This window comes from Streptomyces sp. SID13031 (assembly GCF_010548305.1).
Classification (GTDB): domain Bacteria; phylum Actinomycetota; class Actinomycetes; order Propionibacteriales; family Kribbellaceae; genus Kribbella.
In genome coordinates, this window is sequence record NZ_JAAGLV010000010.1 from 224,871 (window position 1) to 328,523 (window position 103,653).

Annotated in this window: 100 protein-coding genes (1 of these 100 cut by a window edge); 41 read left to right on the plus strand and 59 right to left on the minus strand. The window is 68.2% G+C overall.

The genetic code is table 11. The annotated features are described in order from the left end of the window. The 4 genes from G3I17_RS21340 to G3I17_RS21355 form a co-directional block, all read right to left on the minus strand. Nucleotides 1–190, minus strand: partial view of a hypothetical protein gene (locus tag G3I17_RS21340; protein ID WP_164598984.1) — the start only. Its footprint begins 1,139 nt before the window's first position; 190 of the gene's 1,329 nt are visible here — the first part of the coding sequence; it begins with the start codon at nucleotides 188–190; the stop codon falls past the left edge of the window. Continuing rightward, on the minus strand, nucleotides 187–1,680 hold the full coding sequence (locus G3I17_RS21345; RefSeq protein WP_203590546.1) for an AAA family ATPase: 1,494 nt from the start codon (nucleotides 1,678–1,680) through the stop codon (nucleotides 187–189). The genes G3I17_RS21340 and G3I17_RS21345 overlap by 4 nt, the downstream gene beginning before the upstream one ends. After that, on the minus strand, nucleotides 1,677–2,258 hold the full coding sequence (locus tag G3I17_RS21350) for a hypothetical protein (protein ID WP_164598986.1): 582 nt from the start codon (nucleotides 2,256–2,258) through the stop codon (nucleotides 1,677–1,679). Before G3I17_RS21350 ends, G3I17_RS21345 begins: the two co-directional genes overlap by 4 nt. Nucleotides 2,259–2,341: 83 nt before the next feature. Further along, nucleotides 2,342–3,607 (minus strand): toxic anion resistance protein, encoded by a 1,266-nt coding sequence (locus G3I17_RS21355; protein WP_164598988.1) that lies wholly within the window; start codon nucleotides 3,605–3,607, stop codon nucleotides 2,342–2,344. 263 nt (nucleotides 3,608–3,870) lie between these two features. Between G3I17_RS21355 and G3I17_RS21360 the strand changes: the two genes are divergently transcribed. After that, nucleotides 3,871–5,727, plus strand: a complete 1,857-nt coding sequence (locus tag G3I17_RS21360; RefSeq protein ID WP_164598990.1) for a hypothetical protein — start codon at nucleotides 3,871–3,873, stop codon at nucleotides 5,725–5,727. Here G3I17_RS21360 and G3I17_RS21365 read toward each other — a convergent pair. Both G3I17_RS21365 and G3I17_RS21370 read right to left on the minus strand, forming a co-directional pair. Then, a complete protein-coding gene (locus G3I17_RS21365; RefSeq protein ID WP_164598992.1) occupies nucleotides 5,724–6,182 on the minus strand; it encodes a dihydrofolate reductase in 459 nt (152 codons plus the stop codon). The two genes, G3I17_RS21360 and G3I17_RS21365, sit on opposite strands and share 4 nt — an antisense overlap. Further along, nucleotides 6,179–6,970, minus strand: coding sequence for a thymidylate synthase (locus G3I17_RS21370; protein WP_164598994.1), 792 nt, complete (start codon nucleotides 6,968–6,970; stop codon nucleotides 6,179–6,181). Before G3I17_RS21370 ends, G3I17_RS21365 begins: the two co-directional genes overlap by 4 nt. A gap of 49 nt (nucleotides 6,971–7,019) precedes the next feature. On the opposite strand from G3I17_RS21370, the gene G3I17_RS21375 reads away from it, so the two are divergent. After that, the gene (locus G3I17_RS21375) at nucleotides 7,020–7,676 is read left to right on the plus strand and encodes a peptidyl-tRNA hydrolase (RefSeq protein WP_164598996.1); all 657 of its coding nucleotides are present in this window, start codon (nucleotides 7,020–7,022) and stop codon (nucleotides 7,674–7,676) included. An 83-nt stretch (nucleotides 7,677–7,759) separates the two neighbouring features. Then, nucleotides 7,760–8,098: a hypothetical protein gene (locus G3I17_RS21380; protein WP_164598998.1), complete on the plus strand. Its 339-nt coding sequence runs from the start codon at nucleotides 7,760–7,762 to the stop codon at nucleotides 8,096–8,098. A 148-nt stretch (nucleotides 8,099–8,246) separates the two neighbouring features. Here the strand turns inward: G3I17_RS21380 and G3I17_RS40925 are convergent, their stop codons facing one another. The 3 genes from G3I17_RS40925 to G3I17_RS21395 all read right to left on the minus strand — a co-directional run bounded on the left by G3I17_RS40925 (nucleotide 8,247) and on the right by G3I17_RS21395 (nucleotide 9,481). Beyond that, on the minus strand, nucleotides 8,247–8,543 hold the full coding sequence (locus G3I17_RS40925) for a dihydrofolate reductase family protein (protein ID WP_343238369.1): 297 nt from the start codon (nucleotides 8,541–8,543) through the stop codon (nucleotides 8,247–8,249). 117 nt (nucleotides 8,544–8,660) lie between these two features. Further along, nucleotides 8,661–9,146, minus strand: a complete 486-nt coding sequence (locus G3I17_RS21390; RefSeq protein ID WP_164599000.1) for an SRPBCC family protein — start codon at nucleotides 9,144–9,146, stop codon at nucleotides 8,661–8,663. Further along, on the minus strand, nucleotides 9,143–9,481 hold the full coding sequence (locus G3I17_RS21395; RefSeq protein WP_239062741.1) for a metalloregulator ArsR/SmtB family transcription factor: 339 nt from the start codon (nucleotides 9,479–9,481) through the stop codon (nucleotides 9,143–9,145). The genes G3I17_RS21390 and G3I17_RS21395 overlap by 4 nt, the downstream gene beginning before the upstream one ends. Before the next feature lie 125 nt (nucleotides 9,482–9,606). Here G3I17_RS21395 and G3I17_RS21400 point away from each other — a divergent pair, with 125 nt between their 5' ends. Beyond that, on the plus strand, nucleotides 9,607–9,831 hold the full coding sequence (locus G3I17_RS21400; protein ID WP_164599002.1) for a hypothetical protein: 225 nt from the start codon (nucleotides 9,607–9,609) through the stop codon (nucleotides 9,829–9,831). Then, nucleotides 9,831–10,322 (plus strand): Clp protease N-terminal domain-containing protein, encoded by a 492-nt coding sequence (locus G3I17_RS21405; RefSeq protein ID WP_164599004.1) that lies wholly within the window; start codon nucleotides 9,831–9,833, stop codon nucleotides 10,320–10,322. Before G3I17_RS21400 ends, G3I17_RS21405 begins: the two co-directional genes overlap by 1 nt. Here the strand turns inward: G3I17_RS21405 and G3I17_RS21410 are convergent. The 6 genes from G3I17_RS21410 to G3I17_RS21435 form a co-directional block, all read right to left on the minus strand. After that, nucleotides 10,319–11,836 (minus strand): multicopper oxidase domain-containing protein, encoded by a 1,518-nt coding sequence (locus G3I17_RS21410; RefSeq protein ID WP_164599006.1) that lies wholly within the window; start codon nucleotides 11,834–11,836, stop codon nucleotides 10,319–10,321. The two genes, G3I17_RS21405 and G3I17_RS21410, sit on opposite strands and share 4 nt — an antisense overlap. After that, nucleotides 11,833–12,255: a hypothetical protein gene (locus G3I17_RS21415; protein ID WP_164599008.1), complete on the minus strand. Its 423-nt coding sequence runs from the start codon at nucleotides 12,253–12,255 to the stop codon at nucleotides 11,833–11,835. The genes G3I17_RS21410 and G3I17_RS21415 overlap by 4 nt, the downstream gene beginning before the upstream one ends. Beyond that, nucleotides 12,252–12,650, minus strand: coding sequence for a hypothetical protein (locus tag G3I17_RS21420; protein ID WP_164599010.1), 399 nt, complete (start codon nucleotides 12,648–12,650; stop codon nucleotides 12,252–12,254). Before G3I17_RS21420 ends, G3I17_RS21415 begins: the two co-directional genes overlap by 4 nt. 138 nt (nucleotides 12,651–12,788) lie before the next feature. Further along, a complete protein-coding gene (locus tag G3I17_RS21425) occupies nucleotides 12,789–13,133 on the minus strand; it encodes a hypothetical protein (RefSeq protein WP_164599012.1) in 345 nt (114 codons plus the stop codon). An 85-nt stretch (nucleotides 13,134–13,218) separates the two neighbouring features. After that, the gene (locus tag G3I17_RS21430; protein ID WP_164599014.1) at nucleotides 13,219–13,443 is read right to left on the minus strand and encodes a hypothetical protein; all 225 of its coding nucleotides are present in this window, start codon (nucleotides 13,441–13,443) and stop codon (nucleotides 13,219–13,221) included. Between the two features lie 76 nt (nucleotides 13,444–13,519). Continuing rightward, nucleotides 13,520–14,560: a LacI family DNA-binding transcriptional regulator gene (locus G3I17_RS21435; RefSeq protein ID WP_164599016.1), complete on the minus strand. Its 1,041-nt coding sequence runs from the start codon at nucleotides 14,558–14,560 to the stop codon at nucleotides 13,520–13,522. Nucleotides 14,561–14,705: 145 nt separating this feature from the next. Between G3I17_RS21435 and G3I17_RS21440 the strand changes: the two genes are divergently transcribed. Genes G3I17_RS21440 through G3I17_RS21450 form a run of 3 tightly spaced genes read left to right on the plus strand, consistent with a single transcriptional unit; the run spans nucleotide 14,706 to nucleotide 16,534 of the window. After that, complete coding sequence (locus G3I17_RS21440) at nucleotides 14,706–15,410, plus strand: copper homeostasis protein CutC (protein WP_164599018.1); 705 nt, start codon at nucleotides 14,706–14,708, stop codon at nucleotides 15,408–15,410. After that, a complete protein-coding gene (locus G3I17_RS21445) occupies nucleotides 15,407–15,664 on the plus strand; it encodes a DUF4031 domain-containing protein (RefSeq protein ID WP_164599020.1) in 258 nt (85 codons plus the stop codon). The genes G3I17_RS21440 and G3I17_RS21445 overlap by 4 nt, the downstream gene beginning before the upstream one ends. Continuing rightward, nucleotides 15,665–16,534, plus strand: a complete 870-nt coding sequence (locus G3I17_RS21450; RefSeq protein ID WP_164599022.1) for a serine hydrolase domain-containing protein — start codon at nucleotides 15,665–15,667, stop codon at nucleotides 16,532–16,534. It abuts the gene before it with no gap. A 39-nt stretch (nucleotides 16,535–16,573) separates the two neighbouring features. Here G3I17_RS21450 and tuf read toward each other — a convergent pair whose 3' ends face one another. The 4 genes from tuf to G3I17_RS21470 all read right to left on the minus strand — a co-directional run bounded on the left by tuf (nucleotide 16,574) and on the right by G3I17_RS21470 (nucleotide 22,120). Further along, nucleotides 16,574–17,761 carry an elongation factor Tu gene (gene tuf / locus G3I17_RS21455; RefSeq protein ID WP_164599024.1) on the minus strand — a complete coding sequence of 396 codons (1,188 nt, stop codon included), beginning with the start codon at nucleotides 17,759–17,761 and terminating at the stop codon, nucleotides 16,574–16,576. Nucleotides 17,762–18,075: 314 nt separating this feature from the next. Then, nucleotides 18,076–18,738: a DNA alkylation repair protein gene (locus G3I17_RS21460; RefSeq protein WP_164599026.1), complete on the minus strand. Its 663-nt coding sequence runs from the start codon at nucleotides 18,736–18,738 to the stop codon at nucleotides 18,076–18,078. A gap of 62 nt (nucleotides 18,739–18,800) precedes the next feature. Next, a complete protein-coding gene (bla, locus tag G3I17_RS21465) occupies nucleotides 18,801–19,688 on the minus strand; it encodes a class A beta-lactamase (protein WP_164599028.1) in 888 nt (295 codons plus the stop codon). 50 nt (nucleotides 19,689–19,738) lie between these two features. Beyond that, complete coding sequence (locus tag G3I17_RS21470) at nucleotides 19,739–22,120, minus strand: PQQ-binding-like beta-propeller repeat protein (RefSeq protein WP_164599030.1); 2,382 nt, start codon at nucleotides 22,118–22,120, stop codon at nucleotides 19,739–19,741. A 102-nt stretch (nucleotides 22,121–22,222) separates the two neighbouring features. On the opposite strand from G3I17_RS21470, the gene G3I17_RS21475 reads away from it, so the two are divergent. Continuing rightward, nucleotides 22,223–23,104, plus strand: a complete 882-nt coding sequence (locus G3I17_RS21475) for a Gfo/Idh/MocA family oxidoreductase (RefSeq protein WP_164599032.1) — start codon at nucleotides 22,223–22,225, stop codon at nucleotides 23,102–23,104. 16 nt (nucleotides 23,105–23,120) lie between these two features. Here G3I17_RS21475 and G3I17_RS21480 read toward each other — a convergent pair whose 3' ends face one another. Both G3I17_RS21480 and G3I17_RS21485 read right to left on the minus strand, forming a co-directional pair. After that, a complete protein-coding gene (locus G3I17_RS21480) occupies nucleotides 23,121–25,382 on the minus strand; it encodes a PQQ-binding-like beta-propeller repeat protein (protein WP_203590547.1) in 2,262 nt (753 codons plus the stop codon). Between the two features lie 99 nt (nucleotides 25,383–25,481). Continuing rightward, nucleotides 25,482–25,796, minus strand: coding sequence for a helix-turn-helix domain-containing protein (locus G3I17_RS21485; protein WP_164599036.1), 315 nt, complete (start codon nucleotides 25,794–25,796; stop codon nucleotides 25,482–25,484). A gap of 90 nt (nucleotides 25,797–25,886) precedes the next feature. Here G3I17_RS21485 and G3I17_RS21490 point away from each other — a divergent pair, with 90 nt between their 5' ends. Then, a complete protein-coding gene (locus tag G3I17_RS21490) occupies nucleotides 25,887–27,077 on the plus strand; it encodes an MFS transporter (protein WP_164599038.1) in 1,191 nt (396 codons plus the stop codon). 1 nt (nucleotide 27,078) lies between these two features. Here G3I17_RS21490 and G3I17_RS21495 read toward each other — a convergent pair whose 3' ends face one another. Genes G3I17_RS21495 through G3I17_RS21505 form a run of 3 tightly spaced genes read right to left on the minus strand, consistent with a single transcriptional unit; the run spans nucleotide 27,079 to nucleotide 30,840 of the window. Further along, nucleotides 27,079–27,954, minus strand: coding sequence for an RNA polymerase sigma-70 factor (locus G3I17_RS21495; protein WP_164599040.1), 876 nt, complete (start codon nucleotides 27,952–27,954; stop codon nucleotides 27,079–27,081). A 16-nt stretch (nucleotides 27,955–27,970) separates the two neighbouring features. Continuing rightward, nucleotides 27,971–29,980, minus strand: a complete 2,010-nt coding sequence (locus G3I17_RS21500; RefSeq protein ID WP_164599042.1) for an AAA family ATPase — start codon at nucleotides 29,978–29,980, stop codon at nucleotides 27,971–27,973. Between the two features lie 47 nt (nucleotides 29,981–30,027). Next, a complete protein-coding gene (locus G3I17_RS21505; protein WP_164599045.1) occupies nucleotides 30,028–30,840 on the minus strand; it encodes a phosphatase PAP2 family protein in 813 nt (270 codons plus the stop codon). A gap of 258 nt (nucleotides 30,841–31,098) precedes the next feature. Between G3I17_RS21505 and G3I17_RS21510 the strand changes: the two genes are divergently transcribed. Continuing rightward, the gene (locus G3I17_RS21510) at nucleotides 31,099–31,392 is read left to right on the plus strand and encodes a hypothetical protein (RefSeq protein WP_164599046.1); all 294 of its coding nucleotides are present in this window, start codon (nucleotides 31,099–31,101) and stop codon (nucleotides 31,390–31,392) included. A gap of 173 nt (nucleotides 31,393–31,565) precedes the next feature. Here G3I17_RS21510 and G3I17_RS21515 read toward each other — a convergent pair whose 3' ends face one another. Further along, the gene (locus tag G3I17_RS21515; RefSeq protein ID WP_164599048.1) at nucleotides 31,566–33,206 is read right to left on the minus strand and encodes a DNA repair helicase XPB; all 1,641 of its coding nucleotides are present in this window, start codon (nucleotides 33,204–33,206) and stop codon (nucleotides 31,566–31,568) included. A 114-nt stretch (nucleotides 33,207–33,320) separates the two neighbouring features. Then, nucleotides 33,321–34,082: a carbonic anhydrase family protein gene (locus tag G3I17_RS21520; protein ID WP_164599050.1), complete on the minus strand. Its 762-nt coding sequence runs from the start codon at nucleotides 34,080–34,082 to the stop codon at nucleotides 33,321–33,323. Nucleotides 34,083–34,219: 137 nt separating this feature from the next. Between G3I17_RS21520 and pepN the strand changes: the two genes are divergently transcribed. Then, a complete protein-coding gene (gene pepN / locus G3I17_RS21525; RefSeq protein ID WP_164599052.1) occupies nucleotides 34,220–36,688 on the plus strand; it encodes an aminopeptidase N in 2,469 nt (822 codons plus the stop codon). A gap of 15 nt (nucleotides 36,689–36,703) precedes the next feature. On the opposite strand, the gene G3I17_RS21530 is transcribed toward pepN, so the two are convergent. From G3I17_RS21530 to G3I17_RS21560, 7 genes are all read right to left on the minus strand, one after another. Continuing rightward, nucleotides 36,704–38,992 carry a helicase C-terminal domain-containing protein gene (locus G3I17_RS21530; protein ID WP_164599054.1) on the minus strand — a complete coding sequence of 763 codons (2,289 nt, stop codon included), beginning with the start codon at nucleotides 38,990–38,992 and terminating at the stop codon, nucleotides 36,704–36,706. A 58-nt stretch (nucleotides 38,993–39,050) separates the two neighbouring features. Beyond that, nucleotides 39,051–39,848: a GNAT family N-acetyltransferase gene (locus G3I17_RS21535; RefSeq protein WP_164599056.1), complete on the minus strand. Its 798-nt coding sequence runs from the start codon at nucleotides 39,846–39,848 to the stop codon at nucleotides 39,051–39,053. A 45-nt stretch (nucleotides 39,849–39,893) separates the two neighbouring features. After that, nucleotides 39,894–40,274, minus strand: coding sequence for a DUF427 domain-containing protein (locus G3I17_RS21540; protein ID WP_164599058.1), 381 nt, complete (start codon nucleotides 40,272–40,274; stop codon nucleotides 39,894–39,896). A 68-nt stretch (nucleotides 40,275–40,342) separates the two neighbouring features. Beyond that, a complete protein-coding gene (locus tag G3I17_RS21545) occupies nucleotides 40,343–41,134 on the minus strand; it encodes a metallophosphoesterase (protein WP_164599060.1) in 792 nt (263 codons plus the stop codon). Between the two features lie 7 nt (nucleotides 41,135–41,141). After that, nucleotides 41,142–42,377 (minus strand): Nramp family divalent metal transporter, encoded by a 1,236-nt coding sequence (locus G3I17_RS21550; RefSeq protein WP_164599062.1) that lies wholly within the window; start codon nucleotides 42,375–42,377, stop codon nucleotides 41,142–41,144. 78 nt (nucleotides 42,378–42,455) lie between these two features. Continuing rightward, nucleotides 42,456–43,229: a hypothetical protein gene (locus G3I17_RS21555; protein WP_164599064.1), complete on the minus strand. Its 774-nt coding sequence runs from the start codon at nucleotides 43,227–43,229 to the stop codon at nucleotides 42,456–42,458. Between the two features lie 58 nt (nucleotides 43,230–43,287). Continuing rightward, nucleotides 43,288–43,908, minus strand: a complete 621-nt coding sequence (locus G3I17_RS21560) for an SIMPL domain-containing protein (protein WP_164599066.1) — start codon at nucleotides 43,906–43,908, stop codon at nucleotides 43,288–43,290. 27 nt (nucleotides 43,909–43,935) lie between these two features. On the opposite strand from G3I17_RS21560, the gene G3I17_RS21565 reads away from it, so the two are divergent. Beyond that, nucleotides 43,936–44,877, plus strand: coding sequence for a DUF6454 family protein (locus G3I17_RS21565; RefSeq protein WP_164599068.1), 942 nt, complete (start codon nucleotides 43,936–43,938; stop codon nucleotides 44,875–44,877). A gap of 5 nt (nucleotides 44,878–44,882) precedes the next feature. Here G3I17_RS21565 and G3I17_RS21570 read toward each other — a convergent pair whose 3' ends face one another. From G3I17_RS21570 to G3I17_RS21580, 3 genes are all read right to left on the minus strand, one after another. Then, nucleotides 44,883–46,355: a restriction endonuclease gene (locus tag G3I17_RS21570; protein WP_164599070.1), complete on the minus strand. Its 1,473-nt coding sequence runs from the start codon at nucleotides 46,353–46,355 to the stop codon at nucleotides 44,883–44,885. 365 nt (nucleotides 46,356–46,720) lie between these two features. Further along, nucleotides 46,721–47,065 (minus strand): DNA-binding protein, encoded by a 345-nt coding sequence (locus tag G3I17_RS21575; protein WP_164599072.1) that lies wholly within the window; start codon nucleotides 47,063–47,065, stop codon nucleotides 46,721–46,723. Then, a complete protein-coding gene (locus G3I17_RS21580; protein WP_164599074.1) occupies nucleotides 47,065–47,694 on the minus strand; it encodes a nucleotidyltransferase domain-containing protein in 630 nt (209 codons plus the stop codon). Before G3I17_RS21580 ends, G3I17_RS21575 begins: the two co-directional genes overlap by 1 nt. 126 nt (nucleotides 47,695–47,820) lie before the next feature. Here G3I17_RS21580 and G3I17_RS21585 point away from each other — a divergent pair, with 126 nt between their 5' ends. Then, on the plus strand, nucleotides 47,821–49,443 hold the full coding sequence (locus G3I17_RS21585) for an AMP-binding protein (RefSeq protein ID WP_164599076.1): 1,623 nt from the start codon (nucleotides 47,821–47,823) through the stop codon (nucleotides 49,441–49,443). On the opposite strand, the gene G3I17_RS21590 is transcribed toward G3I17_RS21585, so the two are convergent. Continuing rightward, nucleotides 49,379–50,548 (minus strand): MFS transporter, encoded by a 1,170-nt coding sequence (locus G3I17_RS21590; RefSeq protein WP_203590548.1) that lies wholly within the window; start codon nucleotides 50,546–50,548, stop codon nucleotides 49,379–49,381. The genes G3I17_RS21585 and G3I17_RS21590 overlap by 65 nt on opposite strands. Nucleotides 50,549–50,586: 38 nt before the next feature. Here G3I17_RS21590 and G3I17_RS21595 point away from each other — a divergent pair, with 38 nt between their 5' ends. The 9 genes from G3I17_RS21595 (at nucleotide 50,587) to G3I17_RS21635 (ending at nucleotide 59,104) form a co-directional block, all read left to right on the plus strand. Further along, nucleotides 50,587–51,024: a helix-turn-helix domain-containing protein gene (locus G3I17_RS21595; RefSeq protein WP_164599078.1), complete on the plus strand. Its 438-nt coding sequence runs from the start codon at nucleotides 50,587–50,589 to the stop codon at nucleotides 51,022–51,024. A gap of 144 nt (nucleotides 51,025–51,168) precedes the next feature. Continuing rightward, nucleotides 51,169–52,479 (plus strand): MSMEG_0569 family flavin-dependent oxidoreductase, encoded by a 1,311-nt coding sequence (locus G3I17_RS21600; protein ID WP_164599080.1) that lies wholly within the window; start codon nucleotides 51,169–51,171, stop codon nucleotides 52,477–52,479. Between the two features lie 10 nt (nucleotides 52,480–52,489). Continuing rightward, nucleotides 52,490–53,308: an amidohydrolase family protein gene (locus G3I17_RS21605; protein WP_164599082.1), complete on the plus strand. Its 819-nt coding sequence runs from the start codon at nucleotides 52,490–52,492 to the stop codon at nucleotides 53,306–53,308. Nucleotides 53,309–53,348: 40 nt separating this feature from the next. After that, nucleotides 53,349–53,870: an MSMEG_0572/Sll0783 family nitrogen starvation response protein gene (locus G3I17_RS21610; protein ID WP_164599084.1), complete on the plus strand. Its 522-nt coding sequence runs from the start codon at nucleotides 53,349–53,351 to the stop codon at nucleotides 53,868–53,870. 10 nt (nucleotides 53,871–53,880) lie between these two features. Then, nucleotides 53,881–54,951: an MSMEG_0568 family radical SAM protein gene (locus G3I17_RS21615; protein WP_164599085.1), complete on the plus strand. Its 1,071-nt coding sequence runs from the start codon at nucleotides 53,881–53,883 to the stop codon at nucleotides 54,949–54,951. Beyond that, nucleotides 54,948–56,363 carry an MSMEG_0567/sll0787 family protein gene (locus G3I17_RS21620; protein WP_164599088.1) on the plus strand — a complete coding sequence of 472 codons (1,416 nt, stop codon included), beginning with the start codon at nucleotides 54,948–54,950 and terminating at the stop codon, nucleotides 56,361–56,363. The genes G3I17_RS21615 and G3I17_RS21620 overlap by 4 nt, the downstream gene beginning before the upstream one ends. Continuing rightward, a complete protein-coding gene (locus tag G3I17_RS21625) occupies nucleotides 56,360–57,199 on the plus strand; it encodes a carbon-nitrogen hydrolase family protein (RefSeq protein ID WP_164599090.1) in 840 nt (279 codons plus the stop codon). Before G3I17_RS21620 ends, G3I17_RS21625 begins: the two co-directional genes overlap by 4 nt. 1 nt (nucleotide 57,200) lies before the next feature. Further along, entirely contained in the window at nucleotides 57,201–58,016 is an 816-nt protein-coding gene (locus G3I17_RS21630) for a carbon-nitrogen hydrolase family protein (protein WP_343238370.1), read from the plus strand. Next, nucleotides 58,016–59,104: an MSMEG_0565 family glycosyltransferase gene (locus G3I17_RS21635; protein WP_239062743.1), complete on the plus strand. Its 1,089-nt coding sequence runs from the start codon at nucleotides 58,016–58,018 to the stop codon at nucleotides 59,102–59,104. The genes G3I17_RS21630 and G3I17_RS21635 overlap by 1 nt, the downstream gene beginning before the upstream one ends. Here the strand turns inward: G3I17_RS21635 and G3I17_RS21640 are convergent. The 4 genes from G3I17_RS21640 to G3I17_RS21655 all read right to left on the minus strand — a co-directional run bounded on the left by G3I17_RS21640 (nucleotide 59,101) and on the right by G3I17_RS21655 (nucleotide 62,129). Continuing rightward, a complete protein-coding gene (locus G3I17_RS21640) occupies nucleotides 59,101–59,574 on the minus strand; it encodes a GtrA family protein (RefSeq protein ID WP_164599092.1) in 474 nt (157 codons plus the stop codon). The two genes, G3I17_RS21635 and G3I17_RS21640, sit on opposite strands and share 4 nt — an antisense overlap. Nucleotides 59,575–59,608: 34 nt before the next feature. Next, entirely contained in the window at nucleotides 59,609–60,562 is a 954-nt protein-coding gene (locus G3I17_RS21645; RefSeq protein WP_164599094.1) for a R2-like ligand-binding oxidase, read from the minus strand. Beyond that, a complete protein-coding gene (locus tag G3I17_RS21650) occupies nucleotides 60,562–61,146 on the minus strand; it encodes a TetR family transcriptional regulator (protein ID WP_164599096.1) in 585 nt (194 codons plus the stop codon). Before G3I17_RS21650 ends, G3I17_RS21645 begins: the two co-directional genes overlap by 1 nt. A gap of 62 nt (nucleotides 61,147–61,208) precedes the next feature. Beyond that, nucleotides 61,209–62,129 carry a TauD/TfdA family dioxygenase gene (locus G3I17_RS21655; protein ID WP_164599098.1) on the minus strand — a complete coding sequence of 307 codons (921 nt, stop codon included), beginning with the start codon at nucleotides 62,127–62,129 and terminating at the stop codon, nucleotides 61,209–61,211. A 90-nt stretch (nucleotides 62,130–62,219) separates the two neighbouring features. Between G3I17_RS21655 and larE the strand changes: the two genes are divergently transcribed. Both larE and G3I17_RS21665 read left to right on the plus strand, forming a co-directional pair. Then, on the plus strand, nucleotides 62,220–63,689 hold the full coding sequence (gene larE, locus G3I17_RS42170; protein WP_164599100.1) for an ATP-dependent sacrificial sulfur transferase LarE: 1,470 nt from the start codon (nucleotides 62,220–62,222) through the stop codon (nucleotides 63,687–63,689). A gap of 181 nt (nucleotides 63,690–63,870) precedes the next feature. Beyond that, on the plus strand, nucleotides 63,871–64,254 hold the full coding sequence (locus G3I17_RS21665) for a cold-shock protein (protein WP_164599102.1): 384 nt from the start codon (nucleotides 63,871–63,873) through the stop codon (nucleotides 64,252–64,254). Here the strand turns inward: G3I17_RS21665 and G3I17_RS21670 are convergent. Next, nucleotides 64,243–64,719, minus strand: a complete 477-nt coding sequence (locus G3I17_RS21670; RefSeq protein ID WP_164599104.1) for a TetR/AcrR family transcriptional regulator C-terminal domain-containing protein — start codon at nucleotides 64,717–64,719, stop codon at nucleotides 64,243–64,245. The two genes, G3I17_RS21665 and G3I17_RS21670, sit on opposite strands and share 12 nt — an antisense overlap. A gap of 181 nt (nucleotides 64,720–64,900) precedes the next feature. After that, on the minus strand, nucleotides 64,901–67,003 hold the full coding sequence (locus G3I17_RS21675; RefSeq protein WP_203590549.1) for an MFS transporter: 2,103 nt from the start codon (nucleotides 67,001–67,003) through the stop codon (nucleotides 64,901–64,903). An 85-nt stretch (nucleotides 67,004–67,088) separates the two neighbouring features. Between G3I17_RS21675 and G3I17_RS21680 the strand changes: the two genes are divergently transcribed. Further along, entirely contained in the window at nucleotides 67,089–68,096 is a 1,008-nt protein-coding gene (locus G3I17_RS21680) for a DUF3027 domain-containing protein (RefSeq protein WP_164599106.1), read from the plus strand. An 8-nt stretch (nucleotides 68,097–68,104) separates the two neighbouring features. On the opposite strand, the gene G3I17_RS40940 is transcribed toward G3I17_RS21680, so the two are convergent. Further along, nucleotides 68,105–68,422 carry a DUF2530 domain-containing protein gene (locus G3I17_RS40940; RefSeq protein ID WP_164599109.1) on the minus strand — a complete coding sequence of 106 codons (318 nt, stop codon included), beginning with the start codon at nucleotides 68,420–68,422 and terminating at the stop codon, nucleotides 68,105–68,107. A gap of 144 nt (nucleotides 68,423–68,566) precedes the next feature. On the opposite strand from G3I17_RS40940, the gene G3I17_RS21690 reads away from it, so the two are divergent. After that, the gene (locus tag G3I17_RS21690; RefSeq protein WP_164599112.1) at nucleotides 68,567–70,039 is read left to right on the plus strand and encodes an NCS2 family permease; all 1,473 of its coding nucleotides are present in this window, start codon (nucleotides 68,567–68,569) and stop codon (nucleotides 70,037–70,039) included. Nucleotides 70,040–70,287: 248 nt separating this feature from the next. Next, nucleotides 70,288–72,753, plus strand: coding sequence for a LuxR family transcriptional regulator (locus G3I17_RS21695; RefSeq protein ID WP_164599114.1), 2,466 nt, complete (start codon nucleotides 70,288–70,290; stop codon nucleotides 72,751–72,753). A 178-nt stretch (nucleotides 72,754–72,931) separates the two neighbouring features. Here G3I17_RS21695 and G3I17_RS21700 read toward each other — a convergent pair whose 3' ends face one another. Together G3I17_RS21700 and G3I17_RS21705 are read right to left on the minus strand one after the other, a co-directional pair. Further along, nucleotides 72,932–74,296, minus strand: coding sequence for an FAD-binding oxidoreductase (locus tag G3I17_RS21700; RefSeq protein WP_164599116.1), 1,365 nt, complete (start codon nucleotides 74,294–74,296; stop codon nucleotides 72,932–72,934). A gap of 108 nt (nucleotides 74,297–74,404) precedes the next feature. Further along, on the minus strand, nucleotides 74,405–75,484 hold the full coding sequence (locus G3I17_RS21705) for a hypothetical protein (RefSeq protein ID WP_164599119.1): 1,080 nt from the start codon (nucleotides 75,482–75,484) through the stop codon (nucleotides 74,405–74,407). A 70-nt stretch (nucleotides 75,485–75,554) separates the two neighbouring features. On the opposite strand from G3I17_RS21705, the gene G3I17_RS21710 reads away from it, so the two are divergent. The 3 genes from G3I17_RS21710 to G3I17_RS21720 all read left to right on the plus strand — a co-directional run bounded on the left by G3I17_RS21710 (nucleotide 75,555) and on the right by G3I17_RS21720 (nucleotide 79,160). Beyond that, nucleotides 75,555–76,004 carry a MarR family transcriptional regulator gene (locus G3I17_RS21710; RefSeq protein WP_164599121.1) on the plus strand — a complete coding sequence of 150 codons (450 nt, stop codon included), beginning with the start codon at nucleotides 75,555–75,557 and terminating at the stop codon, nucleotides 76,002–76,004. Next, nucleotides 76,001–77,341, plus strand: coding sequence for an MFS transporter (locus G3I17_RS21715; RefSeq protein WP_164599123.1), 1,341 nt, complete (start codon nucleotides 76,001–76,003; stop codon nucleotides 77,339–77,341). Before G3I17_RS21710 ends, G3I17_RS21715 begins: the two co-directional genes overlap by 4 nt. A gap of 418 nt (nucleotides 77,342–77,759) precedes the next feature. After that, nucleotides 77,760–79,160, plus strand: a complete 1,401-nt coding sequence (locus G3I17_RS21720; protein WP_164599125.1) for a mycothione reductase — start codon at nucleotides 77,760–77,762, stop codon at nucleotides 79,158–79,160. Here the strand turns inward: G3I17_RS21720 and G3I17_RS21725 are convergent, their stop codons facing one another. The 5 genes from G3I17_RS21725 to G3I17_RS21745 form a co-directional block, all read right to left on the minus strand. Continuing rightward, a complete protein-coding gene (locus tag G3I17_RS21725) occupies nucleotides 79,161–80,603 on the minus strand; it encodes an LLM class flavin-dependent oxidoreductase (protein WP_164599127.1) in 1,443 nt (480 codons plus the stop codon). 100 nt (nucleotides 80,604–80,703) lie between these two features. Further along, on the minus strand, nucleotides 80,704–81,045 hold the full coding sequence (locus G3I17_RS21730; RefSeq protein ID WP_203590550.1) for a hypothetical protein: 342 nt from the start codon (nucleotides 81,043–81,045) through the stop codon (nucleotides 80,704–80,706). Nucleotides 81,046–81,257: 212 nt separating this feature from the next. After that, on the minus strand, nucleotides 81,258–82,061 hold the full coding sequence (locus G3I17_RS21735; protein ID WP_164599129.1) for a helix-turn-helix transcriptional regulator: 804 nt from the start codon (nucleotides 82,059–82,061) through the stop codon (nucleotides 81,258–81,260). Beyond that, the gene (locus G3I17_RS21740; protein WP_164599131.1) at nucleotides 82,058–82,213 is read right to left on the minus strand and encodes a hypothetical protein; all 156 of its coding nucleotides are present in this window, start codon (nucleotides 82,211–82,213) and stop codon (nucleotides 82,058–82,060) included. The genes G3I17_RS21735 and G3I17_RS21740 overlap by 4 nt, the downstream gene beginning before the upstream one ends. Before the next feature lie 274 nt (nucleotides 82,214–82,487). Then, on the minus strand, nucleotides 82,488–83,789 hold the full coding sequence (locus G3I17_RS21745) for an alpha/beta fold hydrolase (RefSeq protein ID WP_164599133.1): 1,302 nt from the start codon (nucleotides 83,787–83,789) through the stop codon (nucleotides 82,488–82,490). 387 nt (nucleotides 83,790–84,176) lie between these two features. Between G3I17_RS21745 and G3I17_RS21750 the strand changes: the two genes are divergently transcribed. From G3I17_RS21750 to efeB, 5 genes are read left to right on the plus strand one after another with little or no spacing between them, the layout of a single operon-like run. Further along, nucleotides 84,177–84,971, plus strand: a complete 795-nt coding sequence (locus G3I17_RS21750) for a polysaccharide deacetylase family protein (RefSeq protein WP_164599135.1) — start codon at nucleotides 84,177–84,179, stop codon at nucleotides 84,969–84,971. Nucleotides 84,972–85,021: 50 nt separating this feature from the next. Beyond that, the gene (gene thpR / locus G3I17_RS21755) at nucleotides 85,022–85,585 is read left to right on the plus strand and encodes an RNA 2',3'-cyclic phosphodiesterase (RefSeq protein WP_164599137.1); all 564 of its coding nucleotides are present in this window, start codon (nucleotides 85,022–85,024) and stop codon (nucleotides 85,583–85,585) included. A 42-nt stretch (nucleotides 85,586–85,627) separates the two neighbouring features. Then, nucleotides 85,628–86,506, plus strand: coding sequence for an iron uptake transporter permease EfeU (gene efeU / locus G3I17_RS21760; RefSeq protein ID WP_164599139.1), 879 nt, complete (start codon nucleotides 85,628–85,630; stop codon nucleotides 86,504–86,506). Further along, nucleotides 86,503–87,636 carry an iron uptake system protein EfeO gene (gene efeO / locus G3I17_RS21765; RefSeq protein ID WP_164599141.1) on the plus strand — a complete coding sequence of 378 codons (1,134 nt, stop codon included), beginning with the start codon at nucleotides 86,503–86,505 and terminating at the stop codon, nucleotides 87,634–87,636. Before efeU ends, efeO begins: the two co-directional genes overlap by 4 nt. Continuing rightward, nucleotides 87,633–88,907 (plus strand): iron uptake transporter deferrochelatase/peroxidase subunit, encoded by a 1,275-nt coding sequence (gene efeB, locus G3I17_RS21770; protein WP_164599143.1) that lies wholly within the window; start codon nucleotides 87,633–87,635, stop codon nucleotides 88,905–88,907. The genes efeO and efeB overlap by 4 nt, the downstream gene beginning before the upstream one ends. Before the next feature lie 41 nt (nucleotides 88,908–88,948). Here the strand turns inward: efeB and G3I17_RS21775 are convergent, their stop codons facing one another. From G3I17_RS21775 to G3I17_RS42180, 6 genes are all read right to left on the minus strand, one after another. Continuing rightward, complete coding sequence (locus G3I17_RS21775; RefSeq protein WP_164599145.1) at nucleotides 88,949–89,788, minus strand: carbohydrate ABC transporter permease; 840 nt, start codon at nucleotides 89,786–89,788, stop codon at nucleotides 88,949–88,951. After that, complete coding sequence (locus G3I17_RS21780) at nucleotides 89,781–90,755, minus strand: sugar ABC transporter permease (RefSeq protein ID WP_164599147.1); 975 nt, start codon at nucleotides 90,753–90,755, stop codon at nucleotides 89,781–89,783. Before G3I17_RS21780 ends, G3I17_RS21775 begins: the two co-directional genes overlap by 8 nt. Then, nucleotides 90,755–92,068, minus strand: coding sequence for a sugar ABC transporter substrate-binding protein (locus tag G3I17_RS21785; RefSeq protein ID WP_203590586.1), 1,314 nt, complete (start codon nucleotides 92,066–92,068; stop codon nucleotides 90,755–90,757). The genes G3I17_RS21780 and G3I17_RS21785 overlap by 1 nt, the downstream gene beginning before the upstream one ends. Nucleotides 92,069–92,304: 236 nt before the next feature. Beyond that, nucleotides 92,305–93,378 (minus strand): LacI family DNA-binding transcriptional regulator, encoded by a 1,074-nt coding sequence (locus tag G3I17_RS21790; RefSeq protein WP_164599151.1) that lies wholly within the window; start codon nucleotides 93,376–93,378, stop codon nucleotides 92,305–92,307. 51 nt (nucleotides 93,379–93,429) lie between these two features. Further along, nucleotides 93,430–94,536 carry a helix-turn-helix transcriptional regulator gene (locus tag G3I17_RS42175; RefSeq protein ID WP_164599152.1) on the minus strand — a complete coding sequence of 369 codons (1,107 nt, stop codon included), beginning with the start codon at nucleotides 94,534–94,536 and terminating at the stop codon, nucleotides 93,430–93,432. Nucleotides 94,537–94,675: 139 nt separating this feature from the next. Further along, entirely contained in the window at nucleotides 94,676–95,782 is a 1,107-nt protein-coding gene (locus G3I17_RS42180; protein ID WP_164599154.1) for a helix-turn-helix transcriptional regulator, read from the minus strand. A gap of 87 nt (nucleotides 95,783–95,869) precedes the next feature. Between G3I17_RS42180 and G3I17_RS21805 the strand changes: the two genes are divergently transcribed. Both G3I17_RS21805 and G3I17_RS21810 read left to right on the plus strand, forming a co-directional pair. Beyond that, nucleotides 95,870–97,207, plus strand: coding sequence for an FAD-binding oxidoreductase (locus G3I17_RS21805; RefSeq protein ID WP_164599156.1), 1,338 nt, complete (start codon nucleotides 95,870–95,872; stop codon nucleotides 97,205–97,207). Between the two features lie 116 nt (nucleotides 97,208–97,323). Continuing rightward, nucleotides 97,324–98,442: a hypothetical protein gene (locus G3I17_RS21810; protein WP_203590551.1), complete on the plus strand. Its 1,119-nt coding sequence runs from the start codon at nucleotides 97,324–97,326 to the stop codon at nucleotides 98,440–98,442. Here G3I17_RS21810 and G3I17_RS21815 read toward each other — a convergent pair. Beyond that, complete coding sequence (locus G3I17_RS21815; RefSeq protein WP_164599158.1) at nucleotides 98,363–99,766, minus strand: MFS transporter; 1,404 nt, start codon at nucleotides 99,764–99,766, stop codon at nucleotides 98,363–98,365. The genes G3I17_RS21810 and G3I17_RS21815 overlap by 80 nt on opposite strands. Continuing rightward, complete coding sequence (locus G3I17_RS21820; RefSeq protein ID WP_164599160.1) at nucleotides 99,763–100,371, minus strand: helix-turn-helix domain-containing protein; 609 nt, start codon at nucleotides 100,369–100,371, stop codon at nucleotides 99,763–99,765. Before G3I17_RS21820 ends, G3I17_RS21815 begins: the two co-directional genes overlap by 4 nt. A gap of 196 nt (nucleotides 100,372–100,567) precedes the next feature. On the opposite strand from G3I17_RS21820, the gene G3I17_RS21825 reads away from it, so the two are divergent. From G3I17_RS21825 to G3I17_RS21835, 3 genes are all read left to right on the plus strand, one after another. Beyond that, nucleotides 100,568–100,933, plus strand: coding sequence for a hypothetical protein (locus G3I17_RS21825; RefSeq protein WP_164599162.1), 366 nt, complete (start codon nucleotides 100,568–100,570; stop codon nucleotides 100,931–100,933). 154 nt (nucleotides 100,934–101,087) lie between these two features. Next, a complete protein-coding gene (locus G3I17_RS21830; RefSeq protein WP_164599163.1) occupies nucleotides 101,088–102,335 on the plus strand; it encodes an SAM-dependent methyltransferase in 1,248 nt (415 codons plus the stop codon). 5 nt (nucleotides 102,336–102,340) lie between these two features. Continuing rightward, nucleotides 102,341–103,474, plus strand: coding sequence for an esterase-like activity of phytase family protein (locus G3I17_RS21835; RefSeq protein WP_164599165.1), 1,134 nt, complete (start codon nucleotides 102,341–102,343; stop codon nucleotides 103,472–103,474). The last annotated feature ends 179 nt before the right edge of the window (nucleotides 103,475–103,653 follow it).

The following is a 103,653-nucleotide window of genomic DNA, read 5'->3' on the forward strand; positions in this document are numbered from 1 at the left end:
TCCCGAACAGCACGCTGAACACGGCGGCGAGGATGAGCAGCGTGCGCATCCGGCCGGGCGTGCCCTCGAGCAGGGTGGCGACCCGGCCCTTGGGTTGCGGCTGGACGGCCGGCGTCGGCAGGCCCGGCGCCGCGGCCTGCGGCACCACCGGCGACCTGGTCGCGGGGGGCGCACTGGCTGTCTGTGTCACGCCGTCTCTCCTTGCTCGTGCTCAGGCTCTTCCGGTACTACGGCCTCAGGCTGCTCGGGTACTGCGGGATCGGGCTGTACTGCGGGGTCGGGTTGCTCGGGGAGCGGGGCTGTCAGCTCTTCGTCGGTCAGGTCCTCGGCGAGGATCTGACGCAGCTGCTCGGTCGTCGGTGCCGTCACATCGCGCAGCCGCCAGGCGTGCCGGCCGATCGCGGCCTCCAGCATGTTGCGCGCGAACCGCCCGTTGCCGAACGACCGGTCCCGCCGGGTCGACGCGAGGATCACCTTGAACTCGTCCAGCGCGTTCGGCGTCAGCTCGTAGTCGGCGCCCTCGGTCAGCCCGGAGAGGATGTCGGTCAGCTCGTCGTCGGTGTAGTCCTCGAAGGCGATCGTGGTCCGGAACCGGCTGGCCAGCCCGGGGTTCGCGGCGATGAAGTCCTCCATCGGCTCCGGATAGCCGGCCACGATGACGACCAGGTCGTCGCGCCGGTCCTCCATCTCCTTGACCAGCGTGTCAACAGCTTCCCGCCCGTACTGATCGGCGCCCAGCTCACCCGCCGTCAGGCTGTACGCCTCGTCGATGAACAACACCCCACCGACCGCGGAAGCGACCACCTCGGCCGTCTTCGTCGCCGTCTGGCCGAGATACCCGGCAACCAGCTCGGAACGGTCCACCTCGATCAACTGCCCCTTGGACAGCAGCCCCAACGCCTTGTAAATCCCACTGACCAACCGAGCGACGGTCGTCTTGCCGGTCCCCGGGTTGCCGGTGAACACCAGATGCCGAGTGATCGTAGGACTCTTCAGCCCCGCCTCGACCCGCAACTTCTCCACCCGCAACACGGCAACCTGCCGATGTACTTCCCGCTTGACCTTCGCCAACCCAGTCAGCTCATCCAACTCAGCCAGCAACTCTTCAACAGTCCGCTCGGGCTCAGCAGGCTCCGCCTCCGCTGCGCTGGCCACAGCGGCTGCGCCGCCCCCTACGCCTGCGGCGCCAATGCTTGTCCCTGCGCCCGCCGAACTTCCGGCTGCGCCGGTGGAGCCTGCGCTGAGCAGGCCCAGTGCCCCGCTCGCCTCCAGGCGCCTTGCGCCTGCTGCTTGCAGCTGCGCAGCAGCTGCGACGGAGGCGTTGCCGATGACACGCATGGTCGGCTCACCGAGTGAGCAGGCTGCTGAGGCGACCTCGGCCAGCGCTTCGGCGTACGGGACCTTCTCAGGGGAGCCTTGGGCGACCAGGTCGGTCAGTACGGCGGTCGGCGCGCCTCGCCATCTCCTGCCGCGTACTGCGGCGTCGAAGAAGTCCTGTGTTCCAGCGCCCGGTGTGACAGCCGCCCAGTCCGCAGGAGCGCCTGGTGCTGACTCAGCGAGGGCGGCGGCCAGTGAGAGTGCCTCTGCGCGGGCAACATCCTCCGCGACACCCGCACGTGCGGCGACGGTCAGCAGGGTCGTCAGTGCGCCCTGTAGCGAAGTACCCCCCACGCCGCTCATGACCCTCCTCGTCCTGGTGGTGGTTGTAGTGGGCCGGCGCCGGTGTCGGGTGGTGGTGTCGACTCGGTTGGGCCGAGGGCGAGACTGCCACCGGTCGAGCCGGTACCGAACTTCTCCTGCAGGAACCGGCCATGGGCGATCAGCGCCGCGGCGTCGGCGCGGTTCACCGCGTCGAACACCTTGTCCATCGTGGAGCCCAAGAGGTCCAACTGGTCGATCAGGATCATCAGCGAGGTCTTGCCGCGATCCACCGGCCGGCTGTCGGCCCACTGCCGGGGCAGCCGCAGGTAGCCGCCGATCGCCTCCGGCAGGTAGTCCGTCGCGGTCGCCATCACCGAGTACGCCTGGATGCTGCCGCCGAGGTTGCCCAGCCGCGGGATGGTCTCCCGCACGATCCGGACCACCCGGTTGACCCGCGACGCCACCACGGCCGGTACGGCGCCGTCCGCGACCAGCTGCTCGACCCGGACGAGCGCCTGCAACAGGTCGTCGGTGCTGGGCGCGCGGGGGATCGGGGCAGGCTCAGGCTCCGCCTTGCTACGACCCGTGAGCCGCGCTAAGAAGTCACCCAATGCCATGCAGTCGTTCTCCCGCTTCCGATTCCCCAGCGCCGAAGCGTTCGTACTCCGGCCGGATGTCCTTGCCCAGACCCAGGAACAGCTCAGCGGCCGAGGTCCAGCGTTCCCGAGACCACGCGCTGGTCCTGCTTGGCGACCCGGTCCAGGTAGCTGCGGGACTTGGTCACCTCGCCCTCCAGCGTGCCGATGGTGGCGGCCATGTTGTCCAGCGCCTCCGTCTTGAAGGTGTCGATCGCGTCCATCGTGGCGTAGATGTTCGCGAACGCGGCCTGCAGCTGCGGCAGCCCGATGGTCGCCGACGCGGCCTGCTGCTGGATCGCGACCGAGTTGTCCCGCAGCATCTGCGAGGTGCGCTCGATCATCCCGCTGGTGGTCGTGTTCAGCGCGGTGATCTGGTCGAGCACGAGCTTCTGGTTGCCGAGCGCCTGCGCGACGATGACGGCGGTCCGGAGCGCGGAGACCGTCGTGGTGGAGGCGCGGTCGACCCCCTTGATCAGCTCGATGTTGTTCTTGATCACGATGTCGATGGCCAGGTAGTTCTGGATCGACACGGCCAGCTGGACGAGCAGGTCCTGGTGCTTCTGCCGGACGTAGAACAAGACGTCCTCGCGCAGCGCGCGGGCCTTGTCCGGGTCGGTCGCGTCCAGCTCGCTGATCGTCGCCGACAGCCGCGCGTCGAGCCGCTCGGCGACGTACACGTACTGGTTCAGCCGGCCCATCGCGTCCCAGAGCTGCTGCTTCTCCAGGTTCAGCGCGGCGTTGTCCTTGCCGAGCTCGTCCTGGCCGTTGCGCAGCGAGTGCAGGATGCCTTCGAGGTGGCTCTGCGCGCTCTGGTACTTGCGGAAGTAGTCCTCGATCTTGTCCCCGAACGGGATCATCCCGAGCAGCTTCTTCGGCCCGGTGGCTTCCTTCGGGTCCAGGTTCTCGACCGTACGCCGAAGCTCGAGCAGCGTCTTGCCGACCGTCGACCCCTCGGCCAGGCCGCCGCTGGTCAGCGCCTTGACCGGCGACTGCAGCAGCCGGTTGGAGCTCTCGGCGGCGTGCCGGATGTCGACGTCACCCATGCTGCGGACGTCGCCGGCCTTCTGGGCGAACTCCGGCGACCGCGGCGCGGCCGTCATCAGCGAGGTCAGGAACGAGTCGACCTTGGAGTCCAGCGCGGGCAGCGCCGCCGGGTCGACGGCCGGGGCCATGCTCGGTGCGGCCGTCGCGGCCACGGGCTGGGTCGGCGCCGGGGCGGTCAAGATCAACCCGGGCGCGGTGGCGGTCGGCGGCTGCAGCGGCGACGGCGCAGCCTGGGCTGCCCCTGGTGCTGGCGCGGCGCCCTGTGTGTTGTCAGCTTCGGTCATCGTCGTTCCCCTCCGGTGGCCTACCGCGAGCATCCGCGCCCGCGTCCCCTGTCACACACTCCGTGACGCGCACACAATCTAACCGGTTCCCAGTGCAATCGGGTGACCTGTTGCCCACTCGTTGCGGGGGCCCCTTTGAGGCTCCCTGTGAGGCTCCCTGCCGGGCACTGGCTGCCAGGCGGCGGATACGATCCGTGGTCACCAGCCATTGCCAGGCCCGCCCCCCGGCACCCAGAATCGATGACTGACCGAGGGGGGCCTCGATGCAACGGTTTCAGCGTGGAGTGAGCGGCCGACGTCTGCTCGCACTCGTAGTGGTGGGGATAGCGCTCGCGGTGACGGTGACCGCGACCGGGGAGAGAGCGGTGCAGGCCACCGCTGACCCCGGATACGACTGGGAGGGCGGGAGCCTCCAGGGCTGGAGCACCGACTGGGGAGACGGGGCTCCGATGAGCTCCACTTCGCAGGTACACAGTGGAGACCGATCGCTCGCGCTGCCGGTAGAGGGAAAGCAGTACCCCGGCTTCAGATCACCTGCGAAGCCGACCGGGCTCGGCGTGGGGTCCGTGGTGACCTTTCACGTCTATGCGCCCAGGAACGCCTGGCTGCTGCAGGTGCAGCCGTATGTCACCGACGACGTGTTCGTCGAGCGCTTCGGGGCGAAGACCTACCTCAGGCCGGGGGAGTGGAACACGGTCATCTGGACCGTCCCGTCCGCGCCGGACCTGCACCACCTCGGCCTGGAGGTCATCAGCCAAGGCTGGGACGGCCGGGTCTACCTGGACGACGTGAGCTGGACCGCGGCCACCCAATTGCCGCCGGTGGCGACGACAGGGCCGGCGCGCGAAGTACGCAGTACGACGGTTGTCGCCACTGGCACCGTGGATCCGCGAGGGCTGGCGACCACCTGCCACTTCGACTACGGCCTGACCAAGCGGTACTCCGCTGTTACGCCCGACGTCGCGGCCACGGCTGAGGTGTCGGCCCCGCTGACCGGGCTCAAGGCGGGTACGGCGTATCACTACCGGCTCAGCTGCCAGAACTCCGGTGGCCGCGTGACCGGCAACGATGTCACCTTCACCACCGCAGCTCAGGCGACTGACCCGCGCGGTCCGCTCTTCGCGGCGCAGAACCTGGTCTACGGCTCGCACATCGGCGCCTGGGAGCTGGACGGCGGCGCTGCGATCAGCAACCCGGTCGCCGCTGCCAACGTGACCGCAGCCAAGATCCGGGTGATCAAATGGCAGATGTGGAAGCCGCCGTGCGAGCTGCGGCCGACCGACTGCCAGACCGAGGCGCAGTTCAACGCCGCCATCGACGGGATCCGCAGCCTCGGCGCCGAGCCGCTCGTCGGTCTGCCACCGATCTGGGACCAGCAGTGCACGGGGGCGCCCGACGCCTGGTCGCGAGCGTGGCAGGACTGGATCATCCGGACGGCCGGCAACCGGGTGCGGCTCTACGAGCTGGGCAACGAGCCCGACCACTACTGCGGGATGACCGGCCAGCGGTACTACGACGAGCTCTGGGTGCACGCGCCCACGCTGAAGGCCTACGCCCGCACACTGGGCCATGAGATCTTCATCGGCGGACCGGGCTGGTCCAGCAGCGAGGCGAGCAGCCTGGCCGAGCTGAAGGTCTGGCTGGGCCTGGCGAAGGCCGGCTACCTGGCCCACGCCCAGAACCGCGACTGGCTGCCCGACTTCATCTCCACGCACACCTACCTGATCACGCCGACGGAGAACGACACCCAGGCCCACGCCCAGGCGCGAATCGATGCCTGGGGCACCTTCTACGCCGACCTCCAGGCCTATGTGGACGCCACGTTCGCCGGCCTGACCGACCAGGGCTACCCGATCGCCGACCAGCTGAAGCTGGCCGACTCCGAGTGGAACGACACGATCGAACTCAGCTGGCCCGGCAACGAGAACCAGGCCTGGACCGACTTCTACGTGCCGGCCATGTTCACCATGCTGCGCGGCCACGACATCTGGCTCGCCAACCAGTCCACCATCGCCTCCCATACCGGCCAGGCGCTGGACCTGCTGAAAATCGACGGCACCCCGAAGCCGCTCTACAACTCCTACCGGGCAGTCAGTACAACGGACCCTCGCAACAACTAACGGACGTAGGTGACGAAGGCGAAACCGTCGTGCTGGGTGCGGGCGGTTTCGCTCCACTCGGCGCGGTCGAAGGCCGGGAAGGTGACGTCGCCGTCGGGGGACTGGTCGACCTCGGTGAGTTCGAGGCGGTCGGCGTGGGGGAGGGCCTGGCGGTAGATCTCGCCGCCGCCGGCCACGTACAGGTCGTTGCCTTCAGCAAGTTTTAGGGCGGTGTCGAGGTCGTGGGTCACCTCGACGCCGTCGGCCGACCAGTCGAGCTGCCGGGTGACGACGACCGTACGCCGCCCTGGCAACGGGCGGCCGATGGAGTCGTAGGTCTTGCGGCCCATCACCAGCGTGTGGCCGAGGGTGAGCGCCTTGAAGTGCTGCAGATCCTCGCGGATCCGCCAGGGCAGGTCGTTGTCCCGCCCGATCACCCCGTTGGCACCGACAGCGGCGATCAGGATGACGGTCATACCGCGATCGGCGCCTTGATCCCCGGGTGCGGGTCGTAGCCGTCCAGTACTACGTCCGCGATCTCGTAGGAGTCGATCGAGTCGCGCTTGGCCAGCTGCAGGGTCGGCAGCGGTCGCGGCTCGCGGGTGAGCTGGAGCTTGGCCTGGTCGAGGTGGTTCAGGTAGAGGTGGGCGTCGCCGAGCGTGTGCACGAAGTCGCCGACCTCGAGGCCGGTCTGCTGCGCGACCATGTGAGTCAGCAGCGCATAGGAGGCGATGTTGAACGGCACGCCCAGGAAGATGTCGGCCGAGCGCTGGTACAGCTGGCAGGACAGTTTTCCGTCGGCGACGTAGAACTGGAACATCGTGTGGCAAGGCGGTAGCGCCATCCCGTCGACGTCGGCGACGTTCCAGGCGTTGACGATGTGCCGGCGGGAGTTCGGGTTGGTCTTGATCGACTCGATCACGGCGGCGATCTGGTCGATCTGCCGGCCGTCCGGGGTCGGCCAGGAGCGCCACTGGTAGCCGTAGACCGGGCCGAGCTCACCGTTGGCGTCGGCCCACTCGTCCCAGATCTTGATGTTGTTCTCGTGCAGCCACTTCACGTTGGTCGAGCCGCTCAGGAACCAGATCAGCTCGCCGACGACGGAGCGCAGGTGCAGCTTCTTCGTCGTGACGGCGGGGAAACCGGCGGTCAGGTCATAGCGGGACTGGTGGCCGAAAACGCTCAGAGTCCCGGTGCCGGTCCGGTCCCCCTTCTCGACGCCGTGGGTGAGTACGTGGTCGAGAAGATCCAAATACTGCCGCATACGGCCAAACTAACAGGCCGGATTCCGGGCGGGCTGGCAGACTCGGCGGGTGAGTTCTGACGAGTATGTGCTGACCCTGGTGCTGCGGGTGGAGAAGGCGGAGCGGCCGGGGCAGACCGATGCGCTGGAGACCGGGGCGCGGGCGGTGCTGGCGATCCTGGCCGATGAGCGGTCGGCCGGTGAGGGGGAGTGGGCCGCGGCGATGCGCGGGTGGCAGGACGCGCGGATCCGGAAGGTGGTTCGCCGGGCGCGTGGTGCCGAGTGGCGACGGGCTGAGGCGCTGCCGGGGATCACCGTGACCGGGTCGGCTGCGGTGGTACGGGTGTTTCCGCCGGTGCTGCTGGACGAGGTGCCCAAGGACCTGGCGAAGCTGCAGGTGACCGGGACCGATCTGGAGGATCCGGAGGAGTTGCCGGCGCTCGAGGCCGGGGTGCCGGTGCTGTGGGTGAATCCGGGGCTGACGATGTCGACCGGCAAGACGATGGCGCAGGTCGGGCACGGGGTACACCTGGCGTGGTTCGAGTTGTCGGAGGCCGATCGGAAGGCGTGGCGAGCCGACGACTTCCGGCTCGCTGTTCGCACGGCCACGCCGGCCCGGTGGAAGGAGCTGATGGCGAGCGGGCTGCCCGTAGTACAGGACGCTGGTTTCACCGAGATCGACCCTGGCAGCTACACCGTGATCGCCGATCATCCGGCGCTGCGGTAGCACGACTCTGGGTTCACGGGCGGTCACTCAGAGCCTCGTCTAACTGTTCGTGCGGGCCTGCCCGGGTGACTAGCTTTTCCGGTATGAGCAAACGAATCAGCGGGATCGCAGGAGCCATGGCAGCCTCAGCACTGCTGCTGACCGGTTTGTCCACCCAGGCAGCCTCTGCCAGCCCGGCCACCGTCCAGGCGTGCGCCCCGGGTCGTGTCTGCGGCTACAACCAGGGCAACCTCGTCTACGACCGCTTGCCGGTGAACTCCGGCCAGTGCGAACGCACGAACAGTTCCGTCGACTATGTGGACAACGAGTCGCACCTGGACCAGCGAATCTGGTCCGGCACCAACTGCACCGGCCGCAACACAGTGATCCGCTCCGGCGGCCAGGGCGGCGTCAACCTCTTCTGGAGCGTCGGCGGCCTCTGACAGCTCTGCAGGGCGCCGGTACCTGCGCTACCGGATGCGGTAGTGCAGGTGGGTGACCCGGTCGCCTTCGACCACGCGAGGGTTCTCGAAGAGTTGCTGTCGGCGATGAAGCCATCCAGCGAGACAACTGCCGAAGCGATGACTCTGCTCATTTCACGACCCGGTAGGTGAGGTGCTGGGCCGCCGGCGTGTTGACCGCTTCGGTCAGTTGGAGGTCGATCCGAGGTGAGGCGCCGGCCGGGAACAACCTGGTACCAGAGCCCAGTACTACGGGCGCCACGTGCAACCGGATGACATCGGCCAGCCCCGTCGTCAGGAACTCCTGGCAGGTCTCGCCGCCACCCATCACCACGACGTCCTTGCCGTTAGCAACTTCTTGGGCCTGTCGTACTGCGCTCGCCGGCCCGTCGGTGACGAAGCGGAAGCGGTCGCCGAGCCGTGTCACCCTCGATCGTCCAGCTGTGCAGCACTTCGCCGCCCACACCGAGGCCGTGCTCCAGGTCGACGTCGGGCCCGGTCACGTAGCCGTCCAGCGACATCGAGATGTCCACGACGACGGCGCTCATGACTCTTCTTCTTTCGCGAGTAGTTCGGCGAGGCGGTCCATCGACTCGTTGATGCCGTACTCCATCCCGCTCTCGACCGCGGCGTCGCGCGACTCGACGGACGGGAAGACGGAGTGGGTGTGCAGGCGGACGCCGGTGTCGGTCTTCTCGTAGCTCGCCCGCTCGAGGCAGACCTCGCCGGGCGCACCCTCGAACTCGAAGGTCTGGATCACCAGGGTGTCGGTGTCGACGGTGTGGAAGACGCCGCGGAAGACGTACTCCTCGCCGTCGGCGCTCTTGTGGGTGTAGCGGTAGCTGCCACCCGGGCGGACGTCGTACTCGTGGATCGTCATCGTCAGGTCGCGCGGGCCGAGCCACTGGGGGACGAACTCGGGGTCGGTCTGGACCCGGAACAACTGTGCCGGGGTGGCGTCGAACTCGCGGGTCACCGAGATGTACGGCGTACCGGCGGGGGCGCTGATGGTGGTGGGGTTGGTGTTCATCGGTCTTGCTCCTTCACGGTTTCGAGGACGGAGTCGATCCGGCGGAACCTGGCCTCGGCGGCCAGTCGGTAGCCGTCGATCCAGCTGGTCAGGCTCTCCAGGGCGGACGGGTCGAGATGGCACGGCCGGCGCTGGCCGTCGCGGCTGCGGGTGATCAGGCCGGCGGCCTCGAGCACCTGGATGTGTCGCGAGATCGCCTGCTTGGTGATGCCGAACGGCTCGGCGAGCTCGTTGACCGTCGCCTCACCCCGCGACAACCGCGCGATCAGCGCCCGGCGGACCGGATCCCCGAGTGCGGCGAACGCCCGGTCCAGCGCCTCATCGTCCATCGCCATCTTTATCAACCATTCCGTTGATCAACTGATGTGTTGACTATAAACAGAGTCTCGGCGACAGGTCAAGAGCTAAGGTTTAGCAACCTAGGTTGACATCGACTGATTGTCAACCTAAGTTGCTAAGCATGGAGAAGCTGGTGGAGATGGACGATCCCGGTGCCGGGCTGGCGTCGGTCGTCGCGTTGCGGCGGCTGGCGGACCGGATCGAGGACAGCCAGGTGGAGCAGGCGATGCGGGCGGGCTGGAGCTGGTCCGACGTCGCCGAGGTGCTGGGGATCACCCGGCAGGCCGTGCACAAGAAACACGCCAAGCGGCTGATCGCCGCGGGCGTCGCCCTGAGGAGGCGTTGATGACGACGAAGGTGAACGATGTCCGGGACGTACTGATCCGCGGCGCCCGCGCCGAGGCCGTCGAGGACGGCTCGGCCACGATCGAGGCCGAGCACGTACTGCTCGCCCTGACCGAACTATCCGGTACGACGACCGCCCGCCTGCTCGCCGAGGCCGGCCTGACCCACGAGACGACCCGGGCCGCCCTCGACCGCGAATGGGAGCAAAGCCTCTCGGTGGCCGGCGTCGCCGTAGCGATCGCCGAGTTGCCCAAGGCAACACCCGACCGCAGCAGAAGCCCCCAGATCGGCGAGGCCACGAAGCTCCTGCTCAAACGCGCTATGGCCACCGCCAGCGCGACGGGAGGCGGCCGAATCGGCGCCGCCCACCTACTGGTCGGCGCCCTCGACACGAACCTGGGCCGCATACCCCGAGCTCTGGACCTGGCCGGCATCGACCGCAAAGCCCTCCGCACCCAGGCTTATGAGGCAGCCACCCGCCGAGACCACTAGACGGTTTCGAAGGCGGCCATCATGGCCATGTCCTCGTGTTCGAGGTTGTGGCAGTGGATCAGGTATTTGCCCTTGTGGGTGGTGAATTTAACCAGGACGTCGACGACCTCGGCGGGACGGATATCGACGGTGTCCTTCCAACCCGCGTCGTAGGGGCCTGGCTCGGCTCCGCCTCTTCGCAGTACCTGGAAGGGGGCGAGGTGGACGTGCACGGGGTGGTGGACGTCGGTGACGAAGGACCAGATCTCGTACTGGCCGAGCTTGACCGACGCTTGCATGTGCTCGGGATCGAAGGGTCTGCCGTTGATCGTCCAGCCCTGGTGGCCGTTCGCGGTGCCTCGGCGGAAGCGCCACTGGCGGTGCGTCAGGCCGGACGGTTCCGGGACGGCGGCGTACGACGAAAGCTTGGCGGGCACAAAGCTGTCGTCACTGGCTTTGCGGGCGACCTTGAATCGCATCACCTGCCCGGCTCGCCCGCTGTCGAGCTTGTTGAGCAAAGTGACCTCAGCACCAGGCTGGTACTGCGAGAAGTCCACCACCACGTCGAATCGCTCAGCCGGAGCGACAACCAGCGTCTGGTGCTCCACGGGTGCGCCCAGTAGCCCACCATCGCTACCGATCTGGATGAACTTCGCCGGACCGGGATCCAGGGCCAACTCGAAGCGGCGCGCATTCGAAGCGTTGAGAATGCGAAACCGGTAGCGCGCGGCATCCACCTCGAGGACCGGCCAAGGAACCCCATTGACGAGAACGACGTCGCCGATCACCCCTTCCATGTACTTCGTCTCGACGCCTGGCCCGTCCTTCGCCGCCGGGTAGAGAAAGGACCCATCGGCCGCGAACGCGCGATCCGCCAGCACCAACGGGATCTCCCGATCGCCACCAGGTAAGGGAAGCGCGTCCTCCTCGGCATCGCGGATCACGTGCAGACCGAACAGCCCGCGATAGACCTGCGGAGCCGTGTAGTCCATCCGATGGTCGTGGTACCAGAGCGTGGCGGCCCGCTGGGTGTTCGGATAGCTGTACGTCCGGCTGCCCGTCTTCACGTCGCCACCGGCCATCCCGCTGTGCCCGGTATGGCCGTGGTGCTCGCCATTGGGCATCAGCAGGTCAAGCGGCCAGCCGTCGCTCGTGGCCGGCGTGTGCCCACCGTGGAGATGCACGACCGTCGGTACGTCGAGCTGGTTGACCTGCTCGATCACGGTCGTCCGGCCGCTCCGTACATCGAATGTCGGGCCAGGTAGCAGCCCGTCGTACCCGAGCACTTCAGTCTTCAAGCCGGGCAGGATCTCCAGCGAAGCCTTCTGCTGTACGACGCGGTAGTAGTCGACCCCTGCTTGCGTGCGAAGTGGCTTCTTCACTGGCGGGATCGGCAGCGGGACCCGGAAGGCTTCGGGGAGCGGCGCCTTGCTGGTCAACAGTTCGGCGGTTTGACCGGGGGAGGCGTCGAGACCGCAGCCGGTCAGGGTGAGGGCGCCGGCGGCACCCAGGAATCCACGGCGGGACAGCTTCATTTCTTGGCCTCCTGGCGAGCGCTGGAGCGGAACGACCAGACCGTCATCCAGAGCACGGTGATCACGATGGCGGTGCCGAGCGGTACGTGGACGGCGAAGTTCTGGGCGTAGCCGAAGACGACCTGGGTGAGCTCGGCGACGATCAGCCCGACCGTGGCGAGGGCGGGCCACAGTCGCCCGCCGCCCGGCCAGCGGTACAGCACGGCCGCGACGAGTTGGAGCATCGCGATCAGGAACAACGACGACCCGATCGGTCCATGCCACGCCATCGCGTCGACCTCACCGGACAGGAAGTAGCCGGCCAGGATCGGCTGCGCCACGACGAGGGCGGTATGGAGCAGGAGCAGGATGCGAAGCAGCGCCAAGGTCGCCCGTGGCCGCCGATGGGTGCGCCGCTCAGGCTTGAGCTGAAGTGTCATGCGAGCACCTCGGCAGCGCGCTTCCTCGTACGGCGAACGCGCGCGGCCGGGCGGAACGTCCAGACGGCGAGGGCGCAGGCGATCGCCACGATCGTGATCCCGAGCGGGATGTGTAGGGCGAGTTGGCGGTTGTAGCCCATCGCGATCTGGAAACTCTCGGCGGCGAGCAGCAACAGCGCCACCAGGACGGCCCGAGCGCGACCGCCGGCACGCCAGTAGATCGTCGCCACCAGTACGAGGCCGAGACAGACGAAGGCGAGGCCGAGCCCGAGCGGCTCGTGCAGCCGCATCGCGCTGCCCGACCCGTTCAGGTAGACACCCGCGAGCACGGGTTGCAGGCAGACCGCGACGGCGTGCAGCACCGCGACCAGGCGAAGGCTCACCAAGGACTTCATGGCGACCAGATTAGTAGGGTGTCTACATGTAGCGCGACCAGTTAAAACCCTGAATCGCCCCGGGGAGCCATTCAGGGTGGTGTGAGGCGCAATGGCCCGCCTGCGGTGGAGCGAGCGCGGTGGATCAGGTGAGGTGGATCAGGTGAGGTGGCCGAGCGGTGAGACGGAGATGCCGGCTCGCTCGCAGACCCACTGAGGGTCGGGGCCGAGCTCGGGCTCGATTCGGAGCTCGTGGTCGTGGAGGTCGTCGCAGGCTGTGCAGCGCGGCCAGCGGACGCCGGAGTCGGACAGCCGGTCCTGGACGTCCTGGGCGACCAGGCCGGCGATGTGTTCGGCGCCGTCCGGCCATTGGTCCAGCCACCACTGCCGGCCGGCGACGGCGTCCTCCAGTAGGGACACCATCACGGCGTCGTCGAATCCCCGCACGGCCAGGTCGTGGAGCACCTGTGCACGGGCCGTCAGCAACACGCCTGGTTCGTTCATCGCCCTTCAGAGTGCCAGACAGAACCGACAAAACCCCAAGCCGATCGACTTGGGGTCTTGCCGCCTTGGGAGAGGCGTGTGCGGATCAACCCGCCAACGGCTCGCAGCGCGGGGCTGGGTCGAGGCGATCGGCGAGCTTGAGCTCGCGCTCGGCGGTGGTCCGCAGTACGGCGGAGAGCCTGGCGCGGACCGCGAAACTGCGCCGCGGTGCCGGCTCGTAGTACTCCTCCTGAGGAGCGTTGGGAAGTGCGGACTGGGCGAGGGACCTCGCGTTCTCCACTGCGGTGTTGCCGGCGATGAAGTAAGTCATGGTCGTGCTCCCTTCCGAAGGGCGTGGTGATCAGAACCCATGGCCGGGGTGGCCATCGGCAGCTGGGGTGGGTGATTCAGTTGCGGGGTGCCGGACCGCTGCTGGCGCGGACGACCAGCTCGGTCGGCATCGTGAGTTGCCGCTGGGTCTGACTCGGGTCGAGCAGCAGTCGCCCGACCGCGCGACCCTTGTCCTTGATGGGCTGCCGGACCGTGGTCAGCCCGGCCGTCCCGGCGGCGGGGATGTCGTCGAACCCGGTCACGGCCAGGTCCCGGCCGGGGACCAGCCCGCGGATCCTCATCGCCTCCATCGCGCCGAGCGCCTGGACATCGCTCAGCCCGACGATCGCTGTCGGCCGGTCCTGCGAGTCGAGCACCCAGCCGGCCGCGGCCAGCCCGGAGTCGAAGGCGTTGTGGCCGCCCGAGACGATCCTGATCCGGGCATCGGGCATCGCCTTGCGCAGGCCCTGGATCCGCAGCTCGCAGTCGGCGTACCCGACCTCGTCGAGCAGCAGCTCGACCGGCCGGCTGCCGGCCGCCTCGGTGTTGTCGACCAGTACTACGAGGTCGCGGTGCCCGAGCCGGGCCAGGTGCTCGCCCAGTGCCGCGCCGCTGGCCGACTCGTCGATCGCGACCCACGAGTCGGTCGGGTGGTCGCCCATGTCGGTGGACACCACCGGGATGCCCCGGTTCTTCAGCACGTCCAAGGCCGGGTGGCCGGGGGCGACGCAGAAGATCGCGGCCGCATCCATCGACGCCTGCTGGACCGCGTTCGTACCGCCCTGGATGTCGGTCGAGCTGAGCGGCACCAGCAGCAGGCTGGTGGCGAACTCCTCGGCGACCTCGGCCAGCCCGGCCAGGAAGCCGACGGCGTACGGGTCGGAGAAGGCGTAGGCGAGCTTGTCGGTGAACAGCACGCCGACCGCGCCGGCCTTGCCGCTGCGCAGGGCGCGGGCGGAGGCGTCGGGGCCGGAGTAGCCGAGCTCTTGGGCCTTGGCCAGGATCCGCTCGCGGACGGCGGCGGAGAGCTGGTCGGGCTTGTTGTAGGCGTTGGAGACGGTCGACGGCGAGACCCCGGCGGCCTGCGCGATGGTCTTGATGGTGACCCTCGGTGTCATCGTCCTGCCTCCTTGTCCGACCTTGTCCAACGGCTTCTGCATCGTTCTACTAAATCGTTCTAGAAAAACGATACAGAAGACTTCCGGCGAGCGCAACTGTCATTTCTGGAGCGGTGCCGGCGGGTGATGCAGGATGATGGCGGGCATGGGTTCGTTGCTGGAGATCATCGCTTTGCATCCGGCCGATGCCGAGGCGGCTCAGGAGGGCGGCGCGGACCGGCTGGAGCTGTGCGCCTCGATGGAGGCCGACGGGTTGTGCCCGTCGGTGTCGACCGTTAGCGCCATCCGCCGGGTCACCGACCTGCCGTTACGGGTGATGCTGCGGCTGACGAACTCGTTCGGCACCGACGGCGCCGAGCTGAACCGGCTGACCGCGATGGCGCAGGCCTACCTGTCGGCCGGCGCGGACGGGTTCGTGTTCGGCTTCCTGAACTCCGACAACGAGGTGGACGTCGCCTCGGCCGCCGCACTCGCCAGCACCTTCGCCGGTACGCCGTGGACGTTCCACCGCGCCGTCGATGCTGTGCTCGAGCAGGAGCGGGCGTGGCGTGCGCTGCGGAGCCTGCCCGGCCTCGACTGCGTGCTGACCGCGGGCTCGTCGCTCGGCGTCGGGCACGGGCTGGACGACCTGCTCAAGCTGGCGTCTGCCGACAAGCAGGTGGCGAAGGTGATGATGGCCGGTGGCTCGCTCAAACCGGAGCACGTCCCGTGGCTGTACGGCGCCGGCGTCCGTCGCTTCCACGTCGGGTCGTCGGTGCGGCAGGACGGCTCGTGGACCAAGGCATACGTGAACTCACGCTTCGTCCGCGCCTGGCGGAACCTGCTCGACGCGCAGGACGAGAAGGCATGATCTACATCGACCCGCCGGCCTGGTCAGCTCACAATCGCTTGTGGTCTCACCTGGTCAGCGACGAGTCGTACGACGAACTGCACGAGTTCGCCCGCCAGGCAGGCATTCCAGCGCGAGGCTTCGACCGCGACCACTACGACGTACCGTCCGACCGGTACGACGCGCTGGTGGCAGCCGGCGCCGTACCGGTGTCGAGCCGGGTGATCGTGCAACGCCTGCTGGCGTCGGGCCTGCGGCATCGCAAGGGGACTTGAGTGGAGCTGGACCTGTCGGCATTCGCCGGTCGGGGTGCGGTGGCCGGGGTGTCGAGTCGCGGTGAGCGCGAGCTGGCGGCGACCGGAGCGACTGTGGAGACGCCGTTCCGGATCGCGTCGCTGACCAAGACGTTCACCGCGGCTGCGGTCGTGAGAGCCCTTTGGGACAAGGGGTTTGAGCTGAGTGTATCGGTGGCCGAGATCCTGCCGGAGCTGGCGACGGCACTGACCGTCGAGCAGGTACTGGCCCAGTCCTCCGGTCTCAGGCAGACGGTCGAGGCTGCGGAAGTTGCCGCGCTGGGCGACGGCGACGAAGTCTTCCTGGAGGCCGCGAAGTTGGTGGTCGCCGGTGGGCAGGAGTATCCGCCGGGGGAGCGGTGGGCCTACTACAACGGCAACTACTTCCTCGCCGGAGCACTGCTGGCGAGACTGACCGGTGGCAGCTTCGAAGATGGTCTTCAGGAGTTGCTCTCGGCGGCAGAGCTGTCCTCGACAGCCTTCACCGCTGACTATCCGCGGGCTCGCCGGCCGAGTGGCGGGCTTTGGTCGACCGTCCCCGAGCTGCTGAGCTTCTGCGAGTTTCTCTTGCAGGACAAGGGGTTGCTGGCCGCGATCTCCACGCCTCGAGTATCGACTCCGCTCAGCTATGGCTTGGGCTGGGCGGTAGGTCCCGCCGGAATGCTCTACCTCAACGGCAGGCTTGACGGGTATCGGGCGGCGATGCTGTTGTCACCGGAGCGCGAGTGGGCGGCCGCGATGCTCGTCAGCGACACCGATGCGTTGCCCGCGATCGCGCAGTACCTGGATGACCTGCAGCGGCCGCTCACCGGCGTACCGATGGCTGGTCTGATCGACGACTTCGCGGCATAAGAAAGGCGCCCCGGGCAACTAGCCCGGGGCGCCCTCTCTTCAATCGACGAGTTCGGTGACTGTGCCGGCGGCGACGGTGTGGCCGCCTTCGCGGACGGCGAAACCGAGGCCGACCGTCATCGCGACGGCCTTCTCCAGCTCCACGCCCAGCTCGATCGTGTCGCCCGGCATCACCAGGGTGATCTCACCCAGGTCGATGCCACCCGACACGTCCGTGGTCCGGAAGTGGAACTGCGGCCGGTAGTCCGCGGCGAACGGCGTGTGCCGGCCACCCTCGGCGGTCGACAGCGCGTGCAGTTGCGCCCGGAACTTCCGGTGCGGCCGCACACTTCCCGGCAGTACCAGTACCTGACCACGACGGACCTCGTCGCGCTTGACGCCACGCAGCAGTACGGCCGCGTTGTCACCCGCCTCGGCGGTCGCCAGCGACTTGCCGAACGTCTCCAGCCCGATCGCCGTACTGGTGACCGTCGGGCCGAGACCCACGACCTCCACCGCGTCGCCGAGCTTGAGCGAACCCTGCTCGACCGCGCCGGTGACGACGGTGCCGCGGCCGCTGATGGTGAGAACGTTCTCGATCGGCATCAAGAACGGCTCGCCCAGCTCACGGTCGGGCACCGGCACATAGTCGTCGACGGCATCGAGCAGCGCACCGATCGCAGGTGTCCACTCGGGGTCGCCCTCGAGTGCACGCAGACCGGAGACGCGCACGACCGGCACCTCGTCGCCCGGGAAGCCGTACTCCGACAGGAGTTCGCGGACCTCCAGCTCGACCAGGTCGAGCAGCTCGGGGTCGTCGACGGCGTCGGCCTTGTTCAGCGCGACGACCAGGTACGGCACGCCGACGCGTTGCGCGAGCAGTACGTGCTCACGGGTCTGCGGCATGGCGCCGTCCTGCGCCGACACGACCAGGATCGCGGCGTCCACCTGGGCGGCGCCGGTGATCATGTTCTTCACGTAGTCGGCGTGCCCAGGCATGTCGACGTGCGCGTAGTGCCGGTTGGCGGTCTCGTACTCGACGTGCGAGATGTTGATCGTGATCCCGCGCTGGACCTCCTCGGGCGCCCGGTCGATCCCGTCGAACGCGACGAACGAGTTGAGGTCCGGGTAGCGCTCGGCGAGCACCTTGGTGATCGCGGCGGTCAGCGTGGTCTTGCCATGGTCGACGTGCCCCATGGTGCCGATGTTGAGGTGCGGCTTGGTCCGCACGAACTGGCTCTTGGCCATGATGTGTCTTTTCCCTTGCTGGTCAGAGGATTCACTGAGCCAGGACCCAGGGCCCGCGCCGTACCAGCTGGTTTCTCAGCGGTCGGAGGGGGCCGGTTCTCGAGCCACCCTCCTCCGCGGGTCCTGCGTCAGCAGGAGGAGGGTCGCCTTCGCGCGCCGGTGAAACTGTGCGCGCCGGTCAGCAGAGCTGAATCGTCTGACGCCCACGCAGCGGCGCCTGACAGGCCCAGGCCTGACAGGTACGCAACAGAATCCGCGCGGAACATGGTCATCACGGTATTGGTCAACGCTGCCCACGGCAACGGATATTCCCGCTAGGTCAGCTTCTCCCTGGCATACCGCAAGGTGGGCTTCTGCATGACTTTCTCATGCTTCGCGAGGAAGCTCCGGAGCGCGGGTTCGTCCAGTACCCCGGCGTACTTGAGTGCGATCCCCACCGGCTTCGACACCACCGGATCCTTGTCTGACAGGAGCAACTCGGCGATCGCGAAGAGGTCGGTCAGGTCGGCGGGTGTGCCGAAGCGAGCGAAGTACAAGGGCGCGGTGATCGCCGTACGCCGACGCAAGGGGTCGGCTGAGCGGGCGAGCGCGAAGAGCGGATCCCGCTTGCGGTGCAGGAGTTGGCGCCCGATTACATGCGGCGCCGCCCGATCGACCATGTCCCAACTGTCGATAGCGTCGTGCCGCCGCAGATACAGCTCGTACGCCGCCTGCCGCTCGTCATCCGTCGTCCTCTTGCCGCGCGCCTTGAAGTCCAGCACGCAGAACCCGGCCAGCCGACCCTCGTACGACGCTTCGTCCAGCAGCCGCTCGACCTCCGCGAACGACATCGCGGTGAACGCCTTGGCGGTGTCGAAGGTGGATCGCATCGGCACGCCCAGAACCTCACCGGCGCCGGGGTAGTGCTTGTGGGTCACCTCGCCGGGCTTGGCGTACTCCCGCAGTGCCGCGACCAAGGCGGCAGCAGTGAGCTCCATCGAGGGAGCGTAACTCGCACGGCTCCGCCGCGACGACGGCAGCCCGCTCCCCCCCGCCTTCCTTACCCGAGCGCGTTGATCGCGGCTGCGGCGGCGGCTGCGATCAGCGCGTCGTTGGGGACTGCGTCCTTCGCGCCTTTGGTGGACAGGATGGCGAGCATGATCGGCGCACGGTTCGGGGGCCAGAGGATGGCTACGTCGTTGCGGCCGCCGTAGGCAGCGGTGCCGGTCTTGTCGCCGACTGTCCAGTCCTTCGGGACGCCGGCCCGGATCGTCGTGCCGCCCGTGGTGTTGGCCTTGAGCCAGCCGACCAGTACTGCGCGCTTGGCCGGCGGCAGCGCGTGGCCAAGGGTCAGCTTCTGCAGGCTGGTGGCGAGGGCTCGCGGGGTGGTGGTGTCGCGGGTATCGCCAGGAGTGGCTTCGTTGAGGGTCGGCTCGGTGCGGCTCGTGTTGGTGACCACGTCGCCCAGCCTGCGCAGTGCGCGCTGCAGGCCGGACGGTCCGCCGATCTCGGCCAGGATCAGGTTGGCCGCGGCGTTGTCGCTGTAGCGGATCGCGGCGTCGCAGAGCTCCCGCAGCGTCATGCCGGTGGCGACGTGCTTCTCGGTGATCGGCGAGTTGGGGAGCAGGATGGACTCGTCGTACCGGATCAGCTTGTCGAGGTTCTTCGTCTCGATCAGCAGGACGCCGCACGCGAGTGCCTTGAAGGTGGAGGCGTGGGGGAAGCGTTCGCCGGCGCGGTAGCTGACGGTTCGATGGGTCCCCGTGTCGTAGGCGAAGACCCCCAACCGCGCGGAGTACTGCTTCTCGAGCTTGCTGAACGGCTCGGTGACCTGGGCGGGAGTAGAGGCGAGCACGGGGGCTGGAGCTGCCGTGGCTTCAGGCTCTGAGGAGCAGGCTGCGCTGATCAGTAGTACGGCGGACAGGGCGGCAAGAAGGGCTCGTCGCATGTCAACGACTCTAATAAACGCTTAGTTCAAGAGCTGGAAGTGGGGCGGGCTCAGTTCAGGGCGAAGAGGCGGGTGCCGTCGCTGAAGATGGGGCGGGCGGTGGCGACCGTGACGGCCGGCTTGTTGCAGGTCACCTTCTTGGTGTCGGCCATCGAGGCTGCTGTCGGGCCGGGGACCAGTGGCCGCGGTTGGACGCCGGTGGTGCCGATCATGACGGGGGAGCAGCTGCCGCCGGGCTGGGGCATCAAGGTGACCACCCGGCCGTCGGGGAGCAGGCCGAAGCCGTCCCGGGGGAACTCGGGCTGCTGGAGCTGCGGGGGGACCGACAGCAGGTGGTGCCACTGCGGGGTGCCGTCCGACGGGCTCAGTGCGGAGATGTCGTACGTCTGGTCCTCGCCGACCTCGTTGCTCGTCCTGCAGGTCACCAGCACGATTGAGGAGTGCGTCGCGGCGAGCTGTGCGTCGCAGGACGACCGCCCGAGCCGCGGCCTCGGCGTACCGGGCAGTGCGTTGACCCATTGGATGCTGCCATCGTTGACGTCCACTGACCACTGGTGCAGAGTCCCACCGGCCGCGCCGGTCCAGACGAGCCCGGAGACCTCACGGGTGTCCGGTACTGCGACCAGCTCGCCGATCCACGTGCTCGGGTCCAGCTCGGCGCTCAGTTCGAACTTGATGCCCAGGTTGACCTCCCAGCGCTGGTCGCCATCCGTGAGGTCCAGCCCACGCACGACCGCGCCGTTGCCACCACAAGCGTCCACCACGACCGCCTGGTCGTTCAGCAGCACGCCCTGAGTCACAGCGCACTTCAGTCGCGCCCGCCAGTGCGTCGGGCTGCTCACGCCGTGCGCGACGACATCCTTACCCTCTGCCACCAGCAGTTGCTTCTCATCGACAGCGAGAGCCACGCCGTCCGTGTGGACCTCGGTGAGCACCTTGCCGGTCGCTGCATCCAGTACTGCGTACGTCGGCAGGTCGATGCCACGGGGAGCATGCCCGTCGTCGTACGGCAGGTGCGCGGCAATGGTCCGGCCGTCACTGGAGACCAGCAGTCCGTCGGAGCCGTTGGAGGCGGCGTCGTCCACATCCGCTCGCGTGTACCTCCACCGGATCTGACCAGTGGCCGCGTCGGACATCACTACTCCGTCCGACCGCAGTTCGGCCACGCCGCCCACGGTCCCGGCGATCGCGCCCGTTGCGGGCACCTCCCGGCTCCAGGCGACACCGCCGTCGAGCTGCACCGGCAGTACGCCGGGCGGCACGGTCGCAGTCGTGCTCACAGTGTTGGCGGTCTCGAGCCGGGCCTGCACGAAGGGCTCACCGGCCGACACCATGATCCAGGCGAGCAGAGAGGCACACACGACGGTCACGCCAACACTCAGCGCCCGAGGCGGAGACAACGCGTACGGCGGAGCCAGCCGCAACCGTCTCGCCAGCCCCAGCAACGCACCGGCGAGCAGCAAGGCGACAGAGGCGAGCATCAGGTACGGCCAGCGCTCGCTCATGGCCGCACCGGGCTGAGCCGACGGCCACTGCCACCAGCAGATCCCGATCGCGATCACCCCGACGACGCCGAACACCAGCGCAGGGATCGTCACAAGTCGAGGCTGAGCCCGCCGGAACCAGGCGCACGCCAACGCGGCAGCTACCGCAGTACCGGCGATCGGTGCCCAGACCGGGAAGCCCCTGACGTCGTCCGGCTCGGCAGGCCAGTGTGCGGCCGCCCCGAGCCCGCGGCCGAGTAGTACGGAGGCTGCGATGACGACACCGAGTGCTGCGCCCAGGTAGATCATCGGGATCAGCCCGGCGATCGGGCGAGCCGCCTTCGGGCCCCACTGCTTCAGCTCGCGCCGGAGGTTCTCCCGGGCCGCCTTCTCCCAGTGCTTGCGACCGTGCTCGGTCGCGTACAGGGAGGTCTCGGCGAGGCTCTGCAGGAACGTCGTGCGGCCCCTGGCGAAGTCGCGGTCCGCAACGTGCGCGTACTCCGCGCGGATACCGATGGCGTACTCGTCGTACCGGGCGGCGGACAGGCTCAGTACGCGCAGGTCGGCGTCGCACAGGACCGCGCCGTTCGCATCGCCCGGCTCGCAGTCGTGCTTGGCGGTCAGACGGATCAGCCGGCCGATCTCGGCCACCCGGGCGGCTTCGACCCCGTACGCCGACAGCTCGAGCTCGGCGAGCTGGGCGGAGACCTCTTCGTTCTCACCCGGGTCGGCCTGCGGGTCGTAGATCGCGTCGTGGAACCAGGCGGCCAGCCGGACCGCGTCGGCGTCGTCGGCGGCATCGGTGAGCTCGTCGATGGTCTCGAGCATCTCGGTCAGGTGCCGCAGGTCGTGATAGTGGCGGTGTTGCTCTGCGTAACGAGCCAGCAGATCATCGCCCAACGGCTGCGCGTGCGGCAGCAGGCGATTCCACTGGTCGCGCAGGTCCATGGCGGTGAGTCTCGCACCCTGCGACGGCCCCCACCGACCGATCCGGGGTTCCCGGTTAGGGTCGTGGCCAAAGCGATATCGGCTCGTCACAAGGAGGACACCATGCGGTTCGGATTGGTCGGGACCGGGCCATGGGCCAATTTGACCCAGGGGCCGGGCCTGCAGGCCGCTGAGGACGTCGAATTGGTGGGTGTCTGGGGCCGCAACGCGGACAAGACGAGTGCATTGGCTACAGATCTAAAGACGGCTCCCTATTTCGACTACGCAGAGTTACTTGCGGATGTTGACGCCCTGGCTTTCGCGGTACCTCCGAACGTGCAGGCGTCGATGGCGCTCGAGGCGGCGGCGGTCGGCAAGCACCTGCTGCTCGACAAGCCCGTCGCCGACTCGCTCGACGACGCCCGCGCCCTGGCCGACGAGGTGAGCAACGAGGGGATCGCCTCAGTGGTCTTCTTCACCGGCCGGTTCCAGCCGGAGACCCGCGCCTTCTTCGACCAGATCCAGGCGACCGGCGGCTGGAAGGGTGGCTGGTCGCGGATTCTCGCTTCGCTCGACGCACCCGGTAACCCCTTCGGAGGCTCGGCCTGGCGACGGGAGCAGCGTGGTGCCCTCTGGGATGTCGGCCCGCACGCCCTCTCCAACCTAATCGGCCTGCTCGGCCCGATCGCCGATCTGCGCGCAGTGGGCGGTGAGGGCGACCTCGTTCACCTGGTCCTCGCCCACGACTCGGGCGCGACGAGTACCGCGAGCATGACCTTGTCGGCGCCGCCCGACGGCACCAGCTTCGAGACCGGCATCTGGGGAGAGACCGGTACTGCGATCCTGCCGAGCCCCGAGACTTCAGCCGTCGACGCCTTCGCCCTGGCCGCCACCGAACTGGTAGCCGCAGCCGAGTCCGGCGACACCCACCCGGTCGACGTCGCCTTCGGCACCCGAGTCGTCGAACTCCTGGCGAACGCAGAAGCCCAGCTGAGCGCAGGCTGATTCAGTGCAGGCTGATTCAGTGCAGGGCGATGACGCCCGCCGGGCCTGACGTCAGGATCAGGTTCCCGATGGCCACCGGGTCCCGGCTGCAGGAGATCCCCGCCGGCAGCGGAACCTTGCGATAGCCGGTCTGGTCGATGACGGTGGCCGCGCAGCCGCCTGCGCTGCCGCCCAGGGAGACGACCCGGCCGTCAGCGGTGACGGCGACCCGCGTGCGTGGGTTCACCGGTGCCGTGACCTGCCAGGTGGTCTGACCGGTCATCGCATCGATCGCGGTGACCACGGTCTTGGTGTTCTGCTGAGTGTCCGGCCCCGGGCAGTCCACGACGATCAGGAGCCGCCCGGCTTCCTTCAGCAGCGTCCGGCACGACCAGCCCGCCGGTACCGGCCAACGCCACTTGGTCTCGCCCGTCCGCGGCTCGATCGCCACCAGAGCGACCGGTACGTCGGAGTCGCCGCCCGGCTCGGCCACCACGACCAGCCCGCCGACCACGACCGGTCGCCGGTACATGTCGGTCGGCGACTTGCTCCAGAGCTTCTTGCCGCTCTCCAGGTCGATCCCGGCGACCTCGTCGGGCTCGGAGCCGCAACTGTGTCCGAGGAAGGCGACCACGGTGTCCGAGGTCGCGACGGCTCCGATATCGGTACAGCGGCCCGGCTCGAAGGTCCACCGGTTGTCGCCGTCCGGATCGACCCCGTGCAGCTTGTCGGAGCCACGGGAGAGCCGCTCGCCCGTCAGCAGCGGGTCGGCCTCCTGGATGCTGTGGTCCCGCGTACCGCCCGGCCAGGCCGCCTTCCGCTTGCCCGTGTTCGCGTCCAGCAGCAAGTAGCCGATGTCGGCGAACTCGGCCAGCACGTACTCGCCGTTGCCGGTCGCGACGATGTCCGGCTTCTCGTCCGAGTCGGACCGGCTGTAGCGCCACCGCAGCTCTCCGGTGGCGGCGTCCAGCATCTCCACCACGCCGCTCTGCCGCGGTACAGCGATCCCGTACTTCGTCCCGATCGCTTCTTCGGCGCCAGCGCTGGTCAAAGCCCGGCTGACCCAGGTGACGCCACCGTCGAGCACTGACTCGGGCCGCTGGCCGGCCGGACCGCGTGGCCCCTCTGACCGCTCGTTGGAGCCCAGCACATAGCCCCTGGCCAACGGCTGCACGACCAGTAGGAGCAGTAGCGCGATCACACCCGGTACTGCCAGCCACGAGAGCTGTTGGCCGAGATTCCGGGAGGGCAGGAAGCGTGCCTTCTTGGTGCGCAAGAGGGAGGCGACCAAGGCCGCAGTACCGGCTAGCAGAAGTAGGAGGAGTGCAGAGATGACCAGTGGAACCCGGAGGCCGATACCGACGGCCGGATTGGTCACCGGGACCTTTGCCCAGGCAATCAGCAGCCCGGTGACTGCGACAGCAACCACTGTGCCCGCGAGCAGCCGCGCGCGTTGACTGGCGCTGTGGGACGACCGGAAGAGCACTGGCGCGCAGAAGAGCGAGGACACGGCTAGCGCGACAGGCGGCCAACCAGCCTCGGGCTCCACCGCCGGGACCTGCCAGGGTGCGCCGGCGGCGGCTATCGAGGCGACTGCCGCCGCCACTGCCGAGAAGGTCGCCGCAGCCGACAGCGCCGCTTGCTGCCAGCCACGCCAGGGCGCTGGCAGCTCACTGTCGAGCCCGGCAAGCTCCGCCTCCAGGTTGGCGCGGGCGGCCGTACCCATCCGCTGACGAGCGAGTTGCGTCCGGTAGAGATGCCCGTCCAGCAGGACCTGCACTTCGTCGTACCGGCGGCCGACGGCGGCAGCGCGGTCGCCCGCGTCCCGGCGTACCTCGGAAGCGTGGGCGGCGTAGCGGGCCGGAGCCGTCGCCAGGATGCCGTTGACCGCGTCCAGCAGCACATCGCCGTTCGCGTCTCGGCGTGGTGGCGCGTAGGAGTCGGTGGGTGGTGTCGCCAGGTCGCCGGTCAGCCGGACGAGCCGGGCCACCTCGGCGACGCGGATCGGATCCACCCCGTACGCCGGCAGCGTGCGCTCGACGAGCCGGGCCGACGACTCCGCATCCTCGGCGGACCCGCCACCCGGCTGGTGCACGGCCCGATGGAACCAGGCGGCGAGCCGGACCGACGTCGGGTCGGTGCTCAGCTGGATCAGCGAGTCGAGCGTGCCGAGGACGGCTTCGAGGTACTGGTCGCGATACGCGCGCCGGGTCCGCTCGACGTACCGCGCGACCAGGTCGTCCGCCAGCGGCGCCGAGCCTGGTAACAGCTCGCTCCACCGTTCACGCAGGACCACCACCGCCACAGTCTGCCAGTCCCATCACAACGGTGACCGCTCGATCGGCGCACCTCTGCCTTGCGGTTGCGGATCGGCCCATCTCTGCTCTGCGGTTGCGGATCAGCGCGGCGCGGCCAGCACTCCGCTGAGCAGACCCGGGTAGAGCGCGTCAAGGTCGTCGCGGCGGAGCTTGCTGATCCGCTTGGTGCCTTCGGTGTGGGTTGAGGTGACGCCCGCCTCGCGCAGGATGCGGAGGTGATGGGCCCGGGTCGACGCGGTCACCGGCAGGTCGAGCTCGCCGCAGGCGATCCCCTCGGGAAGTTCCGACAGGGTGCGGACGATCAGCAGCCGGACCGGCTCGCCCAATGCCTGCAGGACAGCCTCGACGCGGATCTCTTCGCGATCGGGCTGGGGCAGGGCTTTCGAGGTGCTCATACGTCCATAGTACGACGACGGTCGAACTTCGACGGAGATCGTAGTACGATGATTATCGAATAAGTCCTCTGATCCTCTGGAAGGTCCTCAATGTCCGCACGTATCTACCTGCTGGCCGCCGGGGCCTTCGCTGTCGGCACCAGCGCGTACGTCGTGTCCGGGGTGCTGCCCGCGGTCAGCTCCGAGCTGCACGTCTCGCTGACCGCCGCCGGCCAGCTCGCCACCGCCTTCGCCCTCTCGTACGCCGTCGGCGCGCCGCTGCTGTCGACGCTGACCGGCCGGTGGGAGCGCCGCACGCTGCTGATCGCCGCCCTGCTGCTGGCCGCGCTCGGTAACGGGATCGCGGCGCTCGCGACGAGCTACCCGATCCTGATCGTCGGCCGGATCGTCGCTGCGTTCGGCGCCGCGGCATACACGCCCGCGGCGACGCTGTTCGCGACCAAATTCCTGCCGCCGGAGGAGCGGGGACGGGCCGTCGCGGTGGTGTTCGGCGGACTGACCTTCGCGCTCGTGCTCGGCGTACCGGCGGGCAGTCTGCTCGGTGAGCCGCTCGGGTACCGCGGTGTGTTCGCACTGATCGCCGTCGTCTGCCTGGTGGTCACACTGGCCGTCCGCTCGGCCCTGCCGACTGTCGAGGCGCCTGAGGCCGTGAGCCTGCGTGAGCGCTTCGCCGGCCTGACCGACCGCCGCGTGCAGACCGTGCTCGCGATGACGGTACTGGCCGTGCTGGCGACCATGAGCGTCTACATCTACGTAGTACCGCTGCTGGCCGAGACCGCTCACCTCACAGGAGGCGTCGTCGGCGTACTGCTTCTCGTGTACGGCGTCGGCGCGGTGCTGGGCAACCTGGTCGGCGGCCGCGCCACTGACCGCTTCGGCAGCCTGCGGACGCTGACCGTCACTCTGACCGGCTTCACCGTCGTGATCGCCACGCTGACGCTGACTGCGACCACTGTCGCCGGTGCGGCCATCGCCCTGTTCGTGTGGAGCCTGTTCACCTGGGCCTTCAACCCGCCGGTTCAGAACCTCCTGCTGGAGATCGGTGAAGGCGGCGGCCTCCTGCTGGCGATGAACGCCTCCGCGATCTACCTGGGCGCAGGCCTGTCCGCAGTGCTCGGTGGTGTCGTGATCAAGCTGGTGGGGGTCCAGATGCTGCCACCGATCGCCGCAGCACTCGGCCTGGTCGTCATCGGCCTGCTGGTGACGCTCCGCCGCAACCCTGCTCTACAGCAGGTCGAGCACCTGGACGAGCAAGAGCAGTACGCGCCGGAAGCCGCCTGAGTCAGCTGCTGAAGGACAAGTTGGCCAGCTTCTCGGGGTTCAGCATCCACTGGACCTGGTCGATCCCGTCGGCCGAGGCGCTGATGCTGATCACGGCGAAGACCTCGCCGGCGCGCGAGACCACGGCGGACCAGCCGCCGTTGGTCTCCGCGAAGGTGAGTTCCGAGCCGGTCCAGAAGCTGTCCTTGTAGGCGGCGATGACCTTCGCGATCTTGTCGGCGCCGAGCAGGATCAGCTTGGTGGCACGGACGATGCCGCCGCCATCGGAGTAGCTCACGGCGTCGGCGGCGAGCAGCTCGACCAGCGCCGCCAGGTCGCCTTCCTGGGCCGCTGCCATGAACGTGGCCAGCAGCTTGCGCTGCTCATCCGTGCTGACCTGCTCGCGCCGCTCGCCCGCGAGCCGCTTGCGGGACCGGCTGACCAGCTGGCGCACGTTCGCTTCGGACAGCTGGACGATCTCGGCGATCTGGTCGTACGGGTAGTCGAAGGCCTCCCGCAGGATGTACGCCGCCCGCTGCGCCGGCGAGAGCTTCTCCAGCAGCACCAGCATCGCGAGCTCCAGCGCCTCGCCGCGCTCGGCGCCCAGGGTCGGGTCGGCGCTGGTGTCGACCGGCTCGGGCAGCCACGGCCCGATGTACGTCTCCCGCCGGGCCCGCGCTGTCTGGCTCGCGTTGATCGCCAGCCGGGTGATCATGGTGGCGAGGAAGGCAGCCGGCTCCCGGACCGTGTCGCGGTCGTAGGTCTGCCACTTGAGCCAGACGTCCTGGACGAGGTCCTCGGCCTCCTGGACGCTACTGAGCATCCGGTAGGCGATACCGAACAGACGCGGTCGCGCAAGAGCGAAGTCGGCGGCCGTCCTGTCCAGATCAGTCGTCACTCGACCAGCGTACGTATCAGCCGATCAGGACCTCGGGCAGGTCCTCACTGTGCAGCACCGCGAGCGAGGTGACCGCACGCGTCAGGCAGACGTAGAGGCGGCGCAGCCCGGTCCGCTCGTCGGCCTCACCGGCGACGATCCCGGCCGGCTCGACCAGCACCACATGGTCGAACTCCAGACCCTTGGCCAGCCCAGCTGGTACTACGTCCACGTGCGCCTCGACGTCGTCCTCGTCACCCAGTACGGCGAAACTCAGCCCCTTGTCCCGCAGGGCCTTCCGAGCCGCCGGGACCAGCGCGTCGGGCACGATCAGCCCGATCGACCCCGGCCGGTCTATCACCTGGCCGACTGTGTCCACGGCGGCGGCCAAGCTGTCCGGTACGCGCGTGATGGCCAGCTCACCGCGCGTCCGTCGTACCGCTGTCGGCGGGGTCAGGTGGGGAGCGATCTGTGGCAGCAGGCGGGCGGCGTACTCGATCACCTGGCCGGGCACACGGAAGCCTGCGGTCAGCTCCTCGGTGTGGGCGCCGCTCTTGCCCAGGTGCCCGAGTGCCTCGTCCCAGGAGGGTGTCGCCCACGGGGTCGTGCCCTGCGCGATGTCGCCGAGCACTGTCATCGAGCCGGTCGAGCACCTGCGCCCGACCGCCCGGAGCTGCATCGCCGACAGGTCCTGCGCTTCGTCCAGTACTACGTGTCCGAGGCTGGGCGTCCGGTCGACCAGGTCAGCGATCTCGTCGATGAGGGTGGCGTCGGCAACAGACCACTTGGCGGCACCCGCACTCCGCGCCGGCTTGTCCCAGAGCAGTAGTGCCTGCTCATCGTCGGTCAGTACTCCGGCAGCGTGCTCGGCGAGCAACTCCGAGTCGGTGAACAGCTGGAAGAGCAGCTTGGCCGGGTCGACCACCGGCCACAGTGCATCGGCGTACTGCTTCACTGGACGGCTCCTGGCCACGGAGTCCTGCACGCGGTCGTCGGGGGAGTCCCCGGCGGCCTCCATTCGCAGCAGGACGGCATGCGCGAGCCGCTGCGGCAGCATGGCCCGCCCGGCGCCGTACCGGATTCCGCGAGTGCGTAGCTCGTTGACGAGCCCCTCGGCCTGGTACGCCGCTACGCGCCATCGGTGAGATCCCCTAGGGACTACTAAGGGTTCCTTGGGCAGCTGGACCTGGGACCAGACGGCCCGATGCAGTACTTCGGCCAGCCGCGCGTCGCCCTTGAGCACGTCCAGCGCGGCCGGACCGGGCCCGGCGACCTTCACCCGGCCGACCATCTCCTCGACCGTGGTCTGCTTGGCCTCGATCTCGCCCAGCGCGGGGAGTACGTCGCCGATGTAGCGCAGGAAGCTCGAGTTGGGGCCGACCACCAGGACGCCCGACCGGCTGAGCTGGTCGCGGTACGCATAGAGCAGGTACGCCGCGCGGTGCAGCCCGACGGCCGTCTTCCCGGTGCCCGGTGCGCCCTGGACGCAGATGGTCTCCTCGACGCCGGCCCGGACGATGACGTCCTGCTCGGGCTGGATGGTGGCGACGATGTCGCGCATCGGACCCGAACGCGGGCGCTCGATCTCGGCGTCGAGGATGTCGCTGTGCTCCTCGACGGCCGACGCGTTGGTCAGGTCCTCGTCCTCGAACGCGGTCATCTCGCCGTGCGTGTAACCGAACCGGCGGCGCGTCCCGACGCCCATCGGCTCGGTCTTACTGGCCCGGTAGAACGGCACCGAGATGTCGGCCCGCCAGTCCACCACGAGCGGCTCGCCGGCCTCGTCGTTCACATGCCGGCGGCCGATGTGGAAGGTCTCCTCGGCCGGCTCGAGGTAGTCCAGCCGGCCGAAGAACAGCGGCACGTCGGGGTCGTCCTCGAGCTCCTTCATCCGCCGCCAGATCGCGGCCTTGAGGAACTCGGTGTTGACCGGGTCGGCGCTCGCGATCTCCAGCGAGCCGGTCTTCTCGCGCATCACCGCCAACGCGGCGCGCGAAGTACTGAGGTAGGTCTTCTCGATCTGGAGGGTCGGGTCGTCAGGGGGCATGACAGAACCTCCGCAGTGCGGTAAAGGGTCGGGGAAGCCCCGTCACGTTACTTGAGCGCGGGCTCGGGAGCGACTGATTTAACCGGAAACGGCGCCGGCCTGTCGGCCTTGTCCGCGCGCAGCCCCGGCCGGAGCAGCAGCGGGAGGGTGAAGCCCAGCAGGATCAGGACGACGATGCCGTCGAGCCAGTAGTGGTTCGCTGTCATGACCACCACGCTGAAGGTGATGATCGGGTGCAGCAGCCACAACCAGCGCCACTTGGTCCGGGTGATCAGGATCATCGAGAGCGCGATCAGGGCTGCCCAGCCGACGTGCAGACTCGGCATCGCGGCGAACTGGTTGGCCACCCCGCCGGAGGCGTCCGGTCCGTAGACCGACTGGCCGAACCGCAGGCCGGTGTCGACGAAGCCCGGCATCATCCGGGGCGGCGCGAGCGGGAACAGGACGTGGCCGACCAGGGCGAGCCCGGTCAGCGAGACGATCGTCCAGCGCACGTGCGGATAGGCCTTGGGGCGCCAGATGCTCAGCCAGAGCAGCACTGCACCGGTCAGGGGTGCGTGTACTGAGGCGTAGTACAGGTTTGCTCCCTCGACCAGATGCGGGACCTGGAGCGCCGCGTGCTGGATCGATGCCTCATCGGGCAGATGCAGCCAGCGCTGCCAGGAAAGCACCTCGTGAGCGTGGTCGAAAGCGGAGCCGGTGTGCTTGGCGGCGAACTGCCGGCCCGCGGTGTAGACCAGGAACATGGTCGCCAGCAGGACTGCTTCCCGCACCACCCGCCACACCACCGGCGCCGGCCTCGACGGGGCGCGCCCCCGCTCACCGACCAGCTCCACCTGCTCCAGCGCGTGTGTCCCCATACCCCTCGACGGTACCGGTCAGAGCCTCCGGAATGGCCCAGGCTGAACCCTGATGTTGCCCTGGGCAACCCCCGAGACACCCTTGGTGACCGACCCGTCACCCCCAATCCGCCCGTAGAAGATCTCCTAATACGCAACAGGACGGCCGGTTGGTCCATTCCAGCCAGGCCCTGACTGCAAGATCACACTTGACGCGCGGCCGGGGATCGTGGCTGACGTACGTTCGCAGTACCAGTTGTGGCGAGAGGAGACGGTGGAGTGAACCAGTCCGCCCCCGTAGGCATCACCCAACCCACCGACCTGGCCCTACTCCACATGGTCAACAAACCAGACATAACCACCCCGGTACTACGCCGAGTACTCACCGCGGCAGGCACCGGCCCAACCGCCCTCGCCCGAGCCGCCCTAGCCGACCACGCCACCCACCCCGTAGTCCTAGGCTGCGCCCACTGGCAACCAGCCCACGATTCAGCCCAAGGCGACCGCTCAGCCGGCCCCTACCTGAAACGAATCCCCTGCCCGCTGATCCCCTGCGACGACCTCCTCACCTGACCCCGTCGCCCCTCCCCGGCGCTTGTTCGATCCGTGATGGCCAGCCGCCCGGAACCCTTGTAGGAAAGGGCTTCGGTGGAAACAAACTTGCATCAGGCGACCAAAAGTTTCCACTCAAACCCACCCCCGGATCTTCTCCGCGAGCTGGCTGACCCAGCCAGCTGGTAATGACCTCAGGCGAAGAGGTTTTCGGCGTCGACAATTGTGTAGGCGTAGCCCTGTTCGGCTAGGAAGCGTTGGCGGTGGGCGGCGAATTCTGCGTCTACTGTGTCGCGGGCGACGATGGAGTAGAAGCGGGCGGTGCGGCCGTCGCCCTTGGGGCGTAGTACCCGGCCTAGGCGTTGGGCTTCTTCCTGGCGGGAGCCGAAGGTGCCGGAGACCTGGACGGCTACCGATGCTTCCGGGAGGTCGATGGAGAAGTTGGCGACCTTGCTGACCACCAGGCGGTCGATCTCGCCCGTCCTGAAGGCCTGGAAGAGGCGCTGGCGTTCCTTGACCGTCGTCTCGCCCTTGATCACCGGGCACTCGAGCCGCTCGCCGAGCTCGTCCAGCTGGTCGATGTACTGGCCGATCACCAGCATCGGCTCGCCCTTGTGGTGCTCGGCGATCCGGCGCACCAGCCGCGACTTGGCCGGCGTCGACGCGGCCAGCCGGTACCGGTCCTCGGGCTCGGCCGTCGCGTAGACGAACCGTTCCGTCTGCTCCAGGTCGACCCGTACTTCGACGCAGTCCGCGGGCGCGATCCAGCCCTGCGCCTCGATGTCCTTCCATGGCGCGTCGTACCGCTTGGGCCCGATCAGCGAGAACACGTCGCCCTCGCGCCCGTCCTCGCGGACCAGCGTCGCGGTCAGCCCGATCCGGCGCCGGGTCTGCAGGTCCGCCGTCATCCGGAAGATGGGCGCCGGCAGCAGGTGCACCTCGTCGTACACGATCAGGCCCCAGTCGCGCGCGTCGAGCAGCTCCAGGTGCGTGTAGACGCCCTTCCTGCGGGTCGTCATCACCTGGTACGTCGCGATGGTGACCGGCCGGACCTCCTTGCGCGCACCGGAGTACTCGCCGATCTCGTCCTCGGTCAGCGTGGTCCGCTTGAGCAGTTCGTCCTTCCACTGCCGTGCGGAGACCGTGTTCGTGACCAGGATCAGCGTGGTCGCCGAGGCCTGCGCCATCGCGGCCGCGCCGACGATCGTCTTGCCGGCGCCACAGGGCAGGACGACCACTCCGGAGCCGCCGTGCCAGAACGCGTCGGTCGCCTGCTGCTGGTACGGCCGGAGGTCCCACCCATCTTTGACCAGGTCAATCTTGTGCGCCTCGCCGTCGACGTACCCGGCGAGGTCCTCGGCCGGCCAGCCGATCTTGAGCAGCGTCTGCTTCAGGTGCCCACGCTCGGACGGGTGCACCGCGACGCTGTCGGCGTCGATCCGGTCGCCGAGCATCGGCTTCACCTTGGCGGAGCGCATGACTTCTTCCAGCACCGGCCGGTCGGTCGTGATGAGGATCAGCCCGTGCTGGGGGTGCTTCTCCAGCCGGAGCCGCCCGTACCGATCCAGTGTCTCGGCGATGTCGACCAGCAGCGAGTGGGGGACCGGGTAGCGGCTGTAGCGCAGCAGTACGTCGATCACCTGCTCGGCGTCGTGCCCGGCCGCCCGCGCGTTCCACAGCCCCAGCGGCGTCAGCCGGTAGGTGTGCACATGCTCGGGCGCCCGCTCGAGCTCGGCGAACGGCGCGATCGCCTTCCGGCAGTCGGTCGCCTCCGGATGGGCGGTTTCCAGCAACAACGTTTTGTCGGACTGAACAATCAACGGCCCGTCAGTCACTACAGCTTCTCCCGTCACCGGCTTCGGGCAGAACACTCCACCCGACCCTCCATTGTGCCCCGTCCCGCCAAACCCCCGCGCCTGCGACCGGCAGGCGCGGGGCTGGGACCGCGCTCAGTGCTGCGGGCGGTACTTCACGGTGCGGCCGTTCAGCGGCTGGACCGGGCGGCTGTCGCCGGCGGGGAAGCGGGTCTGGAAGTGGTGCAGCGACGCCGATCGGATCGGGCGGTGGTGGTTGAGCACCAGCCAGGACACGTGCTCGCTGTACGGCGCGGTGGTCAGCGAACCTTCGTACCGGAAGGTGGACAGGTCGTGCGGCAACGCGGTCGCCAGGTCGGCCTGCGGGACGTGCACGTCCTCGCCGCACTCGTCCGGCACGGTGGCGAGCACCTTGTCCTGCAAGGTCCCACCGGCCCCGCCGGTGGTGATGAACAGCCCGATGACGAGCTTCTCGCCGCTCGGCCCGAGGTGCACGAAATGCTGCTCCAACGGGAACTGCCGGCTGTCCAGCCGGTGCTCCGAATAGGTGTGGAAGTGAAAGTTGACCAGGTCGTACCGGACGCCGCCGAGCGTCACCCAGGCCGCGCCGGCCGGGATCTCGGCGAGCACGGTCTCCTCGTCGGTGCGCGTCTCGCACCCACCGGGCTGACCCTTGTCCTTGCTCTCATACCGGACCGACAGGTCCAGCGCGGACGGATAGTGGATCTGCAACGCGGGCAGCTCAGGGCTGTGCACCGCGTGCAGGGTGTGGATGTTGATCGGGCTCTGCTGCGGGAGCTGCGCCGAGGCGCTCGACAGCAGTCCCGGGGACGCTGCGACGGCGGCGGACGCCGATGCTCCGAACAAAACGGCACGACGGGATACAGAAAAGGACACGAGAAAGCTCCGTATTCGGGCGGGAACAAGGATCGAAAAAAGCAGGTGCCTCATACACCCGTTTGAGAAGGTACGCCGGTCAGGGCGCAGCCCAAAACCCGGTGCCCGGAAGGCCTGGATCGTGGGAGTCTGCGGGCATGCCAGTCCGGAGCCTGACCCAGGTAGAAGCCGCCGAGCGTGCCCGTCTGCTGACAGTCGACAGCTATCAAGTCGCCGTAGATCTGACCGATCTGCCAGCCGGTACGCGGGTCGTCTGTACGTCGGCCATCGCGTTCACCTGTCATGAGCCGGGCGCGTCGACCTTCGCCGACTGTGTCGCCGAGATCGAGAGCGCCACCCTCAACGGCGTCGCCTTGCCACCCGCGATCGATGGGCGGATCCCGCTGACCGGCCTCGCCGCCGGCAACGTGCTCGAAGTGGTGACCGTCCGGGCCGACAGCACCCAAGGCGACGGCATCCACAAGTCCGTCGATCCCGCCGATGGCCGGGTCTACCTCTGGACGGACTTCGCGCCGGACAACACCCGCTGCCTCTGGGCCTGTTTCGACCAGCCCGACCTCAAGGCGCCGCATACCTTCACCGTGACTGCGCCGGCCGACTGGATCGTCTTGAGCAACAGTGGCGGGCCCCAGATCGAGACGGTCGGCGATGCACGCCGCTGGACCTTCCCGCCGACCCCGCCGCTGTCGACGTACAACGTCGTGATCAACGCCGGCCCGTACTACGAGCTGCGTCGCGAAGGCGCCGGTCATGACCTGGGGCTCTTCGCGCGTCAGTCGCTCAAGACGGTCCTGGACCGCGACGCCGACGAGCTCTTCACCCTCACCACGCAGGGGTTCGAGTTCTTCACCGAGGTGTTCGGGATGCCGTTCCCGCAACGCAAGTACGACCAGGTCTTCGCCCCGGACTACGCCGGCGCGATGGAGAACTACGGCTGCATCACCTGGATGGACTGGTTCCTGCGCCGCAGTACGCCGACCAGAGCCGAGTGGGACCTGTTCTCGCGCTACCTGCTGCACGAGCTCGCGCACCAGTGGTTCGGCAACATCGTCACGATGCGCTGGTGGGACGACCTGTGGCTCAACGAGGCCTTCGCCGAGTTCGCGAGCAACTGGGCCGCGGTGAACGTGACCTCGTACTCCGACGCGTGGGTCGCGCACCTGGCGGGTGAGAAGCTCAAGGCCTACCTCGTCGACCAGGGACCGACCACGCACCCGATCCGCCAGCCCGTACGGGACGTCGCCGAGGGCGCGGCGACCTTCGACGCCATCACCTACCCCAAGGGCGCGTCGGTCCTGCAGCAGCTGATGATCTACGTCGGCGAAGCGGCCTTCTCGAAAGGCCTGACCAAGTACTTCGCCCAGCACGCCTGGGGAAACGCCACCCTGGAAGACCTGATCGCCGCGATCGCCGGCGAGACCGATCGCGACCTCGAGCGATGGCGAACGGCTTGGCTGGACCAGGCCGGCACCGACCGCCTGACGCTGGTGCAGGGCGCGGACGGCTTCACCTTGGTTGCCAAGGGCCCCAATGGCGAGCCGCGGCCGCAAGTGCTTGCCGTGGGTGCCTATCGGAGGGGTGTCGAGGCTGCCGACCCGCAGAGCGCGAGCGCCGGGGCAGCGGCGATGCTCGAGCGGATCGCCCTGGTCGAGGTCGAAGTGACCCGCCCGCGGACTCCCCTCGAACTACCAGCAGCCGACCTCTACCTGGTCAACGACGGCGACCTGACCTTCGCCTCGACGCGACCTGACGCCCAGACCAGGGACAGCTTCTTCGACAACGCAGCCGGCCTTCCCACGCCCATCTCGCGAGCTGTCGCGATCGCCACGGCATGGGACATGCTGATCAACGCTGAGGCGACTGCCGCCGAGGCCGTTCGCTGCCTCACCGGAGTACTGGCGGTCGAGACCTCCGAGTCACTGATCGAGCCGCACCTCAACCGCGCCGCCGACGCCGCGCTGTTGTGGAGTACAGAGACAGAGCGGCAAGAGCTGACCGCGATGGTGGCTGCGACCAGCCTCCACCTCGCCCGTAACCTCAGCACTCGCAAGGTGGCGCTGCGCGGATTCGCCAAGACTGTCGCCGATCTCGAAGGTGTCGCCTGGCTTCAGGCCGAGGCCGGCGACGATCTCGACCTGCAGTGGCGTGCACTGACCAGGAAGGCTCAGCTCGGCGGTGACATCACCGCAGAGCTGGAAGCCCTGCTGGCCAAGGATCCGGACCCGGAGGCATGGGTCAGCGGACTCACTGTCCGCGCGGCGATCCCCGCTGCTGCCGAGAAATCGGCGGTCTGGCAGCAATTGGTGACCGAGCGGGCGGTACCGCTCGGCTCGGTCCACCAGGTGACGACAGCGTTCTGGAGCCCCGGCCAAGAGGACCTGCTGAGGCCGTTCGCGGCGGCGTTCCTCGACCTCGTGCCCGAGTTCAGTCGGTGGGGGCTGATGCCCGCGACGACCTACACCAGGATGCTGTTTCCGCTCTTCGGCGTCGACGCAGGTCTCGTGCAGAGGGCTCAGTCGCTCGTCGGCGACGCCGAGCCGGTAGTTCGAGCGAACCTGCTCGAGAAGGCGGATCTGGTGACCCGCATGCTCCGCGCCCGCAGCTGACTCCTCCCCGCCCGATTACTGGTCCACCGGGCGTGCCGTCGCGATCCGGTGCAGCGCGTACGTCCGGGGCTGGTCTGCGTCCTCGTCGTACGCCGTGAGCCAGCCGTCGGCCACCCTGACCGGCTCGACGATGCGCTCGGCCGGGGTGCCGTTGTGGTCGACGTACGAGATCCACGTCCGGGTGTGCGCCTCGGCCGCCTCGCTGAGCACGCTGATCGTCTCCGCGGGCGCGGTCGTGTCGCCCGAGGTGTGCTCGGCCGGACGCTCGGCGGCGACCCGGTCGCCGGAGCGGACCTTCTCGATCACCGCCTTGATCTGGTCCTCGTCCAGATCGACGGTGTTGTCGGCGAAGTCTCGGCCGGTACGCCGGCGCGGTGGCTCACCACGGCGGTTGCCGGCCGAGGTGACGTGGACGACACCGTCGAAGGTCTCGCCCAGCGGAGCGAGCCCCGCGTCGCGCAGGCGAGCCAGCACCATGTCGGGCGGTGAAGGCGAGACGACCACGGTCGGTGCGAGCCGGCGGAAGCGGATGCCGGGCAGGTTGGCGCTCAGCAGCCCGGTCAGCACGTTCTCGTCGTCACACCGCAGGTACGTCGAGGCCGCGCCGATCCGTAGTACGCCATGCCGCCGTGCGACATCGTCGATCAGGTAGCTGAGCGGCTGCGGGACAGGTGTCCGCGAGTGCTCGGCCAACCAAGTGTGCAGCTGGTCGCTGGTCTTCCCGAGGTCGAAGGCCCGCCGGATGGAACTCTCGCTGAAGCGGTAGACCCCGCCGCCCCCGTGAGACTCCATGTCGGCCATGGCAGCCAGCTCGTCCTGTACTTCGCGCACGAGCGGCCCGGGCGCGACCGCAGTCAGGTCAGCCTGCAGGAGCACCTCGGAGACCGGCTCGGGCACCAGCGGCTGGATGGCAGCGGCCAGCTCGTCAACGGTCGGCTCTTCCTTCAGCAGCACTACAGCGTGCGCGGCAAGCGTGCTGAGCCCGGTCAGGCCGAGCAGTGCGGCCTCGGTGATGGTCCACTCGACCAGGTCGTCCCGGAACTGCCCACCCCGCCGCGGCCGGTGCCACGCGACCCAGGTGACCACGGACTCGAGAGCCGGCGCAGTACCTTCGGTGGCCTCGGACAGGGCCTGCAAGGTGAGCTGCCGGATCTCGGGAGCCAACAGGCGCTCCAAGTCGGGCGCCAACGCGTTCACGAGTCGCTCGCGCGCAGCAGCAGTCGCGCCGCCGCTGTCCCGCCGACCGATGAGTCCTATCGCCCGCAGCCCGGTGAACCAGGCATGGACCAGCACGGCCCACCGGTGAGCGGTATCGAGCTCCAGCCAGTCGTCGTAGGCGCCAGTGGGCAACCACAGCTCGCTGTTGCCGACCTCGACAGCTGCGACCAGCCCTGCGGAGTACGCGACTTCCAGGACGGCTCCGGCGGTCTGCTCTTCAGCACCGATCTTGGTGGCGAGGCTACGCAGCTCCCGCACGCCAATGCCGCCAGTGCGTAGTACAGGCGGGGGCTCTGTACCTAGCTGCTCAAGGGTGCGGTCTACCTGGCGTACGAGATCCAGTGCGGCACCAGCGGCGGCGCGGTCGGCGATCGCGTTCGAGACTGGCTTGCCGTCGAGCGGAGGCGGAGTCGGCCTGGTCGAAGCCAGCACTCGTCCACCACGCAGGTGCAGGCCGATCTGCCGAGGCAGCACGACAGTGGTCGGGTCTTTCGGTACTACGAGGCCGCGCGCGAGCAGCTGCTCGATCGGGGAGCGGGCAGAGGCGATCGTCACCGGGCGCTCGGCCTTCTCGACCGTGCCGGTGGGCGGACCCCAGGTGAGCTTGTCGAGCACCTCACGGGCCTCCGGACCGGCGTCCTCGATCAGCTGGTCCAGGTCGCCGAAGTGCCGGGTAGTGAGCGGCCCGAGCCCGGCCGGTGTCGGGCCGAGCAGCTCGTGCACGGCGCGAATCGGGCGCAGGTCGTCCTCGGTGCCCCAGACGAGAGCGAGCGAGAGCAACTCGGTCACCCGCGGCTGGACTATCTCGAGGGACTGGTCGACGCCCCTGGCCAGCGCGGCGAGGTCTACTGGCTCAGTGAGGGCGGAAAGGGCCTCCAGCAGGTCGACGCTGAACTCGTCGAGCCGGTTGATCGCACGAGCGGCGGAAGCGTTGGTGGTTGCCCGGGCCGCGAGCTGCCCGGTGTCGGCTGGAATCGGGGTCGCCAGGTCAGGCCGGTGCCGGAGCAACTGCCCGAGGGCAAGGTCGTCCCAGCCGCGCAGTGCCTCGGCGAGGGTACGTGGGCGGGTCCGCTCGGTATTGCTCATCCCTCCAACGGTACGGCCATAACCCCACCCCGAACGATTCGCGCCCGAACTCTTGTCGTTATTCGGCGAGTTCGGCGGAGCCTGCCCGGCCGATGCGGTGGAAGCCGACTCGTTCGTAGACGGCGGCTACCGCGTCGCTTTCGGCGGAGAGGAGGACGAGGTCGACGCCGTTGGCGAGGGCGTGTTCGACCAGCCGGGTGGTGATTGCGGCGGCCAGCCCCTGGCGGCGCATCGCTGGGAGGGTGGCGACTCCGACGATCTCGCTCGTGGTGCCGACAGGCTGATGGACGCCGCTGGCGAGCATGCCTTGGTTGCTGAAGACGCCGGCTGTGATCGATACGCCCGCCTCGGCCCGTTCGACCAGGGCTGCGACCATGTCGTCCGTGATCCCGGCGGCGGTGACGTCACGCGCCTCGGGTCCGCCGTCGCCGATCGCAGTACCGGGGGTCCCGAAGGCCGTATCGGCGACCGCTCGGGCCTGCCGCAGTACGTCGGGGGAGGCGGTCAGGATCTGGCAATCCAGGGAGGTCGTGACGGGCGTGAAATCGGCCCGCTCGAGCACGAGCAACGGATACTCGTGCACCTCCAGCCCCGCCTCAGCAGCCGCCGGAGCGAGGGACGGACACGTGTCGACCACCCATTCCAAGCTCAGTGGCAGCTTGAGTTCCTCACACCGAGCCCGCAGCTTCTCGAGATCCGCGACGGTGACGGTCGCGGTCGATCCGGGCACCGGGCGAGCGTAGTACGGCCATACCGTGGTCGACCGAAACAACGTGAACGGCCCCACCTGCTGCCCGGTCGCCCCGGACAACGGCGCCGCATGCAGGTACTCGTCGACTCTCGAGAGATAGCTCATCACCGCGCAGTGAAGCAGCCTGCTTCACCGCGCGACAACTGATTATCAGTCGGCGATGATCTCGATCGAGTCGACGCGGTCGGGGTAGAAGGCGACGTGGTCGCGGATGTCGGCGACGGAGTCGTACGGGTGCTCGTAGGTCCAGACGGCGTTCACGGTCTTCTCGCCGCCGGCCAGCACGCTGAAGTAGTTGGCGTCGCCCTTGTAAGGGCAGTAGGTCTCGTTGTCGGTCCGCTGCAGTTGCGTCAGGTCGACGTCCCTGCGCGGGATGTACTGCGTGGCCGGGTAGTTGGCCTCCTGCAGCGACAGCGCGTCACGGCTGTCCGCGATCACCTGGCCGGCGACCTTGACGATCACCCGGTCGGGGTTCTTCTCGACCGTGATCGGGTGGTCGGGACCCGGAATCTTGACCGGCTTGTCAGACATGGCTCAGCTCCAAAGGGCGTGCGGCATCTACTTCAAGCGTCAACCGAGCGCGGCCGTGGGGCATTCCGTCAGATCGGCAGCAGTTTGACGACCAGGCACGGCCCGCCGTCGAAGGTGCCGCCGTCGATACCGAGCGCCAGCCCGTCGGCGTACAGCAGCGGTCCGGTCAGGTACGCCGGGTCGATGCCGAGCTGGTCGGCCACGATGCTGTGCCCGTGTACGATCCGGCGGCCGCCGAGCCGTTCGAGCAGTTCGGCCGCGATCACCGGGCCGGCCTCGCCCCGGAACGCGTAGCGCGAAGTCATCCGGCGCCAGATCTCCCACCAGACGGTGATCTCGTCGGTGTGCAGCTCGGTCCGGACGATCGCGTTGATCTCGTCGATCGAGTCACCCCAGGCGAGGTACTCCTCGGTGTCGGAGTGCATCAGCAGGTGGTCGGCGTCCAGCCCGAGCAGCGGCCGGTCCAGCAGCCAGGCGACGTCGTCGTCGGTGAGCAGCTCCTGGTCGCGGTCCTGCCCGCCGTTCAGCGCCCAGCTGCGCTCGAAGCTGCGCGAGGTGATCCCCTCGTGCGGCACGAACGCGCCGCCGAACTTGCGCATCCCCAGCGCCAGGATCTCGTGGTTGCCGAGCAGCACCCGGACCTCGCCTCGCCCCGCCTCGGCCTGCGCCACCAGCTTTCGGACCAGTGCCAGTACGCCGACGCCGTCCGGCCCGCGGTCGAAGAAGTCGCCCAGGAACCACAGCCGGACGTCCTGGTCCGACCAGTTGCCCTCGGCGTCGATCAGCCCGGCTTGCTGGAGCGCCGCGGTGAGCTTGCCGGGGTGACCGTGGATGTCACTGACCGCATAGGTTGCGGTCACGCGCGACTCACCCGCGCAGAGTGAGCACGATCAGTACGACATTGAGGGCCGTGACGGCGGTTGCTACCAGGCATGCCAGGAGAGTAGTCGGCAACCGGTTGACAAGGTCGCCCATGACGCGCCGGGAGGCTGTGAGTCTCACCAAAGGCCACAGCGCGCACGGGATCCCGAAGCTCAGCACGACCTGGGAGACGACCAGCGCGCGGCTCGGGTCGATCCCGATCGCCAGGATGACCAGCGCGGGCAGCAGCGTGACGAGGCGGCGGAACACGAGCGGGACGTGCCGCTTCCAGAACCCTTCGAGAATGACCGACCCGGCGTAGGTGCCGACCGAGGACGACGCGAAGCCTGACGCCAGCAGCGCGAGGGCGAACAACAACGCCGCCGTATGTCCGAGCCGATCGCCGATCGCGGCGTGGGCGGCGTCCAGCGAATCAGCGCCAGTGCCCTTCAGCGCGGCGGCGGCGAGCACGACCATCGCCAGGTTGACCGCGCCGGCCAGCGCCATTGCGACCGCGACATCCATCCGGGTGGCGCGCAGTACCCGTTGCTTGCCCTTCGCGGAGCGGATCGACTTCCAGTGCCGGTCGGTGACGAGCGCGCCGTGCAGCCAGATCGCGTGCGGCATCACGGTCGCGCCGAGCATGCCGGCGGCCAGCACGATCGATTGGGTGCCGTCCAGCCGCGGTACCAGACCGCCGACCACGCCGGAGGCGGACGGATCCGACTTGACCGTCGAGACCACGAACCCGACCAGGACGACGGCGAGCAGCCCGACGATCGCCGCCTCGAACGGCCGCTGACCGCGCTTCGACTGGTAGATCAGCAACCCGAACGAGACCGCGCCGGTGATCACGCCGCCGAGCAGCAGCGGGATCCCGAACAGCAGGTTCAGCGCGATCGCGCCGCCGACCACCTCGGCCAGGTCGGTCGCGACCGCCACCAGCTCGGCCTGCGCCCACAACCCGGTCGAGGTGGATCGCTTGAAGTGCGCCCGGCACAACTGCGGCAGCGTCAGCCCGGTCGCGATACTCGCCTTGGCCGCCAGATACTGCACCAGGACGGCCATCAGGTTCGCGCCGACGACCACCCAGCAGAGCAGATACCCGTACGTCGCGCCCGCGGCGATGTTCGTCGCGAAGTTGCCAGGATCCACGTACGCGACCGCCGCCACGAAGGCGGGACCGAGCAACAACAGACCCGAACTGTTCAGTTGTCGCCTGAGCGGAGCCGGTGCGTACATACAGCGACCTTAGGGACCGGACCCCGTTCCGTCATCTGCGCAAGTGACCGAGAGTCGTCTCAATCTGAGACAGCCCCGTCAGGTACCGGTCTTGGCCGTGCCCAGCATCTTCTTGGCCTTGACGGCCGCCGCACCGAGCGCGCCGTCGACCTGGTCGCCTGAGTCGAAGCTCATCGTGAGCACGACGTCGCCGACCCCGACGAAGGCGAAGATGATCTCGACACCGTTCAGGGCGCCGCCGTTCGCAGTGAACCGGCCGCCGACCGGGTTGCTGCCCGCCGCCGGCACCGAGATCTCGCTCACCACCATCGTCGAGGCGCCGACGCCGGGGATGGTCAGCTTGGCCGACTTGCAAGACTTGATCGCCGCCTTGGTGCGGGTGAGCAGGGCGGTGGCGGCGGCTGGCGAGCCCATCGCGTCGAGCTCCTCGTCGAAGAACGGGCCTTGCTGGCCGCCGGTGAATGAGCGGTTCGCGACGGCCTTCACACCGGGCGGAGTCTTGGCGTTGAAGAGCAGCACCAGCTCCTTGCAGCGGGCATCGCTCGACGACAGCTTGGAGTCGTCCGGGTCGATGGAGGGGTCGACCGAGAAACCGGACGGGATATCGGCCGGCACCAGCAGCGCCTTGGTCAGCTCGGCCTTGGTCCGTGCGGTGGCCGCCGGCGGGGCCGACTGAGTGACTGACGGCGTCGACGGCGCCGGGGTGCTGCTCGGCGGCGGAGTCGAGGAAGTACTCGTGGGCGGCGAGGCGCCGGACTTGCCGGAGTCCTGGTCCGGGTCGAAGCAGGAGGTGGCCGCCAGTGCGAGCACGGCGGCGATGGTGAGAGAAACGAGAGAACGCTTGGTCGCCATGGCGCAACCTAACGCGAAAGTGATCCGGTCCTCTGACCCTTCGCCACCCGCCGAAAGGTCAGGCCCAGGACCACTGGATCTCGAGGGAGAGCTCGATGCTCTGTTCCCCCGGAGTAACCGATAGCTCCGAGCTGTACGCGTCGGAGGACTTGCCCGCCGCGGACTGCAGCTGGAACGGCGCGTGGTTGTGGCTCTCGGCGACGGCGGCGATGGAGCCGAGCGACTGCCCCGCCAGCTCGGCCAGCTGGGCGGCCTTCTCCCGGGCCTGAGCGAAGGCGAGCTGGCGTGCCTGGTCCAGCAGCGGCTTCTTGTCCGCGACGTCGAACTGGAGCTGTTCCAGTCCGAGATTGTTGCCCGCGGCATCTACTGCGGCGTTCAGCAACCGGCCGAAACCGGTCAGGTCCCTGGTCGTCACGGTCAGCGAGTGAGAGGCGCGGTAGCCCGCGACGGTCATCCCGTCCTTGTACTGCGGGTAGACGTTGACCGAGCTGGTCGCGATGTCCTTCGCCTCGACGCCCTGCGCACTCAACGCGGAGTGAACAGCATCCGTCTTCTCGGCTACTTGTGCGACAGCGGCGGCCACATCGGCCGCATCATGACCGACACTCAAAGTCAGCCGCAGTAGGTCCGCCGGTGCAGTTGTCTGCCCGGTACCGGTCACCGTGATCCCAGAGTCCATAGGGCTCAGTCTGACAGGAGAGTGGCAATGCGTAGGAAGACTTTGCTGGCGAGCGTCTTGGCCGGAGTGCTGGTGGCCGGCCTGTCCGTGGTCGGAGCCGACGCCGCGGGCCGCGACGACAAGGTGGCCCGCGCGTTCGAGGCGACCACCCGGAGTACGGCGTGGGCGCAGGTTGCCCGGATCCCGTTGAAGTTCCCGACGTACCACCCGCAGGGGTTCGCGTTGGTGGGGGACCTGATCTACCTGTCCAGCGTGGAGGTACTCGAGGCGCCGGTGCCCTACCCGGTGCCGGTGGACGGGTACGACCGCACGCCGGGCAAGGGGATCGGGCATGTGTTCGTGCTGGACCGTCAGGGCCGTCTGCTGAAGGACATCCGGGTGGGGGAGGGGACGGCGTACCACCCGGGCGGGATCGACTACGACGGGGAGAACGTGTGGGTGCCGACTGCGGAGTACCGGCCGAACTCGCGGGCGGTCGTCTACAAGATCAACCCTCGGAACTACCGCGTCACCGAGCAGTTCCGGGTGCGGGACCACGTGGGCGGCGTGGTGCGGGACCGGCGTACCGGACTGGTGCACGGGGTGAGCTGGGGGTCGCGGACGCTGTACGAGTGGACCGCCTCTGGCAAGCAGTTGGCGGTTGAGCCCAACCAGAGCCACCTGCTGGACTACCAGGACTGCGACTACGTCAGCCGTAGCAAGCAGCTGTGTGGTGGCGTCACCGGCCTCAAGACGGCGACAGGTGGCAGCTTCGAGCTCGGTGGGCTCGCACTGCTCGACCTGAACGACGACAACCGGATCCTGCACGAGATTCCCTTCCCGGCGTACTCCGCGGCCGGCCACTCGGTCACCCGGAACCCTGTCGCGCTGGAGGTCGACGGCAAGAAGCTGCGCCTCTTCACCGCTCCCGACGACGGCGAAGGCGCCACCGGTACCGAGCTACTGGTCTACGAGTCGCCGATCAGCTAAGCGCCTCACGATGCACTGGCGCGCGGGACGATCCGGGCAGGGATGTCGTGCTGGTGGCACAGGGCGAGCAGCCCGGTGCCGTCGATCAGCTGGAGCGGCTTGCCGTTGGCGAACTGGTAGCTGGACGGGCCGAAGCCACTGGTGGTGATCAGGATGCCCTTGGTGGCTCCGGCGTCGAGCACTGTGCCGAAGAGGTCGCGGACGGCCGACGGCGGCACGGTACGCGTGTAGAGCTTGGCCTGTACGACGAACTTGCCACCGGTGATCGGCCTGGGGTCGTAGGCGACGCAATCGATGCCACCGTCATTGCCACTGCGGAACAGTCGCGTCTCCAGGCCCATCCGGGTCAGCAGGTTGTGCACCAGGTGCTCGAACTCGTCCGGGGTGAGCTCCAGCAGGTTGGGCCGGCTGTCGATCTCGCTGAGGATGTCGGCCGGCTCGATGGTGCGCGGGTCGGCCAGGTCGAAGTCCAGCACCGGCTCGACGGGCTGGAGCTCCTCCGGGTGCCGGGAGACCTCCGCGGCGAAGTAGTGGCGGACACAGGCGACCGGGTCCAGTTGGTCGAGTACCAGCGCTTTGAACTGCTCGCGGGTGGCCCTGAGGGTGATGAGGCACGGGCGGACGGTCCTGCCGGTGGCCAGATCGACCGACTCCACCATGCCGTTGAACACGACGGTCTCGACCACGTCGTACCGGTCGTTGCCGAAGACCAGATGCAAGGCCCGCAGCGCCAGCTGGGCCACTAGCTGCTGATAGAGCAGCCGCAGCTCCTGGTCGGGCCGGGGGACGGGCACCACGGCGTCCCGCTCCTTGTCGTACCTGTACGCCGCTTCGGCCGGTACGACGCTCAGGTCGGGTAGATCCCACTCGACCGCGAGCAACGTCGACTCCGGGACGTAGCCGACCCGGCGACGGCGGGGGAAGTGCTGCGGCTCGGGGATCCGGTCGAGCGCCTTCTGGAAGTACCGGCTGACGGCACGGCGCTCCCGGCTCTCCACGGCTCGCTGGTACTCGTCGATTCGCTGGTGCTGCTCGGCGAGTGCGTCATCGAGCCGCCGCTGCTGCTCCGCCTGGTCCCTGGTGGCCCGGGCGACCCGCTCTCGCCGGGTCTCCTCACTGACCCGGTGTCGCTCGATCGCCTCGGCAAAGCGGTCCTCGGCCTCGGCCAGGCGCCGCGCATACCGCCGCTGTCCACCGAACCAGCGGACCACCGGTCCAGGACGGCTGGGCAGGAACGCTGCCCACACCGGCCCCGGCCGCGGCTCCAGATCCGTTGCATGCCCCACCGGCGGCGCCCGCCGGGGCGCCCGCTTCAACGACTGCAGCTCAGTCCCACGAATCTCCCCGGCCAGCGCAGCACCAAGCACCCCTTGCAGTTCGCGGACGCGCTCATGCACCGCAGCGGTCCTCTGCGCCGCCTCCGCGCTGCGGCCAGGCGGACGCTCACTGCGGGCCTGCCGTTCGCTCGACCAGCCCATGCCTCACACCTCTCCCAACCAGCGTAGCCATCCCACCACGCTCAGCAACCACCTCACACACAGAGTTATCCCCGACATTGCTTGCCGTCCACATCCAGTTTCCCCGAACCCGAACACCTGTTCGCCTGTACTGCGCCCACGCAACCTCCTCCGTCGCGCGCTCCCACCCCGCCCCAAGTCGCGGCTCCTCCGTCGCCGCTCAGCAAAACCCCAAGCAGGCGGGCCGAATGCCAGGTGACTCTCGTCCGGTCGCCGGGCGGGGCAGGATCGCCAATTGACCCCGGTGCGCCGACAGGAGTGAGGCGGGATCGCCAGCCGAGCTGGCCAATGGTGCTGAATCGACCGCCGGGGCAGGCCCGTTCTGTTCAACCCTTGCAGGCGAGCTGGGCGGTCTCAAGCAACCTGGTTGCCCAGTCCACGCTCTTGCTCGCATCTGCCGCGCAGATCGACTCTGCCTGGTACTGCGACTTCGCCTTGAGCCTGAGCAGGCGTGAGAACGTGCTGCTGACCTCTCGGCCGACCGGACCGGCCGATTTCAACTCGGCGACTGCCTCGGCGTGGTTGTCCGCCTTGCGGGTCCTGCCGGTCAGGGTCAGGCAGATCGCGTCCTTCGAGTTGATGCCCGAGGTGACCGCGTTCGACGCCGCTGCGTTGAACAGTTCCAGGTCGTTGGTGAGTTCAGCGGCTCGGGCTTCGTCCAGGGCCGGCATCAAACTGTCTTTCGGTTGAGGGTTTGGTGGGGTGGAGTGCCGGCGACGGGGACGGCGTCGCGGCGGAGTTCGGTGATGATGCGCTCGCGGCGGCGGATGAGCCGCTGGAGTTCGGTGCTGCTGTACTCGACGATCTCGCAAGGGTTGCCGGACCAGCGGGTGGCGTGGTCGGCGAGGGTTTCGAGCTGCGCCAGCCAGCGCGGGTCCGAGTCGGAGACCTCGTCCGGGCGCACCACCAGGACGTCGATGTCGCTGTCCGGTCCGCCTTGTCCTCGGGAGGTGGAGCCGAACAGCCAGACGGCGGCAGCGGGCACCTCCCAGGTCTCCGCCTCGGCCCGGAGGCGACTGATGAAGCGGTCCCGGAGGTTCGCCAGTTCACCGATCGCAGCTGCGGCGACGTGCTCCCGGTTCAAGGTGTACAGCTTCGCGCGACCGGCCGGCTCCGCGGCGACGAGGCCGTTGCGGACCAGTTCGTCGAGGACCCGCTGGACTCCGCTCGTGCTCGCGGGCGGGTCAAGCAGGCCGGCGACGGCGCGGCCGGTCAGTGCTTGTTCGGTCCTGGCCAGCACGCTCAGTACCCGGCCGTGAAGCCCGGGAAGGGCAGCGGAGATCGGTTCCGAGAAGTCCATAGCCGTTCACCTCCTATATGACCACTATAACGGTCATGTGCCCACTTAGTCGGTCATATGGCCGATTAAGTGGGCGATCGTCCGTGTCGTCTTGTCGGGGGCGGGGTGGCGGGTGACGATGGCGGGATGAGTCTGCCTTCCTATGCGTCCGGGGTTTCTGAGGTGCCGTTGCTGGGGGAGACGATTGGGGAGAACCTCAGACGGACCGTGGCGAAGTACGGCGAGCGGGACGCGCTGGTGGAGGTACAGAGTGGGCGGCGGTGGACGTACGCCGAGTTCGGTGCCGACGTGGACGAGTTCGCTCGGGGGCTGATGGCGAAGGGGATCGCCAAGGGGGATCGGGTCGGGATCTGGGCGCCCAACTGTGCCGAGTGGACCATCACGCAGTACGCGACGGCGGCGATCGGGGCGATTCTGGTCAACCTCAATCCGGCGTACCGGACGCATGAGCTCGGCTTTGCGCTTAATCAGTCCGGGGTGAAGTTGCTCATCTCGGCGACCGAGTTCAAGACCAGCGAGTATCGCAAGATGGTCGACGAGGTGCGGCCGGACTGTGCGGCGCTGGAGGCCGTTGTCTACATCGGTGCGCCGGATTGGGACGCCGTGGTCGAGGCGGCCGGTCAGGTCAGCCAGGCCGAGCTGGACGAGCGTGCGAGCCAGCTGAGCTTCGACGACCCCATCAACATCCAGTACACCAGCGGCACCACCGGCTTCCCCAAGGGCGCGACGCTGAGCCACCACAACATCCTCAACAACGGGTACTTCGTCACCGAGACGATCGGCTTCGGCCCGGACGACCGGCTTTGCATCCCAGTGCCCTTCTACCACTGCTTCGGCATGGTGATGGCCAATCTCGGCTGTACCACCCACGGTTCCTGCATGGTCATCCCCGGCCCAGCCTTCGACCCGGCGGCCAGCCTCCAAGCGGTTCAGGACGAGCGCTGCACCGGCCTGTACGGCGTACCGACGATGTTCATCGCCGAGCTCGGGCTGCCGAACTTCGCGGAGTACGACCTGAGCAGCCTGCGGACCGGCGTGATGGCCGGCTCGCCCTGCCCGGTCGAGGTGATGAAGCGCTGCGTCGCCGACATGCACATGGCCGAGGTCGCCATCTGTTACGGCATGACCGAGACCTCGCCGGTCTCCACGCAGACCCGCCGCGACGACGACCTCGATCGCCGTACGTCGACAGTCGGTCGCGTGATGCCCCACGTCGAGGTGAAACTCGTCGACCCCGTGACCGGCCTCGTCGTGCCGCGAGGTGAACCGGGTGAGCTCTGCACCCGCGGGTACTCCGTCATGCTCGGCTACTGGGACGAGCCCGAGAAGACCGCCGAGGCGATCGACCAGGCCCGCTGGATGCACACCGGCGACCTCGCCACGATGCGCGACGACGACTACGTCAACATCGTCGGCCGGATCAAGGACATGGTGATCCGCGGCGGCGAGAACGTGTACCCGCGCGAGATCGAGGAGTTCCTCTACACGCACCCCGATATCGCCGACGTACAGGTGATCGGCGTACCGGACGACCGGTACGGCGAGGAGCTGTGCGCGTGGATCAAACTCAAGGACGGCGCACCGCCCCTCGATGCGGCGGCGGTGAAGGAGTTCGCCACCGGCAAGCTCGCGCGATTCAAGATCCCGCGCTACGTCTTGCTGGTCGACGACTTCCCGATGACGGTCACCGGGAAGATCCGGAAGATCGAGATGCGGGAGAAGTCACTCGCCCTGCTCGGACTGCAGTAGCCACCGCGCCCAGGCTGAAGGTTGCCCCAAGCAAGCAAACCGCTGTCCACCCAGACCACGAGTAGAGCGTGGTCGACAGGATCGCGCCCAGTCCGCTGCCGGCCGAGTAGAAGATCATGTAGCCGCCGATGAGCCGGCTGCCGGCTGAAGGTCGCAACTCGATGATCCGGCTCTGGTTGCTGACATGCACGGCCTGTACTGCGAGGTCGAGCACGATCGCGCCGATCGCCAATGCCCACAGCGAGCGTGGGGTCCAGACGATCAGTAGCCAGCTCGATGCCAGCAGCACTGAAGCTCCCGTCGTCACCAGTTGCCCATGGCCCCGATCATTGAGTCGCCCAGCCGGTCCCGCAGCGAGTGCGCCTGCTGCCGCGATCAGTCCGAACGCCCCGATCTCCGTGTGCGTCAATGACTGCTCGGTGAGTGGCAGAACCACCGAGCTCCACAAGGTACTGAAGGCCGCGAAGATGAAGAACGCCATGAGTGAGCGTGCCCTGAAGACCGGCTCCTCGCGCCAAAGAGTCACGGTCGAACGCAGCAGTGCGGGGTACGAAAGCTGAGCCCGAGGCTGCGGTGCTGCCTTGAACAACGACAGCGCGATCAGCAGGCTCAGCCCGCAGGAGATCAGGTAGACCGATCGCCAGCCGGCCAGGTCGGTCAGCAGGCCTGACGTCGTCCGGGCGAGGAGGATGCCGATCACGATGCCGCTGGTGACCGTGCCGACGGCGCGCCCTCGCTCAGCCGGGGCGCTCAGTGATGCAGCGAACGCGACCAGGGATTGAGTGACGACGGCGAGCAGGCCCACCGCGGCCAGGCCGATCAGCAACATCGCGGCATTGCGGGCGACCCCGACCAGCAGCAGGGCCACTGCGAGCAAGGCGAACTGCGCGCGGATCAGTCGGCGCCGGTCGAGAAGGTCTCCCAGCGGTACGAGGAAGAACAGGCCGAGTCCGTAGCCGAGCTGGGTGACGGTGACGAAGGCGCCGACCGTGCCCGGTGCGATGCCGAGATCGGCGCCCATCGTGACCAGCAGCGGCTGGGCGAAGTACACGTTGGCGACCGCGACACCGGCCGCCACCGCCAGGAACAGCCTCTGAGGTTGCATCTTGCAACCGTATAGCGAAGTGGTAGCATTTTGCAACCATGGTCAAGCGAACGAGTTTCGGCGACGCGGACTGCCCGGTCGCGCGGTCCGTCGACGAGGTCGGCGACTGGTGGTCGCTGCTGATCGTGCGGGACGCGTTCGACGGGAGCCGCCGGTTCGGTGAGTTCCAGCGCAGCCTCGGCGTCGCCAAGAACATCCTCAGCGCCCGGCTCAAAGCCCTCACCGACAACGGCATCCTCACCACGGAACCGGCCGGCGCCCACCACGAGTACGTGCTGACCGCCAAGGGTGAGGCGCTCTTCCCGGTCATCGTCGCGCTGCGCCAATGGGGTGAGGCCTTCTCCTTCGAGCCCGGCGAGCCGCACTCGGAGCTCCTCGACCGCCGCGACGGCAAACCGCTGAAATCGTTGGAGATTCACGCTGCCGACGGCCGCCTCGTCACCCCCGCGGAGACCGAGGTCCGCAAGCTCGCCTGACAGTAGGTGAGAGTTCCTCGTTACCCACCCGAAACGTCCGGGGGCGATTCGGAAACCGGAGTTTGTTCCGGGGGCAATCGTGCGGCAATCAGGCGGTCCTTCACTGGATGACATCCAGGCAGGACCGAATCCCCGGGAGCCGACATGCCACAGGTCAGTCTTCGAGACGGCGCGCACTACCCGGTGGTCGTCGTCGGTGGCGGCCAGGCCGGGCTGGCGACGAGCTGGGAGCTGACCGCCTGCGGCCTCGACCACGTCGTCATCGAGGCCGACCGGGTCGGCAGCGAGTGGCGCAACCGTCGCTGGGACTCCTTCTGCCTGGTCACCCCGAACTGGCAGTGCCGCCTCCCCGGCTTCCCGTACTCCGGTCCGGATGGCGACGGCTTCATGCTCCGCGACGAGATCGTGGCCTACCTGGAGGAGTACGCGCACGCCTTCGACGTACCGCTGGCCGAAGGCGTCCGGGCGACGAGCCTGGAGCAGTCCGCGCAAGGCTTCACCCTGACCACGGACGCCGCCACCGTGACGGCCGACCAGGTCGTCCTCGCGACCGGCCCGTACCACCGACCGAAGCTCCCGCGTTTCGCCGAGCGCTTGCCCGACGGGGTGCAGCAGGTCCACTCGTCGCAGTACCGGAATCCCTCCCAGCTGGACGAGGGCGAGGTCCTCGTGGTCGGCACCGGCCAGTCGGGCTGCCAGATCGCCGAAGACCTGCACCTCGCGGGCCGCCAGGTCCATCTCGTGACGGGCTCAGCGCCGAGGGTCGCACGGTTCTACCGCGGTAAGGATGTCGTCGCCTGGCTCGAGGAGATGGGTTACTACGCCAAGGGGATCGACGAGTTCGACGACGTCGACGCCGTCCGGTTCCGGGTCAACCACTACGTCACCGGCCGCGATGGCGGTCGCGACATCGATCTTCGCCGGTTCGCGATGGAGGGCATGAAGCTCTACGGCCGGCTGGTCGGCACCGACGGCAGCACCCTCTCCTTCCAGCCTGACCTCAAAGCCAACCTCGATCACGCCGACGCGGTCTCCGAAGGCATCAAGGATTCCATCGACGCCCACATCGCCGCCGGCGGCATCGAGGCGCCGGACGAAGCCCGCTATCAGCCAGTCTGGGAACCGCCGACAGAGCCGGAAAACCTAAGCCTGCAAGGCATCAGCGCCGTCGTCTGGAGCACCGGTTTCAGTCGCGACGACGGCTGGATCCGCGTCCCGGTCTTCGACGGTCGCGGCTACCCGACACATCACCGCGGGGTGACGAGCGTCCCCGGTCTGTACTTCGTCGGCCTGCCCTGGCAGCACACCTGGGGCTCCGGCCGCTTCGGTGGCGTGGCCGACGACGCGGCGTACCTGGCCGAGCAGATCGTCCAGCGCCGGATGCAGACCGGCGTCCGCTGGATCGCCGGGCTGCCCCGCTCTCAACAGTCTCATTCAACTCCGGCAGTTGCGTAGGGCAATAGACATGTCGACATCCGACGCGCACCGGCATCTCGGTGTCCTCCCGGCCTACCCCTTCTACGGCGGCCCACCGGTCAGTCCCGACCTCACCGCCCGCGCCACCATCGACGAGTTGCTCGCCGACCTCGATGCCGAGGGCACCGACCGCGCCCTGGTGATCCCCAACTACGGCGTACCGGACGTCGCGATCTCCTTTGGTTTCAACGAGCTCGTGGTCGAGGCGGCGGATCGTGACGACCGGATCCGGGCCGGCCTGTGGGTCTCGCCGCGACCGCAGGACGCCGAGCTGACGGCCAAGGCGCTCACCCTCGCGTCAGAGCCCGGCGTACGGGCGCTGAAGTTGAGCTTCCTGCTCGGCGGCCACCCGGCCGATGAGGACGTCCGGCCGCAGCTCGACGAGATCTTCAAGACGGCCAGGCGCAACAACCTGGTCGTCCACGTCCACACTTCGCCCGGCGCCGCGTCCGATATCGATCACATCGGTCACCTGGTCGAGACGTACGCCGCTGACGTCGCGCTCCATCTCGTCCACTTCGGTGGCGGGATGAGCGGGCACATCAAGCTGATCGGCTCGCGCTTCTTCGACTGGATCGAGGCGGGAAAGCGCGTCTACACCGATCTGTCCTGGGCGATCGGCTTCGCCCCGGCCTGGCTGGCCGCCGAGATCGAGCGGCGTGGCATCGGCCACGACCGGGTGCTGTTCGCCAGCGACCAGCCCTGGGGCGACCACGCCGGCGAACTAGCCAAGGTCCGCGCCGCGATGGGCGACGGCGAGCTCGGTGAGCTGGTCTTCCAGCGCACCTTCGAACACCTCTACGACTGACCGCTCTACCAGAACACCCCAACCCCGCAAGGAGCAAGACATGCCCGAACTGGCCGAACTGACCGAGCTCGAGACCAAGAGCCTGGAAGAGATCCCGCACCCGTCCCTGGCGCAGGGCTCCAGCATCTACGGCGGTACGAAGGTCTTCCCCGACTACCAGGCCGAGGACGGCGAGACCTATTTCACCCTGGTGCACGGCATCGCGCACGAGTCGTCGGTGAGCTTCGTCGCGATCCTGCAGGCGACCCGGGCACAGCGCAAGGGTTTCGAGTCGGCGATCTACTTCTACGGTCCCGGCTCGCTGAACTGTCTGGCGACGCGGGGCTTCCCGACCACCGGCAACTCGGCGTTCCCCGGCGAGCACAACATCAACGAGTCGCTGAAGACCTTCATCACCGAGGGCGGCAAGGTCTACTGCTGCCGGTTCGGGCTGTCGCTGCACGGCGCCCGCGAGGAGGACCTGATCGAGGGCGTCATCCCGACGCACCCGCTCGACGTCCAGGACGCGCTGATCCACTACGCCCGCAAGGGCGCCATCATCAACTCGACGTACATGTTCTGAGGGGATGGTCATGAGCGTTGGCACCGAAGAAACCCTGACAGCCCGGGCCGAGATGGCCGTGTACGGCGTACAGGTGGACGCGCCGGTCCGCCGCAGCAAGGGCGCCGGCCCGAGCGACGACGGGCACCTGGTCGTCGACGGTGCCAACGCGACCCTTCCGATCGTTGCTGACAGCCCCTACCAGGTGCGGGACGGCGCCGTGTTCCGCAACGGGCTCAACCTGGGGCTGTCGGTCGAGCCGGTCAGCCGGCCCAGGTTCTACGACCTGACGACGGCGGATGGCGTGCCGTACCAGCAGATCGCCTTGCTGCACGGGAAAGACGTGCTCGCCACCACCGTCGTCCAGACCTGCATCCGGTACGACGAATCGACGCGTTGCCGGTTCTGCTCGATCGAGGAATCGCTGCGTAGCGGTGCGACCGTCGCGGCCAAGACGCCCAAGCAACTGGCCGAGGTCGCCGAGGCGGCTGTGCGGCTCGACGGTATCAAGCAGATGGTGATGACCACGGGCACCACCACTGGCCCGGACCGCGGCGCGCGCAACCTGGTGCGCTGCGTCCGGGCGGTACTGGAAGCCGTTCCAGGCTTACCGATCCAGGTCCAGATCGAGCCGCCCGGCGACCTGTCCGTCATCACCGACCTGCACTCCGCGGGCGCAACCTCGATCGGCATCCACGTCGAGTCGCTGGACGATGAGGTCCGCCGCCGCTGGATGCCCGGCAAGTCGACCGTACCGCTCGCGGAGTACGACGCGGCTTGGGATGAGGCGGTCCGAGTTTTCGGCCACAACCGAGTCTCGACGTACCTCCTGATCGGTATGGGCGAAGACCCCGACGAGTTGGTCGCCGGTGCCGCCCGCCTGATCTCCCGAGGTATCTACCCCTTCGTAGTCCCACTTCGCCCGATGCTCGGCACTCTCGCCCGCACCGACGGTGTACTCCCACCCGACCCTCGCCTGGTCCGCGAAATCACCGCCCGCGTAGCCGCCCTGCTCACCGAAGCAGGGATGCGAGGCGCCGACCAATCCGCCGGCTGCGCGGCCTGCGGAGCCTGCAGCCTCCTCTCGGCAGCAGGCGCATGAGCACCGTGACTGATCCGGTACCGCCGCAGCTGACCGGAGTTCGGCGGGCCGCTGACGTCCTCGCCCTCCTGGGCGAGCCCCCTGCGGGGTCGAGGCCGTCCTTCCTCATCGAGGAAGCCGCCGACGCCGCGACCTTGCAGGCCTACTACGGCCTCCGCCGCCAGGCATTCGTCGACGCGCAAGGCCTGTTCACCGGCACTGATCTCGACGACCGCGACGAGGACCCTCGCACAGTCGTCCTGATCGGCCGCTCGCACTCCGGCGAGGTGGTAGGCGGTGTGCGCCTGGGCCCGGCAACCTCCGGCCCGGACATCGGCTGGTGGCAAGGCGGCCGGCTGGTGACGGCCGGCCCGGCTGCAGGTGCTGGCGCCGCGTTGGTGAGGGCTGCGTGTGCAAGGGCTGAGGCGGCTGGTGCGCTGCGCTTCGACGCGACTGTCCAGACCACGACGCACCGCTTCTTCCAACGACTCGGCTGGGAAACCGTCCGGCCAGTGCAGGTCGCCGGCACGCCGCACGTACTGATGCGCTGGCCGATCGGCCGCATCCAACGCCTGACCGCAGCAACGAAGAGCGAGCTGGGCGATCTCTTGCAAGGAATCGGCCCAGCCGGATTCATCGGCGACGACGGCGCCCCCGTGCCCGGAAGCGACCTGATAGCAGCCTGCGACGCCATCGTTCCATCCCTGGTCGAGCGCGACCCCGAGTGGGCCGGCTGGTGTTCTGTGCTGGTCAACGTCAATGACTTGGCGGCGATGGGCGCCGCCCCGGTCGGGCTGCTCGATTCGATCGGGGCGAGGGACAGTAGCTTCGCAGCCCGGATCTTGAGCGGCCTCAGGCAGGCGGCGCACGCGTACGGCGTACCGGTGCTCGGTGGGCACACGCAGTTCGGCGTACCGGCTTCGTTGAGTGTCACCGCGCTCGGCAAAGCAGAACGCCCGGTACCAGGTGGCGGCGGCAAGTCGGGGGATGCAGTCAGGTTGACCGCTGACCTTGGCGGTGGCTGGCGCGCCGGCTATGCGGGCCGGCAATGGGATTCGACCACGCACCGGCGCAGCGATGAGCTGCAGGCGATGGTGAAGGCAGTCGGCCAAGCCCAACCCGCAGCGGCCAAGGACGTCTCGATGGCCGGCGTCGTTGGCACGCTCGGGATGCTCGCCGAGGCTAGCGGCTGCGCGGCAGTACTGGACGTCGCCGACATCCCCAAGCCGGCCAGCGCATCGATGGGCGACTGGCTGACCTGCTTCCCGGGCTTCGCGATGCTCACCGCCGGACCGCAGGAGCTGCAAGCAGGACCGGCGGAGAGCCGTGTGTGTGGGCAACTGACCGACGGCCAAGGAGTGAGCCTCCGCTGGCCGGATGGCGAGATCACCGAGGTCATCCCGGCCGGGGTGACCGGAATGGGAGCGGCATGACCACCTTGCGGATGGCGGCCGTCGCCGCCAACTTCGACCGCGACCTCGAAGCCGACTTCCAGCGCATCGCCGGACTGATCGCCGAGGCTCGCGCTGCCGGAGTACAGCTCCTCGCCCTTCCCGAAGGCGCACTGGGCGGCTACTTGCTGAGCCTCGACGGTACTGCGGAGTCACCGCCGGCGTTTCAGCTGGACAGCAAGGAGATCTCGAGGCTCGCGCAACTGGCCGGCGACCTCACAGTGATCGCCGGGTACGCCGAGGCCGACGGCGGGCTGATCTACAACAGCGCCGTCTGCGTCAACGGCGACGGCGTCCTGGGCCACCATCGCAAGGTGCATCAACCGTTGCAGGAGGACGCGCACTACGCGGCGGGCGACCGCTTCGAGGCCTTCGATACGCCGGTCGGGCGGCTCGGCATGATGATCTGCTACGACAAGGCGTTCCCCGAAGCGGCGCGCACTCTCGCGATGGACGGGGCCCAGATCATCGCCTGCGTTTCTGCTTGGCCGGGCGCTCGGACCAACCCCGATCCCGATCTGGCGAAGGACCGCTGGAAGCGCCGCTTCGACCTCTTCGACCGCGCCCGCGCGCTCGAGAACCAGGTCGTCTGGTTGTCGGCCAACCAGTCCGGGATGTTCGGCGCGCTCCGCTTCGTGGCGAGCGCGAAGATCGTCGATCCCGGCGGCGAGATCATCGCCGACACCGGCGTCACCGAGGGGATGGCGATCGCCGAGCTCGACGTGGAGGCGGCCCTCGAACAGGCCCGGCGGTCGATGGGGCACCTGCGCGACCGACGGCCGGAGGCCTACGGGACGCCTGAGCTAGTACGGACCTGAGGTGCTCAAGATCGGAGCTGTCGCGGCCGGCTTCACCCGGGATCTGGAGTTCGACCTGGCCCGGGTGGAGCAGTTGATCCGGCACGGGCGGCGTGAGGAGGTACAGCTGCTGGTACTTCCGGACGCCGCGCTCGGTGGCTACCTCTCCGACCTGAGCCGCTCGGAACACGACGACCTGCCGCCTGCTCTCGAGCTGGACGATCCGCTGATCGCCAAGGTGATCGCGATGGCGGGGGAGATGGTGGTCTGCTTCGGTTTCTGCGAGGCCGCCGACGGCAACCGCTACAACACGGCGTTGTGCGTGACCGGCGACGGCGTACTGGGCCGGCATCGCAAGGTGCACCAGCCGCCGGGGGAGCGCGCCGTCTACTCGGCCGGCGACCGGTTCGAGGCCTTCGACACCCCGATCGGGCGGCTCGGCCTGATGATCGACTACGACAAGACGTTCCCGGAGTCGGCCCGCGCGCTCGCCGTCGACGGCGCCGAGCTGATCGGCTGCCTGAACGCGTGGCCGACGAGCATCACCAATCGCGCGCCCCGGATGAACGAGGACCGGCAGTCCCGCCTCTTCGACCTGTACGACCGGTCGCGCGCCGCCGAGAACCAGGTGTTCCTGGTCTCGTCCAACCTGACCGGCTCGATCGGCGGGATGCGTTTCCTCGGCCAGTCGAAGGTGGTCGGCCCCGGCGGCGACATCGTCGCCCGCACCTGGTCGAAGGCCGGGATCGCGATCGCGTCGGTCGACGTACGGGCCGAGATCGAGACGGCCCGGCGGGTGTTGCACCACCTCGACGAGCGACGCCCGGAGGCGTACTGATGACTAGGCCCTCGCCGAACCTGCGGATCGCTTTGCTGAGCTACTCGACCAAACCCCGCGGCGGCGTCGTCCACACGCTCTCGCTGGCCGAGGCGCTCGCCGCGATGGGCGCCGACGTCACGGTCTGGTCGCTCGGCCGCGGCGGTGACACCACCTTCTACCGCGCCGTCGACCCGCGCGTCCGGCTGTCGGTGGTCCCATTTCCGGACCAGGTTGATGAGGGAGTCGGTGACCGGATCCTGCGGTCGATCGCCGTACTGCGGAACGCGTTCGACGCGAGTGGTTACGACATCGTCCATGCGCAGGACTGCATCAGCGCGAACGCGGTCGGCCGCTGCATCCGTACGGTGCATCACCTCGACACCTTCACCACACCCGAGCTGGCCGCCTGCCACGAACGCGCCATCGTGACGCCGTACGCGCATCTGTGCGTCTCCACCGCCGTCGCCGCCGAGCTAGCCGCCGGATGGGGGCTCAAGGCAACGGTCATCCCGAACGGCGTCGACTCGGCTCGCTTCGCGGCCGCCTCTGGCGATTCCTTGGCGATTGCCCGTCAACGGGAGCGCTTCGGCCGGTACGTCGTAACCGTCGGCGGCATCGAGCCGCGCAAGGGGTCTCTGGAGCTCCTCGAAGCCTTCGCCCTGATCAACGATCCCGACCTCTCCCTGGTGATCGCCGGTGGCGAGACCCTCTTCGACTACCGCGACTACCGAGCGTCCTGGGAGAAGCGCGCCGCCGAGCTGGGCGTCGCCCCACTCGTGCTCGGCCCGGTCGCTGATCCGGAACTCCCGTCTTTGGTCGCCGCGGCCGAGGCCTTCGCCTTCCCTTCAGTCAAAGAGGGTTTCGGCCTCGCCCCACTCGAAGCCCTCGCCGCCGGCGTACCGCTGGTCGTCTCCGACCTCCCCGTCTTCCACGAGATCTTCGGTACCGCCGCCTCGTACGCCGCCGGCCCGGCCCAGCTCGCCCGGCAACTCACCACCCCACCTGACCAAGCTCGCCGCGCAGCCGGCCAGGCCCTCGCGAAGTCCTACACCTGGGAGGCCGCCGCAGCCGCCCACCTGGAGTTCTACACCCGGCTTCAGGACTAGCGTTGCCGGAAGACGATCCAGCGGAGGGCGCAGTACATGTAGATGCCTTCGCAGGCGCCGGCGATGATGCGGGCGAGGTGGTACTCGACGCCGAGCGCGCTGAGACCGGCGCCGGCGCCGATGATCCAGACCGCGTAGTTGATCACGACCACGACGACGTACACCGCGAGCTGCGGACCGACTGCGCTGTGCGAGTGGAAGTTGAGCGCCCGGTTGAGCACGTAGCTCAGCCCGAACGCGCAGCCGTACGCGATCGTGATCGACAGCCACAGCGGCAGGTGTACCCATGACCGCAGGATGGTGAGCAGCCCCAGATCCACCCCGAAGGTGAACCCGTTGATGACGATGAAGCCGAGCAGACTGGCCGGCACGACACCGGACAGTCCCCACGGCAGACGGCGGACGATCCCCGCCATCGCCTCACTGAACGACGCGCCACGTTGCTCGGCACGGGTCAGCACCGTTGTCATGGCCCCCAGCTTGCCAGACCCCCAAAAGCCGCTCTCAGCGGACGGCGGCCAGGGCGGCTGAGTCCTCGTCGCCGAAGACGTCTTCGAGCTTCTCGGGGGAGTAGTCGAGGTCGATACCGGCCACATCGGCCCCGACCGCCGACTCGATCGCGCCCAGGCGACGGGTGGCGCGGTCGCCGGCGTACATCATCAGGGCGGTCGGGTCGATCTCCGGCGGGATCTCCGGCATGGTCTCGAGTGCCCACTGGATCTGGGTGAGCGCGTGCGGGAGCAGGTCCTCCATCGTGTCGGTGACGACCTTCCAGTTGGATGCGTCAGCGGCGATATGACGGCGGCAGGTGAAGGTGCCCCAGGCCATGTGGCGCCGCTCGTCATCACCGATGCGGCGGACCAGCTCCTGCATGCCGGGGAGGACACCGCGCGCAGTACAGAGCAGGTTCCACGAGTGGTAGCCGGTCAGGGCCAGAGTGCCTTCTACTACGTGGTTGTAGGTGACAGAGGCCTTCACCTGGTTGGCGGGAGACGGGTCATTGGCCAGGGACTTCAGTGCGACCGGCAGTGCCTCGTAGAAGATCGCCCGGTAGCCGGGGTTGCTCTCGATGTACTTGTGCAGGTCGTCCTTGACTCCGACGGCGTCCAGCCACATCCGGAAGACCGCGGTGTGCTTGGCCTCCTCGAAACAGAACTGGGTCAGGTACATCTCGTCGCCGAGCCGGCCCTCCGCGGCCATCGCGGCCAGGAACGGCTGGATGTCCTCGGTGACGGCCTCCTCGCCGGCGATGAACTGCGCGCACAGCATCAGCGCGGCCTCGCGCTCGTTGCCGGTGAAGTTCTGCCAGTCGATCGCATCCTGGCTGAAGTCGATGTCGCGCGGGTTCCAGAACTTGCGGTTGCCCTTGTCGAACAGCCGCAGCGGCAGCGCGTCCCAGTTCAGCCCACCTTCCCGCAGCGAGCTGAAACCCTGCCGGTGCAGAGGATTGACCGTCATCACGACCTCCTGGTGCTGAGAAAGGGACCGAGCACCCGGGCGACCTGATCGGCGACCACGGCCGGAGCCGCACCGGGGTTGACGATGTGACTCAGTACTACGCGCAGCGCGACGTCCACGCAGGTGGTCGCGTCCTCAGCCGGTACCTCGGGCCAGTGCTCGCGAACGTGCGCGTCGAGCCGCTGATGGCTGAGCTCCAGTACCTGCTGGCCGCGGGTGGTCAGCAGCTGGCTGGCCTGGTCGGACCCCGGCTGACCGAGCGCGGCCTTCACCAGCGGGTTGTCTGACGCGAGATTGAGGGCGCACTCGACCGCGGCCCGCAGCCCGTCGATCGGGTCGGCGTGGGCGGCCAGCGCATCGTTCACCTCGACCAGGAAGCGCTCGGTCTCCCGCGCCGCGACGGCCTGCAGCACACCCCACTTGTCGCCGAACTCGTTGTAGACGGTCTGCCGCGAGACCCCGGTACGCCGCCCGACCTCCGCCATCCGCAACCCGTCGTACCCGCCGGCGACGATCGCGTCATAGGCGGAGTCGAGCAACTCGTCCCGCAGTCTGCGCTTGGTCCGGTCGCTGAACGAGTCCATGCGACTCAGGGTTTACATTTTGCTTCTAAATGTCAAGAGGTCAGGCATTCAGGCGAGTGGTGTCAAGCCGAGAAGTGCGTGGCGTCTCCCGTTCTCGGCGTACTGCGCACGCCGTCGACGCTGACCGGGATGTCGCCGGCGAGCGTGATCCGGTGCAGCCGGCGCGGCTGGTCGTCGTAGTCGGCGACCCCGTAGTGCTGGGTCGCGCGGTTGTCCCAGATCGCCAGGTCACCCGGCTGCCACTGCCAGCGGACGGTGTTGTCGAGGTTCGTGACGCGGTTCTGCAGCAGCTGGAACAGCGCGGTCGTCTCGGCCGAGCTGAGCCCGACGAAACGGCGGACGAAGTGACCCAGTACCAGCGAGCGCTCGCCCGTCTCGGGGTGAACGCGGACGACCGGGTGCTCGGTCTCGAACAGCTTCGAGACGAACTGCTCGCGATGCTTCTCGACCTTCACGTCCACGCCGCCGATCCGGACCTCGTCGGCCGCACCCACGTAGTCGTAGACGTTGCTGTGGACCGCCCACAGCTTGTCGACCAGCGACTGCAGCGCGACGGGGAGATTCGCGTAGGCCCTGACCGTGTTGGCCCAGGTGGTCGCGCCGCCGTACGCGGGCAGGGTGACGGCCCGGAGCAGGCTGATCGCCGGGATCCGGTCAACGAAGGTCACATCGGTGTGCCAGCTGTTGGCCTTGCCGTAGTCGGAGTCGATCGGTAGTACATGCTCGTTGCCGTCGAGGCTGGCCGAGGTCGGGTGGGCGAGCGTCGGGGTGCCGAGCAGCTTGGCGAAGGCGAGCTGGCCGGCGTCGTCGAGGTGCTGCTGGTCGCGGAAGAAGATGACTTTGTGGTCCAGCAGAGCCTGCCGGATCGCGCTGACGGTCTGCGGGCTGAGGTCGCCGCCGAGCGCGACGTTGCCGACGACGGCGCCGATCGCGCCACCCGCCTTGGTGACAGTGATCCCGGGTGCTTCGAGCTGAGTGGTCATAACACCTATAATCCGACTGAATTACTAGACTTATCGGCCGTTTCGGGATGCGAGACCGGTGGCCGGAGCAGGCAAAGTAAGGTTGGGGACGTGTCAACCGCCGAGATCCAGCCCAGCTCTCTGACCACCGATGTGCCTGAGCTGGTCGTCGGGTTCGACCTGGACATGACGCTGATCGACTCCCGGCCGGGGATCAAGGCCGTCTGGGATCTGCTGGTCGCCGAGACCGGCGTGGAGATCGACACCGAGCTCGTGGTGAGCCGGCTCGGGCCGCCGCTGACCTGGGAGATGGCCCACTGGTTCCCGGCTGACCAGATCGACGCGATGATCGCGCGGTACCGCGAGGTGTACCCGGACTACGCGATCACCGGCAGCCTGCCGCTGCCGGGGGTTGAGGAGTCGCTGGCCGCAGTACGGGCCCTCCGGGGACGCACTGTGGTGGTGTCGGCGAAGTACAGGCCCAGTGTGGAGTTGCACCTGCAGCACCTCGGTCTGGACGTTGACGAGCCTGTAGGTGACCTGCACGGGGCTGAGAAGGGCATTGCGCTGCGGGAGCACCAGGCGACCATCTATGTGGGCGACCACACGGCTGACATCGACGGTGCGCGCGCTGCTGGAGCAGTGGCGGTGTCTGTGGCCACTGGGCCGTTCACTGCGGATGAGCTGCGTGCCTACGGGGCAGACGTCGTACTGAACGACATGACTGAGTTCCCGGCCTGGCTGGACGAGTATGTGCTCGAGCAGCGGCTGGAAGCGCTCATGGAGCGCCTGTCCGGCTACGAGAGCCTGGTGGTCGCCTTCAGCGGTGGTGCCGACTCCGCCTTCCTGCTGGCTGCGGCTGCGCGCGCTATCGGCCCGGCGAACGTAGTAGCGGCTACTGCCGTCAGCCCCAGCCTGCCGGTGGCCGAGCTGGAGCCGGCCGCGCATTTCGCGGACAGCATCGGCGTCCGGCACGTCACGCCGCACACGCACGAGATGGACCGCGAGGGGTACCAGGCCAACGCCGGCGACCGGTGCTACTTCTGCAAGGCCGAGCTGGTCGAGACGCTGCAGCCGATCGCGGACGAGTTCGGCATCGAGGCGATCGCGACCGGGACGAACGCCGACGATGCGATCGCCGGGTTCCGGCCGGGGATCAAGGCCGCTTTCGAGCGCGGCGCGATCACCCCGCTGCGCGACGCCCGGCTGACCAAGGCGCAGATCCGCGAGGCGTCCCGCAGTTGGGGCCTCGAGACCTCCGACAAGCCGGCCGCGGCCTGCCTGTCCAGCCGGATCGCGTACGGCATCCGCATCACGCCGAACCTGCTCGTCCGGGTCGACCGCGCCGAGCAGGCGGTCCGCGATCACCTCGCGCCGTACGGCGTCCAGAACGTCCGCGTTCGCGACCTCGGGGAGTCGGCGAGTATCGAGATCGACGCGGCGCTGCTCGGCACGGTCGACAACGCCGCACTGGTCGAGCTGGTCCGTGCCGAGGGCTTTGCGGCGGCGGCGGTCGACGCCCGTGGCTTCCGCTCCGGATCGATGAACGAGCGCTTGAGCAATCCGGACCGCTACCGCTGAGATCCCGCCCCGGAGGGCCGCCCGGGGATTACGAGACCGGGGCGTGCGGAATCGTTGCCTCATCAGATAGTTTTCCAGAGGCGCGGGCACTCCGGGTCACGTACGCTGGGTAGTCGGCCCGGGCAGCCTGTCCCGGTACGACCTCCGTCCTGTTCCGCCGATAAACACCGAAGAGGTTCCCGTGCCTGTTGGCAAGGTCAAGTGGTATGACTCCGAGAAGGGGTTCGGCTTCCTCAGCAAAGAGGAAGGCGGGGACGTCTACGTCCGTGCGGAGGCGTTGCCGGCCGGTGTGACCAACCTCAAGCCGGGTCAGAAGGTCGAGTTCGGGGTCGTCGAGGGCCGCAAGGGTGAGCAGGCGTTGCAGGTCCGGCTGGTCGACCCGCCGCCGTCGGTGGCCAAGGCGATGCGGCCGAAGCCGGAGGACATGGCGCTCGTGATCGAGGACCTGATCAAGATGCTCGACAACATCGGCGAGGGCTACCGCCGCGGCCGCCACCCCGACAGCAAGGCCGCCCGCGGCGCCGCCACCGTCCTACGCGGAGTAGCCGACCGCCTAGACATCTGACCCCCTCCCCGCATTTCGGCGGGTGATGAGGGCCTCGATGCCGTCGAGGGTGGTGTTGAGGCCGAAGAAGAAGTCGTCGGCGTCGTAGTCGACATCGAAGTCCTCCGCGGGCCTCGACCGCAGGTTCCCGGCGATCGTCGGGTAGCGGTCGGGGTCCGCGAGCAGATTCAGCCGCTGGACGTAGAGCTGGTTGGCATCGGAACCCTCCGGTGTCAGATTGGAACTGATGGCGCCGGCGCCGCGGACGTAGATGTTCACCAGCAGCATCGCGGACAGGCTGTCCGCCGCGGTCAGCTCCGTCTCCTCGAAGGCGCGCAGGCCGTTCTCCATCCACTCCAGCTGCATCGGTGATAGCGGTGGCTCCACGATCGGCACCTGGAGCACCCACGGGTGCCGACGGATCGCGTCCCGGAACGCGACCGCCCAGGCGGTGATGCGTTCCCGCCAGTCCGCGCCGGGCTCCACCGGGGCGACCCCCGCCCCCAACCCCGGAACGCCGCGGCCCGGGGCGTGGCCCGTCTCGGGGGTTAACCCCTGAGACGGTGGGTTGCCCTGCCAGATTCTGAGCGGGCAACCCACCGGCAGCGGGGTTAACCCCCGAGACGCTGCTGGACGGGTGAGCAGCCGGAGGGTGGGGAGCTGCGCATCAGCGGGGTGGGCGGCGTCGGCGGAAGGGGTTGGTCCGGCGGGGTGTTTCGGGGGTGCGATCGGTGCTGTCGGGGGAGGGAGCCGCGCGAGGTGTGGAGCGTGGTTGCGGGGGCTTGTTCTCGAGGGTTTTCTCGGCTGCCCAGGGGGCTTCGTCGACGACTGTTTCGTCATCGTCCTCGTCGGGCTGGCCGCTCCACCAGCGGCCGGCCGGCGATGAGATGGACGGGCGGCCGGGGGCTTCAGGCGAGCGGTCGGCGCGAGGTACGTCCGTACGAGCTTCTGGTGTGGTGGTGGGGTGCTGGGTGTCGCGGGGGCGGTCCGGCGATTGGATGGTCGGGTCCAGGCGGAGCTCGACTGTCGGCTCGTTGACGCGGGCGCTGGGGGTCGGACGGGTGCCAGCGGCTCGGCGTTCGGCGATTGACTCGGGACCGCTCGTCAGGACAGTGCGGGTGGTGCCGGGTTCGCGGACCGGGCGGGTGGCGTCAGATTCGCGGGTCGGGCGGGTGGTGTCGGATTCGTCCGGGTGGGGCCTGCCGGGGGTGTGGACCGGGCGGGTTTCGTGGTGTGGCGGTGGGACGACCGTACTGCGGGGGCCTGGGCCGTCGGTGCCGGTCGAGCGCGGGCGGGGCGGGGGTTGCGGGGTGGGCTTCTGGCGGATGACGAGGATGACGGCGATGATCAGCACCGCCGCGAGGAAGCCGAAGCCGAGGCGGGGGATGAGCGGGAGCAGGATGCCGCAACCCCCACCGATCACCCAGGACAGCTGCAGCACCGTCTCGGAACGCGCGAACACCGACGTCCGCACGGTCTCCGGCACGTCGCGCTGGATCATCGCGTCCAGCGACAGCTTGCCGAGCGAACTGCACAGCCCGGCCACCAGACCGAGCGCGATCAGCATCGGGAACCCGTACAGAACCGCCACCGCGATCGCGACGACCGTGTCGGCCAGCAGCACGGCGAGCACCACCGCCTCGGGTTTACGGGCCCTGAGCAACGATCCGGAGAGAGTGCCGAGGCTGTTCCCGATCCCGGCGGCCGCGATCACCGCGCCCGCGGCGACCACCCCGTCGATCCCGCTGATCGGTTTGTCCCGCAGCAGGAACGCGAGATACATGGTCAGGAAGCCCGACACGAACCGCAATCCGAGGTTGCAGCGAATACCTCGTGCCACCGCGGCAGTGAACGCCCGGCGCCGGGCTTCGCGCCCCTCAGCACCGGTCATCTCCTCGCCGGCTGGAGAGTCGACCCGCGACGGCAGCCGGATCGCCAGGACTAACCCGATCGTGTAGACGAGCGCCGCCCAGCGCAACGACCACTCCGGTCCGATCGCAGCGAAGGCGGCCGCGATGCCCGCGCCGACCGTCGCACCGGCCACACCGGCGAGCGAGATCCGTGAGTTCGCGGTGACGAGAGTTATCTCTTTGGGCAACAGCCGCGGTACCGCCGACGCTCGCGTCACGCCATAAGCCTTGGACGCGACCAGACATCCGAGCGCCGCCGGATAAAGCCAGGCAGAGCTGTTGTGGATCGACGCGGCCAGACTCCAGACGAGGAAGCCGCGCAACCCGAGCGTCGCGCCGATCGCCCACCGCCGCCCGTGCCGGAACCGGTCGAGGATCGGCCCGATCAACGGCGCCATCAACGCGAACGGCGCCATCGTCAGCAGCAGGAACAACGCGACCCGGTCCCGCGCCTGCGAACTCGGTACGGCGAAGAACACCGTGCCCGCGAGCGAGACCGCGAAAGCGGTGTCACCGGCCGAGTTCACGAACCCGAGCTCGATCAACCGCGAGAGCCCGGACTCCTTCGCCCCCTGCGCACCCGTCAGCCCGCCGATCCGCCGTCCGGTCGCCTTCCCGAACCGCCCGGTGACGCCCGCGGTCTTCTTCGACACGGTGGCGAACCCGGCCGCCCCCACCTTCGAGGCCCGCCCGACCTTCTTCCCGGCAGCCCCGACCTTCTTGCCCGCACTCCCGATCCGCTCCCCGGTACTGCGCTCTCCCGTACTGCGTTCGCCGGCACTGCGGTCGCGGTCCGGGCCCGGGCGCTGACCGCTCTCGGCGCCTTGGCGCGGGCGGTTCTGGGGGTCCGGGCGTTCCATGTCACCATCCTGCCTTGTGCGGGGGACAGACCGGAGTTTTGACGCGGTTCGGATCGTGGCGGAAGGCGTGCGAGAATGACCGATTGTGACTCCCGTCAAGACTCCGGAACCGGTCCGCGCCAAGCCTGACGCCATCAGCGTCGCGGCCGTCGAACCTGCCCGCGAGGCGGCGATCGGCGAAGCCGGCGCCGCTCAGGTCGGTGACTATCTCGGTCATCTGGTCGAGGGCGAGCGACTCGTCACGCACTACTTCGCGTCGGCCCACCCCGGCTACCGCGGCTGGCGCTGGGCGGTCACGGTGACCCGCGCCTCGCGCGCGAAGACCGTCACGGTCAACGAGGTCGTGATGCTGCCGGGCGAAGAGGCGATCGTCGGCCCCGACTGGGTGCCGTGGTCGGAGCGCGTCCAGCCGGGCGACCTGCGTCCGGGCGACCTGTTCCCGACGCTGCCCGAGGACCCGCGGCTCGAGCCCGGTTTCACCGACACCGGCGCGCCCGACGAAGTACTGGCTGTCGTCGAGGAGCTCGGCCTCGGTCGCGAGCGGGTGCTGTCGCCGGAGGGTCGCGAGGACGCGGCCGAGCGCTGGTACGCCGGTGATTTCGGCCCGGCGTCGGCGATCGCGCAAGCCGTTCCGTACAAGTGCTTCGCCTGTGGGTACTGGATCCGCCTGAACGACAGCCTCGGCCAGGCGTTCGGCGCGTGCACCAACGAGATGGCGCCCGGCGACGGCCGGATCGTCTCCTACGACTACGGCTGCGGCGCCCACTCCGACGCCGTCATCGAGGCCCCCGACCACCCGTCGACCGAGCACGCCTTCGACACCACCGGCTACGACGAGCTGGCGATGCCAAGCGGCGAGCTGCAGGCGGAGTCGGACGAGGTACAGGCGGAGTCGGACGAGGTACAGGCGGAGTCGGACGAGGTACAGGCCGAGGTGCAGGACGAAGTACAGGCCGAGGTGCAGGAGGCCGACGCAGTACAGGTCGAGGTCGAAGCGGCCGCTGAGCCCCCGTCTGACGACGAGGTCGACGAGGTCGACGAGCAAGTGTTCGACCAGGCAGCGATCGACGCGGAAGCCTCCGACAACTACTGACCGAGAGTTCAGTCCTCGGTGGCCGGCCGGTGGCCGGCCTGGATGGCGGCCCAGCGGCGGCGGCAGTACAGCAGCCCGATCCAGCCGAGCCCGAAGCCGGCGACGGTGACCCACAACCACCACTCGTCGCCGTTCTCCTTCAGCTCGCCGCGGAAGATCAGCACGACCACGAACGCCACCGCCCAGGCGACGATCCCGAAGATCACCGTCGGGATGCCGGACAGATCCAGCGGCTTGACCTCGGCGTGCACGATCTCGCCCCGAGCCAGCTGACTGGTCGGATCGTTCCGCTTCTTCGAAGCCGGCACCTGCTCAGGATCTGACACGCCACCACCTTAGGGCATGACTACCGGCCCCCTGCGTGCTGCGCGGCACTCGGCACTGCACCTCGACTGCAGGGGACCGGCAGTCATGCCCTGGCCTTCCGGAATACCTCGCTATCGGCGGACACGACCTGGCACCATGCCGTCATGAGCTCGCCACAGGCTGCCACCGCCCGCTCCGGTTCTGGCCCCCTCGACTCCTTCTTCAAGATCAGCGAACGGGGGTCCACGCTCGGCCGTGAGGTGCGCGGCGGACTCGTCACGTTCTTCACGATGGCCTACATCGTGGTGCTGAACCCCCTCATCATCGGCACCGTCAAGGACGGCACCGGCCAGTACATCGGCGGTGGTACCGACCCGGTCGCCGCGATCGCCAAGGTCGCCGTCGCCACCGCGCTGATCGCCGGCGTGGTCACCATCGTGATGGGCGTGTTCGCGAACTTCCCGCTCGCGCTGGCCGCCGGGCTCGGCCTGAACGCCTTCATCGCCTTCAGCGTGGCGTCCAAGATGACCTGGGCCGACGCGATGGGCCTGGTGGTGATCGAGGGCGTCATCATCTTGATCCTGGTGCTGACCGGCTTCCGCAAAGCGGTCTTCGAGGCGGTGCCGGTCCAGCTGAAGATCGCGATCAGCGTCGGCATCGGCCTGTTCATCGCCTTCATCGGCGTGGTCGACGCAGGCTTCGTACGCCGTCCGTCGGCGCCCGGCGGCCCGCCGGTCGAGCTCGGTGTCGGCGGCAACCTTCGCGGCTGGCCGGTGCTCGTCTTCGTGGTCGGCCTGGTCCTGATCATCACGCTGTACGCGCGCAAGGTGAAGGGCGCGATCCTGATCGGCATTCTGGCCGCGACCGTGCTCGCGATCGTCGTCGAGGCGATCTTCGACGTCGGCGGCCGGACCGACCAGAACCCCGGCGGCTGGGGCCTGAGCGTGCCGAAACTGCCGGACGACTGGTTCAGCAAACCCAACCTGGACACGATCGGCGAGTTCAACCTGTTCGGCTCGTTCGACAAGGTCGGCGTGATCTCCGCGCTGCTGCTGATCTTCACCCTGATGCTGGCCGACTTCTTCGACACGATGGGCACGATGACGGCGATCGGCGCCGAGGCCGGGCTGCTCGACAAGGAGGGCAACCCGCCGAACGCCCAGCGGATCCTGATCGTCGACAGCGTCGCGGCCGCCGCCGGTGGCGCCGCCTCGGTGTCCAGCAACACGTCGTACATCGAATCGGCCTCCGGCGTGGGTGAAGGCGCAAGGACCGGGCTCGCGAGCGTGGTGACCGGCGTCTGCTTCCTGATCTCGATGGTGATCGCGCCACTGGTCACGCTGGTGCCGTACGAGGCGGCCACCCCGGCGCTGGTACTGGTCGGCTTCCTGATGATGACCCAGGTCAAGGGCATCGACTTCGACGATCTCGAGGTGGCGATCCCGGCCTTCCTGACGATCATCCTGATGCCGTTCACGTACTCGATCTCGGCCGGCATCGGCGCCGGGTTCGTGTCCTACGTGCTGCTCAAGGTGGTCCGCGGCAAGGCCCGCCAGATCCACCCGCTGATGTGGATCGTCTCGGCCATGTTCGTCGTGTACTTCGCCATCGGCCCGCTGGGAGACTGGCTCACCTGACGGTGACAGTAAGTGAGATTCTCTCCAGTTAGGCTCTGGAAATTGCCCGAAAGTTCCGTTCGGCGGAACTCTCTCGGGCAGTTTTCCGGGAAACCGATTACTCCGCGTTAGTTGTTTGCTAAATCATCAGCGTGAATCTTGGGTCGGAGAGGGGTTTCCGGCTACTCTCCTAGGCGATGTACGGCGACTCGGGGGACGTGTCGCCAGACCGATCCCGGGAGTTCGGTGTGAGGCATGGAGCGGCTCGTTTGATCGAGCGGGACCAGCACGTCCGGGAACTCCTGGACGTGGTCGGAGCAGGCGACAGTACGGCCGTTCTCGTCACCGGCGAGGCGGGCATCGGCAAGACCAGCCTGATCCGCGAAGTGGTGGCCCGGGTCGGCCCGGAGTACAGGGTGCTCGTCGGCTCGTGTGACGACTTCCTGGCGCCGCCGCTGCTGCAGCCGATCCGGGACGCCTTCCGGGTCGCGGGCGGCCCGATGGCGACGGCGACCGAGCCCGAGGCGGTGTTCGACGCTTTCCTGAACGAGTTCCGCCGGCCGACCGTGCTGGTGATCGAGGACGTGCACTGGGCCGACGACGCCACTCTCGACGTCCTGCGCTACCTCGTGCACCGGCTGGAACAGTTGCCGGGAGCAATCGTCATCCTGACCTACCGCGAGGATGCGATCGACGGGCGGCACCCGCTGCGCGGCTGGCTCGGGGCGCTCGCCGACGTACCGATCCGGCGGATCAACCTCCAGCCGCTGTCGTTGGACGCGGTCCGCTCGATCGCCGCGGGCAGCGGCCGGGACGCGACGGAGCTGTTCGAGCTGACCGGTGGCAACCCGTTCTATCTGACCGAGGTGCTGGCCGGCCCCGGCGACACCATCCCGGCAACCGTGGTCGACGCAGTGCTGGCCCGCTTCGGCCGGCTGGATGCGGACAGCCTCGCGGTGGTCGAGCAGCTCTCGGTCATTCCCACCACGATCGAGCTGCAGCACATCACCAAGGTGGTCGGCGGCAAGCTGGACGGGCTGAGCCAGGCCGAGCAGGCCGGCGTACTGGAGACGCACGGCAACAACATCGGCTTCCGGCACGAGCTGGCCAGGCGTGCGATCGAGCAGGCCCTGCCGCCGATGCGGCGCCGGTTGCTCAACGCGCACATCCTCGAGCTGATGATCCATTGCGGCGACGTTCACCAGGCCCGGGTGGTCCACCACGCCGTCGAGGCGGGGGACATCGCCGTACTGCTGGAGCATGGTCCGCGCGCAGCCCGCGAGGCCAGCCTGGCCGGGTCGCACCGGCAGGCCTTGGCGCATTTGGAGGCAGTACTTCCGTACGCCGATCGACTGACGGTGGCTGAGCGAGCGGCGCTGCTCGACGGGTATGCGTGGGAGCTCCACATCGCCCACCGGTTCGCCGACGCCGTGAATGCCGGGCAGCAGGCGGTCGAGTTGCTAGGCCAGCTGGGCGAGTCGGTGGCGCTGGTGGAGACGCTGATGCGGCAGTCCCGTTTCCTCTACATGGCAGGCGATACGGCCGCGTCGGTCGCGAGGTCCGACAAGGCGATCGCGATCGCGTCCCGGGTGGGCGCCGTCGCAGTACGGGCGTCGGCTGCTGCCGGGCGTGGAATGCTGCTGGCGCTCACCGGCGACGCCGTCGAGGCGATCTCGGAGCTCGAGCGGGCGCACGAGCTCGCCTGCGAGGCGGGCCGGACGGATATCGATGCCCTGTGCCACAACTATCTCGGGCTCGCCTGGTGCGATCTGGGTTCGCCGACCGGGCTGAAGCACCTACGAACGAGCATCGAGCTCGCCGAATCGACCGGCGACTACGAAGCCGTTGCCCGTGGCTACACGAACCTCGCGGAGATGCTGTATCGCGAGTTGCACTGGGGTGAGCTGGCCGACTGTCTGCGGGCCGGGCTGGAGTTCGTCCGTGAGCGTGGCTTCGGTTCGCACGCGTACAACCTGGAGGTCCACCAGGCGCTGCTGGATCTGCGTCAGGGGGAGTGGGCGGCCGCTGAGGAACGGCTGCGGCGGCTGATCGACTCGGTGGACGACCAGGGCATGCTCTCGGTGCTCAGCCTGTCCAGCCTCGGTCGCGTCCTCGCCAGGCGAGGCGCCCCGGAAGCCGAAGGCCTGCTCGCCGACGTCTGGAAGCGCGCCCGGCGGCAGCGTTCACTGACCGGCTTCGCGTACGCAGCGACGGCGTACGCCGAATGGGCCTGGCTCAACGACCGGCCGGACCTGCTGATCAGCATCAAGGACGAGGTCAGCCACCTGACCGAGATCCAGGCGTTCCGCCGGTTGCCGGGGAGTCACGGCTGGACCAATGTGGACGACCCGTACGAGCAGGCGCTGGAGCTGGCCGAGTCGGGTGATTCGGACGAGGCGTTGCAGGCTCTGCAGGTGTTGGACCGGTTGGGTGCGGCGCCGGCTGCCGCCATGGTCCGGCGCCGCCTGAAGGAGCTGGGTGTGGCCAGGATCCCCCGAGGCGCCCAGACACGCACCCGGCAGAACCCGTGTGGGCTCACCGAGCGTCAGCTCGAAGTACTGGTGTTGCTCGCGGACGGCCTGACCAATCCGCAGATCGCCGGCGAGCTCGTGCTGTCGGTCCGGACGGTCGACCGGCACGTCTCCGCGATCCTGGGCCGGCTGGACGCGCGGACCAGGCAGGAAGCGGCGGCGGCAGCCCGCTCGCTCGGGCTGGCCGGCGAGCGCTCCGCCTGATTGCCGTACAGAACGACAGGCAGTAGTCAGGTCTGTGTCGGCGCTTCACGCTCGGGTCGGGTCGGGCGGCCCTTGGGACGAGCACTACTTCCTGTCCCTATGTACGCGGGGGAGCCACGCCGGGCGGAGCCGGGGGGATTGGCTGCGCCCGGCGTGGCCCGGGGAGATGGATTGTGGGTCAGACCAGTGGGTGGTTGCCGCGGATCAGGTTGCCCGGGTCGACCCGGTTCTTGATCTCGCGGAGCCGGACCAGCGTGGCCTCGTCGTGGATCTCCTCGACCGGCTCGCCGTGCGCCATCGTCGGCGGCAGCAGACCACCGGCCCACGGAGCCAGCCCGGCGACGACGGTGTCGATCTCGGCCTGGATCGCCGGACCGTGCTCCGGTGCCATCGCCATCCCGCCGAGCAGCAGGAAGTACGGGTCTTCCATCGTGCCGACCGCGGACTCGTGAGCGCCTGGCCGGGTGAAGGCGCCACCCACGTGGCGGATCTCCACCAGCATGAGCGGTGACGGCGCCGGCCGATCCAGCACGAGCTCGAGCAGCGCGTCGATCGTGTGCTGATCGAACTCCTTCAGCATCGCGACCTTGCCGACGCCAGGCATCGGGTCCTCCGGCTCCTGGGCGATCTCGCCGACCTTGTCGAGCGGTACCTCGCCCACCCCGTCGACCAGCGGCTCGGCCACCGCCCGGATCGGCGCGAGCAGCTTCTCCGCGTCGTCGCCGTCGCCGAGGAAGGTGGAGTCGATCGCGACCATCCAGCGGCCGCGCATCGGCGGCGGCACGAACTCCAGGTCCGGCATGTTGATCATCCAGGCCCAGAGGCTGAGCTCCTCCGGCGCGGTCGCGGTCACCTGGCTGAAAGCGCGCAGGAGCTCGCGGGCGTCCTCGGCGTACCACATCATCCGGCCGCCGTAGATCTGCGGTTCGGGCAGCAGTTCGAGCTCCATCGCGGTGACGATGGCGAACTCGCCGCCGCCACCCCGCAGCGCCCAGAACAGGTCCGGGAAGGCGTCCTTGGTCACCCGCAGGTGGTGGCCCTCGGCATCGACCAGCTCGATCGCGCGGACGTGGTTGGCGGCGAAGCCGTGTTTGCGGCCGAACCAGCTCACCCCGCCGTTGAGCGTGTAGCCGACGACCGTCGGGTCGCCGCTGCTGCCGGGCAGCGAGGTCAGGCCGCTGCCGGTCAGCGCTTTGTTCAGGTCGCGCCAGCGCACGCCGGCGCCGACCCGGACGATCTCCTCGCCCGTTTCGGTGGTGACCAGGTCGATCGCGTCGAGGGCGCCGGTGCGGAGCAGGATCATCCCGCTGCTGGTCGCCCCCGAAGCGCCGTGCCCCACCGGCTGAGCCCCCACGGTCAGCCGGTGGCGGCGCGCCAGGCGGATCGCCGCCTGGACGTCTTCGGTTCCCGTCACATGCACCACGGCGGCCGGCCGCTGGTCGACCAGCAGGAACCAGGCCTGCCGTTCCACGTCGTACTCGGCGTCGTCGGGGCCGATCACCCGGCCTTTGACGGCTGCGCGCAATTCATCGATCAGGGACATGGCTCTATTCCAGATCACCCAGCGCCGTCACGCATCGGTACCGGCTGCTCATATCTGGGCGCGACCTACCCACATCGCAACCGGGCAAATGTGAGGAAGCTGTCAGGACTAGGGCAGCAGCCGGGCGCGAAGGTCCAAATACTCGGAGCGGGCGGTGAAAAGCTCGCGGAGCTCGGTGGTGACGTTGTCGAGGAAGTCGGTGCGGTAGGTCGCGTCCGTCATCAGTGAGATCGAGTAGTACAGGCCGGTGAAGTTCGCGATGCCGACGGCAACCTTGACCAGCGCCGCGCTGATCAGCAGGTGATGGTCCATCAGGTCGATCTGGTGCGACCAGGCGCCCGGCTCGATTCCCCACGCGTCGTAGATCTTCTGGCTGATCGCGAGCATTCCGAAACCGATGAAGAACAGACCGACCCCGGTACTGACCACCAGCACCTGCATCCACTGGCGGATCACCAGACTGACGCTCAGGTTGAGCCGCTGGATCGGGCGCAACGGCGGGCCGGAGCCGGCGTCGCGCTCGATCACGTCCAGCTCCTTCGGTAGCCGCAGGATCAGGAACAGGTCGCTGAGCAGGGCGAACGCGATCGCTGAGAGGACGATGAACTCGACCGGCATCCCGGCGAAGACCTGCCACATCTCGGTGTTCACGAACAGTACGAGCGAGAACACGAGCAGCAACGGCAGTGCCCGGACCAAGCTGGTGACGGAGTTGGCCAGCTCGGTGCCGAGCCGGCGCAGGCCGTAGAAGACCGTTCCGATCAGGCCGTAGCCGACCACGACGTAGACCACGCCGACCAGCAACAGGTTGCCGACGGCAACGCCGAGGAACTGGGTCAGCTGCCCCTCGGTGGCGAGCGGCAGCAGGGCCGGCAGCAGCACGAAGACGGCCAGCTCGGGGGTGCCGAAGCGGGTCGGGAAGGACCAGAACCGGCGGCCGCGGAAGCGGTTCAGCAGCCCGAAGCCGGTGATCAGGATGGCCAGCCCGAGGAGGGCGGTCAGCAGGTTGCGCCGCGGCGACCAGTCCAGCGAGGTGGCGCCGAGCAGCTCGAAGATGAAGACGAGCAGCAGTACCGGCGTCGCCCGGCCGAAGATGTCGTGCGTCGGCGAGAAGTCCTCGATGAACAACGGCAGCCCCGCGCGCCGGAAGCGCTGCTCGTACCGGGCCAGCTCCGGTGGTGTCCCCATGGCCGGAACCCTAGCGTAGGCGGCCGGTGCCTCGCTTTCTTTAGCAAAGGTAATGAGTTAAGCTAACGATATGCCCGAAATCGTCGCCCAGCAGGTGAAGAGTGATGTCGGGCTGGCCAGTGCCCTCAGGTCGTCCACTCTGCGGTTGTCGCGGCAGATCCGCCGCCAGCGCGTCGAGGGACACGACCTGACCGCCAACCAGCTCGGCGTGCTCGGTGCGCTCGGCAAACACGACGCGATGACGATCGGCGAGCTGGCCGCGCACGAGCAGGTCAAGCCGCCGTCGATGACGCGGATCGTGTCGAACATGGAGGAGGCGGGCCTGGTGGTCCGCCGGCCGCATGCCACCGACAAGCGCCAGATCGTGGTCGAGCTGACCCAGGCCGCGCATGACCTGCTGCACGCCAACCGGCGACGGCGCGACGAGTGGCTACAGACGAAACTGAAGAAACTGACCCCTGAGGAGCGCGACATCCTGCGCAAGGCAGCACCTGTCCTGGAACGCCTGGCGGCCACGTGAGTCCGACCTTCCGCGCGTTCAAAGTCCGCAACTTCCGGCTCTACGCCACCGGCGCGATCATCTCGAACACCGGCACCTGGATGCAGCGGGTCGCCCAGGACTGGCTGGTCCTGGAGCTGACCCACTCCGGCACCGCGCTCGGCATCGTCACCGGCCTGCAGTTCCTCCCCGCTCTGCTGATCTCCCCGTACGCCGGGCTGATCGCCGACCGGTTCCCCAAACGCCGGGTGCTGACCATCACCCAGATCGCGATGGGAGTCGTCGCGCTGGTGCTGGGCACGATGACCGTCACGGGCGTGGTCGAGGCCTGGCACGTGTACGCGCTGGCCTTCGTGTTCGGGATCGGGACCGCGTTCGACGCGCCGACCCGGCAGGCCTTCGTCGTCGAGATGGTCGGCAAGGACGAGCTGTCCAACGCCGTCGGCCTGAACTCGGCGTCCTTCAACGCCGCCCGGCTGATCGGCCCCGGCCTGGCCGGCCTGCTGATCCACTGGATCGGGACCGGTCCGGTGATCATCATCAACGGACTCAGCTACGCCGCGGTGATCCTGTCGCTGCACCTGATGCGGACCAGTGAGCTGCACACCCCGAAGGTCGCGGCTCGCGAGAAGGGCATGATCCGGGACGGGATGCGTTACCTGTGGCGCCGGCCCGACCTGATGATGGTGCTGGTCGCGGTGTTCTTCGCCGGGACCTTCGGGCTGAACTTCCAGATGACCTCCGCGCTGATGGCCACGAGCGCGTTCCACAAGGGCGCGGGGGAGTACGGCATCCTCGGCTCGATCCTGGCGATCGGCTCACTCGTCGGTGCGCTGCTCGCGGCCCGTCGGGTCCGGACCCGCGGCCGGCTGGTGATCGGCGCGGCGCTGGCCTTCGGGGCGATGGATGTCGTCAGCGGGCTGATGCCGACGTACCTGTCCTTCGCCCTGGTCCTGCCGCTGGTCGGTTTCACCGCGCTGACGATGCTCACCGCGGCGAACGCGACCATGCAGTTGGGCATCGAGCCGACCATGCGCGGCCGGGTGATGGCGCTCTACATGACCGTCCTGATGGGCGGTACGCCGATCGGCTCACCGTTCATCGGCTGGATCGGCCAGGAGTTCGGCGCCCGCTGGTCCCTGATCGTCGGCGGCGCCATCACGATGCTCGGCACCACCGCCTCAGTCCTGTACTTCTCCCGCCGCCGGGGTCTCGCCATCCGCCCTCACCTGCTCCCGCGCCCCCGCCTGGATGTCCTCTTCCCGACCACGGACCTCCTGGGCGAGAAATCCACCCTCACCGAGCCGGCAACAACAGGAGCCCGAGTGCCGGAGCCGGCTAAACCGCAAGTCGCCTAGATCTGGCCGGCCAGCCCGGCGGCGAAGAGCAGTCCCGGGACCTGGTGGTTGGCCCCCAGCAAGAGCGCCTCTGGATCCTTCGCCGGATCCGGTCGCTCTGCGGGGTTGCGTGGGTTGTGACCCTCACATAGTCCACGGGCTCCGATGACACCTGGTGCAGGGCGATCGACGTGCGGATCTCCTGGGCGTAGTAGTCGGCCAGCAACCACTGCTCATTCTTGAAGTAGAGCCGGTATGGGTCGAACAACCCCCGCAGGTCGCCGCCCGCCACCGCCGTAGCGCAGCTGCACCGTTCCCAGCCCGTCCCACACCAGGGTCGCGTTGGCGCCCTTCAGCTCATCCCCGCTCAGCTCATCGGCCATGGGCCACATCCTGACCGCCGTTGGGTGCAAGTTGAGCGCCACGCGCACAATGGGGTGTGACTCATTACGACTTGGTGGTCGTCGGCACCGGCTCCGGCAACACGATCGTGACCAAGCAGTTCGCGGACTGGAAAGTGGCGATCGTCGAACGCGGCACCTTCGGCGGTACCTGCCTGAACGTGGGCTGCATCCCGACCAAGATGTTCGTCCACACCGCCGACCTGGCAGCCGTCCCGTCGCACAGCTCCCGGCTCGGCGTCGATGAGCAGCTCACCGGCGTGCGCTGGCCCGACATCCGGGACCGGGTCTTCGGCCGGATCGACCCGATCTCGGCCGGCGGAGCGGAGTACCGGGAACACCACCCGAACAACGTGAACGTCACCCTGTACCACGGCACCGGCCGGTTCACCGCTGAGCGCGAGCTGACCGTGACGGCCAACGAGGGCGGCGCGACCGAGGTGCTGACCGCCGACCGGTTCGTGCTCGCCGCGGGCAGCCGGCCGATCGTGCCGGACATCACGGGGCTGGCGGAGACCGGCTTCCACACGTCGGAGACGGTCATGCGGCTCGACGAGTTGCCGCGCCGGCTGGGCATCATCGGCAGCGGGTTCGTCGCCGCCGAGTTCGCGCACGTCTTCTCGTCGCTGGGCGTCGAGGTGACGCTGATCGCGCGTTCCCAGCTGATGCTGCGGCATGAGGACCGCGAGATCGCCCAGCGCTATACGGAGCTCGCCCAGAAGGCGTACACCGTTCTCATCGACCACGAGACGATCCGGGTGCACCGGGGCGACGACGGGATCGTGGTGAAGACGCTGTCGCGGGACGGCGCCGCGGAACTGGTCGTCGACGAGCTGCTCGTCGCCGTCGGGCGGAAGCCGAACTCCGACCTGCTCAACCTGGATGCCACCGGGATCGAGCTGGAATCCGACGGCCGGGTGGTGGTCGACGAGTTCCAGGAGACGGCGGTCGCGGGGATCTACGCGCTCGGCGACCTCTGTTCGCCGTACCAGCTCAAGCACGTCGCCAACCACGAGGCGCGGGTGGTGCAGCACAACCTGCTGCACCCGGACGACCGGATCGAGTCGGATCATCGTTTCGTGCCGCATGCTGTCTTCGGCTCGCCGCAGGTCGCGTCGGTCGGGCTGACCGAGGAAGAGGCGATCGAGCGGGGCGTCGCGTATGTCGTGGGCAAGCAGGCGTACGCCGATATCGCGTACGGCTGGGCGATGGAGGACACCACCGGTTTCGCCAAGATCCTCGCGGACCCGGACACCGGCCAGATCCTCGGCTGCCACGTGATCGGCCCGCAGGCGCCGACGGTCATCCAGCCCGTCATCCAGGCGATGAGCTTCGGCCTCGACGCCCACACGATGGCCCGCGGTCAGTACTGGATCCACCCGGCCATGCCTGAGCTGATCGAGAACGCTCTGCTGAACCTGAAGTTGAAGGAGAGCTAGTCAGCGGAACGCCGCGATCACCTCGGACATGGTCTCGAGGGGACCGAGGTCGTCGTCGAGGTCGGGCAGGCTGAGCATCACCTCGGTCGCGCCGGCCTCGGCGAGCTCGCGGAACCGCCCGATCTGGTCGGGGATGGTGCCCGCGTTGACGGTTGCCGCGTATTTGGCCGGGTCCTGGTTGCGCGGGCGGCGTCGCTCGACCAGCTCGGTGAGATGCTGACCGTCCTTGCCGACGAGCGTCGTCGACAGCTGGGTGAGCCGCGGTGGTTCCTTGCCGGGCTCGGTGTGGTTTGCGAGGTACTCGGAGTACTGGCGGACCCTGGCGGCATCGCCGAAGACGTTGGCCGCGTCGGCGTACCGGGCTGCTAGCCGCAATGTGCGCTTGCCGCTGCCGCCTAGCAGGATCGGCAGTGGATCTTGTAGGGGCCTTGGATAGCAAGCAGTCTCCGGTACGTAGAGAACCTTGCCGTGCCAGGGTTTGTTGCCTGGTCCCCACATCGCGGGCAGCAACTGCAGCGCGTCTTCGAGCAGGGCGTACCGATCGCCGACCGAAGGAAACTCCCACCCATACGCCTTGTGCTCCTGCTCGAACCACGCAAGCCCCAGCCCACACACCGCGCGACCACCACTCAACACGTCAAGCGTCGCAGCGATCTTCCCCAGGTGCGCGACGTTGCGATAGGTGATCCCACTGACCAGCGTGCCCAGCTTCACCCGCTCGGTACAGGCGGCGAGATAGGCGAGCGTCGTCCAACTCTCCAAAAAGTCTTCCCAAGCCCGCCCGACCTGCGGAATCTGCCGAAAATGATCCATCACATAAATCCCGTCGAACCCGGCCACCTCAGCCGCGACCCCGACCTTCTTGATCCATTCTCCCGTGGTCTTCCGCCCGCTCTGGTGCGTATAACTCCCCAACTGCAACCCGAACCGCAACTGCGTCGGCGCATCGCGCTGCCGCTGCACGGCTTCTGCCGCAGCCACGAACGCCTCCGGTACTACGCGTACCGCGCGCGGCGCGAGCACTTCGTCGTACCCCTCGTCGGGTAGCTCCTTCTTGACCGCCGCCCAGCTCTTGAGCTGCCCCGTGAGCACGTCGGCCGGGATCCGCTTCACCCGCTCCCGATTACGCCGCCGACACTCCGCCGCCGGAGTATCGAACGCAACCACCACACACGGAATCCCCTGCGCCCTGGCCAGCTCCAGCCAGTTGCGCCGTCGCTCGCGATCCAGCCCGAGGGTGTCGATGACGGTCGTCAGCCGCCGCCCGATCCGCTGCCTGACCACCTCTTCGAGCAGCGCGAACGCATCCGCACTCGCCGCCAGATCATCCTCACCGGCGCCGACCATCGCCCGAAGCCGATCACTCGACACGATCACCTCCGGCACGAACGTCTCAGCCGCCCACGTCGACTTCCCCGCCGCCCCCGCCCCAACCAGCACCACAACACAAGGCGCCGGCAGATTCCGCCCTCCAACATCCATACCCCAGTCTCACCCGCCTGCCACCCAACGACCAGCAACATGGTCAGGAAGGAACGAGCCGTCAACCTTCGAGCATCAGGACCCGTGCGCCGGTTGCTCGCTCGAAGGTGTCCTTGGCGTCGAAGGAACCGTCCAGCGCCGTCAGGTGCAACAGATGTGGAACGACGATCGCGCTGGCCCGATAGCGGTTGACCGACTCGATCAGCGCCTCGAACGCCATCGGCCAGCCGGCCTGCTCCTCGACGTAGGTGAAGCCCATCGAGAATCCCTCCACCCGGGCGAACTGGGCCATCTGGCGCTCGAGGTTTGCCACCTGGCTGTCGGCGACCAGCAGGTCTCGCCGCAGGTACCCCAGCAGCAGCGGCTTGGTGAAGTCCTCCTCGAAATCCTCCAGATAGTTCACGCCGTCTGCCGCTGACGGCGACGGGTGACGCGAGTTCGCACGCGCTGAACGATGGGTCGGCTGCATGGAGCACACTCGACACCGAGCGGCCGGCCGGCCGCCAGCGCGGCGCGCGAAGGGCGAGCATCTGCCCTTCGATCTGCCCCGGGATCATCGCATCCGATCGACGGGTGGCTGAGGATCGCCGACCGGCAAGCCGGACCAGATCGACCTCACTGCCGCAGGCGCGGCCGGTCGCGGGGGTGATAGTCGTCGGGATCGCCGTCGTCCAGCCACTCCGAGCCGTCCTTCGCGCGGTGCGGTCCTCGGTGAAACTCGCCGAGAGTGCAGATGCTCTCCGATTCGATGTCGGCGCCCCTGCAGACGCCGCCGCTCATTCGCGTCAGCGTCAGGGTGAACGCTCGCTGGATGGTCTGTGGCGCACCGAATGCTGTCAGCAGCCGGCTGAGTTGGGCGGCGTCGGGGGTGGCTCTGCCGGTGTACCAGCGATGAAGTGTCGTCTTCGGGATCTCGGTCTGGGCTTCGACCTTCCGCAGTGAACCAGCGCCCTGGCGGTCAGCCAGAGCCCTGATCTCCGCGCCGAGGTCGTGTGCTGTCGTGACGTGGGCGAGTCTGGCCAGCATCGGGTCGGGCCGGTTGATCGCGACGACGCCTTCGGCCCAGTCGTCCTCGGCCATGGTCCAGAACCAGCCCCGGATCTCGGCTGGTTTCTGGTCGGCCCGAAGCTCCCTCTCGGCACCGCGAGCGATCTGCCACAACCCGTGCCACGCCAGCACGACGTCCCGGCCGATGCCGCAGCCGCCGAGGTACTCCCGGGTGAACATCCAGTTGGGCAACTCCTTCCCGCCTTCGGCCCGAACCACGCGGGTGGGTGAGTACTTGATCCGGCCGGCGAGCGCCCGGCCGCTGAGCTCAGCGTCGGCGCGGGCGCGCTTCAGAAGTTGAGCGAAGTCGAAGACGTAGGAACGGGGTGCCGGCGCGCCGGTATCCGGGGTGGAGACGGACAGGACGTTCATCGGCCGGCGATCGCGCCGAAGCTGCCGTGCACGAACATGTTCGCCACCAGCAGGACCGAGGCGAGGACAGCGGTTCGCCACTGGATGACGACCACCACCAGGACAGACGTGCGGGGTCGTTCACGGCGGGTTTGCTTGCGGGATCGTGACATGGTCTTCTCCGTAAATCGAACCGCCGAGGCGGTAATGCACGTGCAGATGCACGTGCCGAATGAGAAGACGCTACCGAGAGCGACCGAGCCGGTAAAGCTTAGGGACCGGGTCCGGTGGTGCGATTATTGGGACAGTTACGAAGCCGTTGCGTCAGTCGTCCGCTGTGACCTGCGGAGAGTTCCGGACCGTTGTCCCACGGTGTTCCAAGTGCGTTGCACCCCCAGCCCTCCTGACTTGCCGGGGGTGTCTTCGCAGTTGGGCGACGCAGCGGTCTTACGGGGTCGGTAGTGGGTTCGGTGGGCAGTTCAGGTCGGCTTGGCGGCCGGGCTTGCGGGTTGGGAGGGTGCCGTCGGTGAGGTAGGCGGCGATTGCCGCGTTTACGCAGGGGTTGCCGTTGGGGACTGCGGCGTGGGAGATGCCGCCTGTCTCGGCGAGCAGGGCCGCCCGCGGGTAGCGCGAGCGGACCTCGAGGCTGCCTTCGAAGGGGGAGGCGCCGTCGAGGGTTTCGTGGATCAGGAGCGCGCTGCTGACCTTTGAGCCGTCGATCCGTACTGGCTGGCCGGCGTCGGCGTGCCAATCGATGCAGGGGGCGTTGAACCAGGTGTTGCCCCACGTGGTGTTCGGCGCCTGGGCGTGCGCGGCCCAGGAGGCGTTGCGCCAGGTCTGCCAGTTGGACGGCCAAGGTGCGTCGGTGCAGATCTGGCCGAGCAGAGCGGCGTACGTGTTGTCGTTACCCCGTTGGGAGAACTGGTCGAAGAGCGCCTTCAACGTGGCGCCGTCGCCGTTGTTTACCCAGCCCGCGAAGGCCGAGCCGAGGGTCGGCCAGGCGAGCTGGAAGTACGGCGAGACGAGGAAGACGTCGATCCACTCGTCGAAGCCGACGAGTCCCTCGACCGGCGTCGCGCTGACTCGACGGAGCTGCTCGGTCCAGACCTTGTTGACCATCGCACGCGTCTTGCCGAGGTGGTACACGTCGTCATGCGAGGCCAGCCAGTCGAACCACAGGAACAGGTTGCGCTGCAACGGCACATCCTGGTCGAACGCCGCCGCCCCGAACCACACCCGCCGCGGATCGACGGAGCTGTCGAGGATCAACCGCTTCACCCGGCTCGGGTACTGCGTGCTGTAGACCTCACCCGTGTACGACCCATAGGACTGCGCGAACAAGGTCACCTGGGGGACACCGAGCGCAGTACGGATGCTCTCCATGTCCGCAGTCGTGTCAGTCGTCTTCATGTGGTCGAGCAGCGCGGGCTGAGCCGCTGCACAGGCATCGGCGTACGACTTGGTCCGCGCGCGCCAAGTGTTCTCCAAGGCTGCCGTCGTCGGCACGTAGTTCGGCCGGTTGTAGTCCATGTAGTTCGGCTGACAACTCAACGCGGGCACACTCGGCGCCAGCCCCCGCGGCGCGAACCCGACCCAGTCGTACCGATCCGCAGCCGCGGCCGGCAACTGCGCCCCGATCAACGCGTTCCGCAACCCGGACCCACCCAGCACCCCAGGCGTCGACAACACAACCCCTTGGTACTGCGCCTCAGGCACCTTGTGCTTCACCCGAGCCAACGCCAACCTCACCGTGGCGCCCTGGGGGCGCGCCCGATCCAGCGGCACCTCCAAGACCCCACACTCAGCCCCCGCCTGTACCAGCGCCGGATCACTGCAACTCGACCAGTCGATGGCGGTTGCAGCCCCAGCAGGCACAACCAACCCGGAAACCAGCAAACCCACCGTGGCGCCCAAAGCACCCAGAGTTCGTCTCATGCCAGCAGGCAACCCTGGATTCCTTGCCACCCTTCCCACTCCCGAAGACAGGTCCGTGCCATGACACCGATCGGCCGAACCCCCGGCCACCAGATCTCCAATCCGTACTTCCAACTGGATCGGGGTTTGGGGCGTCTCATGTTTTGAAGCTCCTGGACGAGGGGCTCGGGGGAACGTCCGTCTGATTCATGAGGAGTTGTCATGTCCCGCAAGCTCGGTGCCTTCATCAATACCGGCATCGGTATCTCGGCTGCCTTTGTCGTCGCCGGGGTGGTTGCCTTCGGGTTGGCACAGGCGGATCAGGCGTCTGCCACCGCACCGGACAAGACTGTGTCCACGACCTCGACGAAAGCCCCGACAGCAAGGCCGACAGCAAAGCCGACGACTGCTCAGAGTTCGAGTACGCCGGTTGCCAGTGCGTCGCACGAGCCGGCCGGTAACCCGACCGCGGTTGCCGGCGGCAAGAAGGTGCTATTCCTTACCTTCGACGATGGACCGGATCCGGTCTGGACGCCGCAGGTCCTGGCGGTGCTGGCGAAGTACGACGCCCATGGCACCTTCTTCGAGCTGGGCAGTATGCAGGCGGCGCATCCCGCGATCCGCGACCAGGTGCTTGCCGCAGGCAACACGATCGGCAGCCACTCGATCTCGCATGCGCAGCTGACCAAGGTCTCGGCGGCCAAACGCCACCACGAGATCTTCGACGGCCCGCAGTCGAAATGCTTCCGGCCCCCGTACGGCGCGGTGAACGACAAGGTCCGCGCCGACGTCAGGGCGGCCGGCATGATCCCCGTGCTGTGGGACGTCGACACCCTCGACTGGCAACGCCCGGGCAAGCAGGCGATCGTGAACAGCATCCTCACCCAGGCCCGCAGCGGCAGCGTCGTCCTGATGCACGACGGTGGCGGCAACCGCAGCCAAACCGTCGCCGCCCTCGACCAGGCGCTGGAGACCTTGACGGCCCAGGGCTATACCTTCCCGACGATGGATTGCTGATCGCCGCAAAGAATTCCTATCGGCTGGACACCGGCCTTTAAAATCGTGGGATGCGACTTTTTGTGGCGGTGGTTCCTCCGGCGGAGGTTGTCGAGCACCTGGCCGAGTTCGTCGGCCCCCGGAGAGATCACCCGGACGAGGACATTCGGTGGGCGTCCGACGAGACTTGGCACATCACCCTGGCGTTCCTGGGTGACGTACCGGAGTACAAGACCGAGGAATTGGCCGAAGGGCTCGAGCGGGCGGCTGGGCGGCAGAAGCCGTTCGATCTGCGGCTGGCCGGATCCGGGGCGTTTCCGAGCGTGGCGGATGCGCGCGTGCTGTGGACCGGGGTGAAAGACGGGTCGGACGCGTTGCCGCATCTGGCGATGACAACGCGGTCAGCGGCGAACAAGGCGGGGGTGACCGTCGACGGGCGCAAATTCACCCCGCATCTGACGCTGGCGCGGCTGCGGCAGCCGATGGATGTGGTCCGGTGGGTGCGGATCTTCGACACCTACGAGGGCCCGTCCTGGACAGCGGAAAGTATCGAGTTGGTCTCATCGCGTCTCGGTGAGGGCCCGAGCCATGGTGCTGCCTACGACACAGTGGGCGAATGGGATTTCTTAGGTTAACCTTCGGAAGGTTAGCCGTACCTAATACTTGGAGTTCCCGCCATGCTCGCCAACTACCTCATCGGTCTTCGTGAAGGCCTCGAAGCGTCGTTGGTGGTCAGCATTCTCGCCACCTTCCTGGTGAAGTCGGGGCACCGTGACCGGCTCAGACTGGTCTGGATCGGAGTGGGCGCCGCGATCGCCGTCGCGGTCGGCGGCTGGGCGCTGCTGCAGTTCATCACCTCGCTCACGGCCAGGTCGTTCACCACCCAGGAGACGATCGGCGGGGTGATGTCGATCGTCGCGGTCGGCTTCGTCACCTGGATGATCTTCTGGATGCGCAAGGCGTCGCGCAGTATCGCCCGGGAGCTGCGCGAGCGGATGGGCCAGGCGCTCGAGATCGGCAGCCGGGCGATCGTCCTGCTGGCCTTCCTGGCGGTCTTCCGCGAGGGCATCGAGACCGCCTTCATCGTCTACGCGTCGGCGGCCACCGCGACCACGGCCACGCCGTTCGTCGGTGTCCTGCTCGGTCTCGGCACCGCCGTCGTGCTCGGCTTCGCGATCTACCGCGGCGCGGTGAAGGTCAACCTCGCCGTCTTCTTCAAGTGGACCGGCGCGCTGCTGATCCTGGTCGCGGCCGGCATCTTCGCCTACGGCTTCCACGACCTGCAGGAGGCGAACATCCTGCCCGGCCTGCAGAACCTCGCCTTCGACATCTCCCACGTGATCCCGCCGGACAGCTGGTACGGCGTCCTGCTGAAGGGGATCTTCAACTTCAACCCGGCCCCGACGGTGATCGAAGCGATCGCCTGGCTGGCCTACCTCGTACCGGTGCTGGTGCTGTACTTCCGCCCGGTCAAGTTCACCCCGCCGCCCGCGGTGCCCGCCGACGCGCGGACCGAAACAGCACGATCCACCCGAACCGTCCAGGAGAACCCATGATCACCACCCGTCGAGCCGCCGCCATCGGCGCGGTACTGCTGCTGGCCGGCCTGACCGGCTGTGCGGACGACAAGCCGGCCGCCTCCGACGACGGCACCGGCCCGGTCACGGTCAAGGCGACCGACTCCGAGTGCGGCCTGAGCCGGACCGACGTCAAGTCGGGCACCAGCACCTTCTCGGTCTCCAACGGCGGCAGCAAGGTCACCGAGTTCTACGTGTACGCCGAGGGCGACCGGGTGATGGGTGAGGTCGAGAACATCGGACCCGGCCTCAAGCGCGACCTGATCGTCGAGCTGCCGACCGGCAAGTACCAGGCGGTCTGCAAGCCCGGGATGATCGGCGACGGCATCCGCGGTGACCTCAACGTCACCGGTGACGCCGCCGCGCAGATCGACGAGGACACCGCGCTGAAGCAGGCCACCGAGAGCTACCAGCGCTACGTGAACTCGCAGGCGATCGCGCTCGAGCAGAAGACCACCGAGTTCGTCACCGCGGTCAAGGCCGGCGACATCGCCAAGGCCAAGGAGCTCTTCCCGATCTCCCGCACCTACTGGGAGCGGATCGAGCCGGTCGCGGAGTCGTTCGGCGACCTCGACCCGAAGATCGACGCCCGCATCAACGACGTCGAGCCCGGCACCGAGTGGACCGGGTACCACCGGATCGAGCAGGCCCTGTGGGAGAAGAACAGCACCGCGGGGATGGCGAAGTACGCCGACCAGCTGCTCGTCGACGTGAAGACCGTGGTCGCCAAGGCCAAGGTCGTGAAGCTCAACCCGCTGCAGCTGGCCAACGGCGCCAAGGAACTGCTCGACGAGGTCGCGACCGGCAAGATCACCGGTGAAGAGGACCGCTACTCGCATACCGACCTGTGGGACTTCCAGGCCAACGTCGAGGGATCGCAGGCCGCGATCCAGGCGCTGCGCCCGGCCCTGCAGAAGCGCGACGCCGCTCTGGTGGTCACGCTGGACACCAACTTCAAGGCAGTCTTCGCCGCGGTCGACAAGTACCGGACCGCCGACGGCTTCAAGCCCTACGCCCTGAGCGCCGCCGAGCAGAAGACCCTCGGCGGCATCGTGGACGCGCTGGCCGAGCCGGTCAGCAAGGTCGCCGGCGTCATCGCCAAGAAATGAGCGAGTCCGAGAAGCGTCAAGGCATCTCCCGTCGCGGCCTGTTCGGCGCGGCGGGAGCCGCCGTCGCGACAGGAGTCGCCGGGTACGCCGTTCACTCGGCCCTGTCGACCGAGGAGTCGCAGGCTGCCGACAACACCGGCCCGGTCGAATTCCACGGCACTCACCAGGCGGGCATCGTCACGCCCGCGCAGGACCGGCTGCACTTCGCCACCTTCGACGTGACGGCGACCAAGCGCGAAGCGGTCATCTCCTTGCTGAAGGAGTGGACGGCAGCGGCCGCGCTGATGACGGCCGGACGTGACATCGGCCAGTACGGCGCGGTGAACGGCCCGGGCGAAGCCCCACCGGAGGACACTGGCGAGGCGGTCGGCCTGCCACCGGCGCGACTCACGTTGACCATCGGCTTCGGCCCGAGCTTCTTTGTCGATGCCAAGGGCAACGATCGGTTCGGGCTGAAGGGGAAGCGGCCGGCCGCGCTGGTCGACCTGCCGCACTTCATCGCCGACAACCTGGACCCGAACCGCAGCGGTGGCGACATCGCCATCCAGGCCTGCTCGGACGACCCGCAGGTCGCTGTCCACGCGATCCGCAACCTGGCCCGGATCGGCTTCGGCACCACCGTGGTGCGCTACTCCCAGCTCGGTTTCGGCCGGACGTCGTCCACCAGCCGGGCGCAGACGACGCCGCGCAACCTGTTCGGCTTCAAGGACGGTACGAACAACCTGAAGCTGGAAGACACCGACAAGCTCGAGCAGCAGTTGTGGGTGCAGCCCGAGGACGGCCCGGACTGGATGGTCGGCGGCTCGTACCTGGTGTCGCGCCGGATCCGGATGACGATCGAGATCTGGGACCGGACGTCGCTCGGCGAGCAGGAGCAGATCATCGGCCGCGGCAAGGGCACCGGCGCTCCGCTGGGCAAGGCCGACGAGTTCGACCTGATCGACTTCAACGCCAAGAACGCCGACGGCGAGCCGAAGCTTGCGATGGACTCGCACATCCGGCTCGCGCACCCGCAGTTCAACAAGGGTGCGGAGCTGCTGCGGCGTGGGTACAACTTCGTCGACGGCTCGGACGGCCTCGGTCGCCTGGATGCCGGGCTGTTCTTCCTTGCGTACCAGCGTGATCCGCGCAAGCAGTTCATCCCGATCCAGCAGCAGCTGTCCCGCACGGACACGATGAACGAGTACATCCGCCACGTCGGCTCCGGCATCTTCGCCTGCCCGGCCGGCGTCAAACCAGGCTCGTACTGGGGCGAGAAGCTCTTCAGCTGAGAGCCGGCCGGGCGGCCCAGAAGGAGCGCCCGGCCGGCTGTTTACTTGACGGCTCCGGCGGTCACTCCGGCCACGAAGTGGCGTTGGGCGAGCAGGAAGCCGATCACGACCGGGATGCTGACCACCAGGGCAGCGGCCATGATCTGGTTCCAGTAGACGTTCGTCTGGGTGGAGTACTGCCGCAGGCCGACCGACAACGTCCGGTTGGCCTCCGTGGTCATCACCGAGGCGAAGAGCACCTCACCCCAGGCCGTCATGAACGAGTAGATCGCCACCGCGATCACCCCCGGTCGCGCGGCCGGCAGGACGACCCGCATCAGCGCGCCCATCGGGCCGCACCCGTCGACCAGCGCCGCCTCGTCGAGCTCGCGCGGGATGCTGTCGAAGTACCCGGCGAGCATCCAGATCGAGAACGGCAGGCTGAAGGTCAGATACGTGATGATCAGACCCAGCCGGGTGCCGACCAGTTGCAGCCCGATCGAGTTGTTGATGTTCACGAAGATCAGGAACAACGGCAGCAGGAACAGCACGCCCGGGAACATCTGCGTCGACAGCACCGTGGTGGTGAAGACGGTCCGCCCGCGGAACCGGAACCGGGACACCGCGAACGCCGCCAGGATCGCGATCGCGACCGAGCACACCGTCGCGACCACGGAGACGATCGTGCTGTTGACGAAGTACCGGGCCAGCGGCACCGTCTTCCACATGTCGACGAACGGGTCGAGCGTGATCGTCGACGGCCACCAGGTGAAGGCGCCCTGGACGTCGCTCAGCGGTTTGAGCGAGGACGTCACCATCACGTAGAGCGGGACGAGGACGAACAGGCCGAGGACGGTCAGCACGATCCCTCGGTAAACCTTGAAACCCTTGGTGTCACGCACGTCGGGACCTCCGGCCGGTGACGATCAGATAGGCGCCGGTGATGATCATCAAGAAGATCAGCAGCAGCACGGACATCGCCGCACCGGAGCCGAAGTTCCAGGTCAGGAACGACGCGTTGTAGATGTGGAAGGTGATCAGGTCACCCGCGGGCGGCTGCGCGTTGCCGAACAGCACGTACGGCGTGTTGAAATCGCTGAACGTCCACAGGAACAGCACCAGCACGAGCACCAGGTTGACCGGCCGCAGAGCCGGCAGGGTGATGTTGCGCCACTGCCGAACCGTGCCGGCGCCATCGACCGCGGCAGCCTCGTAGACGTCGCGCGGGATGCTCTGCAGGCCCGCCATCAAGGTGAGGAACGCGAACGGCCACAGCTTCCAGACCGCGACGGTGATCAGCGAGACCAGCGCGTTGCTGCCGATCAGCCAGAACGGCCGGTCCGAGGTGAGGCCGAGGTTGTCGACGATCACGTGGTTCACCGCACCGGTATCGCGCTGGAGCATGAAGTTCCAGGTCAGGATCCCGGCGTACGCGGGCAGCGCGTAAGGCACGAGGAACAACGTCCGTACTGCGCTGCGCCCCTTGAACGGTGGTTGCAGGGCGACGGCGGCCGCCATCCCGAGACACCAGGCCAGCGCCAGCGTGATCAGCGAGAAGGCGATCGTGACGCCGAAAGACTTCAGCAGCCCCTCGCCGACCGCGTCGTGGAAGTCGACGGCGACCCGGTAGTTGTTGAAGCCCGCCCAGGGCGCGGCCGACCAGTTCGCGATGAAGAACTTGGTCAGCTTGACGAAGCTCATCCAGATGCCGACCAGCATCGGCACGATGTGGATCAGCAACTCCAGCAGTACCGCCGGAGCGAGCAGCAGATAGGGGAGTCGCCGGCTCAGCCCGGGCCGGCGGTCCAGCCCCCGCCGCGACGGCTTGGGGGCCGTCGCGGCGGGAGCCTTTTCGGTGGCTACTGACATCAGCTACTGGCCGCCACTTGATCCTCCGCCGTCTTCAGCGCGGCTTTCACGTCGTCGGCGCTGACCGTGCCGCCGGTGGCGATCTTGGCGAACAGGCCGTTCATCGCCTTGCCGACGGTGCTCTCGAACTGGTCCTCGGCCGGTACCAGCGGCAGCGGCTTCGACTTGGTGTTGTAGATGTCCTGGAACGTCGCAGCCTCGGTCGCGTCCGTGGTGAAGACCGGCTTGGCGTCCTTGAGCACCGGCAGCGAGGAGAACGGCTTGCCCAGCGTGGTCTGGGTGGTCGCGTCCGTCATGTACTTGACGAACTTGAGCGCCGCGTCCTTGTTCTTGGTGTTCTTGAAGATCGACAGGTTGATCCCGGCCACGTGGCTGGCGACCTGCTGGGCCGCTCCGGCCGGCGCGGGGAACGGCACCACGCCGTACTCGCCGGCCTTCATGCCGTTGGCGACGATCGAGGAGTCGGCGTTGTTCTGGTTGATCACCATCGCCACCTTCTTGGTGGCGAAGTCGTTCACCGACTTGGTGCCGTTGTCGTACTGCGCGTTCGACGGGTTGGCGACCTTGTCCTTCTGCATCAGGTCGAGGTATCGCAGCACGCCCTGCACGTTGCCGTCACCGGTGAAGGTCGGCTTGCCGTCCTTGTCGAACCAGTCCGCGCCGTTCTGCGCGGCGTTGATGAAGGCGAAGTGCACGTTCTCGGTGTAGCTGCCGGCCGCCAGCGCCATACCCCACGTCTTCTTCGCGGGGTCGGTCAGCTTCTGCGCGGCGCTGACCATCTCTTCCCAGGTCTTCGGCGGCTGCAGCCCGGCCGCGGCGAACATCGCCTTGTTGTAGTACAGGCCGTAGGCCAGACCGTAGAGCGGGACCGAGGTCGGGTCGGTGCCCTCCTTGCCGCCGGTCGCCAGAGCCGTCGGCACGAACTTGTCCTTGCCCCCGATCGCGGTCATCGCGTCGCCGTCGAACGGCAGGAACGCGTTGGTCGCCTGCAGCGAGGCGGCCCAGGTGTTGCCGATGTTGACGACGTCCGGGCCCTGACCCGAGGTGGTCGCCGTCTGGATCCGGGTCTGCAGGTCGTTCCAGCCGATCACCTCGAGGTTGACCTTGATGCCGGTGTCCGCGGTGAACTTCTGCAGTACCGGGGTCAGCACCTCTTTGTCGTTGTCCAGGCTGGTGCCCTGGTTGCTGGCCCAGTAGGTCAGCGTCTGGTCTCCACCACTGCCGCCAGAGGAGTCGCCCGAGTCGCTGCCACCACAAGCGGCCAGGCTGATTCCCAGGGCGGACACCGCTGCTGCGGCTACAAGCGAACGCAGTCTCACGTCGGACTCCCTCGTCCCATCGAGCCTCCGGCAGGAGAGCGGAGGCTGGTCGGGCCCATAGTGGCCTAACCGGTTAAGCATGGGAACCCGAACCGGTTCAGTTAGCCCGAGTTTGTTACTTCACCGTGACCGGGTACCCGATGTGATGCAGATTACGCACGCAATATGTCGCTCCCTGCGCACAATCACGCAAGGTCTCGTAACGGCCGGTACTGCGCTGGATACCCGCCTCAGCGAGTACTGCGGGCAACCGCGGCCGACGAGTCGCGCACGCGTAGTACGCCGGAGGGGGTCTCCCAGTGCAGCCCGGACTCGCCTGCCGCGATCCGGAACAGCAGGTCGGCCGCCATCCGCCCGCGCTCCATCGTCTGCTGGTCGACCGCGGTGATCCCGGGGAGCGCCAGCTCGCACAAGGGCGAGTCGTCCCAGGCGAGGATCGACAGCTCGTCCGGTACTCCGGTGCCGAGCTCCACGGCCACCCGCAACGCGGCGACGGCCATCAGGTCGTTGCCCAGGATGAGCGCGGTCGGCGGGTTCTTGCCGGCCAGCACCTTGCGCGTCATCTCGGCGCCATCGGCGTACTGGTAGCTGCCCTCGAAGTGGGTGACCCGGATGCCGCGTGCCTCGGCGTACTCCCTGAGCAGCTTGACCCGCAGTTGCTCGTGCACGAAGGTGAACGGCCCGCTGACGTGGGCGATGTCGCGGTGACCCAGCTCTTCCAGGTGCCCCACCAGGAGCCGCACGGTCTGGTCGGGCGAACTGATCAGCCGGCCCACGCCGTCGTCCGGCGCGTTGGAACTGACCACCACGCAAGGGACTCCGAGCTCCTTCAGCAACGGGATCCGCGGGTCGTCGTTGTGCTCGTCGAACAGGATGAACCCGTCCACCCGGCCCTGCCGGCTCCAGCGGCGCAGTACGTCGAGGTCCTGGCCCTGCTCGCCGGTCAGCCGGAGCAGGAGCGAGGAGTCGACCTCGTTCAGGTACTGCTCGATGCCGACCAGGGTGCGCATGTAGAACGCCTCGGTCGAGATCAGCGCCGGGTCGCGGGCGATCACGATGCCGATCGTCTTGGTCCGGCTCGCGGAGAGTGCGACGGCGGCGGAGTTCGGGTGGAAGCCGAGTTCGGCGGCGAGGCTGAGGACCCGCTGGCGGGTCTCCTCGCTGACGCCGGAGCGGCCGTTCAGCGCGTACGAGACCGAGGCCTTGGAGATATCCAGCCGGCGAGCGAGGTCGCTGATCGTGACGCGCTGACTGCGGCGCCCGCCGCTGCTCGCCTGTTCCTCGTCGATGCTCCCTCCCTGCATGGGCCGAACGTTAGCAGCGAGCTTCCCCGGCAGACGGTTCCCTGCGCGTAGTCAGTCGGTGAAGAAGCCATCGGCGTTCAGGCTCTTGCCGAAGCGGCCGGAGTACTGGCTGAAGAAGATCCGGGACGACAGTTCGCGCCGGCTGGAGACTCCGACCTTGTCGAAGATCACCTTGAGGTGGTCCTGGACCGTGTACGGCGACAGGTGCAGCGCGGCGGCGATCTGGTTGGTGCTGTCACCGAGCAGGACGTGCTGGACGACGTCGCGCTCGCGATCGGTCAGCCCGTACGCCGCGACGATGAGCGGGATGATCTTGGCGGCGCCGGCGGCCTCGATCGTCACGGCGATCTGGGTGGTCAGGCCGTCGCGGTCGCGGATCGGCGTACCGTGTAGGGCCAGCCATTGGCCGGTTCTGCTGCGCAGGCGCAGGTTCGGCACGTACTGCGCGGTGCCGGCGGCCACCGCGCGCGCAGCAGCCGCGACGGTGGTGACCGAGGACGGCAGCTTGCCCCACAGGTCGCCGCCGAGCTCGGCGACCCATTCCTCTGCGGTGGCGCTGGCGGAGATGAGCTCGTTGTCGGCATCGAAGATCAGCACGGCAGCGGAAGAGTCCCGGCCGGCCTGCTCGACGCTGGATGAGATCAGGCCGCGCCGGAAGCCCAGAGCCATGGTGCTTTCGATCCGGTGCATGAACTGCGCCTCGGCCGGCGAGAAGCCGACCCGGCCGCGGCTGCGGTACAGAGTGCAGACGCCCCACATCCGGCCGCCGCTGCGGACCGCGCCCCGCAGTTCGTGCTCGATGCCCAGCCCTGGCAGGTAGTCCCGCTGTCGTGGACTGTGCAGCCGGTTGCCGTTGGTGGCCTCGTCCAGGATGCCGACCGCCACCTCCTGGCGAGCCAGGTCGGCGAAGTGGTTGAAGTCCGGGATCTCGTACTCGTACTGAACGAACTCTTCCTCGTTCGAGTGCGCCAGGTCGACCATCACCCGACCGGTGACCAGGTTGGTTGCCGGATCGGCGATCCCGATGCAGATCGAGTCGAACGGGATCGCGCGCTCCAGCAACTCGACCGCGGCCAGCGAGAAGTCCTCCCACGCGAGCCCTGCCTCGGCCGCCGCCTCGAGCCCCGCCCGCGCGGATTCGGCGTGATAAGTCTTCACGAGACCAGTGTGCGCCGGGTGGCGAGCGGACGGCACCCCAGATATCTGGGACCCGGAACCCCCCAAGAACTGGGATACCGGTCGGCGCCCGCGGCAACGATCGTCAAGGGTATGACCGACAAACCGCGCATCCCGTCCATCACTCCGAACCAGATCGCAGCTGGTGCATACCGGCGTCCTTGACCGACTGGTTCGCGTAGTGGCTGAAGAAGATCCTGGAGGACAGCTCCCGCCGGCTGGAGACTCCGACCTTCTCGAAGATCATCTTGAGGTGGTCCTGGACCGTGTACGGCGACAGGTGCAACGCCGCGGCGATCTCGCTGGTGCTGTCACCCCGCAGGACCTGCTGGATGACGTCCTGCTCGCGACTGGTCAGGCCGAACGCCGCCACGATCAGCGGGATGACCTTGGGCGGCCCGGCCGCGTCGATGGTGACGGCGATCTGCCCGGTCAGCCCGTCCCGGCCACGGATGGGTGCCGCATGCAACTCCAGCCACTCACCGCCGGCAGACCGAAGCCGAGACCTCGGTACTACGTCCTCCACCTGAGCGCGAGCCGCCGAGACCACTGCGGCCACTGAGAACGGCAGCTGCGACCACAGATCTCCGCCGAGCTCCACGATGCGCTGCTCGGCTCCCGGCGTCGCGGAGACGACCTCCCCGTGCTGGTCGAAGATGAGCACCGCCGAGGACGGGTTGGATCGCTCCGGCCGCGTCAGGTCGGTGGCGATCAGCCCGCGCTGCATCCCGATCGCCATCAGCTTCTCGGTCCGGTGCATGAACTCCGCCTCGGCCGGGGAGAACCCACTCCGGCCGGGCTCGCGGTACATCGCGAACGTGCCCCACATCTGGTCGCCGGTCCGCAGCACGCCGCGCATCTCGTGCTCGGTGCTGAAGAGATGCTGCAGGTCCCGGATCCGGGCACTGCGCTGGTTGTCGCCCCCGGTCGCGTCGGCCAGGATCCCGACCGCCATCGGCCGGTCCGCCAGATCCACGAACAGGTTGAAGTCCGGTACGCCGTACTCGTGCTCGGCGAACTGTGTGCCGGTGTTGGCGGCCATGTTGACCTTGACGGCGCCGGTACTCAGCCTGGTGGCCGGGTCGGTCGTGCCGATGCACATCGCGTCGTAGGGGATTGCCCTTTCGAGCAACTCCATCGCGACCGTGCTGAAGTCGTCAGAGGTCAGACCGGCCCGGCTGGCAGCCTCCAGGCCCGCGCGGGCCGATTCCGCGTGGTAAGTCTTCACCTCGCCAGTATGGGCAGGTGCCGGTGGCAACCAGAACCCCAGAAAGCTGGGATGGTGGTCACGGCGGCCGCGCCCGAGGCTGACGCCATGATCGAACCATTGCGCGAAGTGCTGACCGGCCGGGTGGTCACACCCGAAGATCCGGACTGGGAGTCCGTCCGAACGGCCTGGAACCTGACCGTCGACCAGCGGCCGCTGGCGGTCGTCGAGGCCGCGGGGCCGAGCGACGTCGAACACACAGTGACGTTTGCCGCCGCCCACGGCCTGAAGGTGGCGGCGCAGGCCGGGGGACACGGCGCGACCAGGTCGCTCGACCAGACGATCGTGCTGCGTACCAACGCGCTGGACGACATCTGGGTCGACTCCCACGCAAGGATCGCCCGGGTCGGTGCAGGGGTGCGGTGGGGTGCCCTGCAGACGGCCCTGGACGGTACCGGGCTCACCGGCCTGCTCGGCTCGACCGGGGACGTCTCGGTGGTCGGCTACTGCACCAACGGCGGCCTGTCCTGGTTCTCCCGCCCCTACGGCTCAGGGGCCGCTAGCTTGCGGGCAGCAGAGATCGTGGACGCCTCTGGATCTCGGAGGTGGATCGACGACTCCACTGAGCCGGACCTGATGTGGGCGCTACGTGGGGGCGGCGGCAACTTCGCCGTGGTGACCTCGGTCGAGGTGGAGCTGTTCCTGGCGCCGGAGATCACCGGTGGCCGGCTGATGTTCCCGATCGACCAGGCCGAGGCCGTACTGACGGCGTACAAGCAGGCCACCGAGTCTGCTGCCGGGCAGGTTACGCTGTGGGCCTACCTGACCCACTTCCCGGACGCACCGTTCATGCCGGAGCCGATCCGCGGCCAGTCGTTCTGCATGATCGATGGGGCGACTCCGTTCGATCCGGCTGCGCTCGAGGCGGCTCTGGCGCCGATCCGAGCGGCCGGTACTGCGGTGGTCGACTCCGTCGGGCCGCAGACTCCGGGCTCGATCGCGGAGGTCACTCAGGAGCCGGTGGAGCCAACCTCCTTCACGATCGAGACAGTCACCTTCGACGAGCTCACGCCGGAGCTGATCGGCGTACTGCTCAAGTACGCGGGGCAGCCGTCGCTGATCTTCCAAGTGCAGTTGCGGCACCTGCGGGCGAGCCAGGAGGTGGGCCATCCAGGGGTGGCAGCGGCCGACCCGGCAGCGAAGTACGCGCTGAGTGCGTTGGCGATCCTGCCGGCGCCTGAGCTGGAGCAGCCGGCCCGGCAGGCTCTGCTGGCGTTGAAGGATGCAGTGGCGCCATGGCACGCGGGGGACTTGATCCCGTCCATGCTGGGAGCCGACGGGACACTGCAGGACGTCTTCAGCGAGGGGGACCTCGCCAGGCTCCGGGAGATCAAGCAGCAGGTCGATCCGCACGGCCTCCTGGTCGGCAACTACCCACTGGCCTGACCGGCCAGGTCGGGGGTCCACTAGCCTGAGCCGGTGGACCCCCGGACCCGACGGCTCGTCACTTCTGTCGTACTAGCGGCGCTGGTCGCGATCGTGGTGATCGCGGCTCTGGCGCGATGAGCGAGCGGTCGTCCTACCTGTTGCGGGCGGGACTGGTCCGCAATGTCCGGACCGGGGAGCACCTGACCACCTTCGTGGTGTCGGGTGTCTCGACCGTCCTGATCACGCGGCTGATCCTCGGGCTGAGCGGCTACCCGCAGATCGGCGGCAAGGGCCTGCACATCGCGCACGTCCTGCCCGGCGGCCTGCTGATGCTGCTGGCGATCTACCTGCTGCTCTCGTACGTCGGTCCGGTGGTCCGGCCGGCTGCGGCGCTGGTCGGCGGTATCGGCTTCGGGCTGTTCATCGACGAGGTCGGGAAGTTCGTCACCTCGGACAACAACTACTTCTACCAACCGACCGCGGCGATCATGTACGTCGTGTTCGTGCTGATCGTGCTCGGCTCCCGGTTCGTCAACAACCGGCGGCCGATCGACCAGCGGGAGCAGTTGGCCAACGTGGTCGACCATGCCGTCGAGGGGGTGGCCGGTGGGTTGTCCCGGCGCCGGCGGGCCCAGGCGTCGGAGCAGTTGCGGGCAGTCGGGCCGGATGTCGTCGGGCGGCTGGAGGCGCGTGCCCTGCTGGCTGCCTGTCCGCCAGACGAGGTGGAGCTCGCTGCACCGATCGACGCGGCTTGGCGGGCTCTGCAGCGAGGGTTCGACCGGTTGGCGACCCATCCGCTCGCTCCGGCCGTTACGGTCGCAGTACTGGCCGTGCAGGCACTTGGTGCGCCGGTCATCGCGGCTGCGCTTCGGCTTGACGATGGGCGGTTGGTGACGGATCTGCCGGTACTGGGGGTGGTTGCCGGGAGCTTGCTGTCGGCAACATTCACCGTACGGGGCGGGTTGCGGTTGCGGGCCGGGGATCGGGTTCGGGCGGTGCGGTTGTTCGAGCTCGCAGTACTGGTGTCGCTGCTGGTGACTCAGGTGTTCCAGTTCGCCGGGACGCAGTTCGCCGCTGTCGGCGGGATGAGTCTGGACCTTGTCCTGCTGGGCCTGCTCGGTGCTGAGAGCGACCGGCTGCGGCGGCAGGCCGCCCGGCAGGGCACTCCGCCGGCTACGAAGCCGAAGATGTGGGGACTGCCACCAGATCCCGGCAGTCCGCCGTTCCCTGAGGATCCGGGAGATCCTGCTTAGCTGTCTGGCCGCCCCAGTTCTCGTTGCGACCGAAGAGAATCGGCGCGAGCGTGGCGGCGAGGTAGAGGCCACCTGCGACCAGGAAGGCCGGGGCCAGGCCGATACCGGCGATGGTCGCGCCGGCCAGTACGCCACCCAGCGGGATGCCGGCCCAGCCGACAGAACTCGCCAATGAGTTGACCCGGCCCAGCATCTGCCGCGGTACTCGCTCGACAAACAGTGCGCCCAGGATCGGGTTGATGAAGCCACCCCCGACGCCGCCGATCGCGTAGGTGGCCAGTACTACCCACAGCGGGACGTCCAGGGCCAGTACGACGAAGCGTGGTGCTCCGCAGATCAGGAAGCTGAGGATGAACGCGACCCGACGGGGGATGCGCTCGCCGATGCTCGCCGCGACCAGGGCGAACACGGTGGCGGTGATGAAGAACGCGGTGAGGACCATGCCGGTCTGGCCCGGGCCGTAGCCGTGCGTGCGCATCCAGACCGGGATCATCACGGCCACCGTCGCCGCGTCGAGCAGGTTGGTCACCGAGATCATCAGGACCAGCGGCATCATCAGCCTGTCCTTGCGGAGGAACGTCCAGCCCTCGCGCAGGCGCTGGAAGTAGCTGCCTTCCTCCTCCGGCGACTCTGCTCCGTCTGTTGTCCTTACTGCTCCTGCTGCCGTGATCCTGGTGGTGGCTTTGCGATGCGTGGTGGCTTTGCGGTGCGGGGCCCAGATGACGAACAGGGCGGCGCAGACCCCGAAGGACGCGGCGTCGATCCAGAGGGCGTTGACCTCACCCAGCAAGGCGATCAGGCCACCGGCGAGGCCGAACGCCAAGAAGCCGGCGAGCCGCTCGGTGGTGCTCTCCAGGCCGGTCACGCGCTCCAGCGGTACGCGGGCGGCCTCGGCGATGTCGGGGACGAGAGTGCCCTTCGCTGCGTCGCCCGGGCCGCGGAGAGTGCCGGCGATTCCCACCAGGACCAGGAGGGTCGGGAAGGAGAGGAGATGCAGGGCGTGCAGGAGGGGGATCAGTGCGACCACCAGGGTGCTGCCGGCGTCGGCGACGATGCTCACCCGGCGTGGGCCGATCCGGTCGATCAGTGGGCCACCGAAAGCCTTGCTGAGTACCAGGGGGAGCATCTCCGCGAGTGAGACCAGGCCGGTCTTGGTGGGGGAGCCGGTGCTGACCAGGACGAACCAGGGGATGGCGATCGCGCTCACCCTGGTGCCGCAGACGGAGACGACGTTGGCGATGAGGAAGGCGATCAGCGGCGCCCGGTTCGGCGGACCGGCTGTTGGAGCTTGTACTTGCGGCTGGGGCGCGAGCGTGGCGGTCATCGTGTCTCCCGGGGGAAGGCCTGGATCTGGACGGACACCTGCTCAGCGCCGTCGGGCAGGGGCTGGGTGAGGTCGGTGCTGTACTTCTCGAAGACGGCCTGGACCTCGGTCAGCATCGACTTGAGCTCGGCCGGGCGGAGCTGGAACGTGTAGTCGGTGATCAGGCTGGCGTCGAGCCACTCGGGCGACTGGGTCTGCTGTTCGTCGATCGCGCGGAACATGTTCTCCGCGAAGACCTGGCCGAGGCCGTGCAGGAAGCCCATCGTCAGCTCGGGCTCGCTCTTGAGCAGCGCGCCGGTGTCGAACGACGTCCCCAGGTGCGCCGCCTTCCACCAGCGGTCGCGGGCGTTGCCGCGGCTGTCGTCCTCCACGACCAGGCCGGCGTCGGCGAGCTGGCGCAGGTGGTAGCTGGTGGCGCCGGTGTTGACGCCCAGGCGGCCGGCGAGCGTGGTGGCGGTGGCGGGGCCGTACATGCGGAGCAGGCCGAGCATCCGGTTGCGCATCGGGTGAGCGAGCGCCCGCAGAGCGGCACCGGCCAGCTCCACGGTCGGGTGCCCGGTCTTGTGCTCGGTCTGGTGCTGGTCGCTCTCGTGCTGGTCGGTCATGAACTCAGGCTGCGACTGCAAAGGCGCTTTGCAAAGAGCTTTTGCAAACTGACTTTGCAGTTGGATTGTCCACAGCTCAGAAATTCGGTCGCCGGAGCGAGGGCGAATCGCGGCATCTTCTCTGTTGAGAACCAACTGAAGGGCACGGACGCGGCTGTACCAGCCGGGCGGCCCGTCGACATGAAGGAGACAAACCATGGTCCGGGTGATGCTCGAGGACGCCGACTACTGCGACGTCCCGTCCGATCTGATGACGTTCGACGACGGCGTAGTGGTCTTCTGGCGCGACGGCGAGGAGGTCGGCCGCCACCGCCTGCTCCGCATCCGCGCCCTCGAACTCCCCGCTGCCCGCTCTTTCGGCCGCCGGGTCGAAGAAGCCCGCAAGACCTACCCCAACGCCTACCGAGGCTGGACGAAGGACCAGGAAGACCTCCTGACCCAACTCTTCAACGACAACGCCACCAAGGACCAGCTCGTCACCGCCCTGGGCCGCCAACCAGGCGGCATCGAAACCCGCCTGAAAGCCCTCAACCTCCTAGCCGAAGACGCCAAACTCACCTGACGCCACACTCCCCACCACAGACAAGTGAGGCCTACCCACCGGACCTCGCCGTTGGGGCTGTGGGTGGTTACCAGGTGCTGGGGTTCGTGGGTCTTTGGAGGAATCCTGCGAGACCCTTTTGTGATCTCGGGGAGTGGTCGGCGACAATGGCGCGATGCAGGCTGAGCAGGAAGCTGATGAGCGGGCGGGCGATCCGGGCGAGGAGTCTGTCGCGCGGGCCGCGGTTCGGGCTGCATTGCTGGAGCCGGGTGGACTGGTGCGAGCGGTCGGGTCCGGGCGGCGGCGAGGCGCGGAGGCACCGAAGTACCAGCGGGTGGAGCTGCGGTATGTCGATCTGAAGGGTGTCCGGCATCTGCAGGTGACCGAGTACGACGAGCGGCAGGCGCATACCCGCAACGCGGGGACGGCCGCCGCCGACACGGTGGTGGACGAGCTGCTGGGCGTCCCGTACGGGAACTGGCACATCGAGACGACCACCGAGACCCTCCGGCTGCGCTACACCAAGAAGGGCAAGTCGCTGCTCCACCGCCAGACGGAGCAGCACGAGCAGGAGACTTCGCACGATCGCACCAAGCAGCGGATGCTCGACCCGGCGGCGCCGTTCCTGGTCGAGCTGGGGATCAGTGACCATCTCGGCCGGGTGAAGCCGTCGCGGCAGTCGAAGTACAAGCAGATCGACGAGTTCTGCAAGTTGCTGCTGCCGGCTCTCGAGGAGGCGCTGGCGGCGGGCCGGATCGAGACCGGGCGCCCGCTGCAGGTGGTCGATCTCGGCTGCGGGAACGCTTATCTCACGCTCGCGGCGTACCACCTGCTGACCGCGGCGGGGCACGACGTCCGGATGACGGGTATCGATCGCACTCCGGCCGCGCGCGAGCGGAACACCAGGCGGGTCACCGCGCTGGGCTGGCAGGACCACCTGAAGTTCATCGACGCGACCATCGAAGCGGCCGAGCTGGACGCCCCGCCGGACGTCGTCCTGGCGCTGCACGCCTGCGACACGGCGACCGACGACGCGCTCGCCCGGGCGGTCGGCTGGCAGGCGCCGCTGATCCTCGCGGCGCCTTGCTGCCACCACGACATCCAAAAGCAGCTCAAGAACGTCGAACCTCCGGCGCCTTATGCGCTTCTCACCAGATATGGCATCGTTCGTGAGCGGTTCGCCGACGTCCTGACGGACTCCCTGCGGGCGGCGGTGCTCCGACAGGTCGGTTACCGGGTAGAGGTGGTGCAGTTCGTGGACAGTGAGCACACGCCGCGCAATCTGCTGTTGCGCGCTGCCCGGACGGGTGCCGCGGCCGGCCCGGACGTGCAGGCGGAGTACGAGGCGCTGATCGGGGAGTGGCAGGTCAAGCCACACTTGGCGACGCTGGTCCTCGCCCCCGAGCATGAGGCGGTGCTTTGAGCTTGATGCGCAACGCCCTGACCCTGACCGCCGTCACCCTGCTGAGCCTGGCCGGGGCCGCGATCCCAGCCGGTTCAGCCGGCGCTTCCGGTACTACGCCGCGCGCGAGCGACTCGGCCGCCGCCGAACCGACCCCCGGGGCGCCGAAGAGACTGTTCTCGATCGACGACAGCCGCGTGGAGGAGTCCTCCGGGCTGGCGAAGAGTTCGAGGTACGACGGCATCTGGTGGACGGTGAACGACTCCGGTGATACTGCCCGGGTGTTCGGCGTCGACAAGACGGGCAAGGTCCGCGTCCAGCTCAAGTTCAAGGCGCCGGTCAAGGACGTCGAGGCGATCGCGGTCGACAACGACGGCACCATCTACATCGCCGACATCGGGGACAACAACAAGAACCGCGACATGATCGAGGTCTACACGATCCCCGAGCCGGCCCGGCTCGAGGACGAGGAGAACGTCAAGTTCCACCGGTACGACTTCGAGTACCCCGATGGCGCCCACGACGCCGAGACGCTGCTGATCGAGCCGCAGACGAAGCGGCTGTACTTCGTCACCAAGGTCAAGAAGAAGGCGGGCGCCATCTACGCGGCTCCCGAGAGCGCCACCCGCGAGGGCACCAACAAGCTGACCAAGCTCGCCGCCGCCCCGGTCTCCGCATACGGCGTCACCGACGGCACCTTCATGCCGGACGGCAAGACCGTCGTACTACGGACGTACCTGGACGTCACCACGCTGGCCTGGGGGGACACCCCGACGGTGGTGGCGCAGGCGACGACTCCGGTCGCGCAGGGCGAGTCCGTCGCGGTGGGCCCGTCGGGCAGCGACATCCTGGTCGGCAGCGAGGGCAAGGGCTCGGTCGTCTACCAGATGGCTGCCCCGGCAAAACCGGTCGCCGCGAAACCCCCGGCAGCCGCCACGCCCGGCGCGACGCCGAAGCCGAGCGCCAACGCGAGTACCGAGCCGAAGAAGAACCACAGCCTGCGCTGGATCGTCGTCGGCGCCGCGCTGCTGGCCATGATCATCACCTTCGTCACCTTCCCGGCCGGCCGCCGCGAACGCCTGGACCGAATGGCCGAGAACGCCCGCCTGACCGGCCAGCCCCCACCCAACCCCCACGGCCGCCGCCGCTCCAACGCCTGACGGCCACCCACCACCCGCCACCCGCCACGGCGACCCCGCCGTCTGAGGGGTTAACCCCAAGGCCGGTTAGTTAGGCGGGTTGGGGCGGTGTCAAGGCGGCGGGGTGTGGATGGTGATGCTGATGGTGGCTTGGTAGGTGGTGCGGTTGGTGTTGGCTGCTTGGGTGGGGTATCTGGAGG

Excerpts from the sequence above, each read along its gene's own strand:
- G3I17_RS21345 (WP_203590546.1), bottom strand. The coding sequence starts at position 1,680 with ATGAGCGGCGTGGGGGGTACTTCGCTACAGGGCGCACTGACGACCCTG.
- G3I17_RS21350 (WP_164598986.1), bottom strand. The coding sequence starts at position 2,258 with ATGGCATTGGGTGACTTCTTAGCGCGGCTCACGGGTCGTAGCAAGGCG.
- G3I17_RS21355 (WP_164598988.1), bottom strand. The coding sequence starts at position 3,607 with ATGACCGAAGCTGACAACACACAGGGCGCCGCGCCAGCACCAGGGGCA.
- G3I17_RS21360 (WP_164598990.1), top strand. The coding sequence starts at position 3,871 with ATGCAACGGTTTCAGCGTGGAGTGAGCGGCCGACGTCTGCTCGCACTC.
- G3I17_RS21365 (WP_164598992.1), bottom strand. The coding sequence starts at position 6,182 with ATGACCGTCATCCTGATCGCCGCTGTCGGTGCCAACGGGGTGATCGGG.
- G3I17_RS21370 (WP_164598994.1), bottom strand. The coding sequence starts at position 6,970 with ATGCGGCAGTATTTGGATCTTCTCGACCACGTACTCACCCACGGCGTC.
- G3I17_RS21380 (WP_164598998.1), top strand. The coding sequence starts at position 7,760 with ATGAGCAAACGAATCAGCGGGATCGCAGGAGCCATGGCAGCCTCAGCA.
- G3I17_RS21390 (WP_164599000.1), bottom strand. The coding sequence starts at position 9,146 with ATGAACACCAACCCCACCACCATCAGCGCCCCCGCCGGTACGCCGTAC.
- G3I17_RS21395 (WP_239062741.1), bottom strand. The coding sequence starts at position 9,481 with ATGGCGATGGACGATGAGGCGCTGGACCGGGCGTTCGCCGCACTCGGG.
- G3I17_RS21400 (WP_164599002.1), top strand. The coding sequence starts at position 9,607 with ATGGAGAAGCTGGTGGAGATGGACGATCCCGGTGCCGGGCTGGCGTCG.
- G3I17_RS21405 (WP_164599004.1), top strand. The coding sequence starts at position 9,831 with ATGACGACGAAGGTGAACGATGTCCGGGACGTACTGATCCGCGGCGCC.
- G3I17_RS21410 (WP_164599006.1), bottom strand. The coding sequence starts at position 11,836 with ATGAAGCTGTCCCGCCGTGGATTCCTGGGTGCCGCCGGCGCCCTCACC.
- G3I17_RS21415 (WP_164599008.1), bottom strand. The coding sequence starts at position 12,255 with ATGACACTTCAGCTCAAGCCTGAGCGGCGCACCCATCGGCGGCCACGG.
- G3I17_RS21420 (WP_164599010.1), bottom strand. The coding sequence starts at position 12,650 with ATGAAGTCCTTGGTGAGCCTTCGCCTGGTCGCGGTGCTGCACGCCGTC.
- G3I17_RS21425 (WP_164599012.1), bottom strand. The coding sequence starts at position 13,133 with ATGAACGAACCAGGCGTGTTGCTGACGGCCCGTGCACAGGTGCTCCAC.
- G3I17_RS21430 (WP_164599014.1), bottom strand. The coding sequence starts at position 13,443 with ATGACTTACTTCATCGCCGGCAACACCGCAGTGGAGAACGCGAGGTCC.
- G3I17_RS21435 (WP_164599016.1), bottom strand. The coding sequence starts at position 14,560 with ATGACACCGAGGGTCACCATCAAGACCATCGCGCAGGCCGCCGGGGTC.
- G3I17_RS21440 (WP_164599018.1), top strand. The coding sequence starts at position 14,706 with ATGGGTTCGTTGCTGGAGATCATCGCTTTGCATCCGGCCGATGCCGAG.
- G3I17_RS21445 (WP_164599020.1), top strand. The coding sequence starts at position 15,407 with ATGATCTACATCGACCCGCCGGCCTGGTCAGCTCACAATCGCTTGTGG.
- tuf (WP_164599024.1), bottom strand. The coding sequence starts at position 17,761 with ATGGCCAAGAGCCAGTTCGTGCGGACCAAGCCGCACCTCAACATCGGC.
- G3I17_RS21460 (WP_164599026.1), bottom strand. The coding sequence starts at position 18,738 with ATGGAGCTCACTGCTGCCGCCTTGGTCGCGGCACTGCGGGAGTACGCC.
- bla (WP_164599028.1), bottom strand. The coding sequence starts at position 19,688 with ATGCGACGAGCCCTTCTTGCCGCCCTGTCCGCCGTACTACTGATCAGC.
- G3I17_RS21470 (WP_164599030.1), bottom strand. The coding sequence starts at position 22,120 with ATGGACCTGCGCGACCAGTGGAATCGCCTGCTGCCGCACGCGCAGCCG.
- G3I17_RS21475 (WP_164599032.1), top strand. The coding sequence starts at position 22,223 with ATGCGGTTCGGATTGGTCGGGACCGGGCCATGGGCCAATTTGACCCAG.
- G3I17_RS21485 (WP_164599036.1), bottom strand. The coding sequence starts at position 25,796 with ATGAGCACCTCGAAAGCCCTGCCCCAGCCCGATCGCGAAGAGATCCGC.
- G3I17_RS21490 (WP_164599038.1), top strand. The coding sequence starts at position 25,887 with ATGTCCGCACGTATCTACCTGCTGGCCGCCGGGGCCTTCGCTGTCGGC.
- G3I17_RS21500 (WP_164599042.1), bottom strand. The coding sequence starts at position 29,980 with ATGCCCCCTGACGACCCGACCCTCCAGATCGAGAAGACCTACCTCAGT.
- G3I17_RS21505 (WP_164599045.1), bottom strand. The coding sequence starts at position 30,840 with ATGGGGACACACGCGCTGGAGCAGGTGGAGCTGGTCGGTGAGCGGGGG.
- pepN (WP_164599052.1), top strand. The coding sequence starts at position 34,220 with ATGCCAGTCCGGAGCCTGACCCAGGTAGAAGCCGCCGAGCGTGCCCGT.
- G3I17_RS21530 (WP_164599054.1), bottom strand. The coding sequence starts at position 38,992 with ATGAGCAATACCGAGCGGACCCGCCCACGTACCCTCGCCGAGGCACTG.
- G3I17_RS21535 (WP_164599056.1), bottom strand. The coding sequence starts at position 39,848 with ATGAGCTATCTCTCGAGAGTCGACGAGTACCTGCATGCGGCGCCGTTG.
- G3I17_RS21540 (WP_164599058.1), bottom strand. The coding sequence starts at position 40,274 with ATGTCTGACAAGCCGGTCAAGATTCCGGGTCCCGACCACCCGATCACG.
- G3I17_RS21550 (WP_164599062.1), bottom strand. The coding sequence starts at position 42,377 with ATGTACGCACCGGCTCCGCTCAGGCGACAACTGAACAGTTCGGGTCTG.
- G3I17_RS21555 (WP_164599064.1), bottom strand. The coding sequence starts at position 43,229 with ATGGCGACCAAGCGTTCTCTCGTTTCTCTCACCATCGCCGCCGTGCTC.
- G3I17_RS21560 (WP_164599066.1), bottom strand. The coding sequence starts at position 43,908 with ATGGACTCTGGGATCACGGTGACCGGTACCGGGCAGACAACTGCACCG.
- G3I17_RS21565 (WP_164599068.1), top strand. The coding sequence starts at position 43,936 with ATGCGTAGGAAGACTTTGCTGGCGAGCGTCTTGGCCGGAGTGCTGGTG.
- G3I17_RS21570 (WP_164599070.1), bottom strand. The coding sequence starts at position 46,355 with ATGGGCTGGTCGAGCGAACGGCAGGCCCGCAGTGAGCGTCCGCCTGGC.
- G3I17_RS21575 (WP_164599072.1), bottom strand. The coding sequence starts at position 47,065 with ATGCCGGCCCTGGACGAAGCCCGAGCCGCTGAACTCACCAACGACCTG.
- G3I17_RS21580 (WP_164599074.1), bottom strand. The coding sequence starts at position 47,694 with ATGGACTTCTCGGAACCGATCTCCGCTGCCCTTCCCGGGCTTCACGGC.
- G3I17_RS21585 (WP_164599076.1), top strand. The coding sequence starts at position 47,821 with ATGAGTCTGCCTTCCTATGCGTCCGGGGTTTCTGAGGTGCCGTTGCTG.
- G3I17_RS21590 (WP_203590548.1), bottom strand. The coding sequence starts at position 50,548 with ATGCAACCTCAGAGGCTGTTCCTGGCGGTGGCGGCCGGTGTCGCGGTC.
- G3I17_RS21595 (WP_164599078.1), top strand. The coding sequence starts at position 50,587 with ATGGTCAAGCGAACGAGTTTCGGCGACGCGGACTGCCCGGTCGCGCGG.
- G3I17_RS21600 (WP_164599080.1), top strand. The coding sequence starts at position 51,169 with ATGCCACAGGTCAGTCTTCGAGACGGCGCGCACTACCCGGTGGTCGTC.
- G3I17_RS21605 (WP_164599082.1), top strand. The coding sequence starts at position 52,490 with ATGTCGACATCCGACGCGCACCGGCATCTCGGTGTCCTCCCGGCCTAC.
- G3I17_RS21610 (WP_164599084.1), top strand. The coding sequence starts at position 53,349 with ATGCCCGAACTGGCCGAACTGACCGAGCTCGAGACCAAGAGCCTGGAA.
- G3I17_RS21615 (WP_164599085.1), top strand. The coding sequence starts at position 53,881 with ATGAGCGTTGGCACCGAAGAAACCCTGACAGCCCGGGCCGAGATGGCC.
- G3I17_RS21620 (WP_164599088.1), top strand. The coding sequence starts at position 54,948 with ATGAGCACCGTGACTGATCCGGTACCGCCGCAGCTGACCGGAGTTCGG.
- G3I17_RS21625 (WP_164599090.1), top strand. The coding sequence starts at position 56,360 with ATGACCACCTTGCGGATGGCGGCCGTCGCCGCCAACTTCGACCGCGAC.
- G3I17_RS21635 (WP_239062743.1), top strand. The coding sequence starts at position 58,016 with ATGACTAGGCCCTCGCCGAACCTGCGGATCGCTTTGCTGAGCTACTCG.
- G3I17_RS21640 (WP_164599092.1), bottom strand. The coding sequence starts at position 59,574 with ATGACAACGGTGCTGACCCGTGCCGAGCAACGTGGCGCGTCGTTCAGT.
- G3I17_RS21645 (WP_164599094.1), bottom strand. The coding sequence starts at position 60,562 with ATGACGGTCAATCCTCTGCACCGGCAGGGTTTCAGCTCGCTGCGGGAA.
- G3I17_RS21650 (WP_164599096.1), bottom strand. The coding sequence starts at position 61,146 with ATGGACTCGTTCAGCGACCGGACCAAGCGCAGACTGCGGGACGAGTTG.
- G3I17_RS21655 (WP_164599098.1), bottom strand. The coding sequence starts at position 62,129 with ATGACCACTCAGCTCGAAGCACCCGGGATCACTGTCACCAAGGCGGGT.
- G3I17_RS21675 (WP_203590549.1), bottom strand. The coding sequence starts at position 67,003 with ATGGAACGCCCGGACCCCCAGAACCGCCCGCGCCAAGGCGCCGAGAGC.
- G3I17_RS21690 (WP_164599112.1), top strand. The coding sequence starts at position 68,567 with ATGAGCTCGCCACAGGCTGCCACCGCCCGCTCCGGTTCTGGCCCCCTC.
- G3I17_RS21700 (WP_164599116.1), bottom strand. The coding sequence starts at position 74,296 with ATGTCCCTGATCGATGAATTGCGCGCAGCCGTCAAAGGCCGGGTGATC.
- G3I17_RS21705 (WP_164599119.1), bottom strand. The coding sequence starts at position 75,484 with ATGGGGACACCACCGGAGCTGGCCCGGTACGAGCAGCGCTTCCGGCGC.
- G3I17_RS21710 (WP_164599121.1), top strand. The coding sequence starts at position 75,555 with ATGCCCGAAATCGTCGCCCAGCAGGTGAAGAGTGATGTCGGGCTGGCC.
- G3I17_RS21735 (WP_164599129.1), bottom strand. The coding sequence starts at position 82,061 with ATGAACGTCCTGTCCGTCTCCACCCCGGATACCGGCGCGCCGGCACCC.
- G3I17_RS21740 (WP_164599131.1), bottom strand. The coding sequence starts at position 82,213 with ATGTCACGATCCCGCAAGCAAACCCGCCGTGAACGACCCCGCACGTCT.
- G3I17_RS21750 (WP_164599135.1), top strand. The coding sequence starts at position 84,177 with ATGTCCCGCAAGCTCGGTGCCTTCATCAATACCGGCATCGGTATCTCG.
- thpR (WP_164599137.1), top strand. The coding sequence starts at position 85,022 with ATGCGACTTTTTGTGGCGGTGGTTCCTCCGGCGGAGGTTGTCGAGCAC.
- efeU (WP_164599139.1), top strand. The coding sequence starts at position 85,628 with ATGCTCGCCAACTACCTCATCGGTCTTCGTGAAGGCCTCGAAGCGTCG.
- efeO (WP_164599141.1), top strand. The coding sequence starts at position 86,503 with ATGATCACCACCCGTCGAGCCGCCGCCATCGGCGCGGTACTGCTGCTG.
- efeB (WP_164599143.1), top strand. The coding sequence starts at position 87,633 with ATGAGCGAGTCCGAGAAGCGTCAAGGCATCTCCCGTCGCGGCCTGTTC.
- G3I17_RS21780 (WP_164599147.1), bottom strand. The coding sequence starts at position 90,755 with ATGTCAGTAGCCACCGAAAAGGCTCCCGCCGCGACGGCCCCCAAGCCG.
- G3I17_RS21790 (WP_164599151.1), bottom strand. The coding sequence starts at position 93,378 with ATGCAGGGAGGGAGCATCGACGAGGAACAGGCGAGCAGCGGCGGGCGC.
- G3I17_RS21805 (WP_164599156.1), top strand. The coding sequence starts at position 95,870 with ATGATCGAACCATTGCGCGAAGTGCTGACCGGCCGGGTGGTCACACCC.
- G3I17_RS21810 (WP_203590551.1), top strand. The coding sequence starts at position 97,324 with ATGAGCGAGCGGTCGTCCTACCTGTTGCGGGCGGGACTGGTCCGCAAT.
- G3I17_RS21815 (WP_164599158.1), bottom strand. The coding sequence starts at position 99,766 with ATGACCGCCACGCTCGCGCCCCAGCCGCAAGTACAAGCTCCAACAGCC.
- G3I17_RS21820 (WP_164599160.1), bottom strand. The coding sequence starts at position 100,371 with ATGACCGACCAGCACGAGAGCGACCAGCACCAGACCGAGCACAAGACC.
- G3I17_RS21825 (WP_164599162.1), top strand. The coding sequence starts at position 100,568 with ATGGTCCGGGTGATGCTCGAGGACGCCGACTACTGCGACGTCCCGTCC.
- G3I17_RS21830 (WP_164599163.1), top strand. The coding sequence starts at position 101,088 with ATGCAGGCTGAGCAGGAAGCTGATGAGCGGGCGGGCGATCCGGGCGAG.
- G3I17_RS21835 (WP_164599165.1), top strand. The coding sequence starts at position 102,341 with ATGCGCAACGCCCTGACCCTGACCGCCGTCACCCTGCTGAGCCTGGCC.